The following is a 115,343-nucleotide window of genomic DNA, read 5'->3' as shown; positions in this document are numbered from 1 at the left end:
AAGATTAATAGACCTTCTTTAACAATATTTTCCGTATTTACCGCGACAACTGCAGACGCTACTGCAACAATACCAATGACAGAAACGAGCGGTAGTACGGCAACACTTTTTTCTACTTGTTTGCGGAACAACAAGCGAATCACAATCCCAAGAACTATTGGAACGAGTACAATTTTTACAATTGATAGGAACATGCTTCCCGCAGATACAGGCAGCCATTTACTAGCCAAAAGTAATGTTAATGCTGGTGTAAGAATCGGCGCAAGCAGTGTTGATACTGCTGTTACTGAAACAGACAGTGCGGTATTGCCTTTTGCTAAAAAAGTCATCACATTAGAGGCGGTACCTCCAGGACAACAGCCTACTAAGATAACCCCCACCGCTACCTCGGCTGGAAGTTGAAAAATAGTAGCAAGCCCATACGCTAGAAGTGGCATAATGATGAATTGAGCAAGTACGGCGATAAGCACACTTTTGGGAGCTTGAAAAACGGCTTTAAAATCACTTAAAGAAAGCGTCAGCCCCATCCCGAACATAATAATCCCAAGAAGTAGTGCTATGTGTGGCGCAATCCACGTAAATCCACCTGGTAAAAAGAAACTTAAAATAGCAAAAAGAATGACCCATACTGCAAATGTGTTCCCTGCAAAGCTACTGACCTTCTCTAGTGTTTTCAACTTTCCCCCTCCTTTAATTCTTTCTATTATAATATTTTTTCTAAATATTTCAATAGAATTGTGCTATTTAGATTCGATTTTTTTCATGAAATCGATTGCAAAAGTTCACCATATCCCTCTTATGTTGACCCACGTCACATCATTTCTTTTAAAATAATGCTAAAATAATAGTAGATAGATATATAAGGAGAGGATTGTCATGAAGAAATTCTGCTTTATCATTATTGCTTTGTTCCTTACAGTAGCAACTCTTCTCATATCAACTCATGATTTTAGTGGAAAGAATATTGTGGATACATTACAAGTCAATCCTACTAAAATAACGAAAATAGTGTTAAAAGTCCCTTCAGAAAGCGATTATCATCATACAACAGACAAAACAAAAATCGAAACGCTGATCAATTATTTGGATCAGGTACACTACAAACGAATGCAAGATGCGGAATCCTCGAGCATGCCAATGAAAGCTAGCATCATTTATCTTTATGAGGAGGATAAAGTGGATTTTATTGTTCCCTATCAAAAAGGGGTCATGATTAGTCAAAAGGTTTTCAAAGTGGAAAATGGAATAATCGAGAATACGTTTATTAAACAGTTTTATGATTCATTAGATGAAGAGTAATTGAACTAAAAATACTGGTCTAAACCAGACTGTGACAACATATAATCAACAGGCAGACACAAAGCGTTATAAAACAGAAAGGGCAATCCCATCGATAAGGAGGATATCACCATGCCGAGCGGAGAACATCAATTAGAATTAGATATTCCCATTGAACATGTCTGGTCTTTCGTTAGTGATATGAATAAATGGGCACCTTTAGTACCAGGATATATGGAACACGAGATATTACACGAGAGAAAATCAACATGGAAATTCAAAGGGGAAATTGGGATTATTCAAAAGACAGTCCATCTGCAAATTGACATTACCAAATGGCAAGAGCCAACAAGGGTTACCTTTAATTTGACCGGACTAAATGAAAATGTAAAAGGAAATGGCTATTTTGTGGCAAAAACATTAGCTGGAAACAAAACCGAAGTAACGAGCTATCTTGGTGTTACCGCAAAAGGCATGAAAGGTCCAGTAATCAATTCTGTCTTAAAATCACTGGTTCCCAAAACGACAAGAGAGTTGACTGAAGCAATAGCTACTAACGTAATCAGGCAAGGTGCTGTTACGGTTTAATCACTTTTAAAACACGGGTCCTTTTGACATAAGGATGCGTGTTTTATTTTTGATCAACTAGAAGGATTGCGCCGCGGCATTTAGGGACGCGTGCTAGCATTTGACGGTGGTGAAAAATAAATCAAGATGATCGTCGTAAGTTTGACCTGTAGAAATGGAATATCCTCAGTAACTGGTATGATAAACATGTTACTGAAGTTATTTTTTGTGTGATTCGTATTTTCAGTCTCCATATTGATTTCCGCTTGCTCTTTCCCCTTCCCCCATTATTATTGATTATCCAGCTCAATTAAAATACGATATATGTAAATAAAATTTTGTAAGAAAGGGTCTGCAGCTATGACGGAATTACTTTTCACTATGCTGGAGAGACTGGGGATAATTGTTACCGCAGCATTCATCCTAACTCGTCTTCGCTTTTTTCAGGATATGATTCACCGGGACAAACTTACCCGAAAGCAAGAATATATCGCCATTATATTTTTTGGCCTTTTCGGCATCATTGGAACTTATTTCGGTGTTACCCTAAACACGGAAACACTCCATTTCAATCGTTTTGCCATTGATTTAACGTCAGACGAGGCTATTGCCAATTCACGGGTGATTGGGATTGTTTTGGCTGGCCTTTTAGGTGGCTACAAAGTGGGAATTGGCGCAGGTTTAATTGCCGGAATTCATCGACTAACACTTGGCGGATTCACTGGTGTTGCCTGTGGGTTAGCGACAGTCATTGCCGGTTTTATTGCAGGCGCTTTTCGTAAAAAAGGGAAACATGTAAAACTTCCAGTTGCTTTTGGAATTGGAGCGCTTGCTGAAACAATTCAAATGGTTGTCATTCTTGTACTGGCTAAGCCATTTGACAAAGCACTGGCACTTGTGGATATGATCGGTATTCCTATGATCATTGCGAATGGAATTGGTTCCGCTATCTTTCTGTTAATCATTCAAAATGTAGTCAATGAAGAGGAAAAAACAAGTGCACTTCAAGCTCAAAAGACATTGCGAATTACTGAACAAACGCTCGGCTATCTCAGGAAAGGGATGAATAATCAATCAGCACTTGCTGTATGTAACATCTTGTATCAGGAGATTAAACCTAGTGCAGTAGCGATGACCGATAAAACAACCATATTAGCTCATGTCGGAATGGCCAGTGATCATCATATGGCAAATAGCCCGCTACAAACGCAGATAACGAAGGATGTTATTCAACGTGGTGAACTAGTTGTTGCAAATGATGATGCCATCCATTGTATGAATGAATATTGTCCACTTGGGGCAGCAATTATTGCGCCACTAAAACAGCGGGGGGAAACAATCGGCACACTTAAGCTATATTTTAAATCAAAAAAGGAGATGACGAATGCTAGTGTCGAACTTATGTCTGGATTAAGCTCCTTATTAAGTAATCAATTAGAAATAGCTGAAGCTGATCATGCTCTTCAACTGGCAAAGAACTCAGAAATCAAAGCATTACAGGCTCAAATAAGCCCACACTTTTTGTTCAATTCGTTAAATGTGATTGTCTCCCTTATCCGGATTGATCCACAAAAAGCGCGGAAACTGTTAATGTCACTTTCAAAATTTTTACGGAATAATGTGACGGGGACAACGGTGAGCATGGTATCACTAGAACAAGAGCTTGCACATGTAAAGGCATATTTGGAAATTGAAGAAGCCAGGTTTGTTGATAAACTACAAATCAGCTATGAAATAAATGATTCAACTTTGAGCGAGACTTTACCACCACTAACGTTACAGCCAATCGTCGAAAATGCTGTTAAACATGGTATCAAGGATATGGAACATCATGCACGCATAAAGATTGCCGTATACGATTGTATTCAATCAATTAAAATTGAGGTAGAAGATAACGGAAAGGGCATGCAACCAGATCAAATTACAAAATTGGAAACACCGCAACAACCATCAAAGCTCGGAACAGGAATGGGACTATATAATGTGAATCGCCGGCTTATCATGACTTTCGGTGAAAAAGCAGGTATTTCAATCAATAGTGAGCCTAAACAAGGAACAACAATTTCCTTTCAAATACCCAAAACGGAGGCGCGAACGTGACACAAGTTATTGATACATTAATCGTGGATGATGAACGATATGCACGGCAAGAATTAAAACATTTACTCGAGCAATTTTCTTTTATTAACATAATTGGTGAAGCTGATTCTGGCTCTGAAGCTATCATAAAATCTCTGAAACTCCAACCAGATGTTGTTTTTTTGGATGTGGAAATGCCAAAAATATCTGGAATGGAAGTTGCAAAGTCCTTACGAGAGCTAAAAAAAGTTCCTTACATTATTTTTGCTACGGCCTATCCGCAATTTGCTGCAGAGGCATTTCGTTTAGAAGCCGTAGATTATCTACTAAAGCCATATGATGAAGCACAACTTGAACAAGCGATTGATCGGATAAAAGTAAAGTTTCTCCCTTCTTTTCCCGTAGACAATTCAATATTTGGGAAGCTAGCCATCGAAACAGAGGGCGAGATTGATTACCTTTTTCCAAAAGAAATTCTATATATTTATCGTGAAGAAAAGTTCTCGAAAATCATTACAAAAAAAGAAGAATTCCAAGTTAAAATAACGTTGAAAGAATTAGAAAGTCGGTTAACACCTTACAACTTTTTTCGTATCCATAAAAGCTACCTCGTCAATCTAAATTATGTAAGTCGGTTAATTCCTTGGTTTAATGGTGCATTTCATCTTGAATTGGAAGACAGAGAGGAAAAATTAGCTGTCAGTAGAAACTATGTAAAAGAATTGCGGCGAAAGTTAGAGTTGTAAGAACTTATTCAATGGGGATTTTCTCCCTTCCCCTTTTGAATGCAGGCCGTTAACAGCTACCTAATCAAAATCAAAGACCATCATCATTCCAGCATTTTGCCACATTCGCCATGCACGTTAAGACCCATAACATACATGTAAGTCGAAATTATCGACATGTTACGGCAAAAATGACATTTTTATGACGTTTTCCCTTAAACTCTATGTAAGCGGATTCATTATATAGCTTAGGAGGAAATTTTATGTATACATTTTTATTTGGAATTGCATTATTAATCGTTGGTTATTTCACATATGGAAAGTTTATCGAAAAGTTATTTGGTGTTAAGGAAGAAAGAAAAACACCTGCATACACGAGTCAAGATGGTGTTGACTATTTGCCAATGAATACACCGAAAAACTCGCTGATCCAATTACTGAACATTGCTGGGGTTGGACCAATTTTCGGACCAATTATGGGAGCGCTTTATGGCCCTGTCGCATTTATTTGGATTGTGGTTGGATGTATTTTTGCTGGTGCGGTTCATGATTATTTAACAGGTATGATTTCTATTCGGAACCGTGGGGCTCACTTACCAGAACTTGCGGGGAAATTTTTAGGCAAATTTATGAAACATGTTGTAAACGCATTCACAATCTTACTATTATTATTGGTTGGAACTGTTTTTGTTACTGCACCAGCTGAACTCTTGCATAACTTAATGAATGGCTGGGTCGGAATGGGATACCTGATCGGGGCAATTTTTATCTATTATTTGCTCGCAACATTACTGCCGATCGACAAAATCATCGGTCGCTTTTATCCTATTTTTGGCGCATTATTAATCATTAGTGCTATTGGTGTTGGTGTAGGCATGATCGTTACTGGGGCGCCAATTCCTGAATTGTCATTAACCAATATGCATCCGGATAACGCACCTATTTTTCCATTATTGTTTCTAACGATTTCTTGTGGGGCTTTATCCGGATTTCACGCAACACAAACACCAATGATTTCACGTACGACCCAAAATGAAAAACATGGCCGGAAGATCTTCTACGGCATGATGATTGCTGAAGGGATTATCGCCATGATTTGGGCAGCGGCTGGCATGAGTTTATTCCACGGACCAAATGGACTAAATGAAATTCTTGCAAGTGGCGGACCAGCAGCAGTTGTTAGCGAAGCATCAAAATTAATGCTTGGATCAATCGGTGGGACAATCGCGATTCTCGGTGTAATTATATTGCCAATCACATCTGGTGATACATCATTCCGTAGCGCTCGAATGATAATTGCAGATTACTTTCACTTTCCGCAAACCAAAATATTCAATCGTCTATGGATTGCGCTTCCATTGTTCATTATTTCGATTGCATTAACACAGATTGACTTTACATTATTATGGCGGTATTTTTCCTGGGCAAACCAATCAACAGCAGTAATTGCACTGTTTGTAGGATCCATGTATCTCTATATTTCCAAGAAAAACTACTGGGTGTCATTGATTCCAGGGGCATTCATGTTAATGGCAACAACAACTTATATTTTAAATGCAAGCATTGGTTTTGGATTGTCATTAAAAACTTCTTATATAGGCGCAGCAATTATATCTATCATTTTAATTGGCATTTTCTTCTACGCTGCTAAAAATACACGAACCAAAACGATTGAACTCGAGGAAGATGTTTCGAATTGGGGAAGAACCGCATAACAATACAACTGGGCCATTATCTGCTTACGGATAATGGCCCAGTTTTTGTATAGGTGTCTTTGCGTTTCGGGTTGATGTTCTCACTCTCGGGCCGATGTTTTCGCGTTCGGGCCGATGTTTCTCCGCTCGGGCCGATGTTTCTCCGCTCGGGCCGATGTTCTCACTCTCGGGCCGATGTTTTCGCGCTCGGGTTGATGTTTCTCCGCTCGGGCCGATGTTTCTCCGCTCGGGTCGATGTTCTCACTCTCGGGTTGATGTTTCTCCTCTCGCGCCGATGTTCTCGTCTTTCCGGTCGATGTTTCCGCTCTCCACCGATTCCACCCTTGATCTTATGAGGAAACCGAGACTGACCGATTATTTCCCGGGTAATATTTTGTAGAATCATGTTGCATGTGATCAAGATAAAACAACACAAACCAAGCACCCTCAAAATGGAAGGGTGCTTGTTATTATTACATATTACATTTTCTAATTCACTTTCTTTGGTCCTTCCCAATGTAATTCTCTTAACCGGAACTTTTGTAGTTTTCCTGTAGCTGTTTTTGGTAAAGACTCTACGAATTCAATTGCTTTGGGGGCTTTAAAGTGCGCCATGTTAGACCGACAATGCTCAATGATAGCCTCCTCTGTTACTGTTGCCTCCGGGTACAATACAATTATCGCCTTTGGTACTTCTCCCCATTTTTTATCGGGAATGGATATAACAGCTACTTCCATAACATCTGGATGCTTGTAGAGTACACCTTCCACTTCGGTTGAGGAAATATTTTCGCCACCTGAAATAATCAAATCCTTGGCGCGATCGCGGATTTCAACGTACCCATTTGAATAGGTAACCGCTAAATCCCCAGTATGGAATCATCCATTCTTAATTGCTGCAGCAGTCTTTTCTGGATCTTTGTAATAACCGTCCATTACAACGTTGCCACGGGTAATAATTTCTCCCAATTCTTCTCCATCCCATGCAACCTCTTCTCCATCTGGACGAATAACCTTTGTTTCACCGTTAAAAGCCAATTCAATTCCTTGTCTTGCCTTAATTGCTGCTTGGTCGTCCAATGTTTTTTCATTAAATTCCTTTTTCCATTCACAATAGAGAATAAACGGTGAAGTTTCCGTCAAACCATACACATGGATCATGTTTAGCCCTAAAATATCTTGAGCCTTATGGATAAGCGCTGCCGCTGGTGGTGCTCCGGCGGTTGCCATGCGCGGATGTGTTTTAATGTCCGTTTCTTTTGCTTTTGGATCATTGATCAGCATATTAATGACAGTTGGTGCTCCACATAACAAAGAAATATGTTTTCGTTCAAACAAATCAAGAATATGTGGCGGATCAACCTTTCGTAAACAGACATGAGTACCACCAGCTGCTGTTATAGCCCAAACGCCACCCCAGCCATTTGCATGGAACATCGGTAATGTATGAAGGTAAACATCGTCATGACTTACACCAAGATGATACATAAAATTCGCTGCGTTCAGGTAGTTACTACGATGATTCAACATCACACCTTTTGGCTTTGATGTTGTTCCACTCGTATAATTCAATGTAAGAAGTTGATTTTCATCTATATCAACTTGTGGAAGTGCAATGTCTGGAGCATGTTGAAGAAATGCCTCATAGTCCACACCTTTTAATGACGTTTCTTGTCCTTCTACAGAAACGATAATAATCTGTTCTAGTGAAAGTTCATCGACAATTTCCTCAATTGGACCACTAAATTCTTCATCAACAATTAACATTTTTGCATCACTATGGTTGATGATATATGCTAGGTCCTTTGCATTTAATCGGTAATTGAGCGGAACCATTGCAGCACCAAGCTGACATATCCCATAAAAGCATTCCAGCATATAATGCGTATTCGGCAGCATTACTGCAACATGTTCACCTTTTTGGATACCTGAATCGTGTAAAGCAATGGAAAGCTTGTCAGATCGTTCTCCAAATTCCTTATACGAAAACTCCTTTTCGCCATCAATAACAGCTATTTTTTCGGGATAATATTTCACTGCCCTTCGTTTCCAATCTAGCGGGGTTAATGCGGAAAACATAGTAGACAACTCCTTCTAAGTGATTTTCGCTTGATTCATTTTCCTTCCGATCAATCTGACTTCAATTTCAGCTAAAGCGCTTTCGTTTGTAATTATAATAATATACTGACCATTATCTTACAAGTATAAATTAACTAAATAATTTAATTATTATGATTAAATCCATTCTACATTTTTTTGCTTCATATTGTAGAAGAAGTTTTTACGGTTGATATACACGCTTTTTTTGCCAAAATGTTGCCTTTTCGGTATAGTAGTAATTAAAAAAATAGTGATTAGTCAGCATTTAACCCTCTCGACTTGAATAAAACAAGATTTTCCTTCATAATTAGAAGGCAATTAAACAAAACGTGGGGTGCCTTAATAATGAGCAAAATTAGAAGAAATGATCCGTGTCCATGTGGAAGTGGTAAAAAGTATAAAAAGTGCCATGGTGCTTCCAATGCAGCCTGGGTCAACCCCAAATTGATAAACGATTCACTTGATCGTTTACATCAAGAGGTAATTTCTTTTGCTATCAACAACAATCAAAATAAAATAAACGAACAAATCAAAAAGCATGACAACCCATTTTTACAAGATAATGTGGAAACGGCAGACGTATATACGACCGGCCTAACCATGTGGATCCTGTTAAATGTGCCTTGCTTGGCAAACAACCAAACAATATTTGACGTTTTTTATCACCATAGGAGAGCAACGTTAAATCAGCAGACAAGCAATGCATTTGCCAAATGGGGGAATTCTGTCCCATCTGTTTATGAAGTCATCACCGTTGATCAACAACAAAAACACGCTGTGACGGTTCGCGATATTTTGACAGAGGATTCCTTCCAAATTCCTTTCCATGATGGAGATGATTATCTAGAAGGAAGTCTAATTATTGGGACGCTTGTACCGTTTGCTAACCAGCATAACTTCTTTTATACGCTAATCAAGTTATACCGTCATGATAAAGAAGTTTTGCGAAATCTATTGCAGCAATACACGAACGAAACTGGCGGACTAAATAGGAATTTCCCTAATTTCTTAGCTGATGCACTTCTGCTTGGTGTTGATGCAAATGAATGGGACAATCCATTACATGAAGAGACAGCCCAATTATTTGCCAAACACATGGTTGACAAGGATATTAACGATGAGATTATTTTAAAAGGGGTTGCACTTTGGAATCAATACTGTAAAGCCGAAAACCCGTCCCTTAAAAAGGTTGAATCCTATGCAGCCGCTTTAGAATACTTAGTGCAAAAAACACTCCTAGCTAGCACAAACATTACACAGGGGCAGCTAGCAGAAGAGTACGGCGCGTCGCCTGGTACCGTTTCAACCATTTTCCGTAAATTATCGAATGTGTTGTCAGATGATGTGGAGTAGGAAATGCTCCTGTTATAATCTAATATTAACCTAAAAAAGCAATCGACCTTAAATTAGTCGATTGCTTTTTTGCACCGGGCCTCTAATAGAATCTGCTTAAAACAATTTCAGCTCACCAATCCGCTCAGCCGCTTCCTCCAATCGATCTTCTGAATCCAATAAGCCAACGCGTACATATCCTTCTCCTTTTTCCCCAAATCCATTTCCAGGTGCTACAACAACATGCGCTTTTTCTAGGAGTAAATTAGCAAATTCCGTTGAAGAATAACCCGTCGGAACTGGCAGCCAGGCGAAAAAAGTACCCTTTGGCGCATCTACCTTCCAACCAATTTGGTGTAATGCTGCAATAAAGCGATTACGGCGTCTTTCATATGTATCCAGCAATTCGCGCACTGGCGTCTGATCGCCTGTTAGGGCATCTGCAGCCGCTTGTTGAACCGCACCAAACAAACTAACATAAAGATGATCCTGAATGAGATTAATACTTCTCACTACGGATGGATTTCCTACAGCAAATGCGACTCGCCATCCAGCCATATTGTATGTTTTGGATAGCGTATAAATTTCAACACCAACATCCTTAGCACCTGCAGATTGCAAAAAGCTTTGTGGTTTCTTGTCATATCCAAGTGCACCATACGCAAAATCATGCACTACACATATATTATTTTTTTCCGCCAGTTCTACCGTATCATCAAAGAAATCTTTTGTTGCTGTCGCTGCTGTTGGGTTGTTTGGATAATTTAGGAACATTAATTTTGCCTGCTCCAATGCATCTATTGAAAGCTCGCTATAGTTAGGCAAAAAACCATTATCCTTGATTAAAGGCATGAATGTAGTTTCCGCATCAGCCATCGCAATCCCTGACATATAGTCTGGATATCCCGGATCTGGCAACAATGCCAAATCACCTGGATTCAATAAACATTGACTTAATTCCACAAGTCCTGTCTTTGCCCCAAAAAGAATGGCTACCTCATGTTCCGGATCAATCGTAACGTCATATTCTCTTTTATAAAAAGTTGCCACTGCTTCCTTTAAATAAGCAAATCCTTGAAAAGGCGAATATTTATGGTTGATGGGATCTGTTGCCGCTTCCTGTAAAGATGTCACAATCAAATCAGGCGTTGGCAAATCCGGGTTTCCCTGCCCTAAATTAATGATATCGCACCCCTGATCTATCAATTCCTGTGCCTTTTTCACAAGCTTTGCGAAAAACTGCTCAGGCAATCGCTTCAGCATTGCTGATTGTTCAAATGTTCGCACCCTAATCACTCTCCTGCCCTTATTCATTGATTTTCATGATAGCGATATCACCTATTTTTGTAAAGGAAAGAATGTTAAGACAAAAAACAAAATAAAAGTTATCCTTTTCCACAAAACCCTTTCCTAAATAACTATTGCCTATTTCATGGTTGATATAAACTGTGCACTAAGTGCTATGTTGATTTCACATTGTTTGTTGCTCTCTGCCCCGCAGCCCGTATACACTCCGCTTTCCGGGGGCGGCTGGAGAGCCTCCTCAGGCCAACACGACGTTGGTCATGAAGGCGTTGCCACAGGACGTGGCGATCTTAGCCTTTACTCCCTTTCCGCACTGCGGGGTCTCACCTATGCCTCTCATCCCCGTCAGAAGGAAGGCCGACTAAAAGCGGGCTTTGCGCCCAACGTCGGCATACCCCTATGAAGGGGCATGTATACGGGCTGCTTGCGAGGGAGTATATGCTCTAATATATCCCTGTAATCAAGCATTAATAACGGTAAGAATACGAGAAAGCCAACACTAGCGTAGGAAATACACGTAGACTCCTGCGGGAAAAGCAACAGCTGAAGATCCCGCAGGACAAGAAAAGCTTCGGCAGCGTTACATCGCACGCAGAAAAAGCGGTTTTCCTTTTTCAAGGAAGTGCTTTTCTTCCGAGGAAGCTGAAGCGTTGCCCGCGGAAAGCGAAGTGTATTTCCGTAGCGGTAAATTAGTGCACAGTTTATATCTGTTGTATAGCAAACACCAATCTTTTAAAAAACAAGCTTTGCCAAATCAAAAGTCTCCCTATGGAAAACGAATGACTTTTCCTCTATGATGAAAGGAAGGTTTATTGTAATCAAAAATTTGAAAATTCCAGTTTCATAACGTTATCAAGAAAGGTTGTGGGAAACGAATGAAATATGCTATTTATCAAATGGAAGTTGTTGCAGGGAATCCGGAAGCAAATCGTCAACAGGTTGAAGAGTGGGTTAAACGTGTCGTCAAACAGGAGCAGCCAGACACCATTCTACTTCCGGAAATGTGGAATACCGGCTATGCATTATCAGAACTAGCAAACATAGCAGATCAGGACGGGGAACCAACAAGATCATTTCTGCGTGAACTAGCCAAAACGTATAACATTAATATTGTTGGGGGTTCAATCGGCAATAAAAAAGACGATAAATTTTATAATACAAGCCTCGTTTTTGACCGTAATGGGGAACTCGTTTACCACTATGATAAAATCCATCTTGTTCCCATGTTGAATGAACATCAGTATTTAACAGGTGGACAAAAAAAGGTGCACACGTTTGAATTGGATCATGTTAAAATGGGACTTATTATTTGTTATGACTTGCGTTTTCCCGAATTGGCAAGACAACTGGCATTAGAAGATGCACAAGTACTGCACATTGTTGCCGAGTGGCCAATTGCTAGAAAAGACCATTGGAAAAACCTCCAACTTGCACGGGCAATCGAAAATCAGTTTTTTGTCATTTCCAGCAATACAGTTGGTACGTATAATGGGACGGAATATGCAGGTGAATCGATGGTGATCGATCCATGGGGTACACCAATTGCAACAGGCAGTGTCCGAAACACAGAAACAATTACAGCAACATTAGATCTATCTATTGTTCCAAAGGTTAGAAAAGATGTCCCAATATTTTCAAGTAGAGTTCCAGAAATGTATGACCTGTCTTAAACTATTTTTCTAATAAACTAGTTTAGAAGGAAGGAGGAAAATAAGATGAATAGAACAACAAAAGATATCATGTTACTTATCATTGGCTCACTTATTTTTGCACTCGGAATTAATTATTTCACCATTCCTAACCACTTATCAGAAGGCGGGGTTATTGGTGTAACGATTGTGACATATTATTTATTCGAGTGGTCACCTGGTGTCGTTAACTTCATCGTAAACGCAATATTACTAGCAGCAGGCTATAAATTTTTCAGCAAACGAATCATTTGGTATACCATCATCTCCATCGTGTTTTCCTCCATCTTTTTACATGTGACAGTAAATGTAGGTGAAGAAATAAATGGAGATACACTGCTTGCTGCATTATTTGCCGGCTTAACGGTTGGTCTCGGACTAGGACTGATTTTTCGCGCCGGGGGAACTTCAGGTGGATCAGCCATCCTTGCCCGCCTAGCGAACCAGTTTTTAGGGTGGAGCATTGGAAAAGGAATGCTCGTAATTGATATTCTTGTCATCGCCGGATCCGCCTTTATCATCGGCCGGGAAAAAGCGATGTATACGTTAATTGCCGTTTATGTTGGCGCCAAAGTAATTGATGTGGTTGTCGAGGGCGCAAATGAACGGACGGCAGTATTGATTATTTCGAGGAACCCTGATGAGGTATTGAACCAAGTAACAACGAAAATGGCCCGTGGTATCACGGTATTAGACGGAAAAGGCGGATACACAAAAGCAGATAAAGAAGTTTTATACCTTGTCGTAAATAAACAGGAAATTGTCCAACTAAAAAAAATCATCCAGGATATTGATCCAGACGCATATGTGACCGTTCATAGCGTGCAGGAGATATTTAGAAAAGGGTATAAAGGGTCGCTAACTAAGAGTTGATAACGAAATAAAAACGCTTGGAACACAACTGCCTCCTTTCCTGCAGGCACAGTGCATATTCCAAGCGTTTTTTAATGAGAATATAATAGTTACCGACTACTTTCTCGAACAATCAATTCTGTTGCCAAGGTGACCTTCTTTGCAACTGTCCGGTTAGCAAGAATTCTTTCTTCTAACAATGAAACAGCTGTCTCCCCCATTAATTCCGTTGGTACTCGCATCGTACTTAATGATGGAGAAACATACTTTGCTACACTTGAATCATTAAATCCGATAATGCTGACCCTATTTGGAACGTCAATTCTATAGTCAGTTAATGCGCGCAATGCTCCAATAGCGATGGAGTCATTTGCACAAAAGAATGCAGTAGGCAAATCATCTTTCAATTTCCCGATTGCCTCCTCCATCATTTGATAACCAGAATCGACTGAAAATGAACCGTTAAAGCAATACCCTTCCACATATAAACCATTTTCCTTCATGTAGTTCTGAAAACTTTCATATCTTGGGTCTAACAGTGTGCTTGTTGAATCAGAGAATTGCTCCTCGCCAGCCAACATGCCAATTTTCATATGGTCATGCGCATGAAAATGAGACAAGATACTGTTTGTAGCCTGATGGAAATCAACGACAACGGAATCATACGATGGGAAAGCGTGACTATCATCCACAAAGCAGATGGTTGAACTCCATTCTCGCAATTGCTTGATTTGTTGTTCGGAAAACTTGCCGATTGCGATGATTCCATCTATCTTCATGCTGCTTTTTTTATCCGTGTGCTGAAAAATACGGATATACTCGTACTGGTCATTCCCCATCTTTTTCTCAGCGCCATGCCGGATGGAATAATAATACATGTCATTCAATTCTTCTGACTCCGTGTACCATTGCACAATCGCTATCCGCAACCGCTTGTTCACTTTTTTGTTTTGATGCTTTTTATAATCCAACAACTCTGCAGCTTGAAAAATCCGTTTTTTCGTATCTTCTCCTACTGACAAAGTCGGATCACCATTAAGCACGCGTGATACGGTAGCAATGGATACATCTACCCTTTTTGCTATATCTTTAATCGTCGCCATTTTCTCAACTCCGATTTCCTTTTATCTAACCAAAAGGAATACATTATATTTTTACTAAATCTTTTACTTCCCATTCCCTTTCAAACTTTCCTAAAATGGTTTATGACTTAAGTATACGTTTTCACTAATTTTTAGTAAAGGACTATTTTATAAAGTGCAATAATAAGTGATTTAGGATAAACATAGTCAGCTGCCTAATAAAACAGACGCTATATTTTAACTAAAATAATTATTATTTTTACTGAAATATTTGAAGAACATCATTGTGAAGATACCTAATTCATAGTAAACTGAACATAGTTAACAAAATTTCATTACACCATTTTGTAAGCGCATTAACGAATGAATTTAGAGGAGGGGATCTTTCCATGAAAAACCTCAACAACGAATTTCAAGAAGTTTTTGGGACCGCTAAAGAGCCATCCCAATTCTTCGCACCAGGTAGAATTAACCTAATCGGAGAGCATACAGACTATAATGGCGGACACGTCTTTCCAGCAGCAATTTCGTTCGGCACCTATGCACTTGGAAGCAAACGGAATGATTTGAAATTCCGCTTTTACTCAATGAACTTCGCTGAAACCGGGATTATCGAATGTGATCTGAAGGATTTACGTTATAAAGAAAAGCATGACTGGGCGAATTATCCGAAGGGAATGATAAAGTACATCATGGAATCAGGATTTCCCATTACCAGAGGTGCGGATATCCTTTATTATGGAGACATTCCGAATGGTGCCGGTCTTTCATCATCTGCCTCTATTGAAATGGCGACCGGCGTTTTGCTAGAAAACCTTTTCGATCTAGAAATAGACCGTATCCAAATGATTACGCTTGGACAGAAAGTAGAAAATGACTATATTGGGGTAAACTCTGGTATTATGGATCAGTTTGCGATTGGCATGGGCAAACTGGATCATGCGATTCTATTAAACTGTCAAACATTGAAATATGAATACGCACCGATTAAGCTGGATAATCATGCCATCCTAATTATTAACACAAATAAACAGCGCACGCTTGCAGGATCGAAATACAATGAACGCCGCACCCAATGTGAACACGCTCTTCGCGATTTAAAAACAGAGCTTGCCATTGATAGTCTCGGCGTTCTAACCAGTGAACAATTTGAACAGCATAAACACCTCATCCAGGATGAAATAAACCGGAAACGTGCAAGACATGCTGTTACCGAGAATGTTCGTACGGTCGTGGCATTAAAAAAACTGCAAGCTGGTGATCTGGGTGCGTTTGGAAAGCTAATGAATGAATCCCATCAGTCCTTAAAATATGATTATGACGTTACTGGTGTAGAGCTTGATACGATCGTAGAAGCAGCCTGGGATGTAGAAGGTGTGTTAGGTGCTCGTATGACTGGCGCCGGTTTTGGCGGGTGTGCCATTGCGATTGTTGAAAAGGATAAAATCGAAAACGTGAAGCAACATGTAAATACCACTTATCGGAACACGGTTGGTTATGATGCAACATTTTACACAGCGGCAATCAGTGACGGCGCAAAACAAATGACAGAAGGAGTGCTTTAAATGCGTATATTAGTTCCAGGTGGGGCAGGTTATATTGGCTCTCATGCGGTATATCAATTAATTGATCGAGGGGATCAGGTTGTTGTTGTCGATAGTCTGGAAACTGGCCATAGAGAAGCCGTCCATCCACAAGCAACATTCTATCAAGGTGATATACGCGATATTGATTTTTTACGTCATATTTTTGCAAAGGAAGGGATTGACGCAGTTGTTCATTTTGCAGCCAATTCACTTGTTGGCGAATCAATGGAGAAACCACTTAAATACTTTGATAACAATGTGTATGGTACACAAGTATTACTGAGGGTTATGGTCGAACACAATGTGAACTATATCGTGTTCTCTTCCACTGCCGCAACTTATGGAGAACCGGAGTCTATTCCATTGACCGAAACAATGCGGGCTAATCCGGCTAATACCTATGGTGAAACAAAATTGACAATGGAAAAAATCATGAAATGGACAGAACAGGCCCACGGTATTCGGTTTGTTTCATTGCGATACTTTAATGTTGCTGGTGCACGGAAATCTGGAGAAATCGGCGAGGATCATCGTCCAGAAACACATCTAGTCCCTATTATTTTACAGACAGCGCTTGGTCAACGATCCCATATTACGATTTTTGGCGAGGATTATGATACACCAGACGGTACTTGTATTCGCGATTATGTCCATGTGGAAGACTTAATTCAGGCACATCTTTTAGCATTGGATTATTTGCAAGACGGTGGTCAAAGCGATATTTTCAACCTTGGCAGCAGTCAAGGCTTTTCCGTGAGAGAAATGATTGATACAGCACGTGCTGTTACAGGCAAGGAGATACCAGCTCAGTCCGGTGAACGCCGATCCGGAGACCCTAGCACCCTGATTGCTAGTTCCGATAAAGCCAAAAACATACTAAAATGGAACCCTACCCGAACATCAATTGAAACCATTATGGAAGATGCCTGGAATTGGCACATGGAACATCCAAACGGCTATGGAAAGGAGTAATCCAATCATGATCTACCAGGACTTGGCAGGGCTGATTCAGCAGGCAACAAATAAAGGATTAATTGATAAAGCTGACCGTATATATGTACAAAACCAAGTAATGCATTTATTGCAACTAGAATCATTTCCGGAAAAGATCAATAACGTAAGCGATGGAACAATTCCCGATTTACTGGGAAAACTTGTTGACTATGCAATCGAATATCATGTCATTGAGGATGTTTTCGATGATAAGGAAATGCTTGCCGCGGCTATCATGAACTGCTTTGTTGCGCGCCCATCTGTTGTAAATGCCACTTTCCAGGAAAAATACGACCACTCTCCTGAGGCTGCAACCGATTATTTTTATCAATTAAGTCAAAACAGCAATTACATTCAGATGAATCGTATTAAAAAAAACATCCATTTCAAAGCAGATACACCATACGGAAAATTAGATATCACCATTAATTTATCCAAACCAGAAAAAGACCCAGAACAAATTAAACGAGAACGCGAAATGAAAAAAACAACTAATTATCCAACATGTGTTTTATGCGTGGAAAACGAAGGATACAATGGCAGAACCGGTTATCCTGCCCGTGCCAATCATCGCGTCATTCGTATTCCGATTATGAATGAAAACTGGTATCTGCAATATTCGCCATATGTTTACTATCCGGAGCACAGCATTTTACTAGCAGAAGAACATCAGGATATGAAAATAGATAAAGATGCCTTTGAACGACTGCTTCTGTTCACGGAAAAATTCCCACATTACTTCATCGGTTCGAATGCTGATCTGCCAATTGTTGGGGGATCGATTTTGACCCATGATCACTACCAGGGTGGCCGCTATGAATTTGCTATGACAAGGGCAGATAATAGATTCACATTTGAACTTGATGGTTTTTCAGACGTGTTAGCTTCTGTTTTGAACTGGCCCTTATCCGTAATTCGCCTGAAAAGCTCGGAAAAAGAACAATTGCTTGATGCAGCTGATCATATTTTACAAACATGGCGTGACTATTCTGATGAACTTGCGGGTGTGAGAGCTCACACAGGAAACACACCCCATAATACGATCACACCAATTGCTCGAATACGAGATGGCGTACATGAATTGGATCTTGTTTTACGTAACAACCGTACATCTGAAGAATATCCATTGGGAATTTTTCACCCACATGCAGATGTCCAGCATATTAAAAAGGAAAATATCGGGCTGATTGAAGTAATGGGTCTTGCAGTACTGCCTGCACGATTGAAGGATGAACTTGCGGCAATTGAACAATTTTTACAAGACAAATCAGATAATGTAGCAAACTATCACCAAGACTGGGCGCAACAGATGAAGGATACGTACGGAACAGTAGCAAGTTCTATCGATGCCAAGACTATTATACAAAAAGAGCTAGCAAAAAAATTTATCCGCGTTCTTGAGGATGCCGGCGTATTCAAGGAAGATGCGGCATTTAACCGATTTATCAAAACGCTGAATAAGTAGGTGATCGAGCACATGAATATTTCGCAACAAACTAGATTAAATAAATGGACAGAATATACGCTTACGAACGATAATGGCATGGCTGTCAGCATACTAAACTACGGTGGAATTATTACAAAAATCATTGTTCCAGACAAGGATGGAACAATGGAAAATGTCGTCTTAAGCTATGATGATTATGCCGACTACGAGGAAAACCCCCATTTTTTTGGTGCCCTTATTGGTCCCGTAGCAGGTAGGATTCAACATGCTTCCTTTCATCTGGAAGGAGGTACCTATAAATTGGAAAAAAATGAAGGAAGTCACCATCTCCACGGAGGTTCAAACGGATTTCATCATAAAATTTGGGATGCCGAAACGTTTCAAACGAATGATTCGGTTGGTTTAAAACTTGCCCATGCTAGTAAAGATAGAGAAAATGGCTATCCCGGAAATAGAGAAGTCACTGTTACGTATACACTGAACAATGCCAATGAATTGTCACTTGATTATTGGGCCAGCACTGATCAAACAACAGCTATGGCTTTAACGAATCACTCCTATTTTAATTTAACTGGAAATCTGAAGAAACCTGTTCACAATCATCATGTTACATTTGCTAGCGATTGGATTGTCGAACTTGATCATGAACTGATACCGACTGGAAAACTAATGGAAACTTCCGAAACCAGTTTTGCTTTTCATAATGGGCGGATGCTTGGCGATGGCTTCCAATCTGATTCAATTCAACATCACATTGCAGGCAACGGATATGACCACTATTTTCTTTTTAACACTGAAGGTAATGTGATCGTAAATGAGGCTAATTCCGGACGTGTCATGACTGTAAAAACCGATCAACCTGGAATGGTGATGTATACCGCCAACGGATTGGATGATGGACTACGCTTAAGCGAAGGTCTTTCCCAGAAGCATCTTGGTGTATGCTTTGAAACACAGGCATCCCCGGCATCATTGCATCACAAAGGCTTTCCAAGTGTACTATTACACGCTGGAGAAGAGTACAAGAAGCGAACTGTATTTTCGTTTGGTGTCGGGAATTAACTATAAAGCTGAAGCGGCCTTTGTCAGTAGTAAGTGCCGCTTCAACCTTGCCAATTTACACTACTCCATCAATTTCCAATCTGCTTAAACTCTATCATTTTTGCCGATTCATAAATTTTTTTATATAAAAAATTCGCACATATGATATAATAAAAGAAAAAAGTAATGGGGAATAGATATGTTAAAAGACTTATTTATTGGTATGTCACAGAATAAAATTTTGAATGCGCTTGCACAAAAGTATGGCTTTAAACTTGGAGCCCAATCGGTTGTCGCTGGGACAAATATAAAAGAGATGATTGAAAGCGTTAAAGAACTTAATACACAGGGCATCTCTGCAACAATTGATAATTTAGGAGAATTTGTTTCCGATAAGCAAGAAGCTATCGCAGCTAAAGAACAAATTATCGAGGTTATTGAAGCAATTCACGACAACCATGTGGATGCCCATATCTCTTTAAAAGCAACCCAACTTGGATTGGACATTGACTATAACTTCTGTTTGGCTAATTTAAGAGAGATTGTCGCAAAGGCCAATGAGCTAAATATTTTTATTAACTTTGATATGGAAGATTATAGTCACTTGCAGCCTTCTTTTGATCTCTTAGACGAGCTATCAAAGGATTACAGCAATATCGGTACTGTTATCCAATCTTATTTCTATCAATCGGAAGAAAATATTCAAAAGCATAAAGACTATCGTTTGCGCATCGTAAAAGGTGCATACAAAGAACCAATGGAAGTAGCATATCAAGATAAAAAAGATATTGATGAAAACTTTATCAAGTTAATCGAATCTCATTTGCTACATGGGAAATTCACATCAATCGCAACCCATGACCACCATATTATCAATCATGTTAAGAAATTTGTTAACGAACATAATATTGCCAAGGATAAATTTGAGTTCCAAATGCTGTATGGTTTCCGTAAAGATTTGCAGTTTGAGCTCGCAAAAGAAGGTTATAATTTCTGTACCTATGTACCATTTGGGACAGATTGGTATGGCTATTTCATGCGCCGTCTTGCCGAACGTCCACAAAACCTGAATCTAATGGTCAAACAGGTTTTTAACAAAAAGACGAATACAATGATCGGAATTGGTGCAGGAGCATTCATACTAGGTCGGCTAAGCAAGAAAAAATAGAATCATAGAGATAAAAGTGCAACGATCACAACGATACGCTGCACTTTTTTTATAATTACCTATAAAATCTTATTCAAAAATCCCTTCGTTCGCTCTGATTCCGGTTTTGTAAAAATTTGCTCCGGATCCCCTTCTTCAACAATGACCCCTTCATCCATAAATAACACGCGATCGCCTACTTCTCGAGCAAATCCCATCTCATGTGTGACAACAACCATTGTCATTCCTTCATGTGCTAGCTGCTTCATTACTTCCAAGACCTCTCCAACTAATTCAGGGTCTAAAGCAGACGTAGGTTCATCAAATAGCATCACTTTCGGTTCCATGGCAAGAGCTCGGGCAATTGCCACACGCTGTTGTTGTCCACCAGATAATTGACTTGGATACATATCGGCTTTATCGTTTAAGCCAACCTTTTCCAACAATGCTTTTGCACGTTCTTTTGCTTCCTCATTACTTATCTTACGTACTTTTTGCGGTGCCAACATAATATTTTCAATAACGGACCGATGTGGAAACAAGTTAAACTGCTGGAAAACCATGCCCACTTCCGTTCGAATCTCATTAATGTCAGTTTTCGGATCTTTCAAATGTTCGCCATCCACAACTACATCCCCACTGGTAATCTCCTCAAGCATGTTCAAGCAACGCAGAAACGTACTTTTCCCAGAGCCACTGGGTCCGATTACACAAACAACTTCTTTTAATTCTATTTGACAATTGATCCCTTTCAACACTTCCAGATCGCCAAATTTTTTATGCAAATCCTTTACTTCAATCATTGAATATCTAACCTTCTTTCAACAAGACGTAAAATGAGGGATAAACTCAAAGTAATAGCAAGATAAAATAGTGCAACTGTTGTATAAATTTCAACAGCATTAAAATGGTTTGCCGCAATCAAACGTCCTTGGAAAATCAGCTCTGGAACAAGAATGACGGATAAAAGCGAGGTATCCTTAATACTGATAATAAATTGATTACCTAGAGGTGGAATCATTCGTTTGAACGCCTGTGGCCAGATAATATAACGCATCGTTTTCCCGTGATCCAAACCAAGTGATCGTCCTGCCTCCATTTGACCTTTTTCAATTGATTGGACTGCACCACGAACAATCTCGGCAATATATGCTCCGGAATTTAATGCAATTACGATCACACCTGCCGTAACGGATTCAAAATTAAAACCAATGATTAACGGTAGCGCGAAAAATATCCAAATTGCTTGCACTAACACTGGTGTCCCGCGAATAACTTCGATGTATACACTAGATATCCAATAAATCAATTTGTTTTTAGAAATTCGGCCTAAACCGAAAATTGCACCCAAAATAAACCCAATAAGGAGCCCAAGTATCGAGATGAGGAGGGTGTAGTATAAACCTGTTGCTATTTGTGGTAAAAAATCAATAACGCCTGCCCAATTAAATCTGCCTATCATTTTTTCACCTCTCCTGGTTTAAATTTCTCTAAAGCTGGTGATATTTAAACTATTAAAAGTTAAAAAGGGTGTAACAATTGGATGGTTACACCCTTTTGTAATTAGCTGCGTTCTATTACGCTGCATAGAAACGCCCCAATTTTGTCCGCTTACCTAAATCTATTCAGGTTTTTCCCCGAACCATTTTTCATAGATTTCATCATACTTTCCATTTTCCTTCATTGTTTTCAATGCTTCATTAACTGCATCAACCAATTCCTCTTGATCTTTCGCAAAAGCGATTCCATAATTCTCAGCCTCGTAAAGGTCGCCAACCATTTTTAGACTGTCCTCACCTTTTGTTTGAATATAATAGGCAACGTTTGGTGCATCATACAAAATCGCATCGGCACTGCCATTTTCAACAGCAAGGTATGCCTGGTCAAGCTGTTCATATTGATTTGCCTCTGCACCGTCAATGTTTTCCTTAATGTAGGCAGAACTCGTTGATCCAAGTCGTGTCGCAATTGTCTTCCCTTCCAAATCTTCCATACCTTTTATTTCGTCATTATCAACCGCTACACCAATACGTAAACCGGATTCATAATACGGATCACTGTAATCAATTTTCTTTGCCCGCTCTTCTGTAATACCGATACCTGCTAAGGCAATATCAAATTGACCCGTCTGTAAACCAGGTATAATCCCGTCAAAATTGGTCGTTTCCAAATTGATTTCAAATCCGACTTCATCGGCAATCGCATTAATAAGATCAATATCGAAGCCAACATATTCACCGTCTTCTTTAAATTCAAATGGAACAAACGATGTATCACTAACAACTGTATATTCGTCTTTTAACCCATTCCCATCCTCTTTTTCCGATCCATCTGCTTCATTGTCAGATCCACATGCGGCTAGTCCGATAATTAATAATGAAAACAAAATGAAGCCTAGAAATTTTCTGCTTTTCTTTTGCATTACTTTTGTCCCCCTTAAGTAGTATTAACTAATACGTATTCATTAACTTTAACAAAGATTCATTTTTTAGAAAAATCCAATTAATGTGCACCACTAATAATAGAAAGGCTAATAATGGACTAAGAGTTACATAATTTCCATCATCCGTTCATTTATTACAGATATCTACCAAATACGATAGATTCTGATGGTTTTGCTTGTTATGGGGATAGTTTTGTAAAACTTCTAATTTATGGAAGTAGTCATTTTGGCTTATGAGCGAAGAAATAGAATGGGGATTTTGCTAAATTTAAAAAGCAGCACCAATCTTGAGTAAGATCGGTGCTGCTTTTCTTTTTATTCATCAAATAAACCCATGCTCAAATACCGCTCACCAGTATCAGGAGCAATACACAATACCCGCTTACCTTTCCCTAATCGTTTAGCAACTTCAATTCCTGTATAAATTGATGCTGCACCAGATAAGCCAACAAATAACCCTTCCGTCCTTGGTAGTTTCTTAAACATATCAACTGCTATATCATCTTCAATTAGCATAATTTCATCGTAAATATCTGTGTTTAAAATTTCTGGGACAAAGCCTGGGCTCGTTCCAACCAACTTATGTTTTCCAGGTTTTCCTCCAGATAAAACAGGCGATCCTTTTGGTTCTGCAATGGTTATCGACAGTTCTGGCAGTTTTTCCTTTAATACTTCACCTGTTCCAGTAACGGTTCCACCTGTTCCTGCAGTGCAAACAAATGCATCAAGGTTACCATCCATTTGATCGTAAATTTCCAGTGCCGTTGTGATTCTGTGAATGTCGGCATTTGCCTGGTTCTGGAATTGTTGCGGAATAAAACTGCCAGGGATTTCGTTTTGCAGTTCCATGGCCTTTTTAATACAACCAGGCATTTTTTCCTCACTTGGGGTTAAGACAACCTTTGCTCCAAAGGCTTGCAAAATATTTCTTCTTTCCATCGTACTATTATCAGGCATGACCATAATTGCCTGGTATCCTTTAGCTGCAGAAGCCATCGCAAGCCCTATTCCAGTGTTCCCACTTGTCGGCTCAATAATGGTTCCACCTGACTTAATCAACCCTTGTTCTTCCGCGACACGAATCATGTTTATTGCCGCACGGTCTTTAACACTTTTGCTTGGGTTAAACATTTCTAATTTAACAAAAACATCTGCCACATCTTCCGGGACAAGTCTGTTCAATTTTACAACAGGTGTATCCCCCATCAATTCTGTCATATTGTTAACAACTTTCATCGTCCAAGACACCTTCCCGATTTTAACAATGTATTTTAACGTAATTTAATTCCTAGTACTTTACTATACAATACATGATACTAATTATTGTTACGTGTTTACAAGTTATTTGGCTTGGAAATATAATTTTGATTGTTTGTGCTTTTTGCCCCGTATCCCGTATATACTTCACTTTCAAGGGATGGGCGGAAAATTTCGTAATCGAAAAATAATCTAAAAAAAGGAATTTAACTATTATCTAGGTGCACTTTCCTAGAACATCTATCTAGAATACTAATTTCAACACTAAATCCATTGATAAAAAATGATTTTATCTCTATCAAGAACATTTTTCGTAAATTGTTGATAGTTTATGTACATGGTATACTAGAAAAAACATCTTTAGAGGAGGTGAAAAAATGAGCGAGCAATTATTACAGCAAATGGTAAATGAAATAAAGGATATAAAATCCAATATGGCTATGAAGAGAGATTTAGAATACATGGCTACGAAGGATGATCTCAGTTCTATGGCTACGAAAGATGATCTTAGTTCCATGGCTACTAAAAAAGACATTGAATCCATGGCCACAAAAGATGATCTCAGTTCTATGGCTACCAAAAAGGACATTGAATCCATGGCCAAGCAAATTGATCGTAACTTTGAACAAATAGTCCGCAATTCAGAAAAACTGAATGACCTCTCCAACAATCAAAACCGTCATGAAAAAATACTTGAAACACTCTCAGTACGATCCATTGAACAAGAAGGAAAAATACGAAATTTGAAGCAGGTTTAAGTGTTTAACAGATTCCCCTTTAAAATAAAAGTGCCCAGTTTATATTGTAACGGGTTCTCTTTAGAGGTGCAAACAAGAGAAAAACATCTCAAATCACAGAAAATTCACAAAAACATCAGGGCAATTCACAGTAGTATTAACTTCTAATATTTGTTGGTGATAGAAAATTTATTGGGAGATTTCTGGTTCTGCTACAAATGGCCGCTCCAGAAAAACACTGCGCTTTCCGTGGGCGGCTGATGAGCCTCCTCGTGCTGTCGCACTGCGGGGTCTCACCTAGGCCTCTTCTCCCACAGGAGTCTCCGTGTTTTTCTTCCGCTGGATAGCAATCAGGGACAACAATTTTAAGTTAGATAATCTTAACTAGCGTAGGCAGAATACGTAGACTCCTGCGGGAACAGCACGTGTCCGAAGACCCCGCAGAGTGATTTGAAAAGGAAGGTCGACTAAAACCGTCCTTTGCGGACAACGTCGACATACCCCTCGCCGGGGCAAGGAGGCTGAGGCCGTGCCCGCGGAAAGCGAAGTATTCTGCCGGAGCGGTTTTCCAGCACTAAATTAAGCGAGGATGTGAGAGTCAACAATATAAAATTTATGTCATCTACAATCGGAACCGGCCCTTTTTGATTTCCACTTGTAAAATAACTGGTAGTTTATCAAATAAAATAGCAGAGTGAGAATATCTATTCCCACTCTGCTAAAGTTATTGCTATTTATCATGCTATTTTAACCAACAAATAGCCAAATGCATTGATATAACTACAAAAATAAGGGTGCGATACTGTATGTGATTTTGCACCCCATTTATATTGTTATTTGTTGTTTTGCAACCTTATAGAGAACCCGTTAGTTTATATTGGGCACTTTTCTAAATTAGTATATTTATTCTACTAGAGATCACCGCCCACCAGTCCGCTCTCAGCTATACAGTTCCCCACCTTCAACCGCAACACGATGAAACAACTGAACTGCTTTTGACTTAATTGTCTGATGCTCATCCTTTTTATACACAGCAATAAAGCACGTAGCGGGGCCTGATGATTTTTTCAAATCAAGATCACTCGAAAAATGCAGGGACGAATTTGGAAATAGTTGCTTCAGTTCATATAAAATACCTTTCGACCCAACTGGAACAACGCTTAAAACACTATTATGCTCACAATACCATTGAAACAAATTAAGTGGTGCGACTGCTTCTTTTTGTTGGATGACTTCTTCACCGACTAATGGGCTTCCGATAACAGCAACAGATACTGCTTGATGATTAGCATACGACTGTTCTTCATTACGTTGCCGCTTCCCTAACACGGTAATCCCTGTTGCTGATTGTGACAAGGAAAAATTGGATTCGGTACTGCCTGTAATCGGGAGTTCGGCAATTCCTAATTCATCCGTTCCTTGCTTTATTCCTGCAATCAGCGAAGGCCATGTCTGTTCGTCATTAAAATTTTGCAGTGTGACTGAAAACGGAAAACCCCCTGCAGCAGCACACTCCATATATGCAACGCGAAAGGCAAAATAGGCTACAATATCATAGGGTACAGAAACATTGTCAGCTAGTTTCATTCCAATGGAGCCACTATTATCGCAAGCGATGACAATATCGGTATTTTGATCAAACGGTACAATTAACGCATCCCTTTTCATTTCAACATCTCCACTATTTTTCCATGAAATAGCGTGACAAACTTTGGAATAAACAACAGGGCAACACCCGCATTAACTACCGCTCCAATTAACAATGAAGGCAGAACGGCAAGGTAAAAAGAAATTCCTAGTAAAAACAACATCGGTAATGCTGCGAGTAAACTGTTGCTGAAAACAAAAAATAGACCGGCTAGCTTTCTTTTTCCTGACAAATAAATAACGCTAAAGAACCAAACAATGATTGCCATTTCCAAAGCAATAATCACATGCAGCGGCCCTAGCGGCATGCCTGCAATAAGCGCTGACATAAGATGCCCGAAGCCTGCAACAAGCGCTCCCATTTGCTTGCTAATCAAAACAGCAGCAAGCAAAGCTGGAAACGCATCAAGTGCTATGCTGCCAACAAATGAAGGGATTTTGATCATCGCACCAATGACCGAAAGTGCGATAAACAGAGCCAACAGGCATAGTTTTTTCGTCGTCACTCTCCCTTCTCCTTCCGTTTACCATTGCGGAACACCTTGGCACTTCGAACATATTCAACATCCGCAACGCCCATTCTTGCATTGACAACCCTTGCCAGGGCAAAGAAATAATCAGAAAGTCGATTTAAATACTTGAGTGGTACATTTGATTCTAGTTGCTCGTGTTTCATAAGACGGACAACCATCCGCTCTGCCCTTCTCGTAATTGTCCGAGCAATATGAATCGAGGCTGCCGGTTTGGTACCACCTGGCAAAATAAACCGCTCCACTTCTGGTGCCTGGTCGATAAGCTGATCGATTTTTTCCTCCAAATAGTCAATTGTTTCTTCTGCAAGCTTTAATGGTCTTCTTTTAGAAACGCTTGCTAAATCGCCGCCACAATCAAATAGTTCGTGCTGAATTTTTTCAAGATCCTCTAGAATATCGGAGAACTGGTTTGGATCCAATTCCGTCACTATTTTTCCAACAAAACTATTTAATTCATCAACCGTTCCGTATGCCTCGACACGAATGTCATCCTTATCAACTCGCCCACCAATCAAAGCTGTTTGTCCTTTATCACCTGTTCTTGTATAAATTCGCATGTTTTTCCCTCCGAAATAATTATTTTAGTTGTGTTTGGACCCCATACCAGATCATGTCCAAACGATCACACTTTTCCACTAAGTCCTGATAAAACCAACCTGTCGCATCCCGCCATGCCCGCATTTGTTGCTCCATTGGCACGATTCCTTTGGAGATATCAGATCCAATGACCACGAGTTTCCGGCAAGCTTTTTCATCTTCCCAATTTACCCAATTGCTTATGATAGCCCGTCCAAAATCTCGAATTTCGCTTATACTTTGCGTTTCCGACCATTTGTACACCCAATGCTCAACACCATTTAAGACGATTAAATCCTGTCCAAATGCAGCCAAATCTTTCGGGCATGTTTCATCGTAAGCAGCTATCCAGTGCCAATTTGAGACATTGTCAAGCTGGTAAAATTTCCTCACCCACGCGGATTTTCCATTGTAGGCACCGCCTGTAACAATGTGCATGCTTTTTCCCTCCTAAAATCATCCTTTAACCAACACAACCGGTAACCCCCGCCATAAGGGATTTTCCATTCAAAAAAGGACCTGTTTTGCCCTGAGAAAACAGACAATAAATAGCGAATAACACCGCCGTGAGTCACAATAGCACTATCTTTAGCATCTGAATCGAGAATCTGTTTTTTTACCATGGTAAATCCCGTACGTATTCTGTCACCAAATGCTGCAAAAGACTCACCACCGTCAGGACTCGCTGTATATGGGTTGTCAAGCCAATGTCGATATGCTGGCAGATGTTTTAGTTGATCATATGTTTTGCCTTCCCAAGCACCAAAGTTCATTTCTCTCATTTCCTTCAATGCCTGGACAGGCTGACTGGGAAATAGAATTGCTGCTGTTTCCAGACAACGGGTTAAATCACTAGAAAATATTAGATCCTGTTTTGGTAGGTTTATACAAAGATCGTTACACCCTTTAGTACTCAAAGGCGTATCCGTCCAGCCAATATATGTTCCCTTTTGATTCGCGGTTGTCATCCCATGCCGTAATAATGTAATAGCCAAATCATCATCCATAAGCAGACTTCCACCCCTTCCATTGATGCGCCAACAACATCTCCAGTTATGCCACCAAACCATTTACGAACTTTTTTGCGGATAACTAGAAAAAGCATAAGCGCAACGAGAAACATCCCCATAACCATCAACAAGATTGGTATACCCGTAAACCAACCTATAAAGGTAAATAGGATAAGGTAAATAAAATAGCTCCATAACGTTGAGCGCTTACAAGATTGCTGAAATAAATGTCCGAGCCCCGTTTCTTTGGCGGGATGTACTAATGCGAGCATCATTCCCATTACTATTCTGCTAAAAAACGGTACAAAAATGATCAGAACAATAGAATGAAACTTGAGTCCAAGCATGATTTCATAGATAAATAGAAATTTGGCACTAAGTAACACGATGACACTTAGCACACCGAACGCACCGATTCTCGGGTCATTCATAATTTCAAGCCGTTTCGTCTGATCACGATAGGAGAAAAATGCGTCACTAGCATCCATCCAACCATCAAGGTGGATCCCACCAGTTAGAATAATCGGCAGCAACCAAATGAAAAATGCAATCGCGAGCGGTGAAAAGAGCGTCCACTCGGTAAGACCGTACAACGAGCCACCATACGTAAGCCCCATTAGCAGACCAAATAAGGGAAACATTCTAATTGCCCGTTCCAAATTTTTAGCTGTCATTGGAACTTCTTGGTGGATTGGCAAAATACTAAAAAATTGTATCGTAATAATTAATCCATTTACATATGATTTCATTGTGTGTTCCACCGTTTTAGAATGGTAATTATTTGGTGCCAATCCAGATGCGCTTTTAATTTTTCTGCCAAATCATCATATTTATTGTCCGTTATCGAATTTGCTGCTTTAGGCGTAGTTTGCTGATCAGATAGTGAATCTTCTGCTTCTATCAAATGTTCCACATGGGGTAAAAGCCCCAACACAGGGATCCCGGTTTTTTCTTCCATCCAGCGAATACCATCCGCAAATAGTGCCGGATCACCACGAAACTTATTAATGATAATCCCCTTTACACGTGCTCTTTCTTCTGGATGCAATAATTCTAAGGTGCCCACAATACTGGCAAATACCCCTCCCCTATCAATATCCGCAACAAGGAGGACGGGTACATCGGCGATTTCCGCCACCTTCATGTTAACCAGTTCTTTATCCTTTAAATTAAGCTCAACCGGACTCCCGGCACCTTCCATTACAACGACATCATAATCATTACTTAGTTTGGTCAATGATTTGTGAATGACTTCCAAACCCGTTTCATAAAAAGTATCCCGATAATCCCGCCCAGACAACGTGTTTGCCGGCTTCCCAAGCAAAACCACCTCTGCTTGCAAATCAGAACGTGGTTTCAGCATAATCGGATTCATCCAAATGGTTGGTTCTTGTTTTGCTGCCTCTGCCTGTAACGCTTGAGACCGTGAAATTTCCGCTCCATCCTTCAAAAAATACGTGTAATTGGACATGTTCTGGGATTTAAAAGGTGCAACAGTATACCCTTCATTAGCTAAGATCCGACAGATTGCTGTTACAAGCAAACTTTTACCTACATTAGATGCTGTGCCTTGAATCATCACGCCTTTCACCTGACATTCGCTCCCTTCATAGCGATCGGGACGCCTGTTTCCACCAAGTAAGCCTCCGTTGCATCCTCGACAATTTGCTGGTGTAGTTTCCCAAGCAGTCTGCAATACACATGAACGAGTGCGCTGTCTAGCATCGGTTCATGTAATACTTCGTTCGAAACGATTAAAAGTGTTTTTGCATGCGTCCTAATTGCCTCCATCCCTTGCCAGATCGTTTGCATAACTGTTTCTTGATCATCCGCTTGTTTCAGGGAATTTTCCGAAAATCCCTCCCGAAACAATTCATTCGTCAGCAAAACAGTTAAACAATCAAGCAAGACAATATCATGTTGCTGCAAAACATCGACCATTGTATGTAAATCTACCGGACATTCCGTCGTTTTCCAATGAAGCCCGCTTTCCTGACGCTGCCGCTGGTGACGGGCAATTCTTTCTTTCATTTCACGATCTGTCGGTTTAGAAGTCGCTATGTAATGCAGGTTCCCGTCCATTTTTTCGGCAAGTGATGCAGCATACCCTTCCGCAAAGGTACTTTTTCCACTTCTAGCACCACCTGTAATGAAAATCAATCCTTGTTCTTCCATGCTGTTAATGCCTCCATAAGGATGTCATTCTCTTCCGTTTGTTTAATGGCAAATCTCAACCATCGTCCATGTAGCCCATGGTAATTTGCAGTATGTCTGGCAACGATCCCTCTTTTTAATAAAAATAAAAACAATGGCAGTTGATCATCTAGCTCCGGATCCCGAAGCAAGTAAAAATTCACCTTGCTATCGGAAACAAGATAACCCTGACCCCTTAATGAATGCACCATCTTTTTACGCTCAGTAGAAATAAATGTGCGTGTACGATACCCATAATCTTCGGCTAAAAGACATTCCTTTCCAGCCAGCATTGCCAGTGCATTTACACTCCAATGTGGTTGGTAGGCTTCAAGTTTTTCAATAACCTCAGGAGCAGCAAGCAGATAGCCCAGTCGCAAACCAGCAATTGCATACATTTTTGTTAATGACCGAATAACAGCTAAATTAGGGAAATCATTGATCATTGGTGCCATCGTTATTGGCTCTGCTAAAAAGTCATAAAAAGCTTCATCCATAACCAGATAGCAATCATGCTTCCGGCAAGCCTTTAGAATTTTAACTAGAAAATCTTCTGAATAGATGATTCCAGTCGGATTGTTTGGATGACAAAGAAACAGCACATCAGCTGCAGCTAACTCAGCTTCCAGTTCGTCTGGTTGTAACTCCCATTTTCCCTCCGTCAATGTCACGTAGGAAACCGAACAACCATATGCTGCACACGTGCGTTCATATTCGGAAAAAGTAGGCTGAATTAGCAGCACCCGTTTACCTGCAAACATTCTAGCCAGTAATGCAATGATTTCCGCTGCCCCATTTCCAAGCAAAATGGATTCCATTGGCAACTGTTCTTTTTCCGCAATACGTTCTACTAATTCCTTTCCAGTTGGATCAGGATAGTCATCCACTGCCGCAAACCAGGAAGACCATTTTCGCTCTATTCCTGCGGGTGAACCGAGTGGATTTAGATTCACACTAAAGTCAATGACCGCTTTAGGCATTGGTAGTCCCATATATTCATATACATAATTCGGATTAGATCCATGTTGTGGCCAATTCAATTGTGATTCCTCCAATCATAAAGCATACCAAGAATAGGAAAACGGTTCTCCGCATTAGCGTAATGGTTTGCGAAATATGTTTAGGCTGTAATGGAACGTGAAAATCCCCCATCTTCTGGGAAGCCGATTTTTTCCCCTGATAATAATTGGTTCCGCCAAGTTGAATTCCTAATAAAGAAGCAACCGCTGCTTCTCCCCAGCCACTATTAGGACTATTATGTTTCCTTGCATCACGAAACAGGATCGACCAAGCATTTTGAAAAGTGGTGTGCTTTGGTCGTTGGGCAACCATCATTATGAAGGCCGTTAACCTGGCTGGGATCCAGTTAAGTAAATCATCAAGTCTGGCAGAAGCCCAACCAAATTCCTGATAGGTAGCATTTTTATAACCGACCATCGAGTCACACGTATTCACCGCCCGATAAACAAGTGCCAATGGTGCACCACCAATAAAACTCCAAAAGAATGGAGCTGTTATGCCATCACTCGTATTTTCCGAGACGGTCTCAACTGTGCCTCTCGTAATTTCTCCTTCTGCTAAGCGCTCCGTATCGCGCCCAACAATATAAGAGAGTTTCATTCGAGCATTTGCCAGATCCCCTGATTCCAACGGATGATATACGTTCATTGCTGCTTTTGCTAAATTATTTTGCGAAATGGTTGTCGCAATCAATACAGCCTCCATCATCATCCCGACTAGAGGGGGCAATTGATAACAACAGGTCACAAGTAAGAGACTTAGACCAAGTACAATGCTGACAACAATCACGACCATTAAAAGCCCCTTCGATTTTCGATAGCTTCCCTTATTCATTCTTCTATCTAAATAAGAAATAAGCCGACCAAAACCTTTCACTGGATGTGGCCAATTTTCCGGATCACCAACAAGCCAATCAACGATATATGCGAGACCAATAGCTGCAAAATGGTAAATCATTTGGGGTTTTTCCTTGCTACATAATGCTGTAGTGCTTGTTTCGTACAAGCGAAAACGCCTTTGCCAACAAGGCTTCCTAATGGAGTGATCGAACCGCCAAAGGAAATTTCAGGCCCCTTTTGTGTTGCAGCAATTAGCATACTATCTGTTGATGTCCCTGTTGCATATGTTTCGGTAATTTGATCCAAAATCGATTCCTCCCGAAGTGCTTTTACCTTTGCTTCGGTTGCCGTCATAATACACTGGATAAACGCCTCGTCTGTCAGTTTTCCATTCACAAATACCCATGTATTAATCGTTCCTGGTGATTGCGTAAAACCATGCTTTTCCCCGAAAGCTACATCAACCGCATTTCCAGTTCCAGCAGTCACAACCACAAATATAGAACATCCATCCATTTCCAAAAACTGATAGGAGACATCTTTTAAGTCAACCGCTGTCATCATGCCAACCGTTTCATTCGGTTCAAAACCATGATCAGTTAAATAGTCGATCATATCTTGTTTATGGTCGTCACAATTATAATCTTTTCCAACATGGCGATTCACAAATGACCGGTGCCACCCCATTCCTGAACCAGTTACACCAGAGGACAATGTTTTTAGCGGGATAGGTGATTGCAAATGAATCATTTCCTTGCTAACTCGCAAAAAATCTTCTTTAATTAGCGGTACCTCTTTCTTACTGTCCTGTTTTTCAGGAACCAACATAATCTGCGGTTTGGGAATTTTCGGATGGGGATATTTTTCAATCCGAGTTTCATAAACCTCCTGTACCTTTTCCGCCTTCAATACTTCATCTGGTTGATCACAAGTTTTTATGCCGCCTTGATGCAACATCAATAACCGATCACAATACAAACTAGCCAAATTCAAATCATGAAAAATCGACACGACCGTTAACTGTTTCTCATTGGTCCACTTTTTCAATAGATCTAGCAATTCCTTTTGAAAAGCTAGATCAAGGTGATTAGTCGGTTCATCCAATAGTAGAATTTGCGGATTCTGGGCCAAGGCTTGGGCTAAATAAACACGCTGGCGTTCCCCACCAGAAAGCCTATCAAGCAAGTCATCCTGGTAATGATCAACACCGGTTTGCTTCATCACTTCCTGCACAACCCGTTCATCTTCCTCGGAAGACGACTGAAACAGCCCTTTTTGATGGACATATCTACCGAGTGAGACCGTCTCTTTCACGGTATAACTAAATGTTTGCGACGTATGCTGAGGCAAAACAGCCATCCATTTTGCAAAATCTTTGACCGAATAGGACGAAACCGACTCCCCATTCAATGTAATCTCACCAGACTTGATTGGCAAAATACCACTCATCATTTTCAGCAATGTTGTTTTACCACTGCCATTCGGGCCAATAATGCCAAAGAATTCCCCCTTGTTTACACGGAAGGAAACATCCTTTAGAATAGCTTCATTTGAATATCCGCCGGAAACATGTAAGACATCGATCATATTACCCTCTCCCTTTCAGCCGTTGCCTCATTAAAATAACCGCAAAAATTGGTGCACCAATTAAAGCAGTAATAACGCCAATCGGCAATTCAGATGGTGCAATGATAGTTCGGGAAACCAGATCAGCCAGAATCAGAAAGCCGGAACCAGCCAAAGCTGATAACGGTAGTAAATGCTTGTGGTCAGGCCCCCAAATAATTCGAATAAAATGCGGGATAACTAGGCCAACAAATCCAATCGTTCCAGATACTGCAACAGACGCACCCGTTAAAATAGACCCGGCAATAAGAATGTTCATTTTTTTGCGCTCAACATTGACACCTAGATGTTTTGCTTGATCTTCACCAAATGACATCGCATTCAATTCTGTCGCATGCATCATCAGAATCGCCGATCCAACCGCAAAAAACGGCACGATGATCCCAACATAGTCCCAGCCACGCATCGATACACTGCCAAGTAACCAGCCGATAATTTGCCTTAGTTCCTCACCAGTCAGGGCAATCATTAACGAAATCAAAGCTCCAAGAAACGAACTAAAAATGACCCCGGTTAAAATAATTGTCTCCACTCGCATTGTTCGATCCACACGTTTCGCAAAAAATAACACAATGAAAATAGTAAAAAACGATGCAATAATGCTTAAAACAGGTAATGTGTACAAACCAAGAAACGGCAAGGACAGATTAAAAAAGATCGTCAGTACCGCACCAACACTGGCCCCGGATGATACGCCAAGGGTATAGGGGTCAGCCAAGGGATTCCGCAATAACCCCTGAAAAGCTGCCCCAGCAATGGAGAGTGATGCACCAACAATGCCTGATAGAATGACACGCGGCATCCGAATGTCCATCACAATATTTTCATACATCGTGTCTACTGAATCCGGTATAGATGTCTGTGTAATCGAGGCAAATAAGATCCTCAAAATAGCCTCGATTGGAACTTTTACCGTGCCAATGGAGACCCCCATCAATACAGCTACGATCAAAACCAGCAACAAGATGGGATAGGCACTTATTTTTTTAGTCTTTGAAAACATCTGGATAGATCGCCTTACCAAGTTCCTCCGCTCCCTCAACCAAACGAGGGCCTGGACGATTAACAAGATCAGCATTTACATCATAGATCTGCTCGTTTTTAACTGCCGTGATGTCCTCCCAGCCTTCTCGTCCGGTTACTTCAGCAACTGGATCATCCACATACGATCCATATGTCGTAATCACAACGTCCGGATTCATGGAAATAACGGATTCTTCATTCATTTTAACCCAACCATCCTGATCTACAGCGGCATTGTCAGCATTTATAACAGATAATAGTTCATCCATAAATGTATTTTTTCCCGCGGTAAAAATCTCTGGAGAAGGTGATATTTCCATATATACCTTTTTCCGTTCATCCTCCTTAATCGTGTTCGCCTTTTCTTCAAGTGCTGTCAATTTATCTTTCATATCACCAATAACTTGATCTGCTTTTTCCTGTGCTCCAGTTGCTTTTCCAATCAATTCAATAGTTTCATAGACTCCCTCAAAATCAGTTGCTTCCCCAACAGTTAATACTGGAATTCCTGACTCTTCAATCTGTTTCAGTGCCTTCTCATCATTTGTTTGATCCGCCAAAACCAATTGCGGGTCAAGTGCAAGGATTTTTTCGACATTCAATTCCAAACCACCGATTTTTTCTTTTTCCGCCGCTTCTTCCGGATAATTGTCGTGATCGGAAACTCCGACAATTTGGTCACCAAGGCCTAATGCAAAGGCAATTTCCGTATTACTTGGCAACACCGACACAATGCGTTCTGGTTTTTCCTCAATTGTTAACTCTTCACCAGTTCCATCTGTAACGGTTACAGGAAAATTGGCTTCCTCTGTCTGTTCTGTTTTCGCATCTTCATTACTGTTGTTATCTTTTTCGGCATCATCCTCTGAGGCGCCGCAGCCCGCCAATATTCCGATAAACATGATCATCATCAGTAATAGTAACTGTATTTTTTTCAATTTCATTTCTTTTTCCTCCTGTTTTCCTACTCTTATTAAAGCGCATTCAAGAAGTTATTGATTAAAAACAAATTTAAAATAAACTGCCTTCCATTTTCAAAACAACCTATAAAACAAAAAAACACCTCTACAACAAGAGATGTTTACAATGGACTCCGCTCTAAGCGTATAGAATAAACCACAAGCTTCTACCGATCGACCATACACCTCCCTATCCTCGTAGGTTTACTGGCATATCAGATTCGGGCAGGTCTCCTGGCTCATGGTTATCGTTTCCTGTTCCTTCCCATATACATCGTGTACACAGTGGTTTGTACAGGCTACAACCATTTACAGTGGCGGGACCGCGTTGGAGTTTCACCAACTTCCCTATTAAGTCTTTATTGAAAAAGACACCCAATCTTCTATGTATATTTAATTTAACAATTTTTAGTATACACCATTTTCAACCACTAGAACAGGGAAAATTAGACAATATGTGACAATGTTCTGGCTTTTGTTGGATGATGATTTGGTTCTCGCGCCGATGTTTTCGTCCTCGCGCCGATGTTTCCGCGCTCGGGACGATGTTTCCGCGCTCGCGCCGATGTTTCTGCTCTCGGGCTGATGTTTCTGCGCTCGCGCCGATGTTTCTGCTCTCGGGCTGATGTTTCTGCTCTCGCGCCGATGTTTCTGCTCTCGGGCTGATGTTTCCGCGCTCGCGCCGATGTTTCTGCTCTCGGGCTGATGTTTCTGCTCTCGCGCCGATGTTTCTGCTCTCGGGCTGATGTTTCTGCTCTCGCGCCGATGTTCCTGCTCTCGGGCTGATGTTTCCGCGCTCGCGCCGATGTTTCTGCTCTCGCGCCGATGTTTCTGCTCTCGCGCCGATGTTCCTGCTCTCGGGCTGATGTTTCCGCGCTCGCGCCGATGTTTCTGCTCTCGCGCCGATACCGACCACCGCCGCGCGTGCTTACCACCCAATCAAACTCCCCGCATATTCCCCCACAAATACGTATGCAGTTGTGGCAAAACGCGTACATCTTTCAGCACGTCGCTATTCATTACCAATTCAATCAACCATTCATACCGGTGCAGCAAATGCTCAAGCAACTTCCCATCGTCAGCGTTTGCGGTGTCATCATTTCCTACTTGCAAAAATATTGGAACATCTGGATAGCTTTGATGAAGCCTAGTTGCATAGTCTAAATCTGCTTGATCAAAAATAACAACTTTTAAACTGAATGATCCCTGCTGATGCAATGTTAAAGAATCAATAATGGAATCAAGTATGTCAAAATTTGTCCGCATTCCAGAACTTGGTGGTTTTGGCGAAAGGGTCAGCTCATCAATCTTTACGAACCATGGCTGCCACTTGCTTCCTTGTGTCTCAAGTGCGATTTTTATTTGCTGGTCATGAAGCAGATCAACAAGTTTATCTAACCCTGCAAGCAATGCGGGATTCCCACCAGAAATGGTTACATGGCCAAAACGTCCGCCTGCTTGTTCCTGTAATGCCTCCCAAATATCTTCCGGCTCCATCATTTGGATGTTTTCCTTTTCTGATCCATCCCACGTGAACTTAGAATCACACCAGGAGCAAGAATAGTCGCAGCCCGCGGTCCGGACAAACATTGTTTTTTGCCCGATTACCATTCCCTCTCCCTGAATTGTCGGCCCGAATATTTCTAGTACTGGCAGCTTCATTTAACATCATCCCCCTTTGGACGGTAGATGCAGTAGCTTGTTGGTGTTTCACGTAGAAAAACTTGTAAGCATACTGGCCGATTAGGCAATGTTTTCAAATGGTCTTCGATGATGTCATAAATCGTTTGAGCGACAATCTCCGTCGTTGGAAATTTTTCCGGCTGCTCGTTAGAAAAAGCAGGATCATCATTCAATGTTCCATGGTCAAACCGTTTGTGAATGATGTTTTTGATCTGTTTAAAATTTACCAAAAAACCTAAATCATCTAGCTTATCGCCGCCAATTGTGATATTGGCAAAATACGTATGCCCATGTGTATGCTGACATTTGCCAGCATCTGCACTTGGTATATAATGTGCCGCTGCAAAGTGAAAGTCCTTATTTAATTCATACGAATAATCATGGTTTGGAACGGGATAAATTTGCTGCATCATTTGGCAATCTCCCCTTCCCGTCTATTTTCATATTGCTCAAGTCCTCGTTGGCGTAACTTACATGACGGGCATTCTCCACAGCCGCTTCCCTTCACACCGTTGTAACAAGTCAGTGTATGCTCTTTGACAAATTCAAAGGCGCCTAGGTCATCACTTAATTCCCACACTTCTGATTTGTCCCGCCACATCAACGGCGTGTGTATCACAAATTGATCATCCATTGCTAAATTCAAGGTCACATTCAATGACTTCACAAAGCCATCACGGCAATCTGGGTAACCACTGAAGTCAGTTTCGCTCACCCCTGTAATAATATGTTTGGCGCCGATTTGTTTAGCTAAAACGGCCGCAAAAGAAAAGAACAGTAAATTTCTGCCCGGCACAAACGTTGATGGCAAGCCTTCCCCTTCAGTAATTGCAATATCATTCCTTGTCAGTGCATTCGGCGCTAATTGATTTAATAGTGACATATCCAATTCATGGTGTGGCACTTCTAGCGTTTGGCAAATTTCCTTAGCACACTCCAATTCTTCAATATGCCGCTGTCCATATTGAAATGTAACAGCCTCCACATGTTCAAACTTTTCCTTAGCCCAGAACAAGCATGTCGTACTATCTTGCCCACCGCTAAACACCACAACTGCCTTATTATTATTCATTTTCATTTCCCCTCTCTTTTGCATCTCAAAAAGAAGAGCTTCAACAATTTTTCCATCAAAAAAACAACACTAAGCAGCGTGTTGTTTTCGACTCCTTAGTTTTTTATCGAGGGATGGAATTTCGAACCTCTCCTGCAACATATGCAGATTTCTTTTTTTGTTATGTTTCTACTTTATCACGTTTTCGGTCACCTGTCATGGCTATTTCTGGGATTTCCTAGCATAACAGCACCAACATATATATAAACATTTAAGATAAACGCATTTCTGAAAATTGCATTGCATGTTGAGGTTTGGTAATGTTAATTTCATAATGTCAAAATATTCAAGGGGGCTTCATGAAGAAAGTTTCAAGAGTTTTTTATATCACATTACTTTTAGTTGTATTAACGGTTATCTTCGGTGCAACGTTTCCAGAACAATTCGAAACGATATCTGGTAACATAAAAGCATTCGTTTCTACATCATTTGGGTGGTATTACTTACTGCTCATGTCCGCTTTGGTTATCCTATCTGTTATCATTTCAATTAGTCCATATGGAAAAATTCGTCTCGGAAAGGACAATGAAAAGCCGGATTTCTCTACGCCAACATGGATAGCTATGTTGTTCTCAGCAGGAATGGGAATCGGTTTAGTTTTTTACGGAGCCGCTGAACCACTATTCAACTATGCTGTTGACTCTCCTTCAGCGGAAGTTGGTTCGGAAGCTGCATTCAAGCAAGGACTCGCATACTCCTATCTACACTGGGGTGTTCATGTTTGGGCGATGTATGGCATTATTGCTTTGGCCTTGGCATTTTTTCAATTTCGCAAAGGAGAACCTGGTTTAATTTCCGCAACATTGAAGCCATTGTTCGGCAACAAAATGAATGGTCCACTTGGTATTTTGATTGATGTACTTGCTGTTTTTGCCACGGTCTTCGGAGTCGCCACATCGCTTGGCTTCGGTGCTGTGCAAATTAACGGTGGGCTTTCCCATTTATTCGGTGTCGATATTGGGTTTACATCCCAATTTTTGATTATAGCTGTCGTCACCATTTTATTTCTTATCTCAGCATGGACCGGTTTGAGTAAAGGGATTAAATATTTATCCAATACCAACATGGTACTTGCTGTATTACTGCTAATTGTCGTGTTGATCGTTGGACCAACATTGTTGATTTTAAACATGTTTACCGAGACATTCGGTTGGTATATGCAGCATATTGTGGAAATGAGTTTTCAATCTGCTCCCCTTGAAGGTGATAATCGGGAATGGCTTGACGGCTGGACCATTTTCTTTTGGGCATGGTGGATATCCTGGGCACCATTTGTCGGGATGTTTATCGCTCGTGTATCACGTGGACGTACGATCCGTCAATTTCTAATCGGCGTGATGGTTGTACCGACCTTTTTTATCTCGATCTGGTATGCAGTGTTCGGTACGACAGCAGGAAATGTGCAGAACAGTGGTGTTGATTTGACGCAATATTCAACAGAGCTCGTGTTATTTAACATGTTTGATCAGTTGCCAATACCGCTCATCCTATCTGTCATTGCAATATTGCTCATTGCATCATTCTTTATTACCTCTGCAGATTCAGCAACATTCGTACTGGGTATGCAGTCAACAAATGGTTCCCTCATACCGCCGAATAAGGTAAAAGTTATCTGGGGTATCGCTCAATCTGCTGTTGCACTTATTTTGCTGTATGTCGGTGGATTAACTGCGATTCAGAATACCATTATTATTGCTGCACTGCCGTTTTCCTTTGTGATGATTTTGATGGTAATCGCATTATTTAAAGCACTGAATAATGAAGTGAAAAATGAAGAAAAAGAATAAATAATGAAAGAGAACTACCTGGAAAGATACCGGTCTTTCCAGGATTTTTTTATCCCATTTACGCTTCGCTATCCGTCATTCGCCTATTGGAAAAGACAGATAACCATGGTACAATACCTATAATTCATATAAAACTAATAGGAATTATAGGGATTAAACGGAGGTGATCGCTATGTTTTTAAAAATAAATGACATATCCAAATCATTTCAGCGTGGAACTGAGCAGCCGTTATTGGTATTAAATGATATTAATCTATCCATTGAAGAAGGAGAATTTGTTTCCCTATTAGGACCTTCTGGCTGCGGCAAATCAACGCTTCTTTCGATTACGGCTGGGCTGACCAAACCAACTGCTGGCACGGTACTTCTGGACAACAGTGAAATAAAAGATCCAGGACCAGACAAAAGCATGGTTTTCCAGGAGGCAGCGCTTTTTCCTTGGATGTCGGTCAAAGAAAATGTGATGTTTCCACTCAGAAAAAGAATGGGGAAAAAAGAACAAGCAGACACCGCCACACATTTTTTGAAAATGGTCCACCTCAGCCAGTTTGCCGACCATTATCCACACGAGCTTTCCGGTGGGATGCAGCAGCGTGTCTCGATTGCTAGAGCACTTGCGATGGATTCCAAGCTTCTGTTAATGGATGAACCATTCGGTGCACTGGATGAACAGACAAGAAACGTATTACAAGAAGAACTGGAAAAAATCTGGCTTGCTAACAGAAAGACAATTGTTTTTGTCACACACAGCATTCGTGAAGCTATCAAACTATCGGATCGTGTCATTGTTATGGGCGCAAGACCGGGAACCATCATTTCTGATTTCAAGGTTGATTTACAACGGCCACGTCCACAAAAAGAGATAGCTAATTTAGAAGAGGATGTAATGGCTATTTTAAAAACCGAAATAGACAACGTGATGAAAGAGGAGTTGCAACATGCCGGTAGCAATTAAACGTATACTGTTTTTCGTTTCGCTCATCCTGATCTGGCAAGGTGTCGTGCTAATCGGTTTCTGGCCTGAATCGATGATACCAAGTCCATTATCTGTTGCCGAATCCATTTATGATGGGCTCCGAGACATGACACTTGTGTATGATATTCTAGCAAGTTTCCGTCATTTACTTATCGGCCTTGCTATCTCATTAGTGATTGGCACTATCCTTGGCGTTTTGCTTGCCAAAGTTAAAACAGCCGACGAAACGCTAGGGACGATGATTCTAGCATTGCAAAGTGTTCCGAGTATTGTTTGGGTGCCGCTTGCTATTATCTGGTTTGGATTTGGCGAAACAGCGATCATTTTTGTCGTCATTATTGGCGGTACGTTTGTCATGACGATGAATATGCGGATTGGCATCAAAAATGTCGCACCAATTTATTTAAAAGCAGCACGAACAATGGGATCAAGGGGAATGGATTTATTTTTTAAAGTTGTCATCCCGGCAGCTATCCCACATGCGGTGACAGGTGTGAGACTAGCATGGGCATTTAGCTGGCGAGCACTAATGGCCGCGGAATTACTAAGCACAGGCCCAGGACTAGGATACACACTCAGCTATGCATCCGACTTTAACAATATGAGTCTCGTAATTGGGATAATCATTATCATCGGTGTCATCGGCTCCGTTGTCGATCAATTTGTTTTTCAACGAATTGAAAATAAAGTACTAAAACGCTGGGGATTGGAAGAAGCAGCATAATAAAAGGCTGTTCTCAAAAAGAAAGGAGTAATCATCTTGAAAAAAAGCATTGTTTTTCTGTTCATGAGTTTTTTACTCATTCTAGGTGCATGTGGCAATGATTCGCAAGCATCATCTGATGACGGAAGCAAAAAGGAAAAAATCGTTATCGGTTATTTTCCAAACCTTAATCACGCACCAGCAATGGTAGCAAAAGAAAAAGAAATGTATGAAAAACATCTAGGTGAAGATGTCGATGTGGAATATCGTACATTCCCAGATGGATCTACTTTTATGAAAGCTTTGGCAACAGGGGAAATCCAAGGTGGGCTTGTTGGTCCGGGTCCAGCGATGAATAACTTCATTTCTGGTGTTGATGTTCAAGTAATAGCAGCATCTTCAACTGGCGGAACAGTGATTGTTTCACGTAAAGATAGTGGCGTAAAATCTGTCAAAGATATCGAAGGAAAAACCTTCATTTCCCCGCGAGTTGGCTGTACACACGATGTTCAGTTTGAAACATACATGAAGGAAAGAGGGATTACATCTGACCGTGTTGGCGGAAGCATGAAACACGTAACAGGCAAGCCAGCACAATATCAATCCATGTTCGAAAGTGGCAATGTCGACGTTGCCACAGCACCAGAACCATGGGGATCTGTTTTGGAAGCAAAAGCAGATGCAAATGTTGTTGTCGATTCAGATGAAATCTCTTTTGGTAAAAACCTGCCAGCTGCCGTATTTGTCACCACATCAGAATTGGCTGAAGATGACCAGAAGCTTGTAACCAAACTGATTGATGCCCACAAAGAGGCAGTTGAATATATAAACGAAAATCCCGATGAAGCAATCACGATCACAATAAATGGAATTGCAGATATTACTGGACAGGAAATAGAGCATGATGTAATGGAAAATGCCTGGAAGCGAACCAATTTTGTTTACGATATGGACCCAGAGGTAATCCAACAATTCGGTAACTCCTCCTATGATTTGAAGTTTTTGAAGGAGAAGCCAGATTTCACAGGATTTGTGAATACAAGTTTTGTAGAGTGATTGGGACGCGGGGACAGGTTGAGGCCACTGAAAAAGTCACTCTGAAAATTCGATAATTTAATAAAAGCTAAAAAAACACCCCTAAAATTTGGTATAATAGAACTGCAAAGAAACCATCAACCAAACTGGGGGTATTTTCATGCTTAAAGACAAAGATATGCAATTAAGCATCTATTCCGTATTATACAGTAAAATTCCTGAAAATCATATACTTAAAATACTTCGCGATGAGGTAGATTTTAGCTTTATCAACGAACTACTCGAAAAAACCTATTGTAAACATTATGGTAGACCAGCGAAAGAGCCAGAGTTCATGGTAAAACTTTTAGTACTACAATACCTTTATGATTTATCGGATGTGCGAATTATAGAAGAGGCTTCACTGAACCTTGCCCACATGTATTTTCTAGGCATTAACCCAGAAGATGACTTACCACATCCAAGCCTTTTGACGAAATTCCGCAAAGAGAAATTAGAGGGGAATTTTACGGTCGATGATATCATCACAGAAAGCATCGGACAAAGTGTTGAAAAAGGCATTTTAGGAGGATCCGGATTAAGCATCGATACAACACACTCGGAAGCGAACACCTTTAAGTGTACTGTAGAAAGAGTGATGAAGCATCTCGCAAAAAAGCTATTTAAAATCGTTGAGAAAGAAAACGGTGAGGTACCTGAAAAGATAAATCAAGAAATACCAGACTATAAAGAAATAGAGGATCATAAAGAAGCCAAGAAAACAATGAAATCCTACCTTGAAGAAACCATCGCGAATGTAGAAAAAACAGTAGATGTGGAAAGTGCACCAGAAACAAAAGAAGTGCTAAACATGGCGAAGGAAATTCTGAAGGACCCTAAATTTTTGGAACAAAAAGGCGTTCGTTCACTAGTAGACCAAGATGCAAGAGTTGGTCACAAAAGTAAAACATCCCATTTCTTTGGCTACAAAACAGAATTTATGATTACAACAGAAGACAGAATCATTACGGCAGTTAATGTTCGTGATGGTGCCTATGTTGACGGAACGATGTTTAATGAGTTACTAGAACAAACACGAAAAAGCGGAATAGTTATAGATGAGGTCTACGGTGACAAAGCATATTTTAAAAAGCCAATCCTTGATAAAATAAAAGAAGTTGGGGCGAAACCATACATACCAGTAAGTGAGATGGCTTATAAAATTGATGAGGAATTATACAGTTACAATAAAGATTCGGATGAATGGTTCTGTGCTCAGGGGAATAAAACAGAGAGAAAAGTCTACAAAAAGAGAAAGGATGGAAAGGAAACCTATCGATATTATTTTGATAGAGAAACCTGTAGAAATTGTCCGTTAAGGGAGCAATGCTTCTCGGGTAAAACTGTTGGTAGAATTTTAGAGATAGGGATAAACACCCCTGAATTTTACGAATACAGCCAAGAGCAAAAGACGGATGAATTTAAAGAAAAATATCGGAACAGGTCTTGCCAAGAATGGAAAAATGGTGAGATGAAGAATTTCCACGGATTAGATCGTGCCAGGGGGTACGGTCTAAGAAGCATGGAATTACAAGCAAAATTAACTGCATTAGCAGTTAATTTAAAGAGGATAGCGAAGATACTATCCTCTAAAAACGGGTCTAATTCTATTTTTATTACCATTATCTTGAAATGGACCGACAAAAATAGAGAAAATCAAAAAAAATCTGCTTAGATCCCGAAATGTGCGTTATAAAAAGGGTACTATTTCAGTGGCCTCGGACAGGTTTCTTGTCCCAATTGTGTGTGAAGGACGATAGAAATAAAAGCACCGTAGAGGCGTCACCCTCTATGGTGCTTTGTTCTATCTTAAACACTTGATAATAACCCATACCTCACTGCAGAGATTTTTCCATATACATTACGTTTTTTGTAAATAAATGGTGGGACAAGCAACCTGTCCCTATGTCCCGTTCTCACATTTGAACTAATTTCCGCATTTCACTTGCTACTTCACCAGGATTTTCTGCTTTTGTTATTGCACTTCCGACAATGATAGTATCAGGCTTTTCCAGAATAATCACAGGTAACGTGTTCAAATTAATTCCTCCGGCAACTGTTACGTCAACGTCCAACCCTTTCACCAGTGAAAATAGGTCCGTATTGAAGTTTCCTTCTGTTTGTTTATCTTTCCCAACATGAAGGCTTACAGACTCCACTCCAAGATCTAGTAATTCTTTGATTCGCTCTTTGTCATGTACCTCTAATAAGTCAATCATCACTTGGTTACCTGTTTGTTTGGCAATATCAAGTGTATCTTTAATTGTCAAATCCGAAGAAAACGCCATTACCGTTGTGATATCTGCCCCACCTGTAAATGCTTGGCGCGCTTCATGTTTACCCGCATCACAAGTTTTCATATCAGCGACAATTTTCTTGTTTGGGAAAAGCTCCTTCATTTCCCGAACAATCGCCATTCCGTATTCTTTAATTACTCCAGTACCTACTTCAATCCGATCAATCGCGTGTTCTGTTTCCTTCACGATTTGTATGCATTCATCTCTTGTTAAACGATCTAACGCTAATTGTAATTCCACGGTAACACCCCCTATTTATCGTTCAATCCGCTCTTTTTCCCCAAGTTTTTCTTGAACATCTTCATAATATGGTAAACCTTCATTATCACCCTTTACGCCTACAACCATCGAACCTATCGTATTGGCAACGTGCATTGTTTTCGCTAATGGCCAACCTTGTAAAATACCATACAAAATTCCTGCATTAAATCCATCCCCTGCACCAACCGTATCAACCACTTTAGTCGCTTTGACTGCTGGCGCTGTCACGATTTCTCCATTATAATACCCAACAGATCCTGTCTCACCCTGTTTTACCGCAATGAATGAGATACCGAGTTCCTTTGCTTTCTCAATAATTGCTTCTGGCTCACTTTCGCCAATAATGATCTCCATTTCTTCATCCCCAGCAAGCAGGATATCGACTTGAGGCAAAATATCCGATAATACGTCACGCGCTTTTTCCTTGCTCCACATGCGTAAACGGATATTTGGATCAAAAGATATTTTCAACCCGTGTTTTTTTGCCAGTTCAATCGACCGGTTCATAATGGCAATATTCTGCTCATCAATTGCTGGAAATATTCCAGTGATATGCAGAATTTTTGCCTGTTGGAAATAAGTCTCATCTAAATCATTCGGAGTCATGGTTAGTGTTGGCGACTTATCACGATAATAAAAAGTTCGAACACTTCCATCCTCCATTATTTCCTTAAAGTTTAGTGATGTAGGGTACCCATCAACAAGATCAACCTGTGAAACATCGATCCCTTCCCCACGGGCAAATGTTTGGATATACTTACCAAACTCATCATTTCCCAGTTTGCTAATGTAACCAGCTTTTAAGCCAAGTCGGGCACAACCAATAGCTAGATTTAATTCCGCCCCGCCAATTTTCTTTTCAAATGTATTGACAAATTTCATCGGACCTGTTGAACCAGGATCAAATGCAATCATCGCTTCCCCAATCGTAATTACGTCATTCATTTTTATTCCCCCGAGCATCTTTTTTCGTTAACCATTCGATTTGTCCATTTTTTACTACAATTACTTTTTCTGTCATGTCACAAAATAACCCTGTTTCAACAACCCCAACGATCAACTTTAATTGTTCATGAAGTTCTCTTGGCTGTTTAATAGAAGGAAATTTACAATCAAGAATATAATTGCCATTGTCCGAAATAAATGGACTGTTTTTTTCTTTTCGTAAGGTAGGTGTACAGTCCAATGCAGCAATGTTTGCCTCCGTTACTTCCCAGCCAAAAGGTAATACTTCCACCGGCAAGGGAAATTCCCCTAGTTGGGAGACAACTTTTGAACCGTCAGCAATAATAATTAATTCGTTAGCTGCCACATCCACAATTTTTTCCCTAACTAGTGATCCTCCTCCACCTTTGAGAAGGGTTAGATCAGGACTTATTTCATCTGCACCATCAATTGCTATGTCAATTTGAGTTGTTTCAGAAAGGTCGGTTAATGGGATTCCATGTTCTTTTGCTAACCGCTCTGTTTTCCGTGACGACGGAATCCCTTTAATTTGTAAACCAGCCTGTACACGCTCGCCTAACGCCTGAAGCAGCCAATTTACCGTCGAACCAGATCCCAACCCAATTGTCATGCCATCCTTTACTAATTTTACTGCTTCTTTACCAGCTAATTGTTTGTCATTGTCCTTATTTAACAAAACAGCAATTCACTCCTTATTCTTATCAGCTTAACGAAGTACCAGGTCTAAAACAAATCAGGATTAATCCATCTTGGTATTGAAAAGGCAAGATCCGGTAGAAATGTTATAAACACCAATACTACCAAAATAATAGCAAGATATGGCAGCACTGCTTTAAAGGATCTTTCAATTGATAGATTTCCAATTTTAGCTGATAGTAATAACACTAACCCATATGGTGGTGTTGCAAGTCCGATAGCTAATGTCATAACTACAACTAGACCAAGATGGATCGGATCAATGCCAAATTCCAATGCAGTTGGCAAAATAATTGGTACAAATAAAATCATCGCTGGAATCGCATCCATAAATGTTCCAACAAAAAGGAAGAATGCAATCAAAATAACAAGGAATAACCATTCTGCACCAACGTGATTAGCAAAAAATTCTTGTGCAATCGTTCCAAGCTGATAATAGCTCATTAATTCACCCAATGCACTTGCTGTTGCGAGCGCAAACAAGGAAAGCGAACTTAAAGCCAGCGTGTCCATCAATATTTTCGGTAAATCTTTCACTTTCAATGTTTTATAGTAGAACATACTAATCAAAAACGTATACAACGATGCTACCGCTGCAGCCTCTGTCGCTGTAAAAAATCCGGAAATGATACCGCCAATAATAATAATTGGTGTTAATAAAGCTGGAATCGATTCCACAAACAACTTGGCAAATTTTTTAAATTCCGGTCTAGCTGCTTTTGGATAATTTCGCTTCACCGCAATAATATATACGAAAACCATCATCCCAACCCCAATTAAAATGCCTGGGATAATTCCGCCAAGAAATAATGCACCGATGGAGGCATTCGTCAATCCAGCAAAGATAATCATCGGAATACTAGGTGGAATGACAACGCCAATTGTTGACGATGCAGCTGTAACGGCGACAGCAGTCTCTTTGTCATATCCTTTTTTCACCATGCTCGGTATAAGAATTTTTCCAACACCTGCCGCATCGGCCTGCGAAGCTCCCGACACTCCTGCAAACATCATCGATACAAGAATATTTGCATGCGCTAACCCACCGCGGATCGGACCAACAATTGCCAAGGCAAGATCAATTAACTTCTCAGAAATTTTCCCTGAGTTCATCAAATTAGCAGCTAAAATGAACAACGGTACAGCCAAAAGCACAAACGAATCTAGTCCGTTTACCATCTTCATTGCAACGGTTGCTTCTGGTGTGTACGGGATACCAAAAATACCTATTAAAGCAACAATTCCAATTACAAATGCAATGGGAACACCAATCAACATTAAAACGATGAATAGTCCTATTAATAGAAAACCCATTAGCCCCTTACCTCCTTATCGGTGACCATCTTCACGTGCTGCATTAAATGTGCTGCCGAATAAATAATCATCGTTATCGCCATAATTGGGATTGCAATCCAGATATATCCCATCTTCATTTCCGGAATAGTTGCCCACGTATAGTTCCAGAATTCGTTAACAATTTGAATACCTAATAGAAAAATAACAATATTAAATAGAATAAGCACGATGTCATTGAAGATATTTAACGATACCTTCCCTTTTCCTTTTAATTTCCTTTGTAATAAATCAAAATTAAAATGTTCTCTACGGTTGACCATAACAGCGGCGCCCATAAAGACAGCCCATATAAATGAATAATTTGCCACTTCTTCTGTCCAGATAACCGAGATTCCCATATATCTTGTTACTATTTGCAATAGAATCACCAAAAAGAAAAGGCATAAAAACAATAAACCCACAGTGATTTGCACTTTTTCAAGTGCGTTTACAAAACGCTTCATGATGGCTTAAACCTCCCTAGTTACTTTAGTTCCCTGATATCTTCAAGCATTCCTTCTACACCAATTTCTTTTGCAAAGTCATCTTGAATTGGTTTGGCGATGTCAATGAATGGTTGTCTATCAATCTCATTCACGATGGCCCCCTCTTCAATTGCCTTTTCTTTATATTCCACTTCTTGTTTATTTGTTGCTTCTCGTTCTGCTTTGACCGATTCCTCAGCTGCATCTAAAATAATCTCTTGATGTTTCTTAGAATACTTATCAAATTTCTTTCCATTTATTAACAGAAACCGAGTTGTAAAGTCGTGTGCCGTTTCCGTAATATATTTTCCATTTGGTGTCGTATGGTGTGCTTGCTGAACAAAAAATGGGTAAGCGTTTTCTGATGAGTCGACAACATCCTGCTGTAATCCTTGATAAAGTTCTCCCCATGAAATCGAGGATGGAATAGCTCCAGTTGCTTCCCAAAAATCTCCTATTACCCCAGATGTTTGCGTGCGAATAGATATCCCTTTTAAATCATCAATCGATTCAAGTGGTTTTTTTCCATAAAAATGTCTAACACCAGCCGTCCAATATCCCAATAGTTTAAAAGAATTATCCGACTTCTGATTTATAACGGTGCCCATTTCCTTCCCTACTTTTCCATCAACAACGCGTAACCAATGATCATAACTGTCAAAGAGGTAGGGGGCTGAAAATAAATCAACTTCTCTTATCCCTGTTTGTGTCATAAATCCTGGTGATACCAAAACAACATCGGCAGCACCCAATTGAAGTTTTTCCACTAGCTCTGATTCTTCCGTACCGATCGTACCTGCATGAACTTCGACTTCAATTGATCCATTCGATTCTTCTTCCGCAACCTCTTTAAATTTCAGCATCCCCGCTTGGTAAGGACTATCAGGTGATGTTTGGTTATGTGCAGCAATTATTTTAATCTTGCCATCCCCATCCGGATCGACTTGTTGTGAACAAGATGTCATAACAGCAACAGATGCCAATACCAACAGAATGAAAGCGCATTTAATTTTCCCCATTATTATAAATCTCCCTTCTTCAGCAATAAACTATGCTTTGAGTTCGCTGAGTTTGGCTACATATTCTTGTGCCTTAACAGTTAATAGTCGGTAATCTTCATCTGTCTTGAGCTTGTTTACATTTACAAGGCTACTGCCAATTCCAACTGCGACACTGCCATTTTTCAGGTAGTCATTCATATTTTCTAAATTGATTCCGCCAGTTACCATCGCTTGCACTTGTTGAAGCGGTCCTAAAATATTTTTAATATAATTCGGCCCTAATGCATTTGCCGGGAAAACTTTAACCATTTTTGCCCCATGCTCATATGCCGTCACAATTTCCGTTGGTGAAAAAACACCAGGAATGTTTAATACGTCGTAGCGGTTCGTTAAGGTCAATGTGTCTGTATTTAATGTTGGCGATACAATAAACGTTGCACCAGCCAGCATCACTGTTCTAGCTGTTTCTGGATCCAGTACCGTACCTGCACCAATACAAACATCACCTGGTCCATGCTTGACTGCTGTTCGAATCACTTTTTCCACATTTGACGTCTCAGCAGTTATTTCAACCACCCGCACGCCACCTTCAGATAAAGCTTCAAGCACCGGAACAATCGTTTGTTCATTCGCATGACGAATAACCGCTACAATTTTATTTTGCTTAATTACTTCAATCGTTGTCATTGTAACCCGCCCCTTGTTTATTCTAAATTTGCATGTTTTTGATTTAAACTTGAATTGTCATTTCCTTCCGAATGCTGCAAAAGATAAACAACAATAGCATCCAAAAGCAAATGTGCAGATTGATCAAATTGACTTCCCAACGGTTGAATCGTCTTTGGCTCTGTCTCAAGACGTTTTTTTGTTGCAGCGGGAATCCGCACATAGCAATCACTTACTTGTCCAATCGCAGAATCGGGATTCGTTGTCACTAAAGCAACATCCGCATCAATTTCTTTTGCTTTCATCGCAAATTGTTTTAACGTTCCAGTACTTCCTGATCCTGAAATAACCAACAGCAAATCACCAGTTTCAATACTCGGTGTGATGGTTTCGCCAACAACGTAAATTGGGAATCCACTATGCATAAGTCGCATAGCAAATACTTTACCGATTAACCCTGATCTACCTGTTCCAGCGACAAAAATCCGCCTAGCACGTTGAATTCTTTTTGCCAGATCAATTGCTTCATCAGCATCCACTTGTTTTAAAACTCCTGTCACTTCACTTGCTACTGTATCTATGATGTTCTTCATATAAATTCCACCTTTACTCTATTTTTAACAAGATTCGCGTTTGATTAATTCTGGTTCAAAGCGATACACCTTTTGATCATCCACACTATTTTTATCCTTTATTCGATTAAGTAACAATGCTGCGGCTTTCTTCCCCATCTGAAATGCCGGCTGTGCAATGGTTGTTAATGTTGGATTGTAAAAACCTGCAAAAGAAACATCATCAATGCCAATTAAGGCTAAGTCCTCTGGTATGTTTATCTGGTGCTCTTTCGTGTACGTTAGTATTTCAAATAACACACGATCATTTAGGGCCACAAGTGCTTCTGGAGGATCGCTTTGCGTTAGCATTTCATGTATCTTTTCTCCAAGTTCCCCTATTTTTCCGCTTATTAGATAGCTAGGTTGAAAAGGAATGGCATGTGCTTGTAATGCTTTTTTAAAACCATCAATTCGTTCTAACCTAGGTGTTACCCACGGAGTAATCGGCGGGGAAACCATCCCGATTTTCCGATAACCATTTCCTATAAATTGATCTACTGCCAACGATGAAGCCTTTTCATTATCAAGCAAAATAGTTGGAATCTCGACTTCTGGAATAATACGATCCATAAATACGACCGGGTAATTATCCGTTATTAATTCGTTGTACAAGGCAACATTTCCACCTGTTGGAAAAGCAATGATTCCGTCCACCTGTTTTGCACGTAACATATCGATATACCGCTTTTCTTTAGAAGGATCATCATCAGCGTTACAAACAATTACGTGGAAATTGGATTCATTACAAAAGTCCTCAATTGCCCGTATTACTTGCGTTGAGAACACATGAAGTATATTCGCCACAATAACGCCGATTGTCCTCGTCGATTTTTGCTTTAAGCTTCTGGCAATAATATTTGGGCTATATTCTAATTCTTCAATCGCTTGTTCGATTCGTTTCTTTGTTTTTTCTCCCATGTAATCGTAACGTTGATTTAAATACTGGGACACTGTACTTTTTGAAACACCGGCATGTTCAGCCACATCCGCAATCGTAATCGTTTTCATTTGTCTTTCTCCTATATCAAAAAATTGATCCATACATTTATTTTCATAAACTAAACCGGTTTAGTAAATCGATTTAGTAAAAGTATAAAACAGAAGAAAGCGTTTTACAAGGAATGTTTCCTGGAATTTTTTGTGAGGAGTGTTTGGGGGGTGATGCGGTGACCTCAGATACTAAATTTGCTCATAAAAAAGCAGCATTTGATAGGCGGCATCAAAAACTGCTTATATATGGAAACTTATTTAGTAAACAATAAGATAGATAAGGCTTGGGAGGAACACCATTAGAGTGGGATCTCTTTCCCAATTAACACACAAAAACTCAGGAATTACGATAGCTTATATTCACTCGCATTATCTTCTACCAGTACCGTACGTTTTTTATTAAACAACTGTACGATGATTACGACAATAAGCAAGCCAATACCAAACATGTCCGTAATCAATCCAGGTATGACTAACGTTACCGCACCGCCTATCGATAAAATTCTAAGTAGCCAATACATGGTTCCCATTAAATACCCCTCTAACCCAGCTCCTAGGGCAATAATTCCTAGAGCGGCAGTGATGGCTACCCATATAATGCCAACTACACTAGTTCCTTGCATAAGCAGCTCGGGGGAATAAACAAAAATGTAGGGAACTAAAATGCCAGCTGCTGCCAGTTTTAATGAGATAAATCCCGTTCGATTTGGATCACCCCCGGAAATTCCTGCCCCTGCAAATGCAGCAAGTGCAACTGGTGGTGTTAGGTTTGCCAATATGCCAAAATAAAACACAAACATATGCGAAACAAATGGTTCAACACCAAACTGAATTAATGCAGGTGCAGCCATAGAAGATGTAATAATATATGTTGGGATTGAAGGCATCCCCATACCTAAAATAATGGAAGCAATCATGGTAAAAAACAATGTTAATATCAATGTATGATTCCCTAATATAAGAATTGCTGTTGTCATTTTTAGTCCAAAGCCTGTTAACGATGCAACACCAACAATTATTCCTACCATTGCACATGCCATGGCAACACCGAGCGCACTACGCGTTCCCTCTTCTAATGCCCCAATAATTTTCTTGATAGTTAACCGTGTTTTAACTCTAAACGCGGCAATCACGACAGTTGAAATAATCGCCCATGCCGCAGCGTAAATTGGCGTAAAGCCGCCAAATAACATATAGATTAATATCGCCAATGGGATCAACAAATGGCCCCGCTCTTTAAGGACTTGCTTCATTTTTGGGAGTTCTTCTCGTGATAAACCTTTTAGCCCTCGCTTTTTAGCCCGTAGATGTACAACCGTGATGACACCCATGTAATAGAGAACCCCAGGAAGAATCGCTGCAAGGGCAATTTCTGCATAAGGCATTCCTAAAGTTTCTGCCATTATAAAAGCAGTCGCTCCCATTACCGGCGGAAGTACCTGGCCACCGACAGATGCAGCCGCTTCCACTGCTCCAGAAAAGTTTTTCGAATAACCTGTCCGCTTCATTAAGGGAATGGTAAAAGAACCGGTTGTCACCACATTTGCGATTGCTGATCCGTTAATAGAACCTAGGAAACCACTTGAAATGACCGCGACTTTTGCTGGTCCTCCCGAGGTATGCCCGGAAATTGACATCGCAGCATCATTAAATAACTGCCCCATGCCTGTCCGGTTTAAAAATGCACCAAATAAAACAAACAAGAAAATGTATGTTGCTGATACCCCAATTGCAGTCCCAAATATTCCCTCTGTTGTTAAATACATATAGGTTGCAATATCCTCAATACTGTAACCTCGATGGGCAATAATTCGTGGAAGGTACGGACCAAAATAGGCGTAAAGCAAAAACAAAGCTGACAATATTGTCAAACCGTTACCGACAACTCTACGTCCACCCTCTAACACAAGAATCACACTAAGGATACTAAAAAGCAGGTCGTTTAGGTTAGGCAAACCAGCACGATTGACAATGCCTAAGTAATCAACAAAAATGTAAATAATCGTAGCGAAAGACAACAACGCCATTAACATATCAATGACAGATGCTCGTCTTTGTGGTGCCTTTTTTCGTGAAGGATACAACAAAAAGACAAGCGCTAAAATCACACCTGTGTGCAAGGCTCGGTGTTTTAATGTAACTAACGGGCCGGTAAAAGAAGTAATAAGATGAAATAATGCCAAACCAACGGATAGAAATGTAACAAGCCTAATCATCCATGGTATATTTAGATTTCTAAACCTTGACTCAGAATCATACTTCTCAACCAGTTTCTTTTTTTCATCTTCAGTTAGATCGGTGGTTTGCTCTACTGACTCTTCCTTCATTTGGTCCATCCCTCCCTACAATAATTTTATCTTCAAGCGCAACCAATCATATATGCTCAACGTTTCGTAATGGATTTGTACTTTGGTATAATCGGGAACAACCTGTGACAATGGATATTTCTTGTCCTTATGTTCAATGTAATAGTTCGATATCGGTACATAATATAAGGAATAATATGGTATTGTCCTTTTAATCCCGGTAACGCGAACAAAACCATTTTCAAGAAATTCCACCTTCCCATTTGTATCTGGAGTTCCCGCACCATAGGACTTGTAAGTGGTTGATTGAAAGGTTAGTTCTCCAGAATCTGTTACGGCATATGTTTCTTTCCAGGGTGTTAACTCAACAGAATGCCTCCATCCAATCGTTACATCTGTTTTCCCCCATGGATAAAAATGAAGGGACTCACCATCTATATTCGTTAAAAGGAAACCGGATTGAACCGGAACCAGCCAGATCCCGGTTATGACTACTATGAACCCGCAACATACCACTATTTTTTTCACCATAAATAACCTTCTACTGATAGTTTATTCTGAAATACCTTGTTCATCGAAATACTTTTTTGCACCAGGATGTAGTGGTGCCGGGAGATTTTCTAACGCCTTTTCAATATCAATATCTTTTGCGGCATTATGCGTATCTTTTAATTGATCAAGATTTTCAAATATCCCTTTTGTCATTTCATATGCCACCTCATCAGACACGTCTTTATGTGTAAGCAAGACATTGTTAACACCAATAGTTGGTACATCTCTATCTGTATCATACACATCCTTTGTTACTGTAGCCGGGAAGAATGCTGGGTAATCCTCCTGCATTTTCAGGACTTTCTCCTCTGCAATTTCTACGATCACAATCTCTTTACTCGTTTGAAGTTCCAACACCCCAGCATTTGGAAGCCCAGACGAAATAACAACAGCATCAATTGTTCCGTTTTGGATTCCTTCAACACCCTCGGCAAATGATAGAAAATCTTCATCAATATCGTCATACGTCATGTCATATGCAGCCAATACGCGTTTTGCACTAATCTCAGTGCCTGAAGCAGGAGCCCCAACAGCGACATTTTTCCCTTCTAAATCTTCTACTGTCTTAATGCCAGATTCTTTAGTGGCAACAATTTGTAAATAGTTTGGATATAGTGATGCAATGGAGCGTAAATTCTCCTGTGCACCTTGTTCTTCAAAACTATCGGTCCCATTGTATGCATCTGAAGCGGCATCCCCCATAGAAAAACCGATCTCAGCTTTCCCTTGATTCAATGTTGTTGCATTCGCTGAAGATGCTGCAGTTGATTGACTATTCGCATTGGCGCCCATTTCTTGATAAATTTTCGCCAACGCTCCCCCTAGTGGATAATAAACACCTGAAGAACCACCAGTAAGAATCGTGATAAACTCACCCTTTAAAGGTTGTTCATCATCTCCCCCAGTCTTGTCAGCACTATCTCCGCCCCCGCCTTTGTCATTGCAAGCACTTAACAAAATTGCGAAGAAAAAAAGCAAACATAAAAACAAACTAAATTTTTTCATTTCATTCTCCTCCCCCATGTTTTTATTGTAAAATCATCACGTATTGTGACGATGATGTGTACAGGCTAAACAGGTATAATTAATGATATGCGATGATGTGAAAATTCATGTTTCAGCGTGTAAATTAGTACAAATTATATTACAAAACATCAATAAAACAGCCAAGGTTATTATTACCCTCGGCTGTTAGCAATTAATCAATATTTATTAGGCTCTTTTCATAATGTTTATTGTTTTGTTAATTTCGTAGTTGATATAAACTGCGAAGTAACTGCTGGCCTCTTTTCTATAAGTACGCGCATTTCCCGCCGTCCGGTATCGCTCCGGGTGGATGCTTTCCGCGGGCACGGCCTCAGCCTCCTCGAGAAAACCACTCTGCGGGGTCTTCGGACACGTGCTGTTCCCGCAGGAGTCACCACCCTTCACTCACCCGGACTAGTGAAGTGGTAGGATACCTATAGAACACTTACCACTACGGCTAATAGTAGTAAATGTAATACCAGCGGAGGAAATACGCTGAGACTCCTGGGGGAGGAAAGGCATCGGTGAGACCCCGCAGTGCGTTAGCACGAGGAGGCTCAACAGCCGCCCCCGGAAAGCGAAGTGTATTTCCGTAGCGGTAATTACTGCGCATTTTATATCTATTATGCAAAAACAACAAATGTTTTCAATTTGGCGAGTAATCGCAGTCCCACCTTTTAAAAAACAGCTATTTATTAAAACCATTCTTTACAATAATCTGTTATCTGGGCGTCTACAACAACATTAAAAAGTATTAGCCACCGATCAATCCCTCACCAACTTAAACGTCCCAACCCCTTTAGCTAACATATTTTCATCCTTGTCGAACAACTCCCCCTCTGCTGTTACAATACGATAACCTTGCTGTAATACTCTTCCGCGAGCAAATATCTCCCCATCCTCAATAGCCGAAAGATAGTTCACATTTAGATTAATAGTCATACAACGCGTTTTCGTTATCGACCTGATCGTCATGCCGATTATCGTATCAAGCATTGTTGCATGAACACCGCCATGTAAAGTATCGTTTGCATTAAGCAGCTGTTCGGTTATGGGAAGTTTTAGCAGAACATCGCCTTCTTGAAAATGAACAATTTCAAATCCGATATGAGAAAAAAACGCACTTGCTTCAAAACTTTCTCGTACATCAGCTTCAGTCAAATGTACACCACCTCTACTTTCCACTAAATGCCGCTTCTCGCTTCTCTAAAAATGCTTCAACCCCTTCACTTTTATCAGTAGAATTGAAGAGTACCGCTTGTGACAGCTTCTCCAGCATTAAGCCCGTTTTCATATCCGTCTCCGTCCCCATGTGTACCGATAGTTTTGCAAGCTTTACGGCTAAAGGTCCCTTGGCTAAAATTTTCTTAGCATACGCTTCCACGGTTTCAGCAAGCCGCTCCGGTTCCACTGCTTCCGACACCAAACCAAATTGAGTCGCTTCGTTCGCATCAAGAAGCTTTCCTGTTAAAATCATATCTAATGCTTTTCCTTTGCCTACTAGTCTTGCTAACCGTTGTGTACCGCCTGCACTAGGAATAATTGATAAATTCAATTCTGGTAAACCAAACTTAGCATTTGTTGAGGCAACACGAATATCACAAGCCATAGCCAATTCACATCCGCCACCTAATGCATAGCCGTTTACCATCGCAATTGTTGGCTTTTCACAGCTCTCAATTAGGTCATACACATGTTGCATTCCGCCTTGCTTTAATGCGTCAGTTGCAGTTTTTTCCTTCAATTGATTAATGTCCGCTCCAGCAGCAAACGATTTATTTCCTTTACCAGTAAAAATGATACAGCCTACTTCCTCATTTTGTACGAGTGATTCAAGTGCATGAACCATCTCATCCAATGTTTCTTGGTTTAGGGCATTCCGTATTTCTGGTCGATTAATGATAATATAAGCCAGTTTTTCCTTTCTTACTAATTCGATATGTTGATAGGTCACATCTACTCATCCTTTCCCTAATGTAGTTTTTGCTCTATTTGTAAATAAATGGTGGGACAAGTAACCTGTCCCCATGTCCCAGTTCATCCTTTCCCAATGTAGTTTTGTTCTATTTGTAAATAAATGGTGGGACAAGTAACCTGTCCCCATGTCCCGCTAAATATGTTCCACCATTATTGCCATTCCTTGGCCACCACCGGCACATAATGTGGCAACGCCAATTTGATTATTTCGTTTTTTCATTTCATGTAATAGGGTGGTCATGATTCGTGCTCCACTCGCCCCTACTGGATGGCCTAATGCGATTGCTCCACCATTTACGTTAACTTTCTTCGGGTCCAATCCAAGCTCACGGATGACCGCTAGTGATTGGGAGGCGAATGCTTCATTTAGCTCGATCAGATCAATATCAGCAAGTGACTTTTCCGTTTTGTTTAACAACTTACGGACGGCTGGAATAGGACCAATCCCCATGATTTTCGGGGAAACTCCAGCAGTCGCCCAGTCGATAATCCGCGCAATTGGTCGAAGCCCTAATTCTTTTGCCTTGGATTCCTTCATGATTACCAATGCAGTTGCACCATCATTTCGACCGCAAGCATTGCCAGCTGTAACGGTACCATTTTCCTTGAATGCCGGTTTTAATTTCGCTAGTTTTTCCTTCGATGTATTTGGTCTTGGATGCTCATCTGTTTCCACAACAAACGTCCGTTTCCGCTCCTTCACTTGAATAGGAACAATTTCATCTATGAATTTTCCTTCCGTTATTGCTTGATGGGCTCTTCGTTGACTTTCCAGGGCAAACGCATCTTGATCTTCCCGGGAAATATTATATTTTTCAGCAACGTTTTCCGCGGTCACACCCATGCCAAGATTTCTCCCGTAAATCTCTGTTGGTTGTTGTCCTGCTTCTAGATTAGCGTCAACCATCGTTGGTTTATCCCCGCCAAATCTAGCATTACGTAGGTAAATTGGGGACCTGCTCATACTTTCGGTTCCACCTGCAACAATAATTTCAGCTTGATCAAACGCGATTTGCTGTACAGCCGAAGCGACTGCCTGCATACCGGATGCACACAAACGGTTGATCGTGTAGGCGGTTGCTGTTTCTGGAACCCCCGCTCGTAATGCGGCAACACGCGCAACATTGGAAGATTCAGTCGTTTGGCGAACTTCCCCCATGATGACTTCATCCACTTGCTCAGCAGCTATCCCGCTTCGATTGATCGCTTCTTCAGTAGCAATCGAGGCTAAGTGCCCTGAACTCACATTTTTAAATGATCCGCCATATGCTCCGATTGGCGTACGAACAGCACTGACAATGACTACAGATTCTTGCATCTAAAAACCCTCCCTAGCTGTACTCTTTTTTCAATTGACCACTAATAATATTCTTCTGGATTTCCGATGTGCCTTCATAGATTCTCGTGATTCGTGCATCCCGGTAAAATCGCTCAATTGGAAAATCAGCGATGTAACCAATTCCACCATGTACTTGCACTGCTTTATCAGCTACCCGGTTGTATACTTCTGAGCCATATAATTTGAGCATCGCTGCCTCTTTAATCACTTTCTCTCCTTCGTCAACCATACTAGCAACCCGATATGTGAAAGATCGTAACGCTTCGATTTCAACTGCTATTTCAGCTACCATATGTGCAACAGCTTGATGCTCCATGATCGGTACACCAAATTGTTCCCGCTCTAGCACTTGATTCATTGATAAATCTAGTAGTTTTTGACAAGAGCCTAAATTTCGTGCCGCCAATCCAGCCCGACCATTTGCCAGGATCTTCAAGGCATTAATATAGCCTTTTCCTTCTTCACCTAACACATTTTCAACCGGAACCTCACAATCTTCTAAAATAAGTTCAGCTGAATGAGAGCCTTTTAATCCCATTTTCGGTTCCACAGCTCCAACTCGAAAACCTGGAAAATCTTTTTCTACGATAAATGAGGTAATTCCTTTTGCCCCTTTACTCGGATCGGTTACGGCCATTACAGTGAATACGTCTGCTTCGGTTGCATTGGTAATGTAATGTTTGGTGCCATTTAAAATATATTTATCGCCCTTTTTAACAGCGGTTGTTTTTAGATTGCTAGCATTCGATCCAGCGCTTGGTTCGGTCAGCGCAAATGCCCCTATCTTGTCACCCCTTGCCATTGGCGGCAGGTATTTTTCCTTTTGTGCTTTCGTCCCCAGCTCGACAATGCCCACAGTTCCAATTCCTGTATGTGCACCAATCAGTGTTGTATAGCCATTATGGGTTGCCCCAATTTCTTCATATAAAGCACATTTTCCGACCATCCCAATTCCGAGTCCACCGTATTCCTCAGGGATGCTTAGCCCAAACAGGCCCATTTCCTTCGACATGTCAATAATCGCAGCCGGTATTTTATCCTCCCGTTCAATCTCCATGGCAACTTCTTCTACCTCGGATTGCACAAAAGCGCGAACATTCTTTTTTAAAAATAAAATATCTTCATCGAATTGATAATCCATCATCGTTCCTCCCTACGCTTTATAGTGATAAAAGCCCCGCCCTGTTTTCTTACCCAGGTATCCCGCTTTTACATACTTTACGAGAAGTGGACAAGGACGAAATTTCTCGCCCAATGTTTGATGTAAGTACTCCATATTTCGCAGTCGTACATCTAGTCCAACTAAATCAGCTAATTCCAACGGCCCCATCGGATGATTTAGTCCAAGCTTCATCGCCTTATCAATATCCTCAATGGAACCGACACCTTCCATGACCATGTTCATTGCTTCATTACCGATCAGACAATTCATGCGACTAACGGCAAATCCGGGAAATTCATTAATTTTGACGCATTCTTTACCAATCTGTTCACCAAATGCAAACGCACGTTTAATCGTTTCTTCAGATGTTTCCAGTCCACAAATCACTTCAATTAATTTCATTTTTGGCACCGGATTAAAAAAATGCAAGGCAATACATTGATTAGGATGACTTGTTTGTGCTGCAATCTCTGTCGGACTCATTGTCGATGTATTCGTTGCCAAAATGGTATGTTCTGATGCAGATGCATCCAGTTTTTTAAACGTCTCTATTTTTAAAGACAGAATCTCCGGAACTGCTTCCACAATTAAATCTGCCTTGGATGCAGCTTCTTCAAGGCTCAGCGTATACGTGATATTTCCACTCAACTGTTCTGCTTGATCCTCGGTTAATTTCCCCCGATCAACACGTTTTTGAAAATGCCGCTTGTGATATTCCTTGGCATCGGTCAGTCCTTGTTCCTGAATATCCTGAACAACAACAGACAAACCAGCAACCGCACAGGAAAAGGCAATTCCTCTCCCCATCGTTCCAGCACCGATTACACTTATATGTTCCATCCTGTTCACCACCTAACCTTAGCTGCTATATTCATAGAATCCTTTGCCAGTTTTCCGTCCTAATTCGCCTTTTTCCACCTTCTCTTGAATCAATGCTGCAGGTTTATCCGCTTCGTCCCCAGTCTCTTGATAGCGTTGTGACCTGACAAAATAATTCACATCAATCCCCGTTAAATCCATTAAGGCAAATGGACCGATTGGATGATTCAACGCCTTCTTACAAACGACATCAATTTCCTCATGTGTGGCATAGCCATTCTCCAATAAGAAAACCGCTTCGTCTGTAAGTTTGCCAAGAATACGATTAGCAATAAATCCGGAAATTTCCTTTTTAAGTAACACAGGCGTTTTACCTAACGTCTGAATGAAATCAAAAGCAGTCTTAGCTGTTTCATCTGACGTATGTGGTCCCTTCACAACTTCAACCAACTCCATGACCAATGGCGGATTGAAAAAATGGACATTACATACGTTAGCTGGACGTGATGTGGCATCGGCAATTTTTGAACTGACAATTGTTGAACTATTTGTCGCCAAAATGGCATGATCGTTTGTGAGTGTATCCAGTTTAGAAAATAGCTCCCGTTTTACATCCAATTTTTCCACGATTGCCTCCACAACGAAATCGGCTTCTTTTACGGCGTTTAAATCCGTAACAAAAGACATCCGGCCAAATGCTGCTTCCACTTCCTGTTCTGTTAGCTTCCCTTTCTCGATTCGACGATTCATATGTCCTGCCAGTGATTCTCTAGCCTTGGCCAGACTTGATTCTTCGATGTCATTAAGTAGAACATCATATCCTTTAAGTGCACATACCATGGCGATTTGCGCTCCCATTGTACCTGCTCCAATCACAGCGACTTTATTGATTTGCATCATTCATCATTCCTTTCCATTTTTCTTTTCTTGATCAACCAACTTGCGCTTTAATAGTTTGCCAACTGTATTTCTTGGTAATTTCTCCATCACTTCAAATTCCTTTGGTACCTTATATGGTGTTAAGTTTTTATAGCAAAACCCAGTCAATTCTTCCACATCGATCGAGTATCCTTCTTTCGGAACAACATAAGCTTTGGCAATTTCGCCCTTTTCCCGATCTGGCAGCCCAACAACAGCTGATTCTTTTACGTCCGGGTGTTCATATAAAACGCTTTCAACTTCTTGTGGATAAATATTGAATCCGCCCATAATAATCATTTCTTTTTTCCTACCTACAATATAGAAGTAACCATCCTCATCCATCATTGCCAAATCACCTGTGTGCAGCCAGCCATTTTGCAGTGCTTGCTCGGTAGTCACTTGATTGTTCCGATACCCTGTCATAACTTGCGGACCTTTAATTAGTAGTTCACCAACGGAATTTGTACCCATTTCATATTGATCCTGGTCGATAATTCGACAATCCGTTTCCGGTACAGGGATGCCGATACTGCCTACCTTTACTTCCCCATTAATTGGTGTACGATGTGTCGTTGGTGATGTTTCGGACATACCGTACCCCTCAAGGATTTTTGTCCCAGTAATCGCTTCAAACCGCCGATGCACTTCGATTGGCAATGGAGCAGACCCGGAGGAACATACCTTCAAGCAATCCAAACCATACATTTCTGCATCTGGATAATTGATGAATGCATTATACATTTGTGGTACACCAGGGAAAAATGTCGGCTGATGCTCTTTTATAAGCTTCATAACCTCGTCAATGCGAAACTTCTCAATTAATAATATGTTCGCTCCCATATAGATACCTAGATTCATAGCACTTGTCATCGCATAAACGTGATACAACGGTGTAGCAGCTAGCACGATTTCTTTGCCTGGGGTTGCTCTTTCTTTGTACATGGCATAACTTTGTAAGACATTCGTTATGATATTTTGATGTGTAAGCATTGCCCCTTTTACCTCTCCAGTTGTCCCGCCTGTGTATTGAATGACTGCCACATCGCGTTTTACATCAATGGATACCGGGCTTTCAAGCACAGCTTCCTCTTGAATAACCTCTTCAATACTTAAAACGGAATCACTTGCCTCTTGCGTTTTTTGCGCTACAAAAATCCCCTTAAACGTATAAATCTTTTCCATTTCATTCACTGTTTTTAAGGAAACAGCATCAGCAACAATATAGGAAACCTGAGAATCCGTTAAAATCTTAAACAGTTCCCTTTTGGTGTAGGCAGGATTGATTTGCACAACAATTAATCCTAATGCAAGTGCTGCATAATAAGAGATAATGTAACTGGGATGATTTCCAACCATTAACCCGATACGTTCTCCCTTCTTGAAATTTCGCTTTTTCCATCCGCCCGCTAATTTATCAACACGACGTTTTAACACCTGATACGTGATATTTTCCCCGGTAAACGTAACCGCTGTTTTGTTCCCAAAATTTTCCACAGTTTCCTCTAATATAGCGTAGAATGACCCTTTAGGAATTTCCCATTTCATTAATTCTTGATGATACTTTTCCCATGGTCGATGCTTGATATCTTGCAAACTTACCCCTCCCAATAGGTTAAACGTTCATTAATTGGATTCTTGTGCTGCTGGTGTTTCTAGTGGTTGCTTCTTATTCACGTCTGGTTTTACGAATACCGTAAATAAACCAGCAAAAATTAAAACGATGACAGCCATTGCAAGCACCGAATAATTGTAGCCCAGTATTTTATCTGATCCAGACAGCCCGATGATAAATCCCGTAAACATCGGACCAACAATCCCGGCAATATTCCCGGATGATGTTAAAATACTTGTCATCAGCCCACCACGCTCTGGCATTTCGTTAATCATGATCGTCGGACCGATTGGTAAAATGGCATAGGTTAATCCTTTAGCCAGACACATCGCTGCAATCACCCAAATTGGATGTTGAAAAATCGTAATCGATGCCATGCTTAATGCTCCTATCACCATTGAAATGCCCACAACAAACACGCGGGAAGTTCGCCAATTTTGGTTTCGTTTATAGACATAATCAGACACCATCGAAACAGACATATAAATCAATGTGGAAACAATGCCAATGATCATCACACCATAACCCATTTCAACCGATGTCATATTTACGACTTCAACCAGATAAATAGGAAGCCAGACCGAAATCCAGACTACTAAAATATAGGTTGAAAAATAAGCTAATGTCGTAAATAAAGCGGATGGAGATGCAAGTAATTTCCCAAAATCTTTTAGGTTAATTTTTTCTAATTTAGCCTTTTTCTTTTCCTGTTGCTCCTTGTACGCCTCAACCGGACTTTCTTTTGTAAAAATCATAAAGATGACAGCCCAGACAATACTTGCAGCACCTAAGCAGGCAAACGCTATTTTCCAACCGAATATGCTGATTAACGCTACTAAAGCTGGTGCAACAACCATTGCTCCAACCGTTGCTCCAGAGACAACGACCGAATTGGCAAATCCACGAAGCTTTGGCGGAAACCATTTATGTGCATGACTATAAGCAACCGGACTAAACGGGCCCTCAAAAGCACCTAGCAACACGCGGTAAATAATCAATAATGGTAAAGCAGTAATAGCTAACACGCCGAACTGTAACACTGCCCAAATAAACATTAGCGAACACAGCATTTTTTTAGCCCCGATTTTATCGGCCCAAGCTGCACCAAAGATACCTGTAATTGGATAAAGCCAATAATAGCTGCTTCCAACAATTCCCCAAGCCTCATAAGAAAGATCCAAGTCCTCCATAATCGGGCCGGCAGCAATACCTATAATCGATTTATCAGCAAAGTTTATAATCATACCAAGGAACAAGACACCTAGAACAATCCAACGCATATACAACCTCTTTCCTGTAAGTGGGTGTTCAAAAAGGAGGATAAAAAGGACCGAGAAGTTCAAGGCGGCGTAGCTTTGAGTACCGGAACGTATGCTATTAATACGTGAGGAACGGAAAAGCAAGCCAACGAAGAAATTCGATGTGTCATTTTTACCGGACTTTTTGAACAACCTCTATAATTAATTTTGTTCTAAAACCTTCCTAGCAATAATCAGACGTTGAATTTCATTTGTCCCTTCATATATCTTTGTTATTCTCGCATCACGGTAAAACCGTTCAACAGGATATTCACCCATGTAACCAATCCCCCCATGAATTTGCACCGCTTTATCCGCTACCTTATTGAAAACTTCGGAAGCAAATAACTTGGCCATGGAAGCCTCCTTGATCACTTTTTTCCCTTCATCAATCTTTTCCGCAGCCATCATTGTCAACGTCCGAGCAGCCTCTGTTTCCGTTGCCATATCAGCAAGCATCCATTGAATCGCCTGATTACTGGCAATTGGTTTGCCAAATTGAACACGCTCCTTCGCATAACTCGCTGACAGTTCGATTAGCTTTTCACTAGAACCAACAGCCCTTGCAGCCAATCCCACTCGTCCTTCACCAAGGATTTTTAGCGCATTCATGTAACCCATACCAACTTCACCGATCACATTTTCTTCTGGAACCATACAATCCTCAAAAATCACTTGTGCAGTATACGACCCGCGTAATCCCATCTTTTTATCGCTTTTACCGATAATAAGTCCAGGAAAATCTCGTTCAATCAAAAATGCCGTGATGCCACCCTTCGCACCTTTTGCTTTATCTGTTAATGCAAACACAGTAAAAACATCTGCAACAGGTGCATTGGTAATGAAATGTTTGGTCCCATTCACTACCCATTGATCGCCAACCTTTTCAGCCTGCGTCGCCAAATTCGTAGCATCTGACCCTGCACCTGGTTCTGATAAAGCAAATGCGCCAATTCTCTTCCCTGCAGCCATGTCTGGCAAATACTTTTGTTTCAACTTTTCAGAAGCAAGTTTAACCAATCCCGTACTGCCAATTCCCGTATGTGCACTGATTAACGAAACAAAACCATTATGCGTCCGGCCCAACTGTTCAAGCACAATCGCTTTTCCAACCGAATTTAAGCCAATGCCACCATATTCTTCCGGAATACTCATGCCAAACAGACCAAGTTCTTTGGCTTTTTCGATCAAATGCTGCGGAATTGCATCTTCTTCTTCAATTTGCTGTGCATATGGTTCTACTTCCTTTTCAACAAAATTGCGTATCATCGTCTTCATTTGTTGCAATTCATCTGCCACTACTGTCGTCATTAAAAATTCCTCCCCATGATTTTTCTATTCCAACTATTGCAATAACCATGCCAAATTGTTGCTTTTTTGTTGAAAGCCTTGATGGGAGGGGGAATTTAATGTGACTGGGTGCGTGTATTTTTTTCGGATTGCCAGAAAAGATTCAAAACTGAATTAAAAATGGAGGGGATGCGCATTGTTCGTGATTCGTTTTTGAATTGAATGATTTATGTTTGAATTAACAAAGGCTATGTGAAGTTGACTGGTCCAATGGATAGCGTTTTTTGTAAATGTGGGGTCCTTTAAGTGGTTGGCTTCGTTTGGTGGAGCGTTGTGTCTTGGGGATTCGCGTGAGGGGCTGGTGAGTTTGTGCGGTTGTTATGGCGACTTTTGGCGTTTGTCCGGCGACTTTCCGCGTTTGTTCGGCGACTTTTCGCGGTTGTTCGGCGTCTTTTGGTGAATATCTCTTCACAATGGTCTTGTCCAACAATAAAAAACAAAATACATCCTTTCCTGTATTAATTTTATTGGCTTGTTTCTGCATATTTAAGCAATTTTTTTATACATTGTTAAGGGGTGATGTGGTGCAACAGATTACCTATGCGCTTGTACTGTACGCAAATGTGGTGTTATTTATTTTGTTATTTATTTATGTTTATCGCCGGCGCAAAATTATTGGCTTTCAACTAGGTATGAATATTGCAATGTCTGCTGGAGGAATGCTGGCCTTAACAGTTGGTATTTTATTAATCTTCCAATATCCGTTCCATTTTACATGGATTACCATTCTGGCTACGATCATCGGCATGCTTTCAGGTGCGTTGTTCGGCGCATTGTTTGATTACCAGACTATGCTTACGGGGATTGTCAACGGTTTTATGCTGGGTATCATGGCCCCTATGCTTGGTGCAATTTTAAATGATCCTTTCTTTTTTGTGATCGTTCTTGAACTTTTGGTTTTCTTCATGATGAGTATTTTGGTTGTATCAATTTGGCGGTCTTAAAGGGGGGGAGGGCATGTTTGTTATTTATGGTCTTGGAATTTTGAACCTTACGACAACACTTGGTAGTTACCTTGCCTTTAGAAGAAAACAAACATTATTTGATGATCGTTTTGCTGGAACAATAGCTAAAACTGTAACATTGGCTGCAACATTGGTCCTCAGTATCCACTTCTCTGTTATCTTAACTATTGAACTGCCAGGTATTTTTCTATTGAACTTTATCCTTGGTATTCTAATTGGTATTTTATTTGGTACCTTTATAAAATACCATTCTATTTTAATTAGTTTTTATTACGGGTTGGTTGGCAGTTCTATGGGAGTAATGATTGGAGAAGTGCTGAAAAATCCGCAACTTTGTAGTATCCCCCTTACATCCAAGCATGAAATCCTGATAAATATGATGTATTTATCCGGGTTTGTAACACTCATTCTAACACTCATCCTCAGTCTTGCCCTTTATTCATTGCGCGTATAAGGAGATGGTTATATTTGAAAAAGTTTTTTTCCATCGTATGCCTCATCCTGATTGGTTTCGTCATCACATTTTTTTTATGGCCGAAAAGCGTAGACTTACCAAACCACGGGACCATTGAAGAACCGAACATTAAAACCATTCACGGAGAAGACTATACCTTTTCAACAGATAAACCAAAGTTGGTAACATTCTTTTATACGGAGTGTCCGGATGTATGCCCGATGACCATTATGGATTTACTTAATCTCAAGCAAGTATTAGATGAAGAAGGAGTAAGCGAAAAATTATACAATATTATATTGATTACACTGGATCCCAAAGTTGACACCCCTGAGAAAATTGAAGACTATAAAAACCAATTTTCTATTCCCGCAAATAATTGGGTTTTTCTAAGGGGAACGGTGAACCAAACCCTTAATATTACGAAACAATTTAATATGACCTTTAAAAAAGATGGCGATTATATTTCTCATAGCACGAACATGTACTTATTAGATGAGAAAAATCGGATCAGAGCCTATCATGATATGAATACGGGTAAAAACAGTGTGAATTTAAACCAAATCGCAGCAAACATTATCACGCTCTTGCACTAAACAAACCCTATTTTTAAAATTAGCATATTCATCTGCACCACTTGAAGAACTGCCCATATTATAGCATTATATCCTATTCGAGGATGAATATATTGGAGGTGGAATATGAAAAAAGCCGCCGCAAATCAGCACACATCAGTGAAAGAAAATCCATCTTTTTCGTCCCCGACAAGTGCCGTATCAACAGAAGAAACAAGGGTATTGAACGAACATATTAATCAGCAAAACATGTTTAAATTGATTCATCTATATGAACCCCACCGCAAAACCTTAACATTGAAGATGTTCTTCAAAATGAAGCGTAATCAACAAGTCGTAATTACTCCCGTATCTGAAATTGAAGAATCTGCAACGGTTGAGGGAAAAGTCGCAGCTGTTGGCAGAGATTTTGTAATGATAACGAACTTGCAAAAACGAATCTGGCTACCTTACAGATCCATTAAATCTGCTACGATCCCTTTTGGAACTCCCACATATTCCAACCCGCATCAGCATCATATTTATGACAATCGATTGCGTAAAAACCTAGTTCTATCTTTTGGTGAAACTGTAACAAAAAGAGACGCATTAATCCAACAGTTTTTTGAAGAATCTATAAGAACGAATCTGGATTCCTGGAAGGGTACATGGGTAAAAGTTAAAACTTCCCATACCACCCAATTTGGAAAAATAAAACAAACGAATAAAGAAGAACTAAATCTAAAGCATCTAAAATCAGAAACGGCTATTCCGCTTCAAAAGATCCTTTATATAGAGACGTTAAGGCTAATTAATCTTTGGAAAGAAGTATTGAAATCTATATTCTGATAAAAAAGTGAGGGAAAGTGAATGAACCGGAATGATGATGAAAGATTACTGACTGATTTAAAAAGTATGCAGGGAGAAAATTTACTCGTTGTAACGCAAGCAGTACAGTTAAACCTGCTTGGGCAAGTATTCCGTCCTGTTTTTTCCGGGAAAATAAAGGATGTTCAAGAAAGCCATATTACATTATCACCGGTAATTATTAAAATGGTGAACGCACCATTTTATGAATTTCCATTCCCGCTTAGCATTCCACTTGAAAACGTAGTCGCATTTTCTACAGAGATTCCGCCAGATTTAAATTTCCCGTTAACTTAGATAGGAGGCCGATTCTTATGAATAATCACGACCTGGAATTAACAAGCATGGTCAATGTGGTCAGGAATGATGCAATTGTTAAGCATTTTAAAAAGAATAAAAAGCGAAGAATTTTTATATTAACCGAAGCATTTCCGTTTATGTTTATTGGAACAATCAAGGATGTTGTAGAAGATATGGTTGTTTTGGATGTCGATACGACCCATATTCCAGCACTTGAGGAAAAAGAATGGACGGTACATATCCATTCAATAAATGTTTTTTATATTGAAAGCAGTATTGGACCAAAAATTCCAGAATTAAAAGATTGACAGAAATGGGGATGTTTTATGAAAAGAACGTATCATGTCGTTGCAATTCCTATCCGGATTGTTGTCAATACATTTGGGGACCACAACCCAAATGGAATGATGTATGTTTTAAAAGAGAATGAACAGAAGGTGAAAGACCTTGTTAAAAAGAATCCATTTTCACCTGTGGATCTTGTCGAGCCCCTTATTATCCGGGCAAATGAGGGGGATACAGTTGAAATTCTATTTGAAAATAAACTGTCATTTTATACCGGGATACATTTCCAAGAAGCTGAATATGATGTCCTTCATTCAGATGGTGCGTATGTAGGGTTTAATAAAAATAGTACCGTTGCCCCCGGTGAACGTATATTGTACAAAATTAACGCTGTAAAAGAGGGCAATTATTTCTTTTCTGATCTAGGCAATCCATCAAGCGGAGAAAATGGTTCTAATACCAACGGACTTTTTGGGGGGGTATGTGTCGAAAGCCGCTTTTCTTGGTGGACGGATCCAGTAACAGGAGGGCCGATGAACAGCGGTGTTTATGCTGATGTTCATCATCCGCTGCTTCCATCCTTCCGTGAATACGCCTGGCTTTTCCATGATGAAATGGAAGTTGATGATGTTACAGGGAACCGGCCGATCAATCATATCTCTAATCAGGAAGAAGAATCCTTTCATGGAGCCAATTATCGGTATGAACCGGAGAATAGAAGACAGCAGCTGCTAGCTGAAGGTGTTGTTTGTCCTAACTGTGAAGGTGAAGAGGTACACCACGACTCTTGGGTATTTGGGGATCCTTCAGCACCCATATTACGTGGATATGTCGGAGATCCGGCAAAAATCCGCCTTTTCCACGGGGGTGCAAAAGAAACACATGTTTTTCATTATCATGTTCACCAGTGGTTTAGCGACCCACGGGATTTGGGATCGGAAATCATTGACTCTCAGGCCATCAGCCCTCAGTCCCATTATACAGTTGAGCCCCTTTATGGTCTGGGTAGCCTGCAAGGTGCATTAGGGGACGCCATTATCCACTGTCACCTGTATCCGCATTTTGCAGCAGGAATGTGGGGGATGAACCGAATCTTTGATACACTCCAGGACGGAAGCCAATGTTACCCAAATGGTACCCCAATTGAAGCACTGAATCCACTTCCCGATCGTGAACCGCCACCAACCCCAACAAAGAAAAAGCCAGGATTCCCCAATTTCATTCCTGGTAAAGTTGGAAATAAAGCACCACGTCCCCCGCTAGGAATTAAAGGCGGTCGAAATCTGACGAAACTCGAGCGACATGCAGCCGTAGATAATCCAAGACCAGGTGCTGTCTTTACGGATCCATGTCCCAAAGATGTAAACGTAAAGGAATTTAATATTTCCGTTATCGAACTGCCGCTCATCTATAACAAACAAGGCTGGCATGACCCAAAAGGTCGCATGTATGTGTTAGATGAAGATCTCGATGATGTGCTATCAGGGAAGAAGAAACCGGAACCGCTTGTCATTCATGCACCATCCCATACTTGCTTTCAAATTAATTTTACCAACCGACTGCCGCATATATTGGATGGGGATGCATTCCAGCTTGTGACGAGGACCTATGAATCCGGTTTTCATATTCACTTCGTAAAATTTGATGTACTCGTTTGTGACGGTGCTAATGTTGGGTGGAATTATGATTCATCTGTGCTCCCGGGGGAAACGATACAATATTCCTATTATGCAGATGTCGAATTAAAAGCATGGTTCTTCCATGACCATCTTTTTCCATTAGCCCATCAGCAACATGGTGTGTTTGGCTCAGGGGTTGTCCACTCACGGTTCTCCGAAATTTTTGATTCCGAAACTGGAATAGAAGTCGACCATGGAACACAGGTGATGGTGAATAATCCGCTCATCCCGAATTACCGTGACTTCGCATTATTCGCACAGGACTTTTCTTTATTATTTGATAAAAACAAAAAACCGCTTAATCCACCGAAGTTTCCGGGTTCTCAGGATGATCCAGGCCTATTTGGTGTTAATTATAAAAATGCGCCACTTAGATTTCGATTAGGAAAAGATTGCGATCCCGCCTATAGCTTCAGTTCTCATGTTCATGGGGATCCCGAAACACCAATACTACGAGCATATCAGGGGGACCCAATTCGAATCCGGCTGCTTCAAGGAGCACAGGAAGAATCACACAGTTTTAATGTGCATGGGCTGAAATGGCCAAAAGAACGAGGAAACACGAACACTAACGTGTCATCCCAGCAGCATATCGGTATTTCGGAATCATTCACATTTGAAACATATATCCCCAGATCCGGCGACTATTTATGGACATTTGAAACAGAGGAAGATTTATGGAACGGACTGTGGGGACTGATCCGGGCATACGATGAAAATATTCCTGACCTGATTCCATTATCTGACCGTCCTAAACCGTTAAAACGCTCTAGACCACTTCCAGAATGTACTGGAGAGAATCCGCCATCAGCTAAAGACCCTTTACGTAATCCTATTGAAAGGGGTTCAGTACGAAAGTTTGATATTGTTGCTTTTCAGCTTCCAATTAAATACAACGACTTTGGCGACCATGATCCATACGGCCTAATTTTCGCACTCAAAGAAGATATGAGTGATATTTTAAAAGGAAGAAAACAACCAGAACCACTGATTCTTCGTGCAAATATGGGTGATACAGTTGATGTGACTCTATCGAATATGCTTAAAGAAGATTTGTTCCCGTTCAAAGACGGCATCTATCCTTACCCAGAAGTAAAAGAACAGGCATTTTATCCGCCATCACTTCGTATTTCTCTGCATCCCCAGTTACTCGACTATGATGTGAAAACTTCTGCAGGGGAAACGGTAGGATTTAACGATGACCAAACTGTTGGACCGGGAGAAAAACGGAACTACCGCTGGGTGGTTGATTCTCAGGTTGGAGTGTGCGGCCTTTGGGATATGGCAGATATCCGAAATCATAAGGGACACGGAGCCTTTGGAGCTTTTATTGCTGAACCTAGGGGAAGCGAGTACCTCAATCCATATACATTGAAACCTACAAGAACAGGTGCCAATGTTATTGTACGGAATCCATTTTTACCAGACACAAGGGAATTTGTATTAGTTATGCATGACGGGGTTAGGCTTTTGGATAAAAGTGGCCAATTAATCATCGATCCGCCTGATGGAATTTTGCTTCCTCCGCCGGAATTGGATGAAGATTTGCTCGACACATATGACCAGGGTTCGCGCGGATTCAATTATCGAAGCGAACGATTGATCAACAGATATTACAAACATTCTTCCCTTCATGAATTGTTTTCTTCCAAAGTATTTGGGGATCCGGCAACTCCGACATTCGAAAGCTATATTGGTGATCCAGTAACAATCCGCTTAGTCACCCCCGCAGAACGACGAAGGGCACATACCTTTCATCTGCATGGCCACCGCTGGCATTCTGCATCAAAGGATTTGAACTCACGCACTGAATCATTTGTTGGCTTTAACATTGCTGGCGCTACAGAGAACCTGCAACTACTGGGCGGAGCAGGAGCTTACGGAGGATTCCACGGTGACTATATGTACCGCTCCGGCAATATTCGTTGGGATATCGAACTGGGCATGTGGGGCATCATCAGAATCTACCAGAAATTAAACAAACACCTCCCGCCCCTTAAAGGAATAAGCCAGGGCGGAACGCGAAAATAGCTTTTCCGATTCAACCATTCAAATTGTATAAAATTACCGTTACTCAGTTTTTTTATGTTTCTTAAACTGGACCACGGCACCTGTCCTCCGGTCCAAAGAAAGGTGGTGATAATAGTGAAAAAGAATCTTCCGCTTAAAGAACAGAATCCAATAGAAGATTTTTGTATAGATAACTGCTTTTGCCAAAAACGTTATCCCTCACCAGAATTCCCTTCGCCTACAAGCTGTCTTCCTTTACAAACACTTAAACAAGTTAGGGAGGATATCCGTTCAGCAAATCAGTTACTTCTTGATTTGGCCTTGGATGTGGAAAGAACCCCAGCAGAAATATTCCGCAATGCCTTTCGTGGTCTAGATGGATTAATGGTAACAACATCCACAATCATGGGTAGAACAATAGATGGCAAAGTCCATACAGTTGGTTTTGACTTTGTTGTTTTATTAGCCGATAAATCGGAGATTATTCTCCCCTATAGACAAATCATTTCTGTAAAACCAAAAGGTAGGTTTGCAGAACCTAATAATGAGGCACCGCTAAGAAACATTGATGGCTGCCTACGCCGGGATATTACTTTTTGTTTTGGTAGTATTGTATCCTCCTCTCCAAAATTATTGCATCTGTTTTATCGCATGCGTTTCAATATCTATCTTTTATTGCTGGAAAACAAAAAAGTTGACGTAAGTGTGGATGAAACAGTTATTAGAGGAATTGTGGAAGATGTGGATAAAAACTCGATAGCAGTCATGACGGATAACGAATTAACAATCATTTCAAATGATAAAATTTCGATGATTCAAGTGATGGAGGATAAAGGTGCGTCAGAATATAATTCCGTACTGGATACCGGCGAAACGTAGATTATACTTTCCTCTGAATGAAGTAGTAAAAATTAAATCAGCACCAGAGAAGTCCTATCTGGTGCTGATTTCCAAGTTTTCATTTCTTGTTTTATGGTAATTGCCTTAATGTTGTCAAACAGAATTGTTTTTGTTGAACAAGAGTATGGTCTTCAAACTTTTTCAGAGTATTTCCAATGTATCGCACTTTTAATGGACCTTCTCTCCGCCACGTCCCCCCTCCAAAAACATATTTGGAAAAATCCTTTGAAATTCACAAATAGAAGGTTAAAAAACAGACATACTGGGCGGTGTTGATGATTCCAAGTTACTTTTCATTTACAAGCAGCAATAGCGTATCAAAATACCTTTCAAGAATTATCCAATTTACAAAAGAATGACACTAATGTTTTAGATCATCATATCCATATCTAAATTTATTTATCCTATCTGTTGAGAGAATAAATGAATGTTTCTTACTTCCTTTTTCTCGTTTGTTTGCAGGACATTCTGTTAACAATTCCACAAAATTAGAGCCTACATAACAAATCACGCCACGTACAGTCTCATCGTTTTCTAGCTGCACTTCTACTTCACACCCCATCAACTGCCTAAGGCGATAGTTCATCCCGTGCTGCAGACCGCCCAAACGTAATCGGAAATCGTCATCACAGAGATACCTCTTATAACTGGATTGACAGCAATAAGAGCAGCTATTATGACATTCATGTGGGCAGTGGACACAGCCACAGTAGTGATCCCTGGAGTGGTGACCATGGTGGCATCTTTCGTAATCATGAGATCCGCAATCGAGGTGATCCTGGTGATGTTTACAAGAATTACGACGGTGATGTTTGTGACCACGAGAATAGTTGTTAGACGCACGGTAAAATTTATGTGAATCATAAAATTTATGATTGCTTTTGAAGCAATAATTTTTCCGCATTATACAACTCCTTTCTTCGTTATACCTGTACTCTTTATCACCTCCAAAATCATTTGATCTTGGATATTACATATTATGATTGACTTTACAAGTTTGATTGGACAATTCAAGTGTAAGAGCTTTCTTAAGATACGTTCATCCCCACCAAATTTGTGGCGTCAGAGAACGTCTTGCATTTCTAATCTCTTAAACTACCAAAATTTCCGTGTTTATTTACGTGCATTTTGCAATGAATTTGAGCCACTTGAAATTTTGTGGGAAATGAAATTCACAAACTTATGGTGGCTCAATTTTAAGTTACTATATGCATTCATCGGCACTAAGTTATCAATATCCCCTGATCCTTTAAAAGTACTTGCTATAATGTGACCCCCATCATCATTAGGTAATCTGTCTTCTCTGCCTACAGTTCTTTGAGCATATGAATTTCTATCTGCTTTACCTAATTTCAGGGTAGCTTCAGCACTGGAAATACGTCCTTTTTCGTCCGTTGTATATTTGTATCCTTCTTTTGTCGTGTATTTTATATTAGGTTTTAATACCTTTTTGCGATTTACTTTCGTGTATTGTTCGCCATACTCTACTTTTTTTGTACCCTTATCAACTTTCCTAGCATCCTTAACCTTATCCCCAGCCTTAAATGCATCTGCACCTTTTCCAACTAACTTAACAGGCTTTGCAAACAAAAACATTCCCGCCATCATCTTGTCCTCGGCTGTTGCATCCGGGTCAATCATAGTCCCGATATCATCAAAAGCAAAGTTAAATCCTGCAGTTGCGATATGCCCCATCATGAAGGGGTCTTCCTGCCAGATCCGAATAACCGCCAACAACCTCTCGTTTATCCCAGAAAATTAATGGCTCCCTTGCCGAGTAATACATGTTATCTGACGACTGAGGGGATTCAACGTTTATTTCGTTTTCTATTTCCTGCACATCTATTTCTGGTTCGTCCGTATACTCTCTTCTCAAGTAATTGGCTATTGCAATAGATTCTGGATCTGTCAGTTTATATTGTTCGGCAGCTTCTTTGATTGGCTTTTGCTTACTTATATCACCTGGTTAAACGTTTCCAACACTATGATTGCGATATGTTATCGGGAACAACATATTCGGGTACATCATCAGCACATATGGCCCAGCAACACGGTTAAATTGGTTTTGTTTTCTTAATGCCGCATATGTAATTGGGGTATCTGTCAGCATGTTTTGGTAGAATCCGATACTTGCCACCGTATGTATATCTATATTATGCAACGTGATTTCACCATTTGTAAACACGGACTGGATATCCGCAATAGCCTTATTTTCTATATGAATAAACGCTTTGCTCGACACTAAGTAGCCATTACAAAAAGAAACCTTGAAAGGCATTTGCCAATCAAGGTATGAGTTTTATTATGTTCTTTAATCAACTAGTAACTCCAAGTAATATTTATCATTTTCTTCTATTTTTCTTAAAAACTCTCTAAGAGAAGTCGCAATTTGAATATCATAATAGTAAACCGGACTACTATTCTTTTCATTCAATTCGATTGACATTAAAGCTGATTCACTACCTTCAAAAAATATTAGTTTGTTATTTTCAAACTCATCATAAATTTCTATGTCGGGATAAAACTCAAAATCATTAACTCTTAACCGAAAGTCTCTTACGGAATAAGGGTCCATAATACGATTAATAGTAAACTCTGAACCTTTAATAAACCCGTAGCCAACCTCTATATAAAAATTAACTAACTCCTTAGGAAATTTTAAATCGAGTTCCTTCTCAACCTCTTTTATTTCGTTTTCAGTTACTGGATAAAAACTGTTTTCTTCGTTTGTCTTAATAAGTTCATAGTCCATTATTTTTTACCTCCTTTAAATAGTGTATTTGCTGGTGATCCTGTTCCATGAATACCAGCTTGATGCTCATTTGGGAATTTTGCAGGATGCATATTCCACCATTCATGTTCTCCTCCAAAAGTATTTTCAATTATATGATGAGCATCATACTTATCTTCTTGTTTCCTAATTATTTTTCCTGTTTTTTCTGAAATAACATTTTCATTATACAAGGGCCACTTTTGCCCTGTATTTTCTTCCCACTCTTTGATTACTTTATATTTCACTTTATCAAATTCTGCCCTATGCTTAGCTGTTTCTATTGGTGACATTTTTTTATATTCTTTATTTCTTAAGGCTACCTTCAACTTCTCTATTTGGTTTTTAGGTAACTCTCTTCCGGTTCGCCTTTCTACATCTCTAATATATTTTTTTATTGTATCAGAATCTATCTTTTTAACCGTACCCTTATCAACTTTCCTAGCATCCTTAACCTTATCCCCAGCCTTAAATGCATCTGCACCTTTTCCAACTAACTTAGCAGGCTTTGCAAACAAAAACAATCCTGCCATCATCTTGTCCTCGGCTGTTGCATCCGGGTCAATCATAGTCCCGATATCATCAAAAGCAAAGTTAAATCCTGCAGTTGCGATATGCCCCATCATGAAGGGATCTCCTGCCAGATCCGAATAACCGCCAACAACCTCTCGTTTATCCAAGAAAGTTAATGGCTCCCTTGCAGAGTAATACATGTTATCTGACGAATGGGGTGCTTCAACGTTTACTTCATTTTCCATTTCTTGCACATCTATTTCTGGTTCGTCTGTATACTCTCTTCTCAAGTAATTGGCTATCGCAATAGATTCTGGATCTGTCAGTTTATATTGTTCGGCAGCTTCTTTGATTGGCTTTTGCTTACTTATATCACCTGGGTGAACGTTTCCAGCACTATAATTACGGTATGTTATCGGGAACAGCATATTCGGGTACATCATCATCACATATGGCCCAGCAACACGGTTAAATTGGTTTTGTTTTCTTAATGCCGCATATGTAATTGGGGTATCTGTCAGCATGTTTTGGTAGAATCCGATACTTGCCACCGTATGTATATCTATATTATGCAAAAAGACGGTTACTTTTTACGTAGCCGCCTTTGATCTTCCTTAAATGATATCACTTATTTGTTACCTTCTCATCTATCTTTTCATTTTGTTGTTGTATTTCTTTATATTGATAGAACACATTCATTAGATCTTCCACTGACAGCACTCCCCTGCGCATGGTGCAGGCTGTTTTGTGCTCCATAACTTAAAAATCCTAAAAGGCATAAAGTTTCAATCAAGGTTTTTAAATTACTTTAAAAAATCTAATATTGAATTTACACTTTCTTCAAAACGACTTGTGTTCCTTTCTTTAATACTAGTTAGTTGAGAAACGACATATTTCTGAATGTCATTGTTCAATGTGGGAATGATTTTTTTATAAATATTCCTCGATGGTTCATGATTTAATATCCTTTTGTGAAGTATCTTTAACCATTCCTTAGCATGGGGAAGCATTTTAGGAATAGAATTAGCTAACACTTTCAACGAAACTTCAGAACCAACAATTTTATCATACGACTCTATAGCATGAATTAATCCAAACATTACTTCATCATTTTCAGTTAAATCATCAAACCCTTGGCACAATATTTCTATATGATTAACATCCTCCAAGTCTAAAATATTTTCTATAGATTTTTCAAATTTTTCTATTTCACTCTCATCTCTTAATAAACGATTATTCTTTAATTCGGTAAGTTCGACTAAAATGTCCAACTTTCCCCACCTCCCTATTACCTGTCAAAAATATTTGGGTACTTTGTTTTATTTAATTTTATTACTTCCAATAGTCCTGAACGTATCTCAGGAGTGTAAAGTCCCTCTTTTATATAGTTATTCCTTGCATCAATAATATCACGGGCTAAAGCGTCACGTGGTTCAAGGTTAAGATAATCTTCTAATTTCTTACCAGTCATTCCATATGTTTCGGTTTGACGATGTCTCCCCCCTTTTCCTGGATGAGGGTGTTCCATATTCATACTTACTCCATCATTTTTATGCACCTCTGCTTTTGTTTTCATATATTTTGCAGACGGCATATGGTGAGGAGTTATATTATCTCCACGTGTTCCCGCATCTATTAATTCTTCATATGTTCCAACTTTTCCTTCACCTGGTAGTAGAGGATTGTCTACACCCTTATCAACTTTCCCAGCATCCCTAACCTTATCCACACGGTTAGCACCGCCAACAACCTTATCCGCTGCCTTCAACGGCTTTGCAAACAAAAACAATCCTGCCATCATCTTGTCTTCGGCTGTTGCATCCGGGTCAATCATAGTCCCGATATCATCAAAAGCAAAGTTAAATCCTGCAGTTGCGATATGCCCCATCATGAAGGGGTCTCCTGCCAGATCCGAATAACCGCCAACAACCTCTCGTTTATCCCAGAAAGTTAATGGCTCCCTTGCAGAATAATACATGTTATCTGATGACTGAGGGGATTCAACGTTTACTTGGCTTTCCATTTCTTGCACGTCTATTTCTGGTTCGTCTGTATACTCTCTTCTCAAGTAATTGGCTATCGCAATAGATTCTGGATCTGTCAGTTTATATTGTTCGGCGGCTTCTTTGATTGGTTTTTGCTTACTTATATCACCTAGGTGAACGTTTCCAGCACTATAATTACGGTATGTTATCGGGAACAGCATATTCGGGTACATCATCATCACATATGGCCCAGCAACACGGTTAAATTGGTTTTGTTTTCTTAATGCCGCATATGTAATTGGGGTATCTGTCAGCATGTTTTGGTAGAATCCGATGCTTGCCACCGTATGTATATCTATATTATGCAACGTGATTTCACCATTTGTAAACACGGACTGGATATCCGCAATGTAATCGTTCATCGTTCTAAGCTGTTCCTCTATTGGTTCAAGTGCCTTTGTCTGAGAATTATCTAAATCATGAAGCTGTTCAACGGTATCTTTTGTTCTCTTTTTGCCACGTTGTACATGATGTAAAAATTCTTCGTCATCAAGCTTTGGAAGGGCGACGATATCCTGCACACTATCCATCACGGAATTAGCTTCATCGGTTAGGCCTGTTGTTACATTTTTAACCTTTTCCAATCCTGACGTTACATCATTTTCCAAAAAGTCCTGTCTTATCATGCCGCTTGTTTCCGGCTCATACGATAGGACCGCCTGCTTCATCTGATCCAGAATTTCCTCATAATCTATTAAAAAATTGTACATGTATATTAGGAACGGTTGATGACACTCATTATAAAAAGCGCGAATCGCCTCTCCACCTTTTCCTTTCAATGATTCATGCAGTGTCGTTATACCGCGAACTGCCTTTTGGATCGATGTGATTTGACTTTGAAAATGGTGAATCTCACGTTTTATGTCATCAATTCCTGCATGTAAATTTTCCGCATCCAATACTTTCACAAACGTCCTCCTTTCCAAACTAGAAAATCAACTACTTAATAAATTGAATAGCAGATGCGATAGTCCTCTCATTTTCAACGAATGACTCGATCGCTTGTCTGGTTTCCTCTACATTGGTTGTCAGTAATGTTTGATAAGACGTGAGAATTTCTTCATACGCTTGTTTAATTCCATTCATTTTGTCGACCATTTCAAGTATATTTTCCCCGCTGACATCTTTTGAAAAAGTCGTTTCCAGCGATTGAGCAGTCGCATTCAAATCCGCTAATGCTGCTTTAATTGAGTATGGAACAATTTTAATTTCCTCGCTCATTTATTTATGCAAACTCCCTTCTTCTTTGATTAATCAAGCTGGAGAGACTAGCATTTTGAGATGAAATGCTTGCCTCCAAATCACGAATCTCTTGTTTAATTTCTTGAATCTTTTCTGCCAACTTTGCAAGTGCATTCTGTAATTGTTCATCTGAAATGACGATATAACTTGCCTGCAATTCATTCTCCCTAAGAAGGTCGTAATCCCCGGCTAATTTCCCGTGCCAAGTTGTTGGGGTTAATTCCGGCTTCAAACAAAGATGCTGATTGCTGTTGAAATCACTTTGGCAATCCAGTAATTGTGATTGGGCCCTATTTAAGCGCTCTAACTCTTCTCTTTTCTTATTAAGCTGTTGATTCATGCTGCTGATGGAACTACGGAGGGAAGCTATTTGGCTGTTAAGACTGGATATCGTATTCATTTTTATCACCTCTGAATACTTTGAATATTTTATAGGTAGGAAAAATAAACCAATTGTAATAATTATATGATACATCCGATGTGTGTTCGAGATGTATTTTGATCTATTTATCTAGCTTCTGATATTACCTTTTACCTAGATGCGACTTAACATTTTATGGTATATTGGCCGTAATTTTACCCAGAGAGGTCATGGATAGACGAGTTGTTTGGAAGGATAACGCCGTTTTAGTCAAAATGATAGGAAAACAAAAGAAGGGATCAGTATCTATACTAAAATCCCTTTTGTTTTGTGGTGCGAAGCTTCGTATCTAATTTGTATTTTTTCAATTTCCTAACCACTGTTGGCTGGCTTGTTTCTAACGCATCTGCTATTTCATACGTATTGTTATATTTCTCTACCGCAAGCATAAGTACTTTCTCCTCAGCCGTCTCCACTGCTTTTTTTAAAGGGATGATCGAGTTAATGATTGTGTTATTTGTGTCATAATAATCCGGGGGCAGGTTTTCCATACTGATTATTTCATTTGGTGCCGTAACTACAAGCCGCTCCATAAGATTGGAAAGTTCTCTAATATTTCCAGGCCAATCATAAGCATAAAGGAAGTCTTTCAAATCATGATCGAATCGTTTTTTCATGTTATATTTCTCATTAAATCGATTTAAAAACAGTTGTATCAACGGAATAATATCATCACGCCGTTCGCTTAACGGAGGAATCACGAATGGAATTACATGTAATCGGTAAAATAAATCTTCCCGAAAGTCACCTGAATATACCATTTCCTGTAAATGACGATTGGTAGCTGCGATAATACGCACATCTATTTTTTTCGGCTTCGTGCTACCGATTCGTTGGATTTCACCTTCCTGTAAAACGCGTAATAATTTTACTTGTAATGTTAATGGCAACTCTGCGATCTCATCTAAGAAGAGAATTCCTTTATCAGCCATTTCAAACATACCTGGTTTACCTTTCTGATTTGCACCGGTAAATGCTCCACTTTCATACCCGAACAATTCGGACTCCAATAAATCAGGTGGGATGGCTCCACAGTTAACTTTGACAAACTCCCCTTCTTTTGCGCGAGTACTGTTTGAATAGATGTAATTTGCTAGTACATCTTTACCAACGCCGGTTTCACCCAATATTAATACAGTCGCATCAATATTGGCTATCCGTTTGGCTGTCTCATAAATTTTTTCCATCGCACTGCTTTTTGTGATGATTCCATCTAATTGTTGGGCGCTATTTTTTAATCGAATGATTTCTTCTTTATATTTGTCTTTAAGTTGATTTACCTTCCTTAATTCAGTCTGCAGTTCATTCAAATCGGACAAGTCACGGATATTTGTCACAATTTTTTCAATGTCTCCTTCTTCATTAAATACAGGGGTTCCCGTTAGCAGCGTCTCTTTACCTGTGTAATTTTTCTGCACGACTGAAACCGTTCGCCGGTGCTTCAAAACTTTTTCCGTAACAGATTTATTTAATATTCCTCTCTTAATAAGCGCACTGACATTTTTACCGATGTAATATTCTTTCGGTATCCCGGTAATCCTTTCGATGGCTGAGTTGGTTTTCCACGTTACTCCATTGTGATCGGTTATATAAATACCGTCATAGGAATTTTCAATAATGGCATCCAATTCTCGATTCAAATTTTTAAGCGTGTTATTTTCGGATTGCAGTGAATCCAGCTCTTGCGTTTCCATCCCAATTAAGAGCCTGCTTCCCGAATTGGAATCAAAATTCTCTTCCATAAAAATAAAACTTTTACCAGCATACATTGCCGTAATCAATTTCGAGTCAAAATTACGATCCCAACGTGTAAACAGGGTCGAAATATTACAGCCTTTTTCAATTGTATGTTTCAAATAAGCTCCCATTTTCTCGTTATAAGCAACAATCCCATCACCCGCATCAACCACAATAACCGGAAATGGAATCACCTCAATAGCATCTAAGCTAAGCATCATTCGCCTCCAAAATTTCATACGACATCCCATCATACAAACTAATTCGACAAACTACTTCGAAACCCTTTAATTTTGTATACGTGGGACATGGGGACAGGTTTGTTGTCCCAGCTGGAAACCCGCGGTGCATAAGGATTTGGTGCTGGGACACGGGGACAGGTCTGTTGTCCCAGTTGAGAAATGGGACTGGGATAGGCTTGTTGCCCCAGAATTGAGTGGGTCTTGGACGTGTCTATCCTCCACGCTTGCTTTAGTCCATTAAAGCATGATAAAATCCTACACAATATTCAAAAAAGAAAGGATGAATAAATTGTCACTTGAATGTGTGAGAAAGCATTTTAAACAGTGGAACCGGGATCAGGATATCATGGAATTTGATAACTCAAGTGCCACGGTTAGTGAGGCAGCTGATACGATTGGTGTCGCTCCTGCACAAATCGCGAAAACGTTATCCTTCAGGGGGGAAGGAGAAAAAGCGATCCTCATTGTAGCGGCGGGGGATGCCAAGATTGATAATAAAAAATTTCGTAACAAGTTCGACTTTAAGGCGCGTATGCTTTCCCCTGATGAAGTTCTAAAACAGACAGGACATGCCGTTGGTGGTGTTTGTCCATTTGGTTTGGCAAATGAACTTGATGTTTTCCTGGATGTCTCGATGAAGCGCTTTAAAAACCTGTTCCCGGCCTGTGGTAGTACAAACTCAGCAATTGAATTGACCTGTGATGAATTATTCAATTTTTCAAATGCAAAAGAATGGGTTGATGTTTGTAAAGGATGGGAAGGAGAGCAGGCGAAAGAAGCTGCAGGTGTGAAAAATATGACGTGATCGTACTTTGTGTTTTCCTTCAAGTAAGTCCAAGCAGCCTGAGTTCTTGGTTTACTGGCTTAGGTTGCTTGAAGTGTTAATTTGTGAAAAGCACATCCCGTTCAGCCCCCTCTGCAACGCCCTGTCAAACACAAGCAGGAGCAGCAATAAACTACTCCCAGTCCCCCACCATTTCCTGTGTTGATGCGATTTGTTCTTTTAATTTTTCGATCGGTATTTGCCCAGGTGCTGAGCTTTGGACCCCCATTCCAAATGTCATGACAGATCCATATGCCCAGCCGATTATCCTGGTCAAACTGCCGATTTTCCCCATGGACATACTTACAATTGGTATCGATAATGCCTCGTCTGCTTGTTTGGTCAATTCCAATAACTGTAATACATCTTCTTTGTTATTTGGCATCACAGCTATTTTTGCTATGTCCGCACCGAAAAATTCAGCCATGTAAACTTGCTTCATCATTTCCGAGTTGGCTGGCGTGCAGGTAAAATTATGATAAGACAAGATTAATTGCTTCTTGTTTTCCTTCGACTGCTTTCTAAGCCTGTGAATATGTTCAGGACTGTTGGATACCTCAAAATCAATTAAATCCACCGCCGAACTTTCACAAATTTGGCTTAACAACTCAACCTTTTCTTCCTCGGACAAGGATATTTCCTGCCCACCCTCTTTTTCCGAACGAATGGTAAAAAGCAGTGGAACATCAATGACTGCAGCTATCTCCTTAGCAACCGATAGAACATAAGCTGTATTACTAATTTCCTCTAAGAAATCCGCTCTCCATTCTATGACATCCGGCTTTTTTGGAATAATGGTTTTCAGTTCATCCATGATCTCCTCTTTGTTTGTTCCGGTCAGCGGCGTACAAATATAAGGCACTTTTTTATCAGAAAAAAATGTAGTTTCCATCCGAGCAACCCCCCCGATTCAATTTGGATTAATCCACAATAATACCACTATCTTAAACCGTCATCCACGTTTTTACAATTGGGACATGGGGACAGGTTTGTTGTCCCAGCAAAAACCTGGTCAAGAAACCCGTTCCACCGCCCTTTTTTCCCTAGCAAAGACAGGGACGAGGAACCTGTCCCCACGTCCCGAGTAGGATAATTTACCTATTAAACTTCAAATATTTACTAAATGAATTATACTTTTGGTCGATATATATATAGTGTATTTTAATTTACAGCGAAGAATACTGGAGGAATATATGTTGAAGAAAAAGAAGTCTGGCAAATTTTCATTTAGCTTAAAGAGTAAGCTGATTTTATCTTTTCTAATTGTTTTACTGATTCCAAGCATTGTTATCTCTTATACATCCTATAAGAGTGCAGAGAAAAATGTTGATGGGCAGATGCTTGATCAAGCGCAAAAAGACGTTGATTTGGTGAGTCAAGCAATCAATCAGTTTGTGCATGCTCAAATGGAGAACATTGAATATCTATCCAACGCAATTACGGCTGGAGATATTGTTAAAAATAGTGATGACCAAACGAGAAAAATACTAGATACCATTCAAGACGCAAAGGCAGATGTGGAACAGACTTACGTAGGTACAGAATCCGGGGAGTTTATGAATTCACCGACGTCGTTTAAGAATCCATCAGACTATGATCCACGCGAACGGCCTTGGTACAAACAAGCGATGGACAACGAGGGCACTGTTATTGTTACGGATCCATATGTATCACAGTCCTCAAAACAAGCAGTCGTTACACTGGCAAAAGCAACTGCGGACGGTGAAGGTGTTGTCGCTGTTAACTTGAAGCTTGGCAGTTTATCGAATATGATTAACGAGATTTCAATCGGAAATGATGGTTATTTATTTTTATTAGATAAAACAAGCCATTACATTAGCCACCCTGATATTGAAGCGGGTTCAGAAGCAACACAGTCGTTCATCAAAGACATTTATGAATCCGAATCTGGAAAATTTAATTATACGTTCGAAGGCGATCAAAAGAAAATGGCCTTTACTACGAATAATATGACAGGCTGGAAAATTGGCGGGACCATGTATCAAGACGAAGTAAATCAAGCAGTCAAGCCAATTCTAAACACAACAATCACCGTTATTGTTGTTTCCCTTATTTTAAGTGGGATTATTATCTTTTTCATGGTCCGTTCAATTGGAAAACCGATCAATCAACTAGTAGGCGCAACGGATAAGATGCGCAAAGGTGATTTAACGGTTGAAGTTGATCTGCACCGAAATGACGAATTAGGTAAATTAGCGCAAGCGTTCAATCAAATGAGAACGCACCTTCGTGATGTCATTTTACAAGTTCGGGAAAAAGCTAGTAATCTAGCAGCATCATCCGAACAATTAAATGCAAGTACGGAACAAAATACACTTGCAACGGAGCAAATTTCATCATCGATCCAAGAAGTGGCATCTGGAGTGGAAAGCCAATCAGCAAGCATTGAAAAAAGTTCCGAAATGGCAAATGGTATGTCAAATTCGATTCAGCAAATTGCTGCTAGTTCCAATGAAGTTTCAACAACAGCATTAAACGCAACATCGGTTGTAAAAGCCGGTAATCAGGCAATTGATACAACTGTTGAACAAATGGAGTCCATTAAGCAAACCGTTCATGATTTATCAGCCAATATTGAGGGTCTAGGAAAACATTCACAAGAGATTAGTAAGATTGTCGATGTCATCACAGATATCGCCGAACAAACAAATTTACTTGCACTGAATGCAGCTATTGAGGCAGCCAGGGCTGGGGAACATGGTAAAGGTTTTGCGGTTGTAGCTGACGAGGTTCGAAAACTTGCAGAACAGTCATCTCAATCATCTGAGCAAATTAGACAAATGATTGTCGCTATCCAAGATGTGACAAACAATGCAGTGACGTCTATGGAAACCGGAACTGCAGAAGTGGATAAAGGAATTGAAGTCGTTAGCCATGCTGGACAATCGTTCACGGATATTACAAGTTTTGTTAATTCAGTAACAGAACAAATCCAGCAAGTAACATCGAAAATTCAAGAAATTGCTTCCGGAGCTGAACACTTTATTACCACATTTGACAAAGTAGCGACCGTAGCAAAAACAACATCAGATGGAGCCCAAAACGTTTCCGCATCAACACAAGAACAACTGGCCTCCATGGAAGAAATCACAAGTTCCGCCACATCCCTATCACAAATGGCCGAAGAACTACAAGAACTAGTCGACCAATTTAACGTATAGCGGGACATGGGGACAGGTTTGTTGTCCCGCCTGAGAAGCCGCGGAACGCAAGGGTTTAGTGCTGGGACAAGGGACCTGTCCCCATGTCCCAGTTAAGATGAACGCCAAATGAGAGGCTGCTCTCTTTTGGCACTTTTTACTATCATTGAAGGATATAAACGGTTACCTGTTTCATCATATTGCTAAATCTTTACAATTCACATCTTCCATACATTCCCCAGCAACACGACCATCCCAAAAATTCCATCCCTAAACAATGTTGAAATTGCATCATCATGAATTTCCAATCAAGCAGAATGAAATCCTCTAAATAACCACCAACGAACATTGTTACCATTCCATGATATTCTTCCAATTAAAATTTTCTCTCTATTTTAAAAAAACAATTGATTTATAATGATTTGAGTTATATAATAATTAAAATTCACTTATTAGGTAGCTTTTAATGCATTCCCTAATATATATGAATACTTATTTAAATAATATTTACGTTTTACAGCTATTAATATCAACAAGAGTATCGAAAGGAGGTAATGTATTGGAGTATGAGATCGATGAGTTAGATCAGAAATTAATTCAACTATTATCTGTCGATGGAAGAATGTCTTTTCGGAAGCTTGCTGAAGAACTGAATGTCACCGAAAAGACTGTGCGTCTGCGTTATAAAAACTTACGCGACAGTAATACGTTAGATGTTGTCGGAGTGGTCAACCCCATTGCGCTAGGCCTTAAAGCTGGGGCAATTATTCAACTAAAGGTGCATCCGCAAACAATAAACCAAGTAATTGAAGAACTCGGCGAAATGAAAGAGATCCGTTATGTCACATTAACATCAGGGGAATATCCGCTGCTTGTACAGATCAATGTCGCCGATCAGGAGGCGATAACAAAAACCGTTTTAAAAATTACTGATCTCGATCAAGTGACAGATATTAACACAATTGTCCAATTACAAATCTATAAAAATACCTTTGAATACATGTAATAAGGAGGCGCTACACACATGATTGATCTACTAAAACAGTTAACCGCATTAAATGGCCCATGTGGTTACGAACATCAAGTTACCCGCTTCATTGAAAGTTATGTAAAACCAAAAGTCGATTCCGTCGATGTTGATTCTATCGGCAATGTCATTGCTAGAAAAAAAGGGACAAAACCTGGACCCGTAATCCTGTTAACCGCACACATGGATGAAGTCGGCTTCATTGTTAAAAAAATCGAACCTAATGGACTGCTTCGTTTTGAAAAACTTGGTGGACATGACGATCGAATCCTTCCTGCACAACAGGTTAAAGTCCTAGGCTCAAAAAAAGAAGTAGACGGATTAATCGGAACAATTTCCGCCCATTATATGAAATTCGATGATCCTACGAAGGTTCGTAAGCATGCTAATCTTTATATAGACGTTGGCGCCTCGTCAAGAGATGATGTTTCCGATTTAGGAATTGAAGTTGGCACACCAATAACATGGGCCACGGAAAGTAAACTAACTGGATGCAAAGGAAATGAAGTGATGATTGGAAAAGCACTTGATGATCGTGCAGGTTGTGCTACACTCCTTCAAGTACTAAACGAATTGCAGGATAAAAAATTTGCTGGTTTCTATTTGCTGTTCAAGAGGAAGTAGGATTACGTGGCGCACAAACTGCTATTAATGGATTAGATGTTGACGCAGCTATTGCCGTTGACACAACTGCAGTTAGCGACACCCCAGAGGAAGTAATGGATGATAGCTTGCGTTTAGGTGCTGGTACCGGAATTAAAGTAATGGACTCCAGCCTAATTGTGCAAAAGACAATAAAAGATCACCTCATCAAGCTAGCTAAAGAACAAGCAATTGACTATCAACTTGAGATTTTCACAGGGATAGGTACAGACGGTGGTGCCGTTGCACTTGCGAATAAAGGTGTGCCAACAGGGGTATTGTCCATCCCATCCCGTAACGCCCATTCTCCCGTTGAGCTAGTGAACATAAATGATCTAAAAGCAACAAAAGAACTGCTTCAATCATTTATTTTGCGTATCGATGAAAAAACGCGTTTTTTGTTTCAATAACCTTACAACAAAGATCAATTCTGGAGGGATATTTTAATGAATAAGAAAAAATGGTCTACACTGATCGTATTCGTAGTAATGATGAGTTTTATACTCTCCGCATGTGGTGAAGATAATTCAAGTGCAACAAATGGCAAAGATGATGGAAAAACCAAACTAGCCGATGAACAGGTTTTGAACGTGAATATCAAAACGGAGCCACCATCAATGCACCCTGGACAGGCTACAGATACGACATCCGTTGCTGTGCTTAACCAAACTTTTGAAGGGCTGACAAGGCTGGATCAAGATGGAAAAACACAAAAAGCAATGGCACAAGAGGTTGAGGTTTCAGATGACCAAAAAACCTACACATTCACAATCCGTGACGATGCAAAATGGTCCAATGGAGATCCCGTAACAGCAAAAGACTTTGAATATGCTTGGAAATGGGTGCTGAATCCAGAAAGCCCTGACACAGATTCCGCCTATTATTTATATTCGATTAAAAACGCAAAAGCCGCGAAAACTGGAAAAGCTTCTTTAGATGAAGTTGGTGTTACAGCAAAAGACGATAAAACGCTCGTTGTTGAACTCGAACAGCCAACACCATATTTTCTAGATTTAGCAGCACTTTATACGTATTATCCAGTAAACCATAATGTAGTAGACGGGCAAGATGACTGGGCCCAAGAATCCGGTGAACAGTATGTAACAAACGGACCATTCTCACTGGAATCATGGGAACACAAAAATCAAATCACCCTTAAGAAAAATCCAAACTATTGGGATGCTGACAATGTGAAGCTCGAAACAATTAATATGTACATGATTGAAGACGAAAATACCGAATTACAAATGTACAAAAATGGTGAATTGGACTGGGCTGGATCACCAACAGGCTCTATTCCACTTGCCGCAATCCCAGCCTTAAAACAAGAAGGCACATTAAATGTTAAATCCAGAGCTGCTGTTTACTACTATGCTTTTAATACGGATATGAAGCCATTCGATAATGCAAACATACGAAAAGCATTCGCCTTATCGATTGATCGTCAAGGCATCGTTACCAACATAACAAAAGGTGAACAACAACCAGCAATGGCCTTAGTTCCGCCAGCTATGTGGGAAGAAAATGAGAAAGGATATTTCCAAGATAATGATATTGAACAAGCAAAAGAATATTTGCAGAAAGGGCTAGACGAACTCGGCCTTGATAAATTACCAACGATAAAACTATCATATAACACGGATGAAGCACATGCGACAATTGCACAAGCATTACAAGATATGTGGAAAGAGAATCTAGGTGTGAAGGTAGAACTTAATAATGAAGAGTGGAACGTCTACCTAAATAGTTTATCTGAAGGTGATTTCCAAATGGGCCGTATGGGCTGGGTTGGCGCAGTAAATGACCCAATTAACTTCCTGGAAATCTTCCAAACAACAGGTGGCAATAACTATACAAATTGGGAAAGCGACAAGTATGCTAGTTTGCTTGAAAAATCAAATACCATAGCAGAACCAGAAAAACGTAAGGAAGTTTTACAAGAAGCAGAACAAGTATTCATGGATGAAATGCCAATCGCACCAATCTACTTCTACACAAATGTATGGGTAAACAAAGATTACGTCAAAAACGTTAAAGTCCCCCCAATCGGCGGCGTCCAATACAAATGGGGCTACATCGCAGAACACTAATACCGGGACATGGGGACAGGTTTGTTGTCCCGCCCGGGAAACCATGGGACGCAAGGATACGGTGCTGGGACATGGGGACAGGTTTGTTGTCCCACCTGAGAAGCCACGGGGCGCAAGGGTTTAGTGCTGGGACAAGGGACCTGTCCCCTTGTCCCAGCTAAGATGAATGCCAAAAGAGAGCTAATATGCTCTCTTTTTGTGTTTGAGATGGAATATCGGTCGGCATGTGGGTTGGGGGTATCAGCGTGAATGCGGAAACTTCCGCTCGTGTATGAGAACATCGGCGCGTAAGCTAAATCATCAGCCCGTGAGCCTGAACATCGGCGCGTAAGCTAAATCATCAGCCCGTGAGCCTGAACATCGGCGCGTAAGCTAAATCATCAGCCCGTGAGCCTGAACATCGGCACGTAAGCTAAATCATCAGCCCGTGAGCCTGAACTTCGGCGCGTAAGCTAAATCATCAGCCCGTGAACCAGAACATCGGCGCGTAAGCTAAATCATCAGCCCGTGAGCCTGAACATCGGCGCGTAAGCTAAATCATCAGCCCGTGAGCCTGAACATCGGCGCGTAAGCTAAATCATCAGCCCGTGAACCAGAACTTCGGCGCGTAAGCTATATCATCAGCCCGTGAGCCTGAACATCGGCGCGTAAGCTAAATCATCAGCCCGTGAGCCTGAACATCGGCACGTGAACAAAATCATCAACCCATACACAAAATCATCAACCCATACGCAAAATCATCAACCCACGCGCGAAATCACCAGCACTGGCTGGGACAAGGAACCTGTCCCCGCGTCCCAGCATCATACGCCCAACATATCCCACTTTCCTCTCATCTATCAATTTGATATAATAGGGTTTGTTCGTTTATACTTTTTTAAGAAGCTATTAAAAATATCTTAATATTGGAATTTGGTAGTTTTATGTCGTTACATATAGGAGGGACATCCCGTGAAATTAAAATTCAATTTAGTCACACAAATCTTTTTTGCTTTTATTATAGCCATCATTCTTGGGGTTATATTCGGGGACGCAATTAGTGTGATTCAGCCCCTTGGTGATCTATTTTTACGGTTAATTAAATTTATTATTGCCCCACTCATTTTAGCAACACTCGTTGTTGGTGTTTCTAGCGGAGGAGACCCGAAACAACTTGGTCGGATGGGGCTCAAAACGATTGTGTATTATATGCTGACAACTGGAGTCGCTATTATCGTTGGACTGGCAGTAGCATTCGCATTTTCGCCTGGTAAAGGATTGGATATTTCGGTAGAAGAGTCCGAGATGGCAAAAGAAGCCGCATCGCAGGAACCGCAAAGTGTGATCACGACTTTTCTAAACATTGTACCGGAAAATCCATTTAACGCACTCGCAGAAGCGAACATTTTGCAAATTATTTTCTTTGCTTTATTCATTGGAATTGCCATTACATTGGTCGGGGAAAAAGCACAGCCTGTCTATCGCTTTTTTGATGGTTTTGCCGAGATCATGTATAAAATTACGGGTATCATTATGAAAATTGCTCCGATTGGGGTACTCGGATTGGTAGCGCCGGTCATTGGCGAGTATGGATTGTCAGTACTATTACCACTAATCAAAGTCATTGCGGCTGCGTTTGTCGCCTGTATTGTCCATGCGATTCTGGTCTATTCATCCGCGGTTAAAATATTCGCTAAAATGAGTCCGTTAACATTTTTCAAAGGTATCTCACCCGCGGCGATCGTTGCTTTCAGTACGGCGAGCAGCGCGGGAACATTGCCAATAACGTTGAAAAATACCCAAGAAAACCTAGGCGTACCAAGCAAAATCAGTAGTTTTGTTCTTCCGCTTGGAGCAACCATTAATATGGATGGAACCGCCATTTATCAAGGGGTTTCCGTTATTTTCATCGCCCAATTCTATGGCTTGGATCTTTCTTTCATCCAATTGCTTACCGTCGTCGTTACAACGGTGCTCGCATCGATTGGAACAGCTGGCGTTCCTGGTGCAGGCTTAATCATGCTTACCATGGTCCTTTCCTCCATTGGCTTGCCATTAGAAGGAATCGCATTGATCGCTGGTATCGACCGCATTCTGGACATGTTAAGAACATCCGTGAACATCGTTGGGGATGCTTCTGCAGCAGTAATTGTGGCAGGATCGGAAAAAGAATTAGAGAGTCGAGCTTGAATGTAAGTCTACCAGCAAAAGCGTCACATCTTGAAAATTTTCAGGGTGTGGCGCTTTTTTGCTTTGAACCCATCTCACTTATGATTCATCAGTGATTTTGAAAAACAAATAAAGATTGATTCAAATCAAAAAGTAGGCAAGTTATCCAAATTATTCTCTTTTATCCCATCTGGTTCACTCCGAATAATATCCCGCCCATACTTATGGAAAACATCAATATGTGCAAGTTTTCCCGCTTTTGCTTCGTCCAATGCCGCCACATAATCCAATTCACGCCCTGTATTTGTTTGAAACGCAATAATATCGCCATCATCATTTTTGCGAACCGCTGCTATTGCTTCTTTTCCATCCAAATTTTCTTGTCGGGTAGAAAACTGGCGCGCACATTCATTAGAATTACGTTTCCAGTAGCCCCCCTGCGATCCCGGACGGTCGGTTTTCCCGAGTCCGGTTCTGACCTTGGATAAATCATATACAAGCCTTCCCAATTAACCGCNTTGTCGGGTAGAAAACTGGCGCGCACATTCATTAGAATTACGTTTCCAGTAGCCCCCCTGCGATCCCGGACGGTCGGTTTTCCCGAGTCCGGTTCTGACCTTGGATAAATCATATACAAGCCTTCCCAATTAACCGCAGGATTAAATGTAGGTACACATATTCCCCCATCAATTAATGGTTTACTTTTATACTAGCCTGGAGTTCATTACAAGCTCCGAGTCTTGTTGTCCTTGCAATCCAAGTGCCCAGAGGTCCTTCGCTCTATCATAGGTGTTACCCTGATAGAAGTGTAATTTACTTACTCTTAGAAAGGAATTACCCTTTCCTCATAGCTACTACGTCCTCATGCGCCAGTCCTAAATCATCTTGTCAATTTCTATTGTGCCTCTTATATGACAAGTCTTCATTGATTAGTACCATATCAATTAGAAGTAGGACCTTCCCGTCGTTATCTCTAAGAATCTTTCCACAGATGCAAGAACCCATGCCCCGGCTGCTCTTACAGTGCTTTTAACCGTTACTTCCTGTAAGACATCGGTCTTCCCCCACTAGGCAAAGGTCGACGCTAAGCAAATATCCCTCGGATAGCTTCATTGAGGGGCGTAGATTTCGGGACTGCAGTATTCGTTAAAGCCTTCCAGCCTCTGTGTTTGCTTGTCACGCTGACTATCCCAACCTTATCCTCTCTGTGTAGAATAGGCTGCCGTGACTTTTACTTCCAAGCAGAACGTAGTTTGTTACCTCCCCACGCATTGGATATGCTAGTCATCCGAACCGGTTAATTGATGACAGGAGACTTTCACTCCATTAGATTCTTAGCCTTGACGGCTGCTCCGCCCAGCTTCTACGCCAGCTTGTTGCTCACTTTGTTCCTTATATGCGTTGTAGATTTTTTCATAATCTTTTCCCATCACGATCCCTCCTTGTCCTAATTACTATTTCCTTAATGAACATTTTTATGAATAAAAGAATGCAACAAACCCCTTATTAAAAAATTACCATAGAGTGAACACTGCCATTTAGGAAAGCCTATTTAATAAGGAGGCGTTATACGTGGCTAAGAAAGATTTAGATCAATTAAAAGGACGCGTCATGAAGGCAAAAGGATACGACGTGAACAGCGCTAATCCGGATGATGTGAAATATGAAGTGGCTAACGAACAGGGCGTTCCGTTAAAAGAAAAATATAATGGCCAGCTTACCTCCGAACAAGCGGGCAAGATTGGCGGCCCAATCGGTGGAAATATGGTGAAAGAAATGGTCAAAATGGCGCAAGAGCAAATGAAACGCAACTAAAATGAATGCTGGTCGTCAACAACGACCAGCACATTAAAATGGTTAGCTCTGATTTTTATTCCGGACTTCCGCACGATCGGTATCACTGTAAACGCCAGTACCATGTCCACCAGTAGTTTTCGCAATAAATTCTTTCGCTTCATTATACGACATGCCAGAATCATCATTTTGCTGTTTGACCGCATCAATGTCTGTCCCCGCTGCTGTAAATTTTTTATTAGTTTCTTTCATCATAGCACCTCTTTTCACCATTACTTTTTCCAAAAAAGATGCTTTTAATCAAATGCCTGCCGCGCGCACTCAATCAAAAAAAAGATCCATGCCAACTATCGACATGAACCTCAACTTCTATTTTAAAAGATCTTGAATTACTTGAATAACGCGTTCTTGCTCTGCTTCCGTCAAATCCGATCCGCTCGGTAAACAAACACCTTTTTCGTACAATTGATCGGATACACTTTTTCCTTCTTCATGAGGATAATAATCCATTTCAATAAATAGCGGCTGCAAATGCATTGGCTGCCATACAGGACACACTTCAATATTTTCCGCTTCAAACGCGCGAATAATGTCATCACGGGAAATACCAGTGATATCCGGATCAATCGTAAATGCGGTTAACCACCGATTGGATTTCGATTCTTCCAATTCCGGCTGAAATTCAATTCCGTCCATTTGGTCAAAAGCCTCATGATAACGGTCAAACACCGCACGTCTCTTGGCAACATGGTCATTTAACACTTCCAACTGTGCCCGTCCGAAACCAGCAACAATATTATTCATACGATAGCTGTAACCCTCGGTACTATGCTGATTGTGAAGTGCAGGGTCACGTGATTGCGTTGCTAAAAATCGCGCTTTCTTCAACGCCTCCACATCATTTGAAATCAGTGCTCCTCCTTCAGATGTCGTGATGATACTACTTTCGTCAAACGAGAAAATGCCAAAGCGGCCAAATGTACCACTTTTCCTCCCTTTAAACTCACTGCCAAGCGATTCTGCAGCATCTTCAATCACAGGAACGCCGTATGCATCACAAATTTCTAGTAACTCATCCATTTTTGCACTTTGGCCATACGAATTAACAATTACTACTGCTTTCGGAAGTTTTTTCTGTTCGATGGCATCTAAAAAAGCGCGTTGTAATGCGGCTGGTGACATATTCCATGTATCTGGTTCAGAATCAATAAAAACCGGTTTTGCCCCATAGAACACAATTGGTTTCGCGGTTTCCACTGAGGTTAACGAAGAACAAAAAACCGTATCACCTTTTCCGACATGTGTTAAGCGCAGTGCCAATTGTATTGCTGCCGTTCTAGACGTGACCGCTGTCGCATCGTTAATCAAATTGTATGTGGCTAGTTCATTTTCAAACGCATCAACATTATTTCCAAGTGTCGATGCCCAATCACGACCGGTTGGCATTTGTATATATTTCTGCTCGTTTCCGCTCATGTGTGGTGATGAGAGGAAAATTTTTTCTAATGTCTCCATCGAATTTCCTTTCTTTGTTGCGTGAATTTTGTTGGTTCGTGTTTGAATTCAGTTATAAAGGCTGTTTTGTATTGTTTGTGCCTTCTATCCCGTAGCCCGTATATTTCGCTTTCCGGGGTCGACTATTGAGCCTCCTCGTGCTAACGCACTGCGGGTCTCATCGATGCCTTTCCTCCCCAGGAGTCTACATGTATACGGGCTGCTTGTGAGGTAATATTTGCTTAAATATTTCTTCAATAACAACAATCTTTTAGAATACAGCCATTCAGCCATTATAAAGTAGAGCTTTATTGTGAGGGGATTATTGTTAAATTTGGGATAAATCTACTTGCTACTATATTCCTATTATATCACTGTGGATTCGGATTGAAAAATAACAACGGCTGAAGATCAAGGCGCTTCCCGCTTTAGTGGACAAGTGAAGCACGCGAACATTCGCCCCAAAACAAAGAATGATTTCGTTACTGAAAATAGGCATAATAAAAAGCCCGCACTCCCTCAGCCAAGTGCGGGCCCTTATTATAATTTTACTTCACTATCATATCGTGCACCTTAGCAATTTCCGAATCGGGCACAATTAAATAATACGTGCCGCCAATCTTTGTTCCATTTCCTTCCATCATATAACGAACCACATTTTTTCGTACATCCTTATAGTTGAAGAGTAAATTTTTCATATCGTCAAAATCCAGATTGGTTGCCATATTATTACCAAGCACATCAATCATATCATCAATTTTATTAACCGATGCGATGCTTGCACCTTTATCAATAATGGCCTCGATAACTTGACGCTGACGTTTCGTACGGCCAAAATCACCATTCGGATCAAGGTGCCGCATACGGACATAGCCCATTGCTTGTGGACCATCCAACGTTATTTTGCCTTTTTCGTAATGGTATCCTTTTTTGTAGTACCCTTCATCATACCATTCAAGCTCATTATTAACGGTTATCCCGCCGACAGCATCAACCATTTTTGATAACCCTTCCATGTTCATCTCGACATAATAATCCAACTCGACATTAAGGAAATTTTCAACGGTGGCGATGGACATGTCAGTTCCACCATATGCGTAGGCATGATTTATCTTATCCTCACGCCCTTTTCCGACAATTTCCGCGCGAGTATCACGTGGTATACTAATCAGTTTCATTTTATCTTTTTTTGGTTCCATTGACAGTACCATTAGTGCATCCGAACGTCCACGGTCACCTGCACGTTTATCAACGCCAAGTAGTAAAATGTTAAGCGGTTTTTCGGCATTAATTTTCTTTTTTCCATCATTATGATCAATCGAGTCCACTGTTTGATGCATTTTCTCATTTACGGTTTGTTTTGCATTATGATAAATCGAATATGCATATGCCCCAACACCGAGCACAAGCACTAAAATGACGACTAAGCTTATTTTCAACCAACGACGTTTTGGCTTTTTTCGTCTATCTGATCGTCTGCCTTCTACCATGTTTTCATTCCTCTATCCATAAATTTCTGTGACTATTATACCATTTAATGCTTAGGCTTTACAGTGTCTGTAGATTAATACCCGTTGTGGTGGAAGTAAAATTATGCAGGCAAAAAACTGTTAGCTAAAGTAGTGGGACTTCATCGTTTAGCTAACAGTATGGTGAGATGTGATTATTCTGGATAACCGGGTGCATGTCTAAGGATAGATAGTAAAAAATCCTCTAATTCCGCCGATCAGAACGTCTCCTTCACAACAATCGCTTGCGTCACCTTTGTACGCTTACAATCTCCAAATTCCGCTTCATCCACCATGCCTAATTTAATTGCCGCCTCCAATTTGTCAGGATCTGGACGTTTCACGAGTACAATGCAATCTTCCAGGTTTAATTCTTCCAACTTAGCAACAGTCGTTTCATCATGATAGCGAATTTGGGAACGCACTTGACGCTGAAGTTTATACCTCCCCCGCTCAAGTTCCCCCTTCTCTTCTTTCCCAATCGAATCATCCAACAATTGATGAAATTTATTTTTCAACTGTTTCATTTCCTGATCAATTTGCTTCTTTTGATCATTTAATTCAACATATCGCTTTAAATCATCCTCCGAAATAATCAACGAACCATCCATCACTAACTCCCCCAGTCCGGTTTAGTTAGTACAATTGTATGTTTGGAGTGCGATAGATATGCCACTGGGACATGGGGACAGGTTGAGGCCACTGAAAAAGTCACTCTGAAAATTCGATAATTTAATAAAAGCTAAAAAAACACCCCTAAAATTTGGTATAATAGAACTGCAAAGAAACCATCAACCAAACTGGGGGTATTTTCATGCTTANGGGGACAGGTTGAGGCCACTAAAAAAGCCACTCTAAAATTTCAATAATTTAATAAAAGCTAAAAAACCCCCCCAAAAATTTGTTTTAATAAAACTGCAAAAAAACCATCACCAAACCTGGGGTATTTTCATGCTTAAAGACAAAGATATGCAATTAAGCATCTATTCCGTATTATACAGTAAAATTCCTGAAAATCATATACTTAAAATACTTCGCGATGAGGTAGATTTTAGCTTTATCAACGAACTACTCGAAAAAACCTATTGTAAACATTATGGTAGACCAGCGAAAGAGCCAGAGTTCATGGTAAAACTTTTAGTACTACAATACCTTTATGATTTATCGGATGTGCGAATTATAGAAGAGGCTTCACTGAACCTTGCCCACATGTATTTTCTAGGCATTAACCCAGAAGATGACTTACCACATCCAAGCCTTTTGACGAAATTCCGCAAAGAGAAATTAGAGGGGAATTTTACGGTCGATGATATCATCACAGAAAGCATCGGACAAAGTGTTGAAAAAGGCATTTTAGGAGGATCCGGATTAAGCATCGATACAACACACTCGGAAGCGAACACCTTTAAGTGTACTGTAGAAAGAGTGATGAAGCATCTCGCAAAAAAGCTATTTAAAATCGTTGAGAAAGAAAACGGTGAGGTACCTGAAAAGATAAATCAAGAAATACCAGACTATAAAGAAATAGAGGATCATAAAGAAGCCAAGAAAACAATGAAATCCTACCTTGAAGAAACCATCGCGAATGTAGAAAAAACAGTAGATGTGGAAAGTGCACCAGAAACAAAAGAAGTGCTAAACATGGCGAAGGAAATTCTGAAGGACCCTAAATTTTTGGAACAAAAAGGCGTTCGTTCACTAGTAGACCAAGATGCAAGAGTTGGTCACAAAAGTAAAACATCCCATTTCTTTGGCTACAAAACAGAATTTATGATTACAACAGAAGACAGAATCATTACGGCAGTTAATGTTCGTGATGGTGCCTATGTTGACGGAACGATGTTTAATGAGTTACTAGAACAAACACGAAAAAGCGGAATAGTTATAGATGAGGTCTACGGTGACAAAGCATATTTTAAAAAGCCAATCCTTGATAAAATAAAAGAAGTTGGGGCGAAACCATACATACCAGTAAGTGAGATGGCTTATAAAATTGATGAGGAATTATACAGTTACAATAAAGATTCGGATGAATGGTTCTGTGCTCAGGGGAATAAAACAGAGAGAAAAGTCTACAAAAAGAGAAAGGATGGAAAGGAAACCTATCGATATTATTTTGATAGAGAAACCTGTAGAAATTGTCCGTTAAGGGAGCAATGCTTCTCGGGTAAAACTGTTGGTAGAATTTTAGAGATAGGGATAAACACCCCTGAATTTTACGAATACAGCCAAGAGCAAAAGACGGATGAATTTAAAGAAAAATATCGGAACAGGTCTTGCCAAGAATGGAAAAATGGTGAGATGAAGAATTTCCACGGATTAGATCGTGCCAGGGGGTACGGTCTAAGAAGCATGGAATTACAAGCAAAATTAACTGCATTAGCAGTTAATTTAAAGAGGATAGCGAAGATACTATCCTCTAAAAACGGGTCTAATTCTATTTTTATTACCATTATCTTGAAATGGACCGACAAAAATAGAGAAAATCAAAAAAAATCTGCTTAGATCCCGAAATGTGCGTTATAAAAAGGGTACTATTTCAGTGGCCTCGGACAGGTTCATTGTCCCAGTCAAAAACCCCGTATTTTAGGGAATTTCAGCCGGGACAGTTAACCTGTCCCCATGTCCCACCTCAAGTTTACGTCAAGCTTTTGCCTATTCGTGTCAAGTTCTTACTAGTTCAGGTCAAGCTATACACCATGTTTTGAATTACCATAGTTTAAATCTAATTAATTATTACAAAATAAAAAAGAACCAAGCATAAAATTGCACGGTTCTTAATCGGATGACTCATCTTCTCCACTATTTAATACATAATGTAAGTTTGGATCTCTTTCTGACGTAGCAATTTTTTTAACTAGCCTTTTGCTTTCAAGATTTTTTAGAATCTTACGTGCCTATTGTGGACTTTTTCCTAAAGCTTCGGCAAGTTGTTTTGTTTTCAACTTATCCCCACCATAAGCAATTTCTAAAGCTATTTTTTCGTGATCAGTTAAGCTTTTCCACTTCCTGTTGATTAAAGACGAAATTCTCAATATATCGCACGACAATCAAATCATTAAAACCGGCAAATGTATTCTGATTAATTGTAATAAACCCTTCCGACTGTGCTGTTGTTTTAGCACTAATTCGCCTTCCGTTGCTAATAACATCAAAGCCTTGCTGATTCACATGTCTGTCCAGCGTTCCATTGGTATGGATTGCGCAGATAAATTCACCAATTCTTCCTATTAAATGGCGCAATTCTGTCGGCTTGCAGTTGAACAAATTCCTCCTTGACCCACAATATCCAAAAGAGTAAACTGTAATAGTTCCATTTTGAACAGTTCATTTTAGAAATGCTTTAAAAAAGAAAGATGGTGTATATAATGAATGATAATAATCATGAGTTTTCCCGTTCTTATACATTAATGCAGTCGTTCTGGCGGCTGCATCGTTTGATTATGCAGCAGGTTAAGCAAACAGCCGCTGCTCAAGACTTGTCAATGCCGCAATTTGCCATACTTATTACGATGACACACTATCATCAAATTGCGCAGAAGCGTCTCCAGGAGCTAACGAATTTTCCAAAAAGCACACTAAGTCATGCGATTGACGGGCTTGTACAGGCTGGGCTTCTGAACCGGACGTTTGCCAAGGACAATCGGCGGGAAATGGATTTGTCGTTAAGTGCAGAAGGAAAAGCATTGATACAAAACATTAAAGAACAAAAAGATGGTGTTCCCAGCAGATTTCAGAGAGCAGTGGATTCCTTTTCAGCGGAGGAATTTAACCAATTGCTGGCCATCCATCGTCAGTTAGCTGCACATTTTGAAGAAGGTAGTGAGGAACCATGCTAAAAATCCTAAAAAGATTGTCCGTCTATAAATGGTTGGTCGCGCTTATTTTTATCCTAATTTTTGCGCAAGCGTTGACCGATCTATATTTACCAACCTTGATGGGAGACATTGTGGACAACGGTGTGGTTCAAGGTGACATCCCGTATATTTGGAAGATTGGTGGGCTGATGCTAGTTGTGACAGCTGTTGGTATCGGCGTTTCGATCATGGCAAGCTACTATTCGGCCAAAGTTGCCATGGGACACGGCCGAGATTTAAGGCGCAGTGTATTCAACCATGTGCAACAATTTTCCTTAGAAGAATTTGATCAAATCGGCACAGCGTCATTGATCACCAGAACAACCAACGACATTACCCAGATACAAAGGGTCATGATGATGATGCTCCGGATGGTCATCACGGCACCAATCATGCTGGCGGGTGGCTTAATCATGGCCGTATCCAAGGATGCCAAGTTATCACTTGTCATTGTGGCGACCATGCCATTTCTGATCTTTTCCATTTTATTCATCCTGAAGAAAGGCATGCCCTTGTTTAAAGCCGTTCAAGACAGACTGGATAAGCTGAATCTTGTCATGCGGGAAAATTTGACCGGTGTTCGGGTTATTCGCGCGTTTGCAAAAGAACATGAAGAATCAAAAAGGTTAAAAACAGCCAACACCAATTTGACCGATGTATCGATCAAGGTGAATAAAATCATGGCCTTTATGATGCCGATCATGATGCTTGTGATGAATCTCACCATCGTCGCGATTATTTGGTTCGGCGGCATACGGATTGGCCATGGCGGGATGCAGATTGGAGATTTGATGGCATTTATCCAGTATGTGATGCAAATCATGTTCGCGCTTATTATGGCATCAATGATGTTTGTGATCATCCCACGTGCCGCCGTTTCAGCAAACCGGATTAATGAAGTGCTGGAGTTAAAGCCAACTATTACGGACAACAATACGGACGCTGCTGAACAGGAAAAAGGTACACTTGAATTTGACCATGTCACCTTCCACTATCCTGGCGCAGCGGAACCAGCCTTGACCAATATCGATTTCACGTCACAACCAGGCGAAGTGACAGCGATTATCGGCGGTACCGGATCTGGTAAATCAACGCTCGTTAATCTGGTTCCCCGCTTCTTTGATGTGACCGAGGGCGTCATCCGAATCAACGGCACGGATATCCGGGATGCTTCCCAGGAACAGATCCGCTCCAAAATTGGACTCGTCCCACAAAAGGCGCTGCTTTTTTCAGGAACGATTGCCGAAAATATTCGCTATGGAAAGAACGATGCAACAATGGAGGAAATTCAACATGCTGCTAAAATTGCCCAGGCAGATGATTTCATCCAAAAAATGGAACATGGGTATGATTCCGTCATTGATCAGGGCGGTTCCAACCTTTCCGGCGGGCAAAAACAGCGCTTGTCCATTGCCCGGGCATTAGTAAGGAAGCCGGACGTGTACCTGTTTGACGACAGCTTTTCCGCACTGGATTACAAGACAGACGCTGTATTAAGAAAGGCATTAAAAGAAGAAGTAAATCAAGCATCTATTGTCATTGTCGCCCAACGAGTAAGCACTGTAATCGACGCTGACCGCATTATCGTGCTTGATAAAGGCCGTATAGCCGGAATGGGCACCCATAAGGAATTACTGAACAACAATGAAGTATACCAGGAAATTGTAAAATCACAGCTAGGGGAGGAGGAATCAGCATGAGTAAAAAATCTTCCAAAAACAGCCAGACGCAAATGATGCAAAAACAGAAGCCGAAAGATTTTAAAGGCACATTCCGTCGCCTCCTTGGCTATCTCGTGCCCCGAAAAAAGCGATTAATCACCGTTTTCTTCGCAGCCATCTTGGGTACTGTTTTTACCATTCTTGGCCCGAAAGTAATGGGTAACACAATCACTGTCTTATTTGATGGTGCCTATGCCAAGCTACAAGGAACCCCTGGCGCAGAAATAAATTTTGGGAAAATCGCCCGGATGTTGCTCCTGCTCGGCGGCTTGTATGTGTTCAGCAGTATATTTACGTTTATACAGCAATATTTAATGGCAAGTGTCGCACAGAAAACCGTCTTCGATATGCGCAGAGATATTTTCGACAAACTGAAAAAACTCCCGCTAAACTATTATGACAGCCATGCACACGGAGACGTGCTAAGCCGTGTCACCAATGATATTGACACGATTGGAAATACCTTGCAGCAAAGCATCACCCAGTTTATCAGATCTGTAGTTACCATCGTCGGAATTGTGATCATGATGCTAACAATTAGTCCATTGCTAACATTAATTGCCCTTGTCAGCCTGCCGTTATCTGTGTTTGTGATTAAACCATTTCTGAAAAAATCACAACGTTATTTCGGCAAGCAGCAACGTACACTGGGAAATTTGAATGGACATATTGAGGAAATGTTTACCGGACATGAAGTTGTCAAAGCATACGGACAGGAAAAACAGGCACTAAAAACGTTCGATGAGGTCAACGAGGAATTATATGAGGCTGGAAAGAGCGCCCAATTTATTTCCGGATTGATTATGCCAGTCATGAAATTCATCGGAAATCTTAGCTATGTGCTGATCAGTATCGTTGGCGGGATTATGGTCACGCAGCGCACCATTTCGATTGGGGATATTCAGGCGTTCATCACCTATTCGAAGCAATTTAACCAGCCGATTACCCAGACAGCCAATATCGCCAATATCATCCAGGCGACGATTGCAGCTGCAGAACGTGTCTTCACTTTACTCGATGAAGCAGAGGAAGCAGAAGAGGAAAGCACCGGAAAACTGAATCAGACAACAGGCGCCGTTTCCTTTGAGCATGTTGATTTCGGCTACGGCAACGAGCATTTGATGAACGATTTGAGCCTTCACGCGAAACCAGGCCAAACGATTGCCATTGTCGGCCCAACCGGCGCAGGAAAAACAACCTTGATCAACTTGTTACTAAGGTTTTATGAATTAAAAGGTGGAAAAATCACCATCGATGGCGTGAATATCAAATCGATGGCCCGCGAAGAATTACGCAAAAACTTTGGCATGGTATTACAGGACACATGGCTATTTAACGGCACAATCAGAGATAACATCGCCTATGGGAAAAATAACGCCTCAGATGCAGAAGTCATCGCAGCTGCAAAAGCGGCACATGCCGATCACTTTATCCGCACACTGCCTGAGGGCTACGACACCATTTTAAATGAAGAAGGATCAAACATTTCCCAGGGACAGCGGCAGCTACTAACCATCGCCCGCGCCATGCTAGCTGATCCGCCAATCATGATCCTTGACGAAGCCACCTCCAGTGTTGACACACGCACAGAGGTATTCATTCAAGAGGCCATGAATAAGATGATGGAAGGCAGAACAAGCTTTGTCATTGCCCACCGCCTATCCACCATTCAAGATGCCGATAAAATTTTGGTCATGGACAACGGCACAGTCATTGAACAAGGAACCCACCAGTAACTCCTGGAGAAACAAGGCTTCTACGCCGACTTGTACAACAGTCAATTTGCCGATCCGGAGGCGGGATAACCTGTTTGGAAAAAGCATCACACATTATCGTGTGATGCTTTTTCGAAGGTGGGGTGGTCGGCTATCCTTCAATTATGAAAAATCAAGCCAGTTTAGGGATAATGTTCGCCTAGATATTTATCAAACCGAAGATGCGCAGTGACCAATTAATTGTTTAATAAAGAAGAAACCGTCTTTACCTTGGTCAGGTAGAAAGACGGTTTCTTCTTTGTGTTTATTGGAACCTAAAAAAGTAAATTTAGCTGCCTTGTCATTTTCAGTAAGTAATGCCCTTTCCTGCTCTAGTGCTATTTTAAATACCTCAATGTCTGACTTTCCCCTCATCCCTAACGAATGAATATTTACTGCATCATAACCTAAACTTTCAAATATCGTTTTTGCTCTTGGGGTAATATTTTCATCCAAAAGTAATTTCATCTTATTCCTCAAAAAAAGGATTGTTTAATAAATCTTCTACATAGGTAAGGGAGGCTTTTACTTGAGATTGGGTAAGTTCATAGTCTTCACAAATATCATTAATACTCATATCGTCATTCAAACAAGATATAATTAAAGATACAGGAATTCTTGTACCTTTAATTGTTGGCATTCCACTAAGGATATTTTTGTCCATTACGTTATTAGAATGTTTAGTGATTATCGACTTTAAATAGTCTTTTCCGTTCACATCAACCACCCAATTCTTTTTATTACGGTGGTAAACATTATATGCAAAAGATTCACTTTTTAGCCCTCTGTTTGGATCATTCTCTAACAACCGCCAATTTAAAACCACGTGATTTGCTGATTTATAAGGATCCTTAAGCGTTTCCATATCCTTTGCAACAACAGATTGGTCGTCATCATCAACAAAATAGTCAGTTATCATTTTTTTCACCCTCACTCACTTCAAGACTCTCAATCATATCATAAATATCTTTAAGCTTATCTATGAGTTTGTTAATTTCCATTTTTGATAACTCTATAGTAACTTTTTTTTGATTGGATTCTTCTGTTTCCCCATATACATCTGACACAATAAAATTGAGTACACCAGTATATGCTATGACGTTACTTAAATCTTTTTCGCTTCTCTTTGTTAAAATATCATAGTCAAAACCTTCGATAACATCATTCTTACTATGAGAATGTACATTTATAAATTCAAGTATTTCTTGAGTTAAAAAGTTCTCTGTGATGATCCGAATTTTTTCTTGTTCAATACTTTTTGGTATATTACCTGAAGCTAACATTTGACATACTCTAACAATCTCAAAGGCTGTCTTAATGAAGTCTTCACGCGAAACGCCAATATGTTCTATTTCTTTCTCAGTTTCTTTACTAACTCTGAAGCTAGAAGAATTTTTTAACCACTTAATATCAATTTTGCCCTCTTTGTATAATCTTGAAAACAATTCAACGTAAGTAATGTATTTTTCCATACTACACCCCATCCTTAAATTGCTATACCTTAATATTCTTTATTTCTATAAATTTACCACTAAATCATTTATTTGTCATTACTTTCAAATTGTAATACTTGACAGTAATTTAATTATCAAACACACGCATTTTTACTATTATCCAATCACTTCCCAGCAATTCCTGCTAATTTACTAATATCAACCTCATATTTACCTTGATAACTTCTAGCAATCTTAGGAATATCATTTTTTGGACCATAATAAATAATGTTAAAATCATCCTCAGCATATTGCACAACAAACAAATCATCAAAACCAGCAAATGTATTCTGATTAATTGTAATAAACCCTTCCGATTGTGCAGTTGTTTTAACACTAATTCGCCTTCCACCGCTGATCACATCAAAGCCATGCTGATTCACTTGTCTAGCCAGCGTCCCATTGGTATGGATAGCACAGATAAATTCCCCGATTCTCCCTATTAAATGCCGCAATTCTGTCGGCTTGCAGTTTAATAGATTCATTTCATTTCTAAAAATTTCATTGTAATCCTCATATAGCTTCATAATTTGCTGGTTACTTATATTCTCAAGCTGTGTTTTGGGATCATCTGATTGTGCAGGGCTTTGCTCATAGATCACTTTTTCGCCATTCTTCCATTCGCCAACAACTACTTCTTCACCGCTTCCTTTCAATTTATGAAAAATCAAGCCAGTGTACGGATGATTTTCTCCTAAGTATTTGTAGGAACTTCTATTTATGTATTGGAAAAGGTGCTTGTCAAAGCGGATTCCTTTATTGTAACGGTTGTAGCAGTAGTCTGATAGAATGACACTGTTGAGATTGGTCCCGAATTGCTGTTTTAGCTGGACCTTAACTTCTAAAGGTGTAATAATGTCGTTTACTCTATTGGATAAGGATTGCTTTAATTGTTCATAGATTGTCACTAAAATCTCCTCCCTCACGCATTTAAGTCTAACACGTTTGTGGGACGTGGGGACAGGTTTGTTGTCCCAGTCAAAAACCCCGTGTTCTAGGGGTTTTCAGCTGGGACAGTTAACCTGTCCCCATGTCCCGCTCTTGGCAATTATGGTAGTATTGGTTATGGAAGGTGATTATTTTGCGTGAAAAACAAAAAAGGGTGAGCAGCTTTTTAGCCAATCGGAGTTGTTCAATCAATATAGATACAAAGGGGAAGAAGAAAAGAAATATAACATATCCGCCTATATGTTTAGGAAATGTCGGTTTATTTATTACTGCTGTAGTCATTCTTATTATGGAACTATCCCGCTGAAAAACTAGATTGTGATTACACGAGAGCCAGGGCATTTACTTTCTTCGCAAAATTTGGATAGAACTGATACGATACATTCATGGAGGAGATAGCATATGAAAATAAGTGATATCCCATATAATATGAAATTTATTTTTGGCCCAAACCTTAGGGAAGTTCCCGTATCCAAAATTCAGATGCTTCATGGAATGATATACATCATGGAACAACTTAAAACCAATGATTTCAGTGACGATGAAAAAGCGAAATGGAACGGGATGCTCGGCTACTTTTTACGAATTGTTGGTGAACTGGAGGAAAGTGAAAAGCGCCTTCATACATCGATTGAAATTTACAATGACCTTGACAATCAACAAGGCGTATTTACAAACAAGCTTCGGCTAGCACATACATACCAGTGGTGGACGAAATACGAATTGTCCAACCAAATATTTAATGAATTACTGGAAAAAGCGGAAACAGATAGTGATTACACCCATTTCCTAGATTTTGTTTATCAGCATTGTGGCAAAAATGAATTTGACCAAAAAAGATTTCCAGAGGCATTGTCCTTTTTTGAAAAAGCACTGGAACTCCGCTCGGAAAAGGGAGATCAAGAGCTTATTTCGCAATCAGAGTCAGCAATTGAAGCTTGCAATTATAGGTTAGAACATCAAAAATAAGAAAAAAGAACAATTCTTAATTAGTATCGGGTTTTTTTGAGGTGCAAACAAGAGGAAACAGCTAAAAATTCACAACAAAAATGGCAGGGCAATTCGTAGTAGAAGGTGGTTACCCCCAAAAGTTATATTTTTCATTCTAACTTTTGGGGGTCGGTACCAGCTTCTGCCATTTTTTGGTGATTAAAAAAACTCTTGAAAAAGTATTGCCAAAATCTTATTTTACAATTTGTCCATTTTGTTGAAAGGGACGAGGCTGGGGCATAACTAAAACAATTAGCTAAAAAATCTCGCAGGATGGCAGCCCAAGGAGAGGATCACCCGCCGCCCACGAATTTTAAGGATTAATCGTGTATTACAGCTTTTCCTTGTTCACGTAACTTTTTTAAAGATGTAATCATGTGGTTTACTTCTTCATCGGAATGTCTTTCCCATGAACCTAATTCAGCTATTATTTTCAGAGGAGATTTAGACCTATAAGAACGTGTTGGGTTCCCAGGAAATTTTTTGTCCGTTAAATTCGGATCGTTTTCAAATTCACCCAATGGTTCTACAATATAAATTTTTTCTTTTGATTTGGATGTTGCCAATTCAGCACCCCATTTAGCAGCATCTAATGTTGCAGTAAAATAGATATAGTTTGATTTTTTATCTTGGTAATTTGATAAGTGTTGCGGTTCTAATAAATCCCCGATTTTTAGTTCTGCTTTAGTACCATGAAAAAAAGGACCATTATCTAAGACATCTTTTTTGCCATACATACTGATACACCCCTTATCTTTTAGATTTGTGTATAACATTATAGTATAGGTATTACACAAAAAGTAGTCTATAAATAATTTATAAATCATAGTATAATGTAAGTAGAGAGAATGATATCGAATAATAATTACCTATTTAAACTTTTTGATTGCCGGGAGTTTTAGGATCGACATCTGATTTTGTATTTTAAAAGTGAAATTAAACTAGCTGGTACTTTATCAAATAAAATAACGGATTGAGAATATTCATTCCCACTCTGCTAAAATCATTGCTATTTATTGTGCTATTTTAACTGAATAAACGCCAAAAACATTGATATAACAACAAAAGGGTGCGAAACTGTATGCGATTTCGGACCCTTTTTGTATTGTTATTTATTGTTTTTGCACCCTTAAAGAGAACCCGTTATTCTTAATGGGGGCAATCGGAAAAGGCACAACGAGCGGTTTTATTGCCGATCATTGTGCCTTTTTCTTCTCACAAAACAATGTCGTTCTTCCCTTTCAACTTCCATTAAACCGCTTCTGAAACCTTATTAATCTCATGCCCGCGCCCGGTTCCTTGCTTATCTCCACGCAGGCTAAGCATGACGATAAATGAAATGCAGTAGAGCCCTGCAAGATATAGCATCGCAACAGACATGGTCGCATGCTCCAAGATAAACCCAACTAGAATAGGGGACAAGCCACCCACTGCCCTGCCAAAGTTAAAGATGGAGTTTGTTGCTGTGCTTCGGATGTCCACTCGGTAGAAGCGGCTGATCAATGCACCATATCCGGCAAACATTCCATTGGAAAAAAATCCGACGATCGCGCCGCCAATCAATACACCTGCACTGCCAGTAGCATAGGCATATAAAAATACGGCTGCGGCAGATGCAAGCAGGAAAATACCATAAGCGGTTTTCAGTCCAAATCGGTCAATAAATCTGCCAAACGTCAGCATGCCCAAAATCATGCCTACTGCTGTACTGATTGTCCAAATAGCTGAACTTGAAACCGATAATCCTTGCGTCCTCTGTAACATGGTCGGCAACCAAATCATCAAGCCATTATAGCCAGCAATTTGCACTGTAGCCATGATCGCCAATCCCGCAGTTGTCAGGGCCATTTTCGGTGTGTTTACCAACTGAATCAACTTACCTTGTTTTTGGATGGATGGCTTTTGTTTTTGAGCAGCCAGCCAAGCAGGTGATTCTTTTAGATTTTTTCTAACAAAATAAGCGAATATAACTGGAATAACACCAACGAAAAACAACGCTCTCCAGCCAAATAGCGGCAACAATATCGAGCTGAGAATAGCAGCGATAATCACGCCAAATTGTGCGCCAACGCTGACATATGACGATGCACGCCCTTGCTTATTTTTCGGCCAAGCTTCTGCAACGAGTGCCATCCCAATCCCATATTCACCACCAGCGCCTAAACCTGCAATAAACCGGAATATATATACCTGCTCAATATTCGCGGCCACTCCCGTTAAAGCCGTACCAATGGCAAACAAAAAGATTGTATAAGTAAACACACGTACCCGGCCAAATCGATCAGCCAAGATACCAAAAATCATTCCACCGACAAGCATGCCGATGTTGGTGACAGAAGAAATAAGCCCTCCCGTCGTCAACCCAACATTAAAATCCGCCACAATCAGGGACATCGCAAAGGAAATGAACATGATATCCATGCCCTCAAGTGTCAAACCTGTCACAGAAGCTACGACTGTTTTATTACGATATTTCATATTTTCCTGCTCCTTTCAAGTCTCTCAGGACTCGTTTAAAAGATTTTTATATTTGTGTGACCTTACAATAAAAATGCCCTTTCATCCAAGTGGACAAAAGGGCATGATAAATCACAAACGTATTCCGTACAACGTTCATTTGCTCCTTTTTAGCCTCACTGGACTAAATTAAAAGGGATTCTATAGTCGATTATAATAGCACAATACGACAAAAAGCGCAAGAGTGGGACATGGGGACAGGTCCCTTGTCCCACCCCAAAACCCCCGTGTTATAAGGGTTCCCAGCTGGGACAGTTAACCTGTCCCCATGTCCCGCGCTCCCCGTGACCCCCGCTCCCCATGTCCCACTCATCAAATTGCGTAGCATCGGCCGTTGCATGTGAAGGTTATTGCTGGTACTTCTTTTGTTATTTTCTTTGTTTGGTAGCCATTTTTTTGAAGGTAACTTAGCAATTTTGGTAAATAGTGGATCGTCTCTGGTTGATCATGCATGAGTACGACTGGGGTTTCTCCTTGTTCCTCAACCTTTTCAATTTCTTGAATGGTTTTGTTGACAAATTGGCCATCCCCTAATTCCCAATCCCTGCTGTCCACATTCCAATCCCATATTTGAAACCCGTTTTTATATAGTAAATACCGCATGTCCTCTGTTAAATACGGTACACTGCCATAAGGAAGTCGCACAAGTTGGGTGTGATTGCCTGTTACTTCTTCTACTATACGTTGATCTTGCCTCATTTCTTTCAATGGCGCTGTTTGGGAGCTATATATTTGTCCAACGCTATGGGATATACCATGCAGCCCTAACCCTAATCCCAATTCTGCCATTCGTTTGACAACTTCCGGATTGTTTTCAATTCTAGGTCCAATCATAAAGAAAGTCGCTTGCACATTATAATGTTCAAGTACATCCAGCAATTGGCTTGTATCAGTCGTTGGTCCATCGTCGAATGTTAAATATATCGCCTTGCCTTTTTGGTCTTTTATACGTTGATGTTCTCGTTTTTCTGCTACTTTTTTCTGACGTTCTTGCACTTTTTTCTCTAGAATAGAATGATTAAGTTTGGAATCCGTAAACGTCTTTTTCGGTCCAATTGTAGACATTGATTGCTCTGCTGGTTTGGTTGCTTTTGGATCAGCGCCTTTTTTCGCATAGTCCATTAACCCAACAAGAAAAAATAAAGATAAGATTGAGAGAACCAATACCAGCAGTTTCCCCCTACGATTCAAATGTCTTCGTCTCTTCATAATAATTTCCCCCAGATGTTCTGAAAATCTATGATGCCTTGGATAAACAAAATAAAACATGTATAGAAGCACGAGTCTGCTCTTAGCCAGCCTTCCCTTTTAACAGAATCGGCGGGACCCCTCACAATTGCACAACATGGCTAAGATTGCTACGTCCTGGGAATGCGATTACCCCCGTCCGAAAAGTTTAGTTGCGATGCCTCCTAAAACCGTGCACCTAAAGAAGATCCCCAGCCCCTTAAGATTTACGAACTTGTACGAGTTGCGGGGCAGACAGCAACAAACAATGCGAAAACAACCTCCATTAAAAGCCAGCTATTTAATATATTTATCCCCTGCTAAATCGTTTGAAATCTTTTCCGTTGGGATAACAAATTCAACTGCTCCCATATAACCAGGTGCAACATCATACTCATCAAAAGCGATCACCAATTTATGGTCGTTGTTAATATAAAAACTTTGATTCACATCGATGTGATCAAATAGCTCATCGTCAGGTAATTCTTCTATGCCCGAATTGCCAACCCAATAAATTTTATTCGGATCTTTTTTCATTCGATTTATCATTTGTTCTTTAATGTTTTCACTGATCGTGTCAATATACTGGTCGTTTTTAAATAAAATTGGTAAAGTCAGCATAATTTGCTTTTGCTTGTCGATCGTGTCGTATGTAACAGTTGTATACGAAGATGCTTCTGTTTCTACGACAATTTGTTTGATTGAAAAGATAAGCTCGTCATCTGTCACCACTTCATAATCAGAATCAACGCTTAAATGACCCTCACCCTTTTCCTCCATATCCTCCATCCGTTTAGAGAACGTTTCATATAATTGTTGACTTTCATCCAAATATTTCTGGTTCAGGCTATTTTCAAGTTCTTTATCCTCCAAATTATTCACCTGTGGAACTTTTATATCTGCGTCGTAATTATCCTCATCCACCTGGATCTCCATGACCGTTAACACCTCTATGATCGGTCCAACAACTGGTATGGTAGATAAATTCTTCGCAAATGTCGGGCTCGTATTGATACTTACCATAAAAGTCAACACCGCTGCTGCTAAGCCAATTACCCATTTCGGATTTGGACGACGCGGTTTTTTTCTTTTTGGTTTTATTGCCTTTTGCACCACCTTATCCAGATCTTTTGGAATTGGTGTATCCTCATACTCCTTTTTCAACGCTTCTAATTTTTTATTCACAACATCCAGCCTCCAACGTCGTATAATGATTCAATGCTTTTCATCCATTTCCACACGCAGCAATTCAAGCGCCCTATATAATCGAGTTTTTATCGTGTTCTTATTTTCATTCAAAACTTCCGCCACTTCATCAATCTTTAAGTCCTCAAAAAATCGTAATATAATAACACTTTTAAATTTGATTGGCAGTTGAT

At 40.2% G+C, this 115,343-nt stretch carries 111 protein-coding genes, 5 pseudogenes and 2 riboswitches (2 of these 118 running past the window's edge); of the genes and pseudogenes, 40 read left to right on the top strand and 76 right to left on the bottom strand.

Annotated elements, in window-relative coordinates; genetic code table 11:
• Positions 1 to 677, bottom strand: partial view of a bile acid:sodium symporter family protein gene (locus C8270_RS09010; protein ID WP_106496511.1) — the 5' portion only. It extends 289 nt beyond the left edge of the window; 677 of the gene's 966 nt are visible here — the first part of the coding sequence; it begins with the start codon at positions 675 to 677; its stop codon lies off the left edge, out of view.
• A gap of 199 nt (positions 678 to 876) precedes the next feature.
• On the opposite strand from C8270_RS09010, the gene C8270_RS09005 reads away from it, so the two are divergent.
• The 5 genes from C8270_RS09005 to C8270_RS08985 all read left to right on the top strand — a co-directional run bounded on the left by C8270_RS09005 (position 877) and on the right by C8270_RS08985 (position 6,364).
• Positions 877 to 1,299 (top strand): hypothetical protein, encoded by a 423-nt coding sequence (locus C8270_RS09005; protein WP_106496510.1) that lies wholly within the window; start codon positions 877 to 879, stop codon positions 1,297 to 1,299.
• Between the two features lie 111 nt (positions 1,300 to 1,410).
• Positions 1,411 to 1,866 carry a CoxG family protein gene (locus C8270_RS09000; RefSeq protein ID WP_106496509.1) on the top strand — a complete coding sequence of 152 codons (456 nt, stop codon included), beginning with the start codon at positions 1,411 to 1,413 and terminating at the stop codon, positions 1,864 to 1,866.
• A 339-nt stretch (positions 1,867 to 2,205) separates the two neighbouring features.
• On the top strand, positions 2,206 to 3,945 hold the full coding sequence (locus tag C8270_RS08995; RefSeq protein WP_106496508.1) for a sensor histidine kinase: 1,740 nt from the start codon (positions 2,206 to 2,208) through the stop codon (positions 3,943 to 3,945).
• A complete protein-coding gene (locus C8270_RS08990; RefSeq protein WP_106496507.1) occupies positions 3,942 to 4,670 on the top strand; it encodes a LytR/AlgR family response regulator transcription factor in 729 nt (242 codons plus the stop codon). The genes C8270_RS08995 and C8270_RS08990 overlap by 4 nt, the downstream gene beginning before the upstream one ends.
• A gap of 242 nt (positions 4,671 to 4,912) precedes the next feature.
• Positions 4,913 to 6,364, top strand: coding sequence for a carbon starvation CstA family protein (locus C8270_RS08985; protein WP_106496506.1), 1,452 nt, complete (start codon positions 4,913 to 4,915; stop codon positions 6,362 to 6,364).
• A gap of 160 nt (positions 6,365 to 6,524) precedes the next feature.
• Here C8270_RS08985 and C8270_RS19920 read toward each other — a convergent pair whose 3' ends face one another.
• Together C8270_RS19920 and C8270_RS08980 are read right to left on the bottom strand one after the other, a co-directional pair.
• On the bottom strand, positions 6,525 to 6,749 hold the full coding sequence (locus tag C8270_RS19920) for a hypothetical protein (RefSeq protein WP_158701676.1): 225 nt from the start codon (positions 6,747 to 6,749) through the stop codon (positions 6,525 to 6,527).
• Positions 6,750 to 6,832: 83 nt separating this feature from the next.
• Positions 6,833 to 8,422: pseudogene (locus tag C8270_RS08980) on the bottom strand (long-chain-fatty-acid--CoA ligase).
• Positions 8,423 to 8,788: 366 nt separating this feature from the next.
• On the opposite strand from C8270_RS08980, the gene C8270_RS08975 reads away from it, so the two are divergent.
• Entirely contained in the window at positions 8,789 to 9,796 is a 1,008-nt protein-coding gene (locus C8270_RS08975; protein WP_106496505.1) for a YecA family protein, read from the top strand.
• A gap of 96 nt (positions 9,797 to 9,892) precedes the next feature.
• Here the strand turns inward: C8270_RS08975 and C8270_RS08970 are convergent, their stop codons facing one another.
• Positions 9,893 to 11,062, bottom strand: coding sequence for a pyridoxal phosphate-dependent aminotransferase (locus C8270_RS08970; RefSeq protein ID WP_106496504.1), 1,170 nt, complete (start codon positions 11,060 to 11,062; stop codon positions 9,893 to 9,895).
• 893 nt (positions 11,063 to 11,955) lie between these two features.
• Here C8270_RS08970 and C8270_RS08960 point away from each other — a divergent pair.
• Both C8270_RS08960 and C8270_RS08955 read left to right on the top strand, forming a co-directional pair.
• Complete coding sequence (locus C8270_RS08960; RefSeq protein ID WP_106496502.1) at positions 11,956 to 12,750, top strand: carbon-nitrogen family hydrolase; 795 nt, start codon at positions 11,956 to 11,958, stop codon at positions 12,748 to 12,750.
• Between the two features lie 45 nt (positions 12,751 to 12,795).
• Positions 12,796 to 13,641, top strand: a complete 846-nt coding sequence (locus C8270_RS08955) for a YitT family protein (protein ID WP_106496501.1) — start codon at positions 12,796 to 12,798, stop codon at positions 13,639 to 13,641.
• Positions 13,642 to 13,730: 89 nt separating this feature from the next.
• On the opposite strand, the gene C8270_RS08950 is transcribed toward C8270_RS08955, so the two are convergent.
• Positions 13,731 to 14,723, bottom strand: a complete 993-nt coding sequence (locus C8270_RS08950; protein WP_106496500.1) for a LacI family DNA-binding transcriptional regulator — start codon at positions 14,721 to 14,723, stop codon at positions 13,731 to 13,733.
• A gap of 368 nt (positions 14,724 to 15,091) precedes the next feature.
• On the opposite strand from C8270_RS08950, the gene C8270_RS08945 reads away from it, so the two are divergent.
• From C8270_RS08945 to C8270_RS08925, 5 genes are all read left to right on the top strand, one after another.
• Positions 15,092 to 16,267: a galactokinase gene (locus tag C8270_RS08945; protein WP_106496499.1), complete on the top strand. Its 1,176-nt coding sequence runs from the start codon at positions 15,092 to 15,094 to the stop codon at positions 16,265 to 16,267.
• Positions 16,268 to 17,260, top strand: a complete 993-nt coding sequence (galE, locus tag C8270_RS08940) for a UDP-glucose 4-epimerase GalE (protein ID WP_106496498.1) — start codon at positions 16,268 to 16,270, stop codon at positions 17,258 to 17,260. It begins immediately after the preceding gene.
• A gap of 7 nt (positions 17,261 to 17,267) precedes the next feature.
• Positions 17,268 to 18,746, top strand: coding sequence for a UDP-glucose--hexose-1-phosphate uridylyltransferase (galT, locus tag C8270_RS08935; protein ID WP_106496497.1), 1,479 nt, complete (start codon positions 17,268 to 17,270; stop codon positions 18,744 to 18,746).
• A 12-nt stretch (positions 18,747 to 18,758) separates the two neighbouring features.
• The gene (locus C8270_RS08930) at positions 18,759 to 19,790 is read left to right on the top strand and encodes an aldose epimerase family protein (protein ID WP_106496496.1); all 1,032 of its coding nucleotides are present in this window, start codon (positions 18,759 to 18,761) and stop codon (positions 19,788 to 19,790) included.
• Between the two features lie 178 nt (positions 19,791 to 19,968).
• On the top strand, positions 19,969 to 20,937 hold the full coding sequence (locus tag C8270_RS08925; RefSeq protein WP_106496495.1) for a proline dehydrogenase family protein: 969 nt from the start codon (positions 19,969 to 19,971) through the stop codon (positions 20,935 to 20,937).
• A gap of 59 nt (positions 20,938 to 20,996) precedes the next feature.
• Here the strand turns inward: C8270_RS08925 and C8270_RS08920 are convergent, their stop codons facing one another.
• The 4 genes from C8270_RS08920 to cysK form a co-directional block, all read right to left on the bottom strand.
• Complete coding sequence (locus tag C8270_RS08920; protein WP_106496494.1) at positions 20,997 to 21,719, bottom strand: amino acid ABC transporter ATP-binding protein; 723 nt, start codon at positions 21,717 to 21,719, stop codon at positions 20,997 to 20,999.
• Entirely contained in the window at positions 21,716 to 22,378 is a 663-nt protein-coding gene (locus C8270_RS08915; protein WP_106496493.1) for an amino acid ABC transporter permease, read from the bottom strand. Before C8270_RS08915 ends, C8270_RS08920 begins: the two co-directional genes overlap by 4 nt.
• 159 nt (positions 22,379 to 22,537) lie before the next feature.
• Positions 22,538 to 23,338 carry a transporter substrate-binding domain-containing protein gene (locus tag C8270_RS08910; protein WP_106496492.1) on the bottom strand — a complete coding sequence of 267 codons (801 nt, stop codon included), beginning with the start codon at positions 23,336 to 23,338 and terminating at the stop codon, positions 22,538 to 22,540.
• A gap of 336 nt (positions 23,339 to 23,674) precedes the next feature.
• Positions 23,675 to 24,595: a cysteine synthase A gene (gene cysK / locus C8270_RS08905; protein WP_106496491.1), complete on the bottom strand. Its 921-nt coding sequence runs from the start codon at positions 24,593 to 24,595 to the stop codon at positions 23,675 to 23,677.
• A 398-nt stretch (positions 24,596 to 24,993) separates the two neighbouring features.
• On the opposite strand from cysK, the gene C8270_RS20260 reads away from it, so the two are divergent.
• Positions 24,994 to 25,374: a hypothetical protein gene (locus C8270_RS20260; protein WP_199794662.1), complete on the top strand. Its 381-nt coding sequence runs from the start codon at positions 24,994 to 24,996 to the stop codon at positions 25,372 to 25,374.
• A 918-nt stretch (positions 25,375 to 26,292) separates the two neighbouring features.
• Here C8270_RS20260 and C8270_RS08895 read toward each other — a convergent pair.
• The 17 genes from C8270_RS08895 to queC form a co-directional block, all read right to left on the bottom strand.
• A complete protein-coding gene (locus C8270_RS08895; protein ID WP_106496490.1) occupies positions 26,293 to 27,021 on the bottom strand; it encodes an ATP-binding protein in 729 nt (242 codons plus the stop codon).
• Positions 27,018 to 27,506: an ECF transporter S component gene (locus tag C8270_RS08890; protein WP_106496489.1), complete on the bottom strand. Its 489-nt coding sequence runs from the start codon at positions 27,504 to 27,506 to the stop codon at positions 27,018 to 27,020. Before C8270_RS08890 ends, C8270_RS08895 begins: the two co-directional genes overlap by 4 nt.
• Complete coding sequence (locus tag C8270_RS08885; RefSeq protein ID WP_106496488.1) at positions 27,503 to 28,090, bottom strand: cob(I)yrinic acid a,c-diamide adenosyltransferase; 588 nt, start codon at positions 28,088 to 28,090, stop codon at positions 27,503 to 27,505. The genes C8270_RS08890 and C8270_RS08885 overlap by 4 nt, the downstream gene beginning before the upstream one ends.
• Positions 28,091 to 28,109: 19 nt before the next feature.
• The gene (locus tag C8270_RS08880) at positions 28,110 to 28,547 is read right to left on the bottom strand and encodes a bifunctional adenosylcobinamide kinase/adenosylcobinamide-phosphate guanylyltransferase (protein ID WP_106496487.1); all 438 of its coding nucleotides are present in this window, start codon (positions 28,545 to 28,547) and stop codon (positions 28,110 to 28,112) included.
• Entirely contained in the window at positions 28,499 to 29,116 is a 618-nt protein-coding gene (locus C8270_RS08875; RefSeq protein WP_158701674.1) for a histidine phosphatase family protein, read from the bottom strand. Before C8270_RS08875 ends, C8270_RS08880 begins: the two co-directional genes overlap by 49 nt.
• Positions 29,074 to 29,868, bottom strand: a complete 795-nt coding sequence (cobS, locus tag C8270_RS08870) for an adenosylcobinamide-GDP ribazoletransferase (protein WP_106496485.1) — start codon at positions 29,866 to 29,868, stop codon at positions 29,074 to 29,076. The genes C8270_RS08875 and cobS overlap by 43 nt, the downstream gene beginning before the upstream one ends.
• On the bottom strand, positions 29,865 to 30,698 hold the full coding sequence (locus C8270_RS08865) for a cobyric acid synthase (RefSeq protein WP_234028525.1): 834 nt from the start codon (positions 30,696 to 30,698) through the stop codon (positions 29,865 to 29,867). The genes cobS and C8270_RS08865 overlap by 4 nt, the downstream gene beginning before the upstream one ends.
• 8 nt (positions 30,699 to 30,706) lie before the next feature.
• A complete protein-coding gene (locus C8270_RS08860; protein WP_106496483.1) occupies positions 30,707 to 31,294 on the bottom strand; it encodes a bifunctional adenosylcobinamide kinase/adenosylcobinamide-phosphate guanylyltransferase in 588 nt (195 codons plus the stop codon).
• A complete protein-coding gene (gene cobD, locus C8270_RS08855) occupies positions 31,276 to 32,352 on the bottom strand; it encodes a threonine-phosphate decarboxylase CobD (RefSeq protein WP_106496482.1) in 1,077 nt (358 codons plus the stop codon). Before cobD ends, C8270_RS08860 begins: the two co-directional genes overlap by 19 nt.
• Positions 32,327 to 33,289, bottom strand: coding sequence for an adenosylcobinamide-phosphate synthase CbiB (gene cbiB, locus C8270_RS08850; RefSeq protein ID WP_106496481.1), 963 nt, complete (start codon positions 33,287 to 33,289; stop codon positions 32,327 to 32,329). The genes cobD and cbiB overlap by 26 nt, the downstream gene beginning before the upstream one ends.
• The gene (locus C8270_RS08845) at positions 33,286 to 34,758 is read right to left on the bottom strand and encodes an adenosylcobinamide amidohydrolase (protein WP_106496480.1); all 1,473 of its coding nucleotides are present in this window, start codon (positions 34,756 to 34,758) and stop codon (positions 33,286 to 33,288) included. The genes cbiB and C8270_RS08845 overlap by 4 nt, the downstream gene beginning before the upstream one ends.
• A gap of 1 nt (position 34,759) precedes the next feature.
• Positions 34,760 to 35,800, bottom strand: coding sequence for a FecCD family ABC transporter permease (locus C8270_RS08840; RefSeq protein ID WP_106496479.1), 1,041 nt, complete (start codon positions 35,798 to 35,800; stop codon positions 34,760 to 34,762).
• Positions 35,784 to 36,764, bottom strand: a complete 981-nt coding sequence (locus tag C8270_RS08835) for an ABC transporter substrate-binding protein (RefSeq protein ID WP_106496478.1) — start codon at positions 36,762 to 36,764, stop codon at positions 35,784 to 35,786. The genes C8270_RS08840 and C8270_RS08835 overlap by 17 nt, the downstream gene beginning before the upstream one ends.
• A 222-nt stretch (positions 36,765 to 36,986) precedes the next feature.
• Positions 36,987 to 37,173, bottom strand: a riboswitch (cobalamin riboswitch).
• 52 nt (positions 37,174 to 37,225) lie between these two features.
• Positions 37,226 to 37,714 (bottom strand): hypothetical protein, encoded by a 489-nt coding sequence (locus C8270_RS08830; RefSeq protein ID WP_158701673.1) that lies wholly within the window; start codon positions 37,712 to 37,714, stop codon positions 37,226 to 37,228.
• 4 nt (positions 37,715 to 37,718) lie between these two features.
• Positions 37,719 to 38,441 carry a 7-carboxy-7-deazaguanine synthase QueE gene (gene queE / locus C8270_RS08825; RefSeq protein ID WP_106496476.1) on the bottom strand — a complete coding sequence of 241 codons (723 nt, stop codon included), beginning with the start codon at positions 38,439 to 38,441 and terminating at the stop codon, positions 37,719 to 37,721.
• Positions 38,438 to 38,875, bottom strand: coding sequence for a 6-carboxytetrahydropterin synthase (locus C8270_RS08820; protein WP_106496475.1), 438 nt, complete (start codon positions 38,873 to 38,875; stop codon positions 38,438 to 38,440). The genes queE and C8270_RS08820 overlap by 4 nt, the downstream gene beginning before the upstream one ends.
• Positions 38,872 to 39,534, bottom strand: coding sequence for a 7-cyano-7-deazaguanine synthase QueC (gene queC, locus C8270_RS08815; RefSeq protein WP_106496474.1), 663 nt, complete (start codon positions 39,532 to 39,534; stop codon positions 38,872 to 38,874). Before queC ends, C8270_RS08820 begins: the two co-directional genes overlap by 4 nt.
• A gap of 89 nt (positions 39,535 to 39,623) precedes the next feature.
• Positions 39,624 to 39,670: riboswitch (PreQ1 riboswitch) on the bottom strand.
• Positions 39,671 to 39,872: 202 nt separating this feature from the next.
• On the opposite strand from queC, the gene C8270_RS08810 reads away from it, so the two are divergent.
• The 5 genes from C8270_RS08810 to C8270_RS08790 all read left to right on the top strand — a co-directional run bounded on the left by C8270_RS08810 (position 39,873) and on the right by C8270_RS08790 (position 45,788).
• Positions 39,873 to 41,360: a BCCT family transporter gene (locus tag C8270_RS08810; protein ID WP_106496473.1), complete on the top strand. Its 1,488-nt coding sequence runs from the start codon at positions 39,873 to 39,875 to the stop codon at positions 41,358 to 41,360.
• Positions 41,361 to 41,532: 172 nt separating this feature from the next.
• Positions 41,533 to 42,315, top strand: coding sequence for an ABC transporter ATP-binding protein (locus C8270_RS08805; protein ID WP_106496472.1), 783 nt, complete (start codon positions 41,533 to 41,535; stop codon positions 42,313 to 42,315).
• Entirely contained in the window at positions 42,299 to 43,060 is a 762-nt protein-coding gene (locus tag C8270_RS08800; protein WP_106496471.1) for an ABC transporter permease, read from the top strand. The genes C8270_RS08805 and C8270_RS08800 overlap by 17 nt, the downstream gene beginning before the upstream one ends.
• 36 nt (positions 43,061 to 43,096) lie before the next feature.
• Positions 43,097 to 44,095, top strand: a complete 999-nt coding sequence (locus C8270_RS08795) for an ABC transporter substrate-binding protein (protein ID WP_106496470.1) — start codon at positions 43,097 to 43,099, stop codon at positions 44,093 to 44,095.
• A 139-nt stretch (positions 44,096 to 44,234) separates the two neighbouring features.
• Positions 44,235 to 45,788 (top strand): IS1182 family transposase, encoded by a 1,554-nt coding sequence (locus C8270_RS08790; protein ID WP_106496419.1) that lies wholly within the window; start codon positions 44,235 to 44,237, stop codon positions 45,786 to 45,788.
• A gap of 241 nt (positions 45,789 to 46,029) precedes the next feature.
• Here the strand turns inward: C8270_RS08790 and hxlA are convergent, their stop codons facing one another.
• From hxlA to C8270_RS08680, 21 genes are all read right to left on the bottom strand, one after another.
• A complete protein-coding gene (gene hxlA / locus C8270_RS08785) occupies positions 46,030 to 46,650 on the bottom strand; it encodes a 3-hexulose-6-phosphate synthase (protein ID WP_106496469.1) in 621 nt (206 codons plus the stop codon).
• Between the two features lie 15 nt (positions 46,651 to 46,665).
• Complete coding sequence (locus tag C8270_RS08780; protein WP_106496468.1) at positions 46,666 to 47,616, bottom strand: sugar kinase; 951 nt, start codon at positions 47,614 to 47,616, stop codon at positions 46,666 to 46,668.
• Positions 47,609 to 48,313: a ribose-5-phosphate isomerase RpiA gene (gene rpiA, locus C8270_RS08775; RefSeq protein ID WP_106496467.1), complete on the bottom strand. Its 705-nt coding sequence runs from the start codon at positions 48,311 to 48,313 to the stop codon at positions 47,609 to 47,611. Before rpiA ends, C8270_RS08780 begins: the two co-directional genes overlap by 8 nt.
• 47 nt (positions 48,314 to 48,360) lie before the next feature.
• Complete coding sequence (locus tag C8270_RS08770) at positions 48,361 to 49,647, bottom strand: TRAP transporter large permease (protein ID WP_106496466.1); 1,287 nt, start codon at positions 49,645 to 49,647, stop codon at positions 48,361 to 48,363.
• On the bottom strand, positions 49,647 to 50,132 hold the full coding sequence (locus tag C8270_RS08765; RefSeq protein ID WP_106496465.1) for a TRAP transporter small permease: 486 nt from the start codon (positions 50,130 to 50,132) through the stop codon (positions 49,647 to 49,649). Before C8270_RS08765 ends, C8270_RS08770 begins: the two co-directional genes overlap by 1 nt.
• Positions 50,133 to 50,152: 20 nt before the next feature.
• On the bottom strand, positions 50,153 to 51,172 hold the full coding sequence (locus tag C8270_RS08760) for a TRAP transporter substrate-binding protein (RefSeq protein ID WP_106496464.1): 1,020 nt from the start codon (positions 51,170 to 51,172) through the stop codon (positions 50,153 to 50,155).
• A gap of 30 nt (positions 51,173 to 51,202) precedes the next feature.
• Positions 51,203 to 51,841: a bifunctional 4-hydroxy-2-oxoglutarate aldolase/2-dehydro-3-deoxy-phosphogluconate aldolase gene (locus C8270_RS08755; protein WP_106496463.1), complete on the bottom strand. Its 639-nt coding sequence runs from the start codon at positions 51,839 to 51,841 to the stop codon at positions 51,203 to 51,205.
• A 17-nt stretch (positions 51,842 to 51,858) separates the two neighbouring features.
• On the bottom strand, positions 51,859 to 52,413 hold the full coding sequence (hxlB, locus tag C8270_RS08750) for a 6-phospho-3-hexuloisomerase (protein WP_106496462.1): 555 nt from the start codon (positions 52,411 to 52,413) through the stop codon (positions 51,859 to 51,861).
• Positions 52,414 to 52,437: 24 nt separating this feature from the next.
• Positions 52,438 to 53,442, bottom strand: a complete 1,005-nt coding sequence (locus C8270_RS08745; RefSeq protein ID WP_106496461.1) for a LacI family DNA-binding transcriptional regulator — start codon at positions 53,440 to 53,442, stop codon at positions 52,438 to 52,440.
• Positions 53,443 to 53,768: 326 nt separating this feature from the next.
• Complete coding sequence (locus C8270_RS08740; protein ID WP_106496460.1) at positions 53,769 to 55,751, bottom strand: TRAP transporter permease; 1,983 nt, start codon at positions 55,749 to 55,751, stop codon at positions 53,769 to 53,771.
• A 15-nt stretch (positions 55,752 to 55,766) separates the two neighbouring features.
• Entirely contained in the window at positions 55,767 to 56,261 is a 495-nt protein-coding gene (locus tag C8270_RS08735) for a DUF1850 domain-containing protein (protein ID WP_106496459.1), read from the bottom strand.
• A gap of 21 nt (positions 56,262 to 56,282) precedes the next feature.
• Entirely contained in the window at positions 56,283 to 57,287 is a 1,005-nt protein-coding gene (locus C8270_RS08730) for a TAXI family TRAP transporter solute-binding subunit (protein ID WP_158701672.1), read from the bottom strand.
• 786 nt (positions 57,288 to 58,073) lie between these two features.
• On the bottom strand, positions 58,074 to 58,469 hold the full coding sequence (locus C8270_RS08720) for a PaaI family thioesterase (protein ID WP_106496457.1): 396 nt from the start codon (positions 58,467 to 58,469) through the stop codon (positions 58,074 to 58,076).
• Positions 58,470 to 58,482: 13 nt separating this feature from the next.
• Positions 58,483 to 59,262 (bottom strand): enoyl-CoA hydratase/isomerase family protein, encoded by a 780-nt coding sequence (locus C8270_RS08715; RefSeq protein ID WP_106496456.1) that lies wholly within the window; start codon positions 59,260 to 59,262, stop codon positions 58,483 to 58,485.
• Positions 59,263 to 59,418: 156 nt separating this feature from the next.
• Entirely contained in the window at positions 59,419 to 60,603 is a 1,185-nt protein-coding gene (locus C8270_RS08710) for a thiolase family protein (RefSeq protein ID WP_106496455.1), read from the bottom strand.
• 13 nt (positions 60,604 to 60,616) lie between these two features.
• Complete coding sequence (locus C8270_RS08705) at positions 60,617 to 61,765, bottom strand: acyl-CoA dehydrogenase family protein (RefSeq protein WP_106496454.1); 1,149 nt, start codon at positions 61,763 to 61,765, stop codon at positions 60,617 to 60,619.
• Between the two features lie 12 nt (positions 61,766 to 61,777).
• Positions 61,778 to 62,626 carry a 3-hydroxyacyl-CoA dehydrogenase family protein gene (locus C8270_RS08700; RefSeq protein WP_106496453.1) on the bottom strand — a complete coding sequence of 283 codons (849 nt, stop codon included), beginning with the start codon at positions 62,624 to 62,626 and terminating at the stop codon, positions 61,778 to 61,780.
• A gap of 18 nt (positions 62,627 to 62,644) precedes the next feature.
• Entirely contained in the window at positions 62,645 to 63,502 is an 858-nt protein-coding gene (locus C8270_RS08695) for a 3-hydroxyacyl-CoA dehydrogenase family protein (protein ID WP_106496452.1), read from the bottom strand.
• Positions 63,503 to 63,508: 6 nt separating this feature from the next.
• On the bottom strand, positions 63,509 to 65,119 hold the full coding sequence (locus C8270_RS08690; RefSeq protein WP_106496451.1) for a long-chain-fatty-acid--CoA ligase: 1,611 nt from the start codon (positions 65,117 to 65,119) through the stop codon (positions 63,509 to 63,511).
• A 30-nt stretch (positions 65,120 to 65,149) separates the two neighbouring features.
• Positions 65,150 to 66,418, bottom strand: a complete 1,269-nt coding sequence (locus tag C8270_RS08685; RefSeq protein WP_106496450.1) for an MFS transporter — start codon at positions 66,416 to 66,418, stop codon at positions 65,150 to 65,152.
• 180 nt (positions 66,419 to 66,598) lie between these two features.
• On the bottom strand, positions 66,599 to 67,747 hold the full coding sequence (locus C8270_RS08680) for an acyl-CoA dehydrogenase family protein (RefSeq protein ID WP_106496449.1): 1,149 nt from the start codon (positions 67,745 to 67,747) through the stop codon (positions 66,599 to 66,601).
• A gap of 563 nt (positions 67,748 to 68,310) precedes the next feature.
• Here C8270_RS08680 and C8270_RS08675 point away from each other — a divergent pair.
• From C8270_RS08675 to C8270_RS08640, 8 genes are all read left to right on the top strand, one after another.
• Positions 68,311 to 68,730 carry a hypothetical protein gene (locus C8270_RS08675; protein WP_106496448.1) on the top strand — a complete coding sequence of 140 codons (420 nt, stop codon included), beginning with the start codon at positions 68,311 to 68,313 and terminating at the stop codon, positions 68,728 to 68,730.
• 13 nt (positions 68,731 to 68,743) lie between these two features.
• Entirely contained in the window at positions 68,744 to 69,205 is a 462-nt protein-coding gene (locus C8270_RS08670; protein ID WP_106496447.1) for a hypothetical protein, read from the top strand.
• A gap of 14 nt (positions 69,206 to 69,219) precedes the next feature.
• Positions 69,220 to 69,801: an SCO family protein gene (locus C8270_RS08665; RefSeq protein ID WP_158701671.1), complete on the top strand. Its 582-nt coding sequence runs from the start codon at positions 69,220 to 69,222 to the stop codon at positions 69,799 to 69,801.
• Between the two features lie 105 nt (positions 69,802 to 69,906).
• The gene (locus C8270_RS08660) at positions 69,907 to 70,608 is read left to right on the top strand and encodes a hypothetical protein (protein ID WP_106496445.1); all 702 of its coding nucleotides are present in this window, start codon (positions 69,907 to 69,909) and stop codon (positions 70,606 to 70,608) included.
• A 21-nt stretch (positions 70,609 to 70,629) separates the two neighbouring features.
• The gene (locus C8270_RS08655) at positions 70,630 to 70,923 is read left to right on the top strand and encodes a hypothetical protein (RefSeq protein ID WP_106496444.1); all 294 of its coding nucleotides are present in this window, start codon (positions 70,630 to 70,632) and stop codon (positions 70,921 to 70,923) included.
• Positions 70,924 to 70,940: 17 nt separating this feature from the next.
• Complete coding sequence (locus tag C8270_RS08650; protein WP_106496443.1) at positions 70,941 to 71,234, top strand: hypothetical protein; 294 nt, start codon at positions 70,941 to 70,943, stop codon at positions 71,232 to 71,234.
• Between the two features lie 18 nt (positions 71,235 to 71,252).
• A complete protein-coding gene (locus C8270_RS08645) occupies positions 71,253 to 74,921 on the top strand; it encodes a multicopper oxidase domain-containing protein (protein ID WP_106496442.1) in 3,669 nt (1,222 codons plus the stop codon).
• 114 nt (positions 74,922 to 75,035) lie between these two features.
• Positions 75,036 to 75,779, top strand: a complete 744-nt coding sequence (locus C8270_RS08640; protein ID WP_106496441.1) for a hypothetical protein — start codon at positions 75,036 to 75,038, stop codon at positions 75,777 to 75,779.
• A gap of 382 nt (positions 75,780 to 76,161) precedes the next feature.
• Here the strand turns inward: C8270_RS08640 and C8270_RS08635 are convergent, their stop codons facing one another.
• The 12 genes and pseudogenes from C8270_RS08635 to C8270_RS08585 form a co-directional block, all read right to left on the bottom strand.
• Positions 76,162 to 76,386 (bottom strand): hypothetical protein, encoded by a 225-nt coding sequence (locus tag C8270_RS08635; protein WP_158701670.1) that lies wholly within the window; start codon positions 76,384 to 76,386, stop codon positions 76,162 to 76,164.
• 527 nt (positions 76,387 to 76,913) lie between these two features.
• Positions 76,914 to 77,495 carry a DNA/RNA non-specific endonuclease gene (locus tag C8270_RS20750; protein ID WP_234028524.1) on the bottom strand — a complete coding sequence of 194 codons (582 nt, stop codon included), beginning with the start codon at positions 77,493 to 77,495 and terminating at the stop codon, positions 76,914 to 76,916.
• The gene (locus tag C8270_RS19915) at positions 77,467 to 77,676 is read right to left on the bottom strand and encodes a hypothetical protein (protein WP_158701669.1); all 210 of its coding nucleotides are present in this window, start codon (positions 77,674 to 77,676) and stop codon (positions 77,467 to 77,469) included. Before C8270_RS19915 ends, C8270_RS20750 begins: the two co-directional genes overlap by 29 nt.
• 90 nt (positions 77,677 to 77,766) lie before the next feature.
• Positions 77,767 to 78,042, bottom strand: a complete 276-nt coding sequence (locus tag C8270_RS08620; protein WP_106496437.1) for a hypothetical protein — start codon at positions 78,040 to 78,042, stop codon at positions 77,767 to 77,769.
• A 69-nt stretch (positions 78,043 to 78,111) separates the two neighbouring features.
• Entirely contained in the window at positions 78,112 to 78,552 is a 441-nt protein-coding gene (locus C8270_RS08615) for an SMI1/KNR4 family protein (protein WP_106496436.1), read from the bottom strand.
• A pseudogene (locus C8270_RS08610) lies at positions 78,552 to 79,121 on the bottom strand (LXG family T7SS effector ribonuclease toxin YxiD); the annotation flags it as partial. The gene C8270_RS08615 and the pseudogene C8270_RS08610, both read right to left, overlap by 1 nt.
• Before the next feature lie 586 nt (positions 79,122 to 79,707).
• The gene (locus C8270_RS20665) at positions 79,708 to 79,839 is read right to left on the bottom strand and encodes a hypothetical protein (RefSeq protein WP_267894840.1); all 132 of its coding nucleotides are present in this window, start codon (positions 79,837 to 79,839) and stop codon (positions 79,708 to 79,710) included.
• Between the two features lie 47 nt (positions 79,840 to 79,886).
• Entirely contained in the window at positions 79,887 to 80,354 is a 468-nt protein-coding gene (locus tag C8270_RS08605) for an Imm30 family immunity protein (RefSeq protein ID WP_106496435.1), read from the bottom strand.
• Between the two features lie 17 nt (positions 80,355 to 80,371).
• A complete protein-coding gene (locus C8270_RS08600) occupies positions 80,372 to 82,036 on the bottom strand; it encodes a ribonuclease YeeF family protein (protein WP_158701668.1) in 1,665 nt (554 codons plus the stop codon).
• 31 nt (positions 82,037 to 82,067) lie between these two features.
• Positions 82,068 to 82,349 (bottom strand): YwqI/YxiC family protein, encoded by a 282-nt coding sequence (locus C8270_RS08595; RefSeq protein WP_106496433.1) that lies wholly within the window; start codon positions 82,347 to 82,349, stop codon positions 82,068 to 82,070.
• 4 nt (positions 82,350 to 82,353) lie between these two features.
• Positions 82,354 to 82,770, bottom strand: a complete 417-nt coding sequence (locus tag C8270_RS08590; protein WP_158701667.1) for a YwqH-like family protein — start codon at positions 82,768 to 82,770, stop codon at positions 82,354 to 82,356.
• A gap of 272 nt (positions 82,771 to 83,042) precedes the next feature.
• Positions 83,043 to 84,746, bottom strand: a complete 1,704-nt coding sequence (locus C8270_RS08585; protein WP_106496431.1) for a sigma-54 interaction domain-containing protein — start codon at positions 84,744 to 84,746, stop codon at positions 83,043 to 83,045.
• 313 nt (positions 84,747 to 85,059) lie between these two features.
• Here C8270_RS08585 and C8270_RS08580 point away from each other — a divergent pair, with 313 nt between their 5' ends.
• Positions 85,060 to 85,575 carry a YbaK/EbsC family protein gene (locus C8270_RS08580; protein WP_106496430.1) on the top strand — a complete coding sequence of 172 codons (516 nt, stop codon included), beginning with the start codon at positions 85,060 to 85,062 and terminating at the stop codon, positions 85,573 to 85,575.
• A 151-nt stretch (positions 85,576 to 85,726) separates the two neighbouring features.
• Here C8270_RS08580 and aroD read toward each other — a convergent pair whose 3' ends face one another.
• Positions 85,727 to 86,485, bottom strand: a complete 759-nt coding sequence (aroD, locus tag C8270_RS08575; protein WP_106496429.1) for a type I 3-dehydroquinate dehydratase — start codon at positions 86,483 to 86,485, stop codon at positions 85,727 to 85,729.
• Positions 86,486 to 86,786: 301 nt separating this feature from the next.
• Here aroD and C8270_RS08570 point away from each other — a divergent pair, with 301 nt between their 5' ends.
• Positions 86,787 to 88,775: a methyl-accepting chemotaxis protein gene (locus tag C8270_RS08570; RefSeq protein ID WP_234028523.1), complete on the top strand. Its 1,989-nt coding sequence runs from the start codon at positions 86,787 to 86,789 to the stop codon at positions 88,773 to 88,775.
• A gap of 190 nt (positions 88,776 to 88,965) precedes the next feature.
• Here the strand turns inward: C8270_RS08570 and C8270_RS19910 are convergent, their stop codons facing one another.
• Positions 88,966 to 89,130, bottom strand: coding sequence for a hypothetical protein (locus tag C8270_RS19910; RefSeq protein ID WP_158701666.1), 165 nt, complete (start codon positions 89,128 to 89,130; stop codon positions 88,966 to 88,968).
• 183 nt (positions 89,131 to 89,313) lie between these two features.
• Here C8270_RS19910 and C8270_RS08565 point away from each other — a divergent pair, with 183 nt between their 5' ends.
• The 5 genes and pseudogenes from C8270_RS08565 (at position 89,314) to C8270_RS08550 (ending at position 94,682) form a co-directional block, all read left to right on the top strand.
• Positions 89,314 to 89,760 carry an Lrp/AsnC family transcriptional regulator gene (locus tag C8270_RS08565; RefSeq protein ID WP_106496428.1) on the top strand — a complete coding sequence of 149 codons (447 nt, stop codon included), beginning with the start codon at positions 89,314 to 89,316 and terminating at the stop codon, positions 89,758 to 89,760.
• A gap of 18 nt (positions 89,761 to 89,778) precedes the next feature.
• A pseudogene (locus C8270_RS08560) lies at positions 89,779 to 90,833 on the top strand (M42 family metallopeptidase).
• Positions 90,834 to 90,869: 36 nt separating this feature from the next.
• Entirely contained in the window at positions 90,870 to 92,513 is a 1,644-nt protein-coding gene (locus C8270_RS08555) for a peptide ABC transporter substrate-binding protein (RefSeq protein WP_106496427.1), read from the top strand.
• Between the two features lie 202 nt (positions 92,514 to 92,715).
• The gene (locus C8270_RS20660; RefSeq protein WP_267894839.1) at positions 92,716 to 92,844 is read left to right on the top strand and encodes a hypothetical protein; all 129 of its coding nucleotides are present in this window, start codon (positions 92,716 to 92,718) and stop codon (positions 92,842 to 92,844) included.
• Positions 92,845 to 93,464: 620 nt separating this feature from the next.
• A complete protein-coding gene (locus C8270_RS08550) occupies positions 93,465 to 94,682 on the top strand; it encodes a dicarboxylate/amino acid:cation symporter (protein WP_106496426.1) in 1,218 nt (405 codons plus the stop codon).
• 125 nt (positions 94,683 to 94,807) lie between these two features.
• Here C8270_RS08550 and C8270_RS08545 read toward each other — a convergent pair.
• Positions 94,808 to 95,059: pseudogene (locus C8270_RS08545) on the bottom strand (DUF3892 domain-containing protein); the annotation flags it as partial.
• 1,174 nt (positions 95,060 to 96,233) lie between these two features.
• On the opposite strand from C8270_RS08545, the gene C8270_RS08535 reads away from it, so the two are divergent.
• The gene (locus C8270_RS08535; protein WP_267894838.1) at positions 96,234 to 96,476 is read left to right on the top strand and encodes an alpha/beta-type small acid-soluble spore protein; all 243 of its coding nucleotides are present in this window, start codon (positions 96,234 to 96,236) and stop codon (positions 96,474 to 96,476) included.
• Positions 96,477 to 96,518: 42 nt separating this feature from the next.
• Here C8270_RS08535 and C8270_RS08530 read toward each other — a convergent pair whose 3' ends face one another.
• The 4 genes from C8270_RS08530 to C8270_RS08515 all read right to left on the bottom strand — a co-directional run bounded on the left by C8270_RS08530 (position 96,519) and on the right by C8270_RS08515 (position 100,068).
• Entirely contained in the window at positions 96,519 to 96,710 is a 192-nt protein-coding gene (locus C8270_RS08530) for a gamma-type small acid-soluble spore protein (RefSeq protein ID WP_106496423.1), read from the bottom strand.
• A gap of 114 nt (positions 96,711 to 96,824) precedes the next feature.
• A complete protein-coding gene (locus tag C8270_RS08525) occupies positions 96,825 to 97,970 on the bottom strand; it encodes a DegT/DnrJ/EryC1/StrS family aminotransferase (protein ID WP_106496422.1) in 1,146 nt (381 codons plus the stop codon).
• A 527-nt stretch (positions 97,971 to 98,497) separates the two neighbouring features.
• Complete coding sequence (locus C8270_RS08520; protein WP_106496421.1) at positions 98,498 to 99,439, bottom strand: LCP family glycopolymer transferase; 942 nt, start codon at positions 99,437 to 99,439, stop codon at positions 98,498 to 98,500.
• 236 nt (positions 99,440 to 99,675) lie between these two features.
• Positions 99,676 to 100,068 carry a hypothetical protein gene (locus C8270_RS08515; RefSeq protein ID WP_106496420.1) on the bottom strand — a complete coding sequence of 131 codons (393 nt, stop codon included), beginning with the start codon at positions 100,066 to 100,068 and terminating at the stop codon, positions 99,676 to 99,678.
• Between the two features lie 340 nt (positions 100,069 to 100,408).
• Here C8270_RS08515 and C8270_RS08510 point away from each other — a divergent pair, with 340 nt between their 5' ends.
• Positions 100,409 to 101,962 (top strand): IS1182 family transposase, encoded by a 1,554-nt coding sequence (locus tag C8270_RS08510; protein ID WP_106496419.1) that lies wholly within the window; start codon positions 100,409 to 100,411, stop codon positions 101,960 to 101,962.
• A gap of 486 nt (positions 101,963 to 102,448) precedes the next feature.
• On the opposite strand, the pseudogene C8270_RS08505 reads toward C8270_RS08510, so the two are convergent.
• Positions 102,449 to 102,727: pseudogene (locus C8270_RS08505) on the bottom strand (DUF7225 domain-containing protein); the annotation flags it as partial.
• A 98-nt stretch (positions 102,728 to 102,825) separates the two neighbouring features.
• Here C8270_RS08505 and C8270_RS08500 point away from each other — a divergent pair.
• Genes C8270_RS08500 through C8270_RS08490 form a run of 3 tightly spaced genes read left to right on the top strand, consistent with a single transcriptional unit; the run spans position 102,826 to position 106,771 of the window.
• On the top strand, positions 102,826 to 103,296 hold the full coding sequence (locus C8270_RS08500; protein ID WP_158701665.1) for a MarR family winged helix-turn-helix transcriptional regulator: 471 nt from the start codon (positions 102,826 to 102,828) through the stop codon (positions 103,294 to 103,296).
• Positions 103,290 to 105,014 (top strand): ABC transporter ATP-binding protein, encoded by a 1,725-nt coding sequence (locus tag C8270_RS08495; RefSeq protein WP_106496417.1) that lies wholly within the window; start codon positions 103,290 to 103,292, stop codon positions 105,012 to 105,014. The genes C8270_RS08500 and C8270_RS08495 overlap by 7 nt, the downstream gene beginning before the upstream one ends.
• Positions 105,011 to 106,771 (top strand): ABC transporter ATP-binding protein, encoded by a 1,761-nt coding sequence (locus C8270_RS08490; RefSeq protein ID WP_106496416.1) that lies wholly within the window; start codon positions 105,011 to 105,013, stop codon positions 106,769 to 106,771. The genes C8270_RS08495 and C8270_RS08490 overlap by 4 nt, the downstream gene beginning before the upstream one ends.
• Positions 106,772 to 106,960: 189 nt before the next feature.
• Here the strand turns inward: C8270_RS08490 and C8270_RS08485 are convergent, their stop codons facing one another.
• From C8270_RS08485 to C8270_RS08470, 4 genes are all read right to left on the bottom strand, one after another.
• Positions 106,961 to 107,257 carry a DUF5615 family PIN-like protein gene (locus C8270_RS08485; protein WP_106496415.1) on the bottom strand — a complete coding sequence of 99 codons (297 nt, stop codon included), beginning with the start codon at positions 107,255 to 107,257 and terminating at the stop codon, positions 106,961 to 106,963.
• Position 107,258: 1 nt separating this feature from the next.
• On the bottom strand, positions 107,259 to 107,708 hold the full coding sequence (locus C8270_RS08480; protein WP_106496414.1) for a DUF433 domain-containing protein: 450 nt from the start codon (positions 107,706 to 107,708) through the stop codon (positions 107,259 to 107,261).
• Entirely contained in the window at positions 107,698 to 108,261 is a 564-nt protein-coding gene (locus C8270_RS08475; protein ID WP_106496413.1) for a hypothetical protein, read from the bottom strand. Before C8270_RS08475 ends, C8270_RS08480 begins: the two co-directional genes overlap by 11 nt.
• Before the next feature lie 146 nt (positions 108,262 to 108,407).
• Positions 108,408 to 109,190 carry a DUF7225 domain-containing protein gene (locus tag C8270_RS08470; RefSeq protein ID WP_106496412.1) on the bottom strand — a complete coding sequence of 261 codons (783 nt, stop codon included), beginning with the start codon at positions 109,188 to 109,190 and terminating at the stop codon, positions 108,408 to 108,410.
• Positions 109,191 to 109,632: 442 nt separating this feature from the next.
• Between C8270_RS08470 and C8270_RS08465 the strand changes: the two genes are divergently transcribed.
• Positions 109,633 to 110,199, top strand: coding sequence for a hypothetical protein (locus tag C8270_RS08465; protein WP_106496411.1), 567 nt, complete (start codon positions 109,633 to 109,635; stop codon positions 110,197 to 110,199).
• A gap of 341 nt (positions 110,200 to 110,540) precedes the next feature.
• Here C8270_RS08465 and arr read toward each other — a convergent pair whose 3' ends face one another.
• The 5 genes from arr to C8270_RS08440 form a co-directional block, all read right to left on the bottom strand.
• Complete coding sequence (gene arr / locus C8270_RS08460) at positions 110,541 to 110,957, bottom strand: NAD(+)--rifampin ADP-ribosyltransferase (RefSeq protein WP_106496410.1); 417 nt, start codon at positions 110,955 to 110,957, stop codon at positions 110,541 to 110,543.
• Positions 110,958 to 111,471: 514 nt separating this feature from the next.
• Positions 111,472 to 112,698 carry an MFS transporter gene (locus C8270_RS08455; RefSeq protein ID WP_106496409.1) on the bottom strand — a complete coding sequence of 409 codons (1,227 nt, stop codon included), beginning with the start codon at positions 112,696 to 112,698 and terminating at the stop codon, positions 111,472 to 111,474.
• 351 nt (positions 112,699 to 113,049) lie between these two features.
• Positions 113,050 to 113,946, bottom strand: a complete 897-nt coding sequence (locus C8270_RS08450) for a polysaccharide deacetylase family protein (RefSeq protein ID WP_106496408.1) — start codon at positions 113,944 to 113,946, stop codon at positions 113,050 to 113,052.
• A gap of 315 nt (positions 113,947 to 114,261) precedes the next feature.
• Positions 114,262 to 115,149, bottom strand: a complete 888-nt coding sequence (locus tag C8270_RS08445) for a DUF3298 and DUF4163 domain-containing protein (RefSeq protein ID WP_106496407.1) — start codon at positions 115,147 to 115,149, stop codon at positions 114,262 to 114,264.
• A 30-nt stretch (positions 115,150 to 115,179) separates the two neighbouring features.
• A protein-coding gene (locus C8270_RS08440) for an RNA polymerase sigma factor (RefSeq protein ID WP_106496406.1) crosses the window boundary here: on the bottom strand, positions 115,180 to 115,343 show its 3' end. 328 nt of this gene lie beyond the right edge of the window; the window shows 164 of its 492 coding nt (coding positions 329-492); the start codon falls outside the window, past its right edge; the stop codon is at positions 115,180 to 115,182.

This window comes from Lentibacillus sp. Marseille-P4043, from assembly GCF_900258515.1.
GTDB lineage: Bacteria > Bacillota > Bacilli > Bacillales > Amphibacillaceae > Lentibacillus_C.
This window is presented reverse-complemented; position numbering and strand designations above follow the sequence as displayed.

Excerpts from the sequence above, each read along its gene's own strand:
- C8270_RS09005 (WP_106496510.1), top strand. The coding sequence starts at position 877 with ATGAAGAAATTCTGCTTTATCATTATTGCTTTGTTCCTTACAGTAGCA.
- C8270_RS09000 (WP_106496509.1), top strand. The coding sequence starts at position 1,411 with ATGCCGAGCGGAGAACATCAATTAGAATTAGATATTCCCATTGAACAT.
- C8270_RS08995 (WP_106496508.1), top strand. The coding sequence starts at position 2,206 with ATGACGGAATTACTTTTCACTATGCTGGAGAGACTGGGGATAATTGTT.
- C8270_RS08985 (WP_106496506.1), top strand. The coding sequence starts at position 4,913 with ATGTATACATTTTTATTTGGAATTGCATTATTAATCGTTGGTTATTTC.
- C8270_RS19920 (WP_158701676.1), bottom strand. The coding sequence starts at position 6,749 with ATGATTCTACAAAATATTACCCGGGAAATAATCGGTCAGTCTCGGTTT.
- C8270_RS08975 (WP_106496505.1), top strand. The coding sequence starts at position 8,789 with ATGAGCAAAATTAGAAGAAATGATCCGTGTCCATGTGGAAGTGGTAAA.
- C8270_RS08960 (WP_106496502.1), top strand. The coding sequence starts at position 11,956 with ATGAAATATGCTATTTATCAAATGGAAGTTGTTGCAGGGAATCCGGAA.
- C8270_RS08955 (WP_106496501.1), top strand. The coding sequence starts at position 12,796 with ATGAATAGAACAACAAAAGATATCATGTTACTTATCATTGGCTCACTT.
- C8270_RS08950 (WP_106496500.1), bottom strand. The coding sequence starts at position 14,723 with ATGGCGACGATTAAAGATATAGCAAAAAGGGTAGATGTATCCATTGCT.
- C8270_RS08945 (WP_106496499.1), top strand. The coding sequence starts at position 15,092 with ATGAAAAACCTCAACAACGAATTTCAAGAAGTTTTTGGGACCGCTAAA.
- galE (WP_106496498.1), top strand. The coding sequence starts at position 16,268 with ATGCGTATATTAGTTCCAGGTGGGGCAGGTTATATTGGCTCTCATGCG.
- galT (WP_106496497.1), top strand. The coding sequence starts at position 17,268 with ATGATCTACCAGGACTTGGCAGGGCTGATTCAGCAGGCAACAAATAAA.
- C8270_RS08930 (WP_106496496.1), top strand. The coding sequence starts at position 18,759 with ATGAATATTTCGCAACAAACTAGATTAAATAAATGGACAGAATATACG.
- C8270_RS08925 (WP_106496495.1), top strand. The coding sequence starts at position 19,969 with ATGTTAAAAGACTTATTTATTGGTATGTCACAGAATAAAATTTTGAAT.
- C8270_RS08920 (WP_106496494.1), bottom strand. The coding sequence starts at position 21,719 with ATGATTGAAGTAAAGGATTTGCATAAAAAATTTGGCGATCTGGAAGTG.
- C8270_RS08915 (WP_106496493.1), bottom strand. The coding sequence starts at position 22,378 with ATGATAGGCAGATTTAATTGGGCAGGCGTTATTGATTTTTTACCACAA.
- C8270_RS08910 (WP_106496492.1), bottom strand. The coding sequence starts at position 23,338 with ATGCAAAAGAAAAGCAGAAAATTTCTAGGCTTCATTTTGTTTTCATTA.
- cysK (WP_106496491.1), bottom strand. The coding sequence starts at position 24,595 with ATGAAAGTTGTTAACAATATGACAGAATTGATGGGGGATACACCTGTT.
- C8270_RS20260 (WP_199794662.1), top strand. The coding sequence starts at position 24,994 with ATGAGCGAGCAATTATTACAGCAAATGGTAAATGAAATAAAGGATATA.
- C8270_RS08895 (WP_106496490.1), bottom strand. The coding sequence starts at position 27,021 with ATGAAAAGGGATGCGTTAATTGTACCGTTTGATCAAAATACCGATATT.
- C8270_RS08885 (WP_106496488.1), bottom strand. The coding sequence starts at position 28,090 with ATGCGAATTTATACAAGAACAGGTGATAAAGGACAAACAGCTTTGATT.
- C8270_RS08880 (WP_106496487.1), bottom strand. The coding sequence starts at position 28,547 with ATGCACATTGTTACAGGCGGTGCCTACAATGGAAAATCCGCGTGGGTG.
- C8270_RS08875 (WP_158701674.1), bottom strand. The coding sequence starts at position 29,116 with ATGGATGATGATTTGGCTATTACATTATTACGGCATGGGATGACAACC.
- cobS (WP_106496485.1), bottom strand. The coding sequence starts at position 29,868 with ATGAAATCATATGTAAATGGATTAATTATTACGATACAATTTTTTAGT.
- C8270_RS08865 (WP_234028525.1), bottom strand. The coding sequence starts at position 30,698 with ATGATTCAAGGCACAGCATCTAATGTAGGTAAAAGTTTGCTTGTAACA.
- C8270_RS08860 (WP_106496483.1), bottom strand. The coding sequence starts at position 31,294 with ATGGAAGAACAAGGATTGATTTTCATTACAGGTGGTGCTAGAAGTGGA.
- cbiB (WP_106496481.1), bottom strand. The coding sequence starts at position 33,289 with ATGATTTACCATTTTGCAGCTATTGGTCTCGCATATATCGTTGATTGG.
- C8270_RS08845 (WP_106496480.1), bottom strand. The coding sequence starts at position 34,758 with ATGATCGATGTCTTACATGTTTCCGGCGGATATTCAAATGAAGCTATT.
- C8270_RS08840 (WP_106496479.1), bottom strand. The coding sequence starts at position 35,800 with ATGTTTTCAAAGACTAAAAAAATAAGTGCCTATCCCATCTTGTTGCTG.
- C8270_RS08835 (WP_106496478.1), bottom strand. The coding sequence starts at position 36,764 with ATGAAATTGAAAAAAATACAGTTACTATTACTGATGATGATCATGTTT.
- queE (WP_106496476.1), bottom strand. The coding sequence starts at position 38,441 with ATGAAGCTGCCAGTACTAGAAATATTCGGGCCGACAATTCAGGGAGAG.
- C8270_RS08820 (WP_106496475.1), bottom strand. The coding sequence starts at position 38,875 with ATGATGCAGCAAATTTATCCCGTTCCAAACCATGATTATTCGTATGAA.
- queC (WP_106496474.1), bottom strand. The coding sequence starts at position 39,534 with ATGAATAATAATAAGGCAGTTGTGGTGTTTAGCGGTGGGCAAGATAGT.
- C8270_RS08810 (WP_106496473.1), top strand. The coding sequence starts at position 39,873 with ATGAAGAAAGTTTCAAGAGTTTTTTATATCACATTACTTTTAGTTGTA.
- C8270_RS08805 (WP_106496472.1), top strand. The coding sequence starts at position 41,533 with ATGTTTTTAAAAATAAATGACATATCCAAATCATTTCAGCGTGGAACT.
- C8270_RS08800 (WP_106496471.1), top strand. The coding sequence starts at position 42,299 with ATGCCGGTAGCAATTAAACGTATACTGTTTTTCGTTTCGCTCATCCTG.
- C8270_RS08790 (WP_106496419.1), top strand. The coding sequence starts at position 44,235 with ATGCTTAAAGACAAAGATATGCAATTAAGCATCTATTCCGTATTATAC.
- C8270_RS08780 (WP_106496468.1), bottom strand. The coding sequence starts at position 47,616 with ATGAATGACGTAATTACGATTGGGGAAGCGATGATTGCATTTGATCCT.
- C8270_RS08770 (WP_106496466.1), bottom strand. The coding sequence starts at position 49,647 with ATGGGTTTTCTATTAATAGGACTATTCATCGTTTTAATGTTGATTGGT.
- C8270_RS08765 (WP_106496465.1), bottom strand. The coding sequence starts at position 50,132 with ATGAAGCGTTTTGTAAACGCACTTGAAAAAGTGCAAATCACTGTGGGT.
- C8270_RS08760 (WP_106496464.1), bottom strand. The coding sequence starts at position 51,172 with ATGGGGAAAATTAAATGCGCTTTCATTCTGTTGGTATTGGCATCTGTT.
- C8270_RS08755 (WP_106496463.1), bottom strand. The coding sequence starts at position 51,841 with ATGACAACGATTGAAGTAATTAAGCAAAATAAAATTGTAGCGGTTATT.
- hxlB (WP_106496462.1), bottom strand. The coding sequence starts at position 52,413 with ATGAAGAACATCATAGATACAGTAGCAAGTGAAGTGACAGGAGTTTTA.
- C8270_RS08745 (WP_106496461.1), bottom strand. The coding sequence starts at position 53,442 with ATGAAAACGATTACGATTGCGGATGTGGCTGAACATGCCGGTGTTTCA.
- C8270_RS08740 (WP_106496460.1), bottom strand. The coding sequence starts at position 55,751 with ATGAAGGAAGAGTCAGTAGAGCAAACCACCGATCTAACTGAAGATGAA.
- C8270_RS08735 (WP_106496459.1), bottom strand. The coding sequence starts at position 56,261 with ATGGTGAAAAAAATAGTGGTATGTTGCGGGTTCATAGTAGTCATAACC.
- C8270_RS08730 (WP_158701672.1), bottom strand. The coding sequence starts at position 57,287 with ATGAAAAAATTTAGTTTGTTTTTATGTTTGCTTTTTTTCTTCGCAATT.
- C8270_RS08710 (WP_106496455.1), bottom strand. The coding sequence starts at position 60,603 with ATGCAAGAATCTGTAGTCATTGTCAGTGCTGTTCGTACGCCAATCGGA.
- C8270_RS08705 (WP_106496454.1), bottom strand. The coding sequence starts at position 61,765 with ATGGATTATCAATTCGATGAAGATATTTTATTTTTAAAAAAGAATGTT.
- C8270_RS08700 (WP_106496453.1), bottom strand. The coding sequence starts at position 62,626 with ATGGAACATATAAGTGTAATCGGTGCTGGAACGATGGGGAGAGGAATT.
- C8270_RS08695 (WP_106496452.1), bottom strand. The coding sequence starts at position 63,502 with ATGCAAATCAATAAAGTCGCTGTGATTGGAGCAGGTACAATGGGAGCG.
- C8270_RS08685 (WP_106496450.1), bottom strand. The coding sequence starts at position 66,418 with ATGCGTTGGATTGTTCTAGGTGTCTTGTTCCTTGGTATGATTATAAAC.
- C8270_RS08680 (WP_106496449.1), bottom strand. The coding sequence starts at position 67,747 with ATGACGACAGTAGTGGCAGATGAATTGCAACAAATGAAGACGATGATA.
- C8270_RS08670 (WP_106496447.1), top strand. The coding sequence starts at position 68,744 with ATGTTTGTTATTTATGGTCTTGGAATTTTGAACCTTACGACAACACTT.
- C8270_RS08660 (WP_106496445.1), top strand. The coding sequence starts at position 69,907 with ATGAAAAAAGCCGCCGCAAATCAGCACACATCAGTGAAAGAAAATCCA.
- C8270_RS08655 (WP_106496444.1), top strand. The coding sequence starts at position 70,630 with ATGAACCGGAATGATGATGAAAGATTACTGACTGATTTAAAAAGTATG.
- C8270_RS08650 (WP_106496443.1), top strand. The coding sequence starts at position 70,941 with ATGAATAATCACGACCTGGAATTAACAAGCATGGTCAATGTGGTCAGG.
- C8270_RS08645 (WP_106496442.1), top strand. The coding sequence starts at position 71,253 with ATGAAAAGAACGTATCATGTCGTTGCAATTCCTATCCGGATTGTTGTC.
- C8270_RS08635 (WP_158701670.1), bottom strand. The coding sequence starts at position 76,386 with ATGAACTATCGCCTTAGGCAGTTGATGGGGTGTGAAGTAGAAGTGCAG.
- C8270_RS20750 (WP_234028524.1), bottom strand. The coding sequence starts at position 77,495 with ATGGGGCATATCGCAACTGCAGGATTTAACTTTGCTTTTGATGATATC.
- C8270_RS08615 (WP_106496436.1), bottom strand. The coding sequence starts at position 78,552 with ATGGACTATGAACTTATTAAGACAAACGAAGAAAACAGTTTTTATCCA.
- C8270_RS20665 (WP_267894840.1), bottom strand. The coding sequence starts at position 79,839 with ATGGAGCACAAAACAGCCTGCACCATGCGCAGGGGAGTGCTGTCAGTG.
- C8270_RS08595 (WP_106496433.1), bottom strand. The coding sequence starts at position 82,349 with ATGAGCGAGGAAATTAAAATTGTTCCATACTCAATTAAAGCAGCATTA.
- C8270_RS08590 (WP_158701667.1), bottom strand. The coding sequence starts at position 82,770 with ATGAATACGATATCCAGTCTTAACAGCCAAATAGCTTCCCTCCGTAGT.
- C8270_RS08585 (WP_106496431.1), bottom strand. The coding sequence starts at position 84,746 with ATGCTTAGCTTAGATGCTATTGAGGTGATTCCATTTCCGGTTATTGTG.
- aroD (WP_106496429.1), bottom strand. The coding sequence starts at position 86,485 with ATGGAAACTACATTTTTTTCTGATAAAAAAGTGCCTTATATTTGTACG.
- C8270_RS08570 (WP_234028523.1), top strand. The coding sequence starts at position 86,787 with ATGTTGAAGAAAAAGAAGTCTGGCAAATTTTCATTTAGCTTAAAGAGT.
- C8270_RS08555 (WP_106496427.1), top strand. The coding sequence starts at position 90,870 with ATGAATAAGAAAAAATGGTCTACACTGATCGTATTCGTAGTAATGATG.
- C8270_RS08530 (WP_106496423.1), bottom strand. The coding sequence starts at position 96,710 with ATGATGAAAGAAACTAATAAAAAATTTACAGCAGCGGGGACAGACATT.
- C8270_RS08525 (WP_106496422.1), bottom strand. The coding sequence starts at position 97,970 with ATGGAGACATTAGAAAAAATTTTCCTCTCATCACCACACATGAGCGGA.
- C8270_RS08520 (WP_106496421.1), bottom strand. The coding sequence starts at position 99,439 with ATGGTAGAAGGCAGACGATCAGATAGACGAAAAAAGCCAAAACGTCGT.
- C8270_RS08515 (WP_106496420.1), bottom strand. The coding sequence starts at position 100,068 with ATGGATGGTTCGTTGATTATTTCGGAGGATGATTTAAAGCGATATGTT.
- C8270_RS08510 (WP_106496419.1), top strand. The coding sequence starts at position 100,409 with ATGCTTAAAGACAAAGATATGCAATTAAGCATCTATTCCGTATTATAC.
- C8270_RS08500 (WP_158701665.1), top strand. The coding sequence starts at position 102,826 with ATGAATGATAATAATCATGAGTTTTCCCGTTCTTATACATTAATGCAG.
- C8270_RS08495 (WP_106496417.1), top strand. The coding sequence starts at position 103,290 with ATGCTAAAAATCCTAAAAAGATTGTCCGTCTATAAATGGTTGGTCGCG.
- C8270_RS08490 (WP_106496416.1), top strand. The coding sequence starts at position 105,011 with ATGAGTAAAAAATCTTCCAAAAACAGCCAGACGCAAATGATGCAAAAA.
- C8270_RS08485 (WP_106496415.1), bottom strand. The coding sequence starts at position 107,257 with ATGAAATTACTTTTGGATGAAAATATTACCCCAAGAGCAAAAACGATA.
- C8270_RS08480 (WP_106496414.1), bottom strand. The coding sequence starts at position 107,708 with ATGATAACTGACTATTTTGTTGATGATGACGACCAATCTGTTGTTGCA.
- C8270_RS08475 (WP_106496413.1), bottom strand. The coding sequence starts at position 108,261 with ATGGAAAAATACATTACTTACGTTGAATTGTTTTCAAGATTATACAAA.
- C8270_RS08465 (WP_106496411.1), top strand. The coding sequence starts at position 109,633 with ATGAAAATAAGTGATATCCCATATAATATGAAATTTATTTTTGGCCCA.
- arr (WP_106496410.1), bottom strand. The coding sequence starts at position 110,957 with ATGTATGGCAAAAAAGATGTCTTAGATAATGGTCCTTTTTTTCATGGT.
- C8270_RS08455 (WP_106496409.1), bottom strand. The coding sequence starts at position 112,698 with ATGAAATATCGTAATAAAACAGTCGTAGCTTCTGTGACAGGTTTGACA.
- C8270_RS08450 (WP_106496408.1), bottom strand. The coding sequence starts at position 113,946 with ATGAAGAGACGAAGACATTTGAATCGTAGGGGGAAACTGCTGGTATTG.